The following is a 115,343-nucleotide window of genomic DNA, read 5'->3' as shown; positions in this document are numbered from 1 at the left end:
CCTCTGGCTGCGACATGATCGTGTTGATGATCCTGAGCGACAGCATGGCCTGGCGGAACCGGGCAAGCGTGATGGCGATCTGGCCAAGCGGCGCCACGGCGCGGCCGGCCAGCATGACGGTGCCGATGATGGCGCCTGTCGAGACATGGCCTTCCGAGAACGCATAGGCGCCGCCAACCACCAGGGCGACCGTCACGAATTGCTGAATGGCGCCGGTGATGTTGCCCGCCGCCGCCGAGAGCTCCTTGATCTTCTCCGACGTGTTGGCCGCGTTCTTCGAGTGCTCGCCCCATTTGCGCAGCAGATAGGCTTCGGCGCGCAGCGACTTGATCGTTTCCAGCGTCGAAATGGATTCGACCAGCAGCGCCTGGCGTTGCGAGGCCTCGTTCATCGAGGCCGCGACCCGCTTGCCGATTCGCCGCTGCGTGATCAGCCCGACGATGACGGAGATGACGAAGGCCAACGCCGGTATGATCACCAGCCAGCCGCCGATGGCGTAAATGACAGCCAAGAAGACGAAGACGAAGATCGTATCGATGAAGACGCTGACCGTGTTCGAGGTGAAGAACTCGCGCACGAATTCGTATTGGGTGACGCGGTTTGCATATTCGCCCGTCGACCCGGGCCGCGCCGAAAGCGAGGAATTCAGCACTTTCTCGAACAGCAGATAGGAGATACGCAGGTCCGCCTTGCGGCCGGCATAGTCGATCAGCGACGCCCTGGCCGTTTTCAGAAGCAGGTCGAATAGGATCGCCGCGCCGATGCCGAGCGCCAGCACCCACAGCGTCGAGATCGCCTTGTTGGGCAGGATCCGGTCGTAGACGTTCATGGTGAAGATCGGCGAGGCGATCGCCAGCAGGTTGATGAACACCGCTGACAGCACCACTTTTGAATAGGTGCGCCAGAACGACCCCATGGTGCCGGTCAGCCAGTGGCGCCTTTCGATCCGGGCCGCGGTGCCGACCGTCATCTCCTCGGCCTGGTTGGCATAGGTGATCGAGAAGGATGTGCCGCCGCTGATGTAGCTTTCGGCGAGTTCCGACCTGGCGATCGTGGTGCGGCCGTTTTCCTGCGGCGCCGTCAGATATTGCCCGCCCTCCATTTCCGCCAGGAGGGCGACCGGCAATTGGCTGACGCGGAAGATGATGGCCGGAAGATCGAAGCGGCCACGCAGGAAATCGTGATGGCTGAAATCCTGGACCTCCAGGCCGATGCGCTCGGCCAAGTGGCGGATTTCGTCGGGCTCGATGCGCGTCTCCGAAATCGGCACGCCGGCGAACAGCACGGTTTCCGCGCTCGGCCTGCCGAGATAGGCAGCGACAGCGCAGAAGCAGGCTTTGAAAGCCTCCTTGGGCGACAGGATATTGGGTTGCTGGTTCACGATCCGCCCCGAAGGACCGAAGATCGACGCTACATCGGCTACTTTTTCCTGACCGGCGCGAGGATGTCGAACGGCAGATCGTTCTTCTGCTCCGACGGCGTCCGCGCATAGGTCTCGGTATCGGCCGTAGCCGGCACACCGAATTCCTCACGGGCGTAGGCCGCGGCCTGCTTGGCCGGCTGGATGTTGAGTGTCTTCAGCAATTCGCCGGTCGCGGCCAGCAGCCGGTACTGGGCAAACAGCGACGCGTAGGACGACGTGTCGGCCAGTGTCGCGGTGTTGAAGCGCGTGTTCTGGGCATCGAGCACATCGAGCAGCGAGCGCTGCCCGACCTTGAACTGCTCGCGATAGGAGGCGACCAGCTTTTCATTGGTGGCTGCCTGCTGCCGCAGCGTCTTTGCCAGTTCCGCCTGGCGGAAGCGGCGGTCCCACGAGGTGCGCACGGCTTCCTCGATCTCGCGCAGCACCTGGTGCATCGCAAGCCGCTGCTCGCTGGTGCGGCGGATCTGTTCCTGTTCGTTGGCCTTGTCGATGCCGCCGCGATAGAGGTTCCAGCGCAGCACCACCCGGGCCTGCAGGTCGCTCGCGTCGCCATTGTCGCCGTCGATGTCATACCCGCCCCGGGCGACGCCTTCGGCGGTGATTGTCGGGCCGTATTTCGCCCGCGCCGCGTCGACCAGCGAAGCGGCGGCATCGATGTCGCTGTTGGCCATATGGACGCGTGGATTGTTCTGCCTGGCGAGCCCGATCGCATCGTCCAGCGACCGCGGCAGGGCAGCTGCGACATCGGCCGGCCGTGACGCGTTGGTCAGCGGCTTGCCGACATTCTTGAAGAAGCGGATCTTGGCTGCCTCGAGTTCTTCGGTCGCTTCCTGCATCCGCGCCTTGGCGGCATAAAGGCGTTCCTCGGCCTGCTGCCGGTCGGCGTCGTTGAGCGCGCCGCCCGCGATGCCTTGCTTGATGTCGCCGAGGATGGACTGATGGAAGCCAAGGTTCTTCTTGGCTTCGGCCACGATCGAAGCCTGCAGCATGTATTCCAGATAGTCCTGGACGACTGCGAGCCCGATGAACTCGGACCGTTCCAGAACCCTGAAGGAAGCGCCGTCGACCCGCGAGGCCTGGCGGTTCAGTTCGGCCCGCCTTGCGCCACTGTCATAAAGCGTCTGCGAGACCGTGAGATCGGCCTCGTTCGGATAAAGCGCTTCATGATCCTGGTCGAGCGCTCGCCGTGTATCGTTGTCCAGGCGGCGAACGCCGGTCGATGCTTCCAGATCGACGCTGGGAAGATAAAGGCCTTTGGCCTGCCGCAGCTCGAATTCGATCGCTTCGCGGTTTTCGATCGCCTGTCCAATCTCCGGATTGGATTCCACAGCGACGGCAACGGCTTCTTTGAGTGTGAGTGCGCTGGCGCTACCACAAGCCAGCATAGACACCGTAATGGCAAGCGCTATCCGCCAGCCGACGGTAATTTTACCCGTCCTGGTCATTTCTACCCCGTGCTATCCCCGCGCCGTTATTTTTTTATTGGCGCTTATTTGCCCAAGCCTGCCACCGGAGCTTTCGGCCAGTATCTATCAGATTTTTCGAGGTTGTGAGCATATAATGGATTAGACACCTCTCAAAAGCACGGTTCCGGGCATTAGGGCCAAAGCCTGTAGCAAAAATGGCACAGAAACCGGGGGCGGCCGTCGGACTTTTCCCGTTCAAAGCGCGCTGCAATGGTTAATGGCCTGAAAGAAACGGCGAATCGTGCGGCGGCCATGCACAAGCTCCCGCAAAATCTGCTGCGGCCTTGCAAAGCATGCGCAAGAAATCGCCGTTTCAGCCTGGTTTGATTGGCAAAAGCGGATCGTTCCCTGTATTGCGGGCCGAAGCAAAAAAGCCGTGGATTTTCTTGCATGACCAATGTCGCCTTGACCGGGCTTGCCCGCGATCTTGCCCGGCGCGCCGCCGAGGGCAGGCCGGTGCGCATCGGCGTCATCGGGTCCGGCGAGATGGGTACCGATCTGGTGACGCAGGGCATGCTGATGCCGGGCATTTCGATCGCGGCCATTTCCACGCGGCGCCCGCACACCGCCCGCGAGGCGATCCGCATCGCCTATGGCGACGAGGCGATGGCGGCCGAGACCGAGACCGGCTCCGGGGTCACCCGGGCGATCGAGAGCGGCAGGATCGCCATCACCTCGAACGAGATGCTGGTCACCAACCCGCTGATCGACGTCGTCATCGACGCCACCGGCAAACCCGGCGTCGCTGCCGATTTCGACCTGATGGCCATGCAGCATGGCAAGCATCTGGTGATGATGAATGTCGAGGCCGACGTGACCATCGGCTGCTACCTGAAGCATCAGGCCGACCGGTTGGGTGTCGTCTATTCGGTCGGCGCGGGCGACGAGCCGTCGAGCTGCATGGAACTGATCGAGTTCGCCTCGGCGCTTGGGCTAGGCATCGTCGCGGCCGGCAAGGGCAAGAACAATCCGCTCAACCATGACGCCGTTCCGGACGATTATCGGGAAGAGGCGGCGCGGCGCAACATGAACCCGCGCATGCTGGTCGAGTTCGTCGATGGCTCGAAAACCATGGTCGAGATGTGCGCCATCGCCAATGCCACCGGCCTGGTCCCGGATGTCCCCGGCATGCACGGCCCCAAGGCCGATCGCGATCAACTGGCCAAGGTTTTGATCCCACGGGAGGACGGCGGCCTCCTGTCGAGGAAGGGCGTCGTCGACTATACGATCGGCAAGGGCGTGGCGCCCGGCGTCTTCGTCATCGTCGAGGCGATGCATCCGCGCATTGTCGAGCGCTTGGACGATCTCCATGTCGGCCACGGCCCCTATTACGGCTTGTTCCGGCCCTTTCACCTGACTTCGCTGGAGGTGCCGCTCACCGCCGCCCGCATCATGCTCCACGGCAAGCCCGACATGGTGCCTCTGCCGAGGCCGGTGGCCGAAGTCTGCGCGGTCGCCAAGCGCGACCTTGCCGCGGGCGAGACCTTCGATGCCATCGGCGAGACCTGCTACCGCTCCTGGACCATGACGATTGCCGATGCGCGCGCCAGTCGTGCCGTGCCGGTCGGTCTGCTCGAAGGCGGCAAGGTGCTGAAGTCTGTCAGGAAGGGTGCGTTGTTGACCGAGGACAATGCTGCGCCGGACCGGACGACGAGGCTCTACGCCCTGCGCCGGCTGCAGGATGACATGCTCTACGGAGCGAAGGTTGCTTCACCAGCCCTGTCGGGCTGAGCCGCTGCTATTTGCGCAGTTCCGTCTCGATGTCGTCAAGCGCCTTGTCCTTGCCGATGCCGGTGAGGAAGGGGAGCCCTTTGATCACCGGCTTGGTCACGGATGCCGAGATGGGCGTGGTGGCGACGATAAAGTCGACGCTATCGGCCAGTCCGGGCACTTCCGTGGCCTTGGCCTGCTGCGCGTGAAAGGTGAGGCCGCGCTTCTTCATCGCCTCGGTCACCGCGGCATTGACCGCCGTCGAGGTCGCGACGCCCGTGCCGCAGGCAAAAAGAATGGTTTTCTGTCTGGACATGTTCTTTCCTCTTGTCAGCTGAGAATGGCGCGGACGTCATCGAAGGTCCTGGCCGTCCTCAAGCCATCCAGCACCGCGGGATTCTGGATGGTGGCCATGACGGTCTGCAGCGTGTCAATCTGCTTGTCCTTGTCATTGATGGCAAGCAGGAACACGAAGCCCACCGGCAGCTTCTCGTCGGGATCTTCCATATTGGCGAAGGTGACGGGTCGCTTGAGCGTGCCCATCGCCACCCCCGGTTTAAGCACATGTTCGGGGTCGGTGTGCGGAACCGCGACATTGTCGGCGCGCTCCAGCGGCAAGCCTGTCGGGATCGTCATCTCGCGCCGCACGACGGCGTCGGCATAGCTGCTCTTGACGTAGCCCAGCGCTTCCAGCCTGGAGGCCAGGATGCGGATGATCTCCTCATTGGTCGAAGCGTCGGAGCCGAGGACCACCGCCTCTGGGTCCAGCAGTTGGATCAGGCCATTGGACAAGGGCTACTCCATTTGATGCGAACCGTGCGCCCCGCCGTATAGGCTTCGGGGCGCACGATCGTTTCAGTTTCAGGCTAGAGCATGATCCCGAAAAGTGGGAACCGGTTTTCGGAGAAAGATCATGCTCCAACAAAGAGTTGGATCGTGACGGCGATTCAACGAAACGCCATCACGATCTAAACCGGTTCAGGCAGTGCCGTCGGCCGGCTCGTCCTCGGCGCCGGCGGCGCGTTCCCAGCCGAGCGGGTTGCGGCGGTAGAACAGGAACAGCGCCGCGATGACCACCGCGATGATGACGATACCGATGATACCGAGCCCCTGGATCGCTTCGATGATCACATAAGGAACCCAAAGGAACCCGTCGACCACGGAGGTGATCTGCAGCGCATCCGCCGGCAGCTTGAAGCCCGACGCGACGGCAGCACTTGTGAACAGCGGCGCCAGCGCGTTGGCGACGTAGAAGCCGACGGCCAGCGTCACGGTGCCGATGACGACCATGCGAAAGACGTTGCCCCTGACCAGCGGCGCGGTCATCGCGACGATGAACGGAATGACGGCGAGGTCGGCGAACAGGATGACGCGGTTGCCGGGCAGGATGATCGACAGGATGATTGCGATCGGCACCAGGATCAGCGACGACGAGATCGCCGCCGGATGGCCGATCAGAATGGCGGAGTCGAGCCCGACCAGCAACTCGCGGTCGCCGGTGCGCTTGCGCACGAATTCCTGCGCGGCGTCCGAAACCGGGAGCAGGCCTTCCATCAGGATCTTCACCATGCGCGGCAGAAGCAGCATCACCGCCGCCAGCGTCATGCCGGTGCCGAGCACCTTGGCCAGCACGGTGCCGAGATCGCCGGCGTTGTAGAAGGCGATCAGGCCGAGCACCAGGCCGATGATGAGCCCGAGTATCACCGGCTCGCCGAAGACGCCGAAGCGGCGCTCGATGGTCTCGGTGCTGATGTTGATGCGGTTGATCCCGGGGATACGGTCCATGATCCAGTTGAGGACGATGGCGATCGGCAGGATCTGCGCCGAGGCGAGATGCGGCACGGAAATGCCGGGCACGCCGTAGAACTGCTGCACCGCGCGCGCCGACCAGTCGGCGAAGAGCAGCGCAAGCGCCGCGACAAGCGCCGCAATGATGATGCCGTATGCCAGATTGTTGGTGGCGGCGACGACCAGCGAGCCGACGAAGGCGAAGTGCCAGAAATTCCAGACGTCGACATTGAGCGTGCGTGTCATGCGCGTGAGCAGAAGCACGATGTTGACCAGGATGCCGACCGGAATGACCCAGAGGCCGACCGACGAACCGAAAGCAATCGCGGCGGCGGATGGCCAGCCGACATCGATGATGTCTCGATGGATGCCGGTGTTGGTGACGATCGCCTTGGCGACGTCGCCGATCGAGGTGAACATCAGGCCGAGCACGAGGTTGATGCCGATGAACGCGACGCCGATCGTGATGGCGGCGCGGAAGGCCTTGCTGACCTTGGCTCCAAGGACCACGGCGATGATGAAAATGACGATCGGCAAGAGCACTGTCGCGCCGAGCGTGTCGATGGCTCCTTTTAAGCCTGCAAGTATGGTGTCCATTCTACCTCCCCAGGGGCATCGGCTTCGGCTCGAAGCATGAATGATGCCCGCAACTCAATGACGCCTCGGCCCTCCCGGCCGAGGCACTCCCCACTCGCCGACGAGGCCGGCATGTTCAGTCGAGCGAATGAACATTTGCTTCTGTCAGCGAACGAAAGTTTTATCTGGGTGGCCTATGCCAAAGTCAATCGGCAATCCTTGGGCCAAAGGGAAACCCACCGATTGTTTGGGGAACCGGTTAGCCGGTATAGCAATCGTCGATCCGGCCTGGCCGGCTTGGCGCATGCCAGGCTGGGCTGTTTCCCGGATCGTGTTAGGGTGCTACTTGCCCAGCTCTATCGACCTGAGCCGCGCCGCTTCCACGGCTTCGGTGACGAGCTTCGTCAGCCGGTCGCCGCCCATCAGCACGGCAAGCGCGGCGGCGGTCGTGCCGTTGGGGCTGGTCACCTGCTGGCGCAGCGCGCCCGGCTCCTCGTCGCTTTCGGCGGCAAGCGAGGCGGCGCCGAAGACGGTCTGCATGGCAAGCAGCTTGGCGGTCGCGGCGGGCAGGCCGGCCTTCTCGGCCGCAACCGTCAGCGCCTCGATGAAGTGGAAGATATAGGCCGGGCCGGAGCCGGAGACGGCGGTCACGGCGTCCATGAGGCCTTCGTCGTCGATCGTCGTCACGACGCCGCTCGCCGAAAGCAGTTCGGCAACGAAACGGCGGACGTCGTCCGAGACCAGCGGGTTGGAAAACACCACCATCATGCCCTTGCCGATCGCCGCCGGGGTGTTCGGCATGCAGCGGATCACCGGCGCGAGCTCGCCCAGAATTTCCTCGAAGGTGGCGACCGGCGTGCCGGCGGCGATGGAGAGAAAGCTGGTCCTGCCGTCGCCGAAGCGCTTGTAGTGCGCCGTCACCTCGCGGATCACCTGCGGCTTTACAGCGATGACGACAAGATCGGGCACGGCATCGGCCGGAATGCCGGCGGCGTCGGCGGCGGCACGGCAGCCCAGATGTTCGGCGCGCTGGCGCAGTTCCGCGTTGGGCTCGACCACGAACACCGCTTGCGGCTCGAGCTTGGCGGATTTCAGCCAGCCCGAGAGCATGGCGTAACCCATATTGCCGCAACCGGCGAGAACCAGCCTGATCGTCATGAAAACCTCCGTAAGAAGGCCCTCCTTAGACGGTTGCGCCGCAACGGAAAAGGGCAGTCGGCAGGAGATCGATCGGCCAGGTCGAAGCAATTCCAGGAAAAGTGTCCAGCGGTTTTCCGTCCGGAATTGCGTAACCAACTAGTTTGAAGGGCGAACCGGGATCGGCCGCAGCGAGACTTGTCTCAAGCCAAGCACGCCCAGCACGAAGAACAGCCAGACGGGATCGCCGCGGTGGAAGAAGAAGCTCTCCAGGAAACCGTTCAGCGCCGTGAACAGCACCACCATCATGAAGAAATCGCCGAGGAAGATGTTTTCCTTGCGCGCCGGGATGCGCATGTAGTCGCGCAAGGGGGCGATCAGGAAGGTGTAGACGGCGACGCAGAGCGCCGGGATGCCCATCAGCACGGCGATGTCGAGATAGCCGTCATGGCCATGAACGATGGTGCGGATATCCCAGGGCCGGTCGAAGGGCTGATCCTGGTTGAGCAGCAGCGGCATGCCCCAGAAGCTTTCATAGCCGTAGCCGGTCCATGGCTTCTTCGCCAGCATCTCGCCGGCGAACTCCCAAAGCGTCGTGCGTCCCGTATAGGTCAGGTTCGGGAAATAGATCGCCGCCAGATGCTTCACCGGTGGGATGAAGACGATGCCGAGCGTACCGACGGCCGTGGCCACGATCGCCAGCGCGAACAGGATCGGCGTGCCCAGCCGCATGCCGATGAGGCTGGGCAGCACCACGATCATGATCGAGAACGGGATCAGCCCGGCGGTCGTCTTGGAGCCGGTGTGCAGCATGAAGATCATCGCCGCGCAGAAGATGCCGGCGCCCCACCAGCGCTGGCCGCGCCGGAACAGATAGAGCCCGGCGAAGCTGAAACAGGCCATCACCGGACCGGCGATGTTCTTGTGCGTGAAGACGCCGCGCCACAGGCCGGCATGCTCGGGCTCCTGCGAGTCGGCGGTATGCAGCGCCTCATGCGGGAAGACGATCAGTCCGATATAGGAAAGGCCGATCACCACGACGGCGGTGAAGATCACCACCCTGGCGAAGGAGTCGGCGTCGCGCGGCAGCACCAGGATCGTCGCCATTGTGATGATGCCGATCATGGTGAAGGAGGCGGCGCGCATCGCCGCGGGCGGATCAGTGGCGAGCACCACCGACAGGAAGAAGAAGCCCAGCATCAGCGCCCAGGACGGGCTCACCAGCGAGCGCACCACACGCGGATCGGCGAAGGCGAGCAACGAGAAGATGGAGACCGCGCCGAGCGAGCCGAAGCCGAGCTGGTTGACGATGTCGCCGCCGTCGCCGGTCAGTTCCGCGCCTGCCGGCTGGAAGGGCCGGAACGAGACGATGATGACGGTGAACAACAGCGCGGCGATAGCCGTCGCCAGACCTTCCCTGGTGAAGGCGGCGCTGAGCGGGGCGCGCTCAATTCTTCTCAGGCTGCCGGTATTGCTCATTGGCATATCCGAATTCGGCAAGCACCCGGCCGAGCGCGACATAGACCGGGTAGAGGCCGCTCGTCAGCGAGCCGGTGCGCGCCAGCCGGACGGCGCCGCGCAACGGCGAGGCCGCAAGCAGCGCCAGGCTCTTCAGGAAAACCTTGAGGCCGGCAAGCGGCGTGCCGGCCCGCTTCTTCTTTTCGACCAGCGTAGAGATCACGCCATTGCGCAGGCTGCGGGCGCGGATCCAGTCGGCCTCGACGCGCCGGGCCGGAACGGTCTCGTTGACTTTTGCCTCGGCGCACCAGCCGAGCAAGAAGCCTTTCTGCGCGGAACGGCTGAGGAAGTCGGAATCGCCGCCGCCCATGAAATTGAACCGCAGATCGAGGAAGGGCGGTCCCATCGCCTGAAGCACGTTGCGCCCCACCAGCAGGTTGCCGGATGAATAAAGCGCCGGCACGCGGCCCGTTTCACGATAGGGTGGTGCAAAGACCGGATGTCCGGCCCATCTGGCGTGGCTCGGATCGGCAAAGACCGGCACTTGCGGGCCGCCGACGATGTCGGCGCCGAGGCTCTCGGCGGCGTTGCACATGCGCTCCAGCCAGTCTGGCTCGGCGATCTCGTCATCGTCGATGACCAAGAGGTGCTTGAAATTGGGAAACTGCTGGATCGCCGTCTGCCAGCCGGCATTGTAGGCGCTGCAATTGCCACGCTCATGCGCGATGATCACGATGCCTGGTATCTCGCCGCTTTCGAACAGCGGCAGCACCGCGCCCGCGCCCTCGCGCGCCTCGGCCTCGTTTTCCATGACGATGACGGCAAAGCGCCTGTCGGTCCGCTGCGCCTTGAGCGAAGCCAGGGTTTCCAGCACCTGCTTCGGCCGCTTGAAGGTCGGCAACGTCACGACCACCTCGACGGTCTCGGCGGCAAGCCCCGGCGACCGCCCCGCGATCGATACAGAAGCGTCGGACGGCAAAGGGATCATCCGTTTCCAGCAGCGTGGGTTCCGCGCCCTCGATAGCATCGCGGTGATAACGCTTCGTTAATCACCTTGTCGTCCGCCTGTCGGAAAAGTCGGGTCTTCGGCCTTTGACAGTGCCATTTAATCAAGGCTTCACCGCGTTTTGCTACCGGCTGCAGCCAAGGATAGGTGAAATGCATCTGCTGTTCGCCACATCGATCGTGCCTGATGGCGCTCTCGCCTCGGGTTACGAGATTGCCAACGCCGCGATCATCGACGCGCTGCGGCGGGCCGGCGTGCGCGTGACGGTGATAGGCTTCATCTGGCCGGGAAAGGCCCCGTCCGATCCCCAGAACACCATCGTGCTCGACGCCGTCGAGGTCCGCACCGAAAGCGCTTCGCCGCTGCGCAAGCTTGCCTGGCTGGGCAAGGCGATTCTCTCAGGCCTTACCTTTTCCTCGGTCAAGCTGCGCGTCGTTTCGGACGGCGAAGTCCGCGCCGCCATCGAGCGCGCCGGTCCCTTCGATGGCTACGTCCTGAACTCGGTGCAGTTCGCCGGTGCCTTTGAGAAGGTTCTCGCCGATCGTCCATTCGTCTTTGTCGCGCACAATGTCGAGCATCGCTCGGCCGAGGAAAATGCCGCCGCGGCCGGCAGCGCGCTGCAGCGCTGGATGTTCCGTCGCGAGGCCAGGCTCCTCAAGGTCATGGAGGAGCGCCTCTGCGGCGCCGCGCGCTTTGTCTTCACGCTGGCCGAGGAAGACCGCGCCGCACTTGGCGTCGCCTCCGACCGACGCTCGGCGGTGCTGCCGCTGGTGACCCGCGCGCAGGAGCCCGCAAGCAAGGCGAAGCGCCATGTCGATTGCGACGCCGCGCTGATCGGCACCTGGACCTGGCAGCCGAACCGCATCGGGCTCGATTGGTTCCTGAGCAAGGTCGTGCCGCATCTGAAGCCGGATTTCCGCGTCAGGATCGCAGGCCACATGCCTGCCGGCGTCAGCTCGCCGCATCCCGGCGTTTCCTTCGTCGGCAGGGTTCCTGACGCGCAGGCCTTCGTGCGTGGCGCCGCCGTCATTCCCTTGATCAGCACCGCAGGCAGCGGGGTGCAGCTGAAGACCATCGAGACCTTCGAGCTCGGCCTACCGTCCGTCGCCACCAGCCGCTCGCTGCGCGGCATCGGCTATCGTCCCGACAATTGCGTGGTGACCGACGATCCGATTGCCTTCGCCGCTGCTCTCCAGGCGGCCGCGGCCAATGTCCGCGACGACGACGGCAGCGCCTTCCATCGCCGCCAGCTCAAGGCGCTCGATGCCGCGATCGGGCTTGGCCTGGAGAAGCTCGGCGCCGTCAGGCAGGAGGTCGCCGCATGAACATGCACACCGCGCGCGCCGCCTTCGGCTTCGACACGCTCAAGACCATTTTGGGCATTCCCGTGCTTGCCATACGCTGGGACGAGGCCATCACCTTGCTCACCAGGCTGATCGACGAGCGTCGCTTCACCAAGGTGAGCTTCCTCAACGCCCACAATGCCAACCTTGCCTGCACCGATCCCGTCTTTGCCGAGGCGCTGGAAAACTTCCTCATCCTGCCCGACGGCGTCGGCGTCGACATGGCGGCAAAGCTGCTTTACGGCGCGCCTTTCCCCAGCAACCTCAACGGCACCGATTTCATTCCGGCCTTCCTGCAGGCCTCGTCGCACCCGCTGACGGTGGCGCTGCTCGGCACGACGCGCGCCAATGCCGAAGCCGCGTGTGCGAAGCTTTCGACGCTCGCCATGCAGCACCAATTCGTCGTCATCCATGACGGCTTCTTCTCCGCCGCCGAGGAGCCGGCGGTCCTCGAGCGCATCGCCAGGCTGCGGCCCGACGTGCTCCTCGTCGCGATGGGCGTTCCGCGCCAGGAATTGTGGATCGAACGCCACATCGACAGCCGCCATTGCACCCTGCCGGTCGCGGTTGGCGCGCTGCTCGATTTCATGAGCGGCTCTGTGCCGCGCGCGCCGCTATGGCTGCGCCGGCTGCGGCTTGAATGGCTGTTTCGCCTGTGGATCGAGCCCGGCCGCCTGTGGCGCCGCTACATCGTCGGCAATCCGGTCTTCCTGTGGCGCGTCGTCAGGCAGAAGCTGTCGCTCGGGCCGCGGCCAGCGGACGCGCGCCGGTGAACAGCCGCTTCGTGCCGGGCACCTCCACCGCCATCGAACCGCTGCCGCGCATGCCCCTGGCTGCGATCGTCACGGCGAGCTACGCTCCCGATTTCGAGCGCTGCCGGCTTCTGTGCGAAACCATCGACCGCCATGTCACCGGCGTGGCGCATCATTACATCCTCACCGAGCATCGCGACGTCGCGCTGTTTCGCCAGCTGGAAGGCAGCCGTCGCAGCATCGTCGACGAGCGGGACCTGTTGCCGCGCTGGCTGCGCGTGTTCGACGATCCGCTGAGCGGCTTCCGCCGCCGTGTCTGGCTGAGCCTCAAAACGCAGCCGCTGCGCGGCTGGCATGTGCAGCAGCTGCGCCGTATCGCCATTGCCGGGAAGGCAAAGGAAGACGTGCTGGTCTTCTGCGATTCCGACGTCGCCTTCCTGAAACCCTTCGATACCGGCGCTTTCTGGCGCGACGGCAAGGTGCGGCTGTTCCGGCGCGACGGCGTGCTGTCGAACGATGGACATGACGAGCATCGCATCTGGTCGCGCAATGCCGGTGCCGCGCTCGGCATCGATTCTGCCAATCAATCGAGCCACGACTACATCTCGACGCTGATCGCCTGGCGCCGCGAGACGGTCAACGCGATGTGCGAGCGCATCGAGAAGGTGCATGGCCGCGACTGGGTCGGCGTCGTCGGTTCGGCGCGCCAGTTCTCCGAATGCATGATCTATGGCCGCTATGTCGACGACGTGCTTGAAGGCGTCGGCCATTTCCATGGTTCGCAGGAATTCTGCCGCGTCCATTGGAACGGCGAGCCGCTGTCGGATGAGGAATTCCGCCGCTTCGTCGAGACCATGGCGCCGGAACAGGTGGCGATCGGCATGCAGTCCTTCATCGGCACCGATATCGGCCGCATCCGCCGCCTGATCGAGCTCGATTAGCCTGCGCGGGATTCAGGTCAGGCCGAGTCGAAAACAGTGGCTTCCGAGAACCGGAGCGGAGCGTACTAAAGTACGTGAGCACCGGAAGCGCAGGGAGCCGCTGTTTGCAGGCCGGCCTCACCTGAATCAGATCGCCTTCGCCGGGCGGCGCATGGCCGAATAGGTCAGCAGCATCGAGGCGAGATAGAGCAGCAGGAAGACGATGTTGAGCGACAGCACCAGATTGGCCGTGTCGGGGATCGTTGTCAGCACATAGGTGAGCAAAACCGCCTTCAGGCCGGCAAGCAGGCCGAGATTGATCGCCCGCACTGCCGTCTGGCCGCGCGCGAAGAGAAGCTCGGCCTGGTATTCGACGAGGTTGCGCAGGCCGGGCACGCAGACCGCCAGCGCCACCAGCGGCGCTGCCTCGGCGACATTCTTGCCGAGCGCGTTGGGGAAGAAGTGCAGCACGATGCCGAGCGACACGAGCGCGAGCGTCGAGACCAGGAACACGCCGCCCTCGATGCCGCTCTTGACCGCCAGCCGCGACAGCAGCTCCGGCGCCCGCATCATGCGCTGCACCAGCATCATCGAGAAGGTGCGGATCGGGATTGCGGTGAGATCGACCAGCCGCATGATGATGGCGTAGATGCCGGCCAGATGCGGCCCGCCGATCGACAGCACCAGGAGCTTGTCGAATTCCATCTGCAGATAGAACAGCACTTCGGATCCGGCGACATAGATGGAATCGGCGAGCCGCCTGAAATAAAGCTCGGCGCGCAGCCTCAGCCGCTGGCGCGGATAGAAGAAGACGAAGGCGACGATGAGTGAGGCGGCATTGGCGCCGATGTAGAACAGCGACCAGACGCCGATGCTGTGCTGCGCGCCAAGCATGAACAGGATCGCGCCGACTGCCCTGAGCGCCGTCGCCAGGATGGCGAGCACGGCCGCCCGCCCGAATTTGCCGAGCCCGTTGTTGACGATCAGCGCCACTTCGACCGGTCGCCACAGAAGCGCTTCCGCGAAGACGACCGCGGCGAAAGCCGACAGCGGCACGGCGCCGGCGAAGAAGATCAGGTAGACGATGTAGGATGCGGCGGCGAGGAACGGCAGCGACAAGACGCCGAGAAGCAGGAAACCGGCGGTGAAGGTGCCGATCAGGTTGGGGCGGATGGTGGCGGTGCGGTAGAGCGCCGAAATGAATCCGAAGGCGAGGATGCGCGACAGCATGATGCCGGCGGCCGACGCGGTCGCGAACATGCCGAACTCGGCGATCGAAAGCGTGTTGGCCAAAGCCACGAAATAGGCCAGCGAGAACACCAGCCGACCGCCGGCGCCGCTGATCGCCGAAAAATAGTCGGACACCAGTTTCCGGCGGGTGGCCACGAAGTGGCCGGTCCGCGCGAAGCTTCGCCTTTGCGGCATGTCGCTGGCCTGGGTCATGTCGGGGGCGATACATAGGCTGGAAAGTTTAACGCGGCGTTCTGGCGCCCATCCCGGCGACGCTGAAATGCCGTGAGCAAGGCGAAAAACTCTGCCCGCCGAGGCGCAAAATTAACCGTTTGTTTCCTATGCCTGTTTAGCGTGGCTTAACGATTGGCCGATCCGCGCGCCCAAGCCGCCAGAGAGTAAGTTCCAGGACAATGGTCGACAGGGATAACCGTGATGACTGGAGGCGCGAGCGTTCTCTGCTCGCGCTCGGACAAGCCATGCGTGGCGACGACAAGACGGTCTCGATCGGCGACCGGGCCAATTCTTCCTGGCGCGAGGACGCAGCCGCGCGCCATCGCGCCGCGCGTTCCGAGCGCGAAGAAAAGTTGAACCCGCGTCCCGCCGAGACCAGCGGATTTGACCACGATCAGGCGGAACCGGATTCGGATCCGGCCGAAATCGGGGACGACCGGGCGGGAAGAAATCGGCCCGCTTCGTTCGGGCAGCGCTACGAGGCCACTGCGGAAGGCCGCCAGCCGCAGGCCGCTCCCGAACCTCGCCATGCAGGCCGGCCGTCTGCCGGCGGCAATTCTGAGGAATGGAAACCGCTGATCGACCCGATGCAGGTCGTTCACGGCGTCACGCGATCCAAGGCGTTGATCCTGTCGACAACCATCCTGGGCGCGGCGCTCGGTGTCGCCATCGCCTTGTCGACGCCGAAGAAGTATGAGGCCACGACCGACGTCATTGTCGACCCGCGCGACCTCAAGCTCACCGATCGCGACCTGACGCAGAACGTGGTCGCCTCGGATGCGACCCTCGCCATCGTCGAGAACCAGGTTCGCATCCTGACTTCGGGCACCGTTCTCAACAAGGTCGTCACGGATCTCAACCTTACCAACGACCCCGAATTCAACGGCCAGGGCAAGGGCGGCATCGGTCTGATGTCGACGCTGCGCTCGATCCTGTCGCGGCAGGATGCCGGCGCGGCGGACGAAGCGCGCAAGCGTGCGCTGGCGGTCGGCAGTCTGTATGACAGCCTCGATGTCGAGCGCGGCGGCAAGACCTTCGTGGTCTCGGTCAGCGCCACCACGCAGAACGCGGAGAAATCCGCGCTGATCGCCAACACCATGGTCAAGGCCTTCAGGCAGATCTCCAGCGAGATCCAGTCCAGCACGGCGGGCCGCGCCAACGACGAGCTCACCGCCAGGCTCGGCGAATTGCGCAAGGGCGTCGAGACGGCCGAACGCCAGGTCGAGGATTTCAGGGCGACGCACGACCTCGTCGACGCGCAGGGCCACCTGATCAGCGACGACCAGATGTTGAAGCTCAACGAGCAGCTTTCCGTCGCCCGCGCCCGCACGCTCGAGCTCAATGCCCGCGCCGCCTCGGCCCGCTCGCTGAACGTCAATTCGGTCCTTAGCGGCACCTTGCCCGAGGAAATCAACTCCAACATGATGAGCGAGCTGCGCTCGCAATATGCGGCGCTGAAGCAGGAAGCCGATCGCGCCGAGGTCAGGCTCGGGCCCCGCCATCCGGAGATCGAGGCGCTCAACGCCCAACTCGCCGGCGCGCGCGAGCGCATCAGCGCCGAGCTGCAGCGCATCGCATCCTCCCTGCAGGTCGACCTGAAGCGCTCCGTCCAGCTCGAGCAGGATCTGTCGTCGCGCCTGGCGCAGGCCAAGGTGCAGAGCGGCGACGTCAACAACAATCTGGTCTCGCTGCGCGAGCTGGAGCGCGAGGCCGCCGCCAAGCGCTCCGTCTACGAGCAGTTCCTGCTGCGCGCCAAGGAAACCGGCGAGCAGAAGGACATCAACACCGCCAACATAAGCGTCATCTCGGACGCCTATGCGCCGCTGCAGGCCAAGGGGCCGTCGCGTGCGGTGATGGCCTTGGCCGGCCTGTTCGCCGGCCTGTTCGCCGGCATCGGCCTGGGCGCGCTGCGCGGCATCTATGCGAGCCTGCGCGAGACGGCCGATAACCGCTCGCGCCGCAGAGGCGATGAGCGCGCTCCAATGATGGAGAACAGTTCCAACAGGGCCGCTCCGCCGCCGCCACCGCTCGTCACGCCGCCGGCCCCACCTGTCGCCCCGCCTTCGGCTCGGTCATTCACGCCGCCGCCTCCGGCCGCGTCTTTCACACCGCCGCCGGCTCCGTCATTCACGCCGCCCCCAGCCGCATCTTACACGCCGCCGGCAGCTGCATCCTACACACCGCCGCCCGCCTCACCTCCAGTGCCGCCTCCGATGACGGCAGCCGCGCCGGCTCCAGTCCAGCCCGTCGCGCCACCGCCGGAACCGGCCAACGATGCCGGCCGTCCGGGGCTTTTCGGCTCGCTTGCTTCGGCGGTTCGCTATTTCGTGCGGCGCGAGCCGGCCGAAACGGTGGATATGGACTCTGTTCCGCCCGAAAGCGCCTGGCGCGCGCCCAGCCGGGAAGAGCGCTATTCTGGGGCTCAACCATCGGCCCGGGAGAATTTCCGGCCGCCATACGAGCAGGGCTATTCCTATTCGTACCGGCCGGACCATGGCCGGACCGATCCCTATGAGGATCGTTATTCGGCATCGGCGGCACCTTATGATCCGCGGTCGCCGGCCGCCGGCGAGGCCGACCAGCCCCCCGCCGGCCAGCCCCCCACCGACCAGCAGGGCGAGATCGACGATATCCGCGCCAGCCTGCGCGAATTCCGCGAGGCTGTGCGCGAGCTGACCGAAAGCCGCACGCGCCGCCGCTATTTCTAAGGCGCCCGTGTTTCTAAACGACTCGTGGTTCGATAAAAGCGGCCGGTTTCGGGTTTACGGCATCCGACGACGCTTTGACGGGATTGCCTTGTCGAATTTTGGTGAAAATGCCGCGCTGCATTTCGGCCGCAAGCGTCTCGCTTTGGTGGATCGACAATGCCGATCGAGGAAATGGGGCCATGCATCGATGCGGCCTCGAAGCGAAGCTGAGGGTTGGTGATGGCCGAAGTGATTGATGGAAAGAGCGTTGCCGAGGACGTGGTTTCGAAGGTCAAGGCTCTGACCGCGGAGCTGTCGGCCAAGGGAGTCACCAAGCCCGGCCTTGCCGTGGTGATCGTCGGTGAAGACCCGGCAAGCCAGGTCTATGTCGCTTCGAAATCGCGCACCGCCAAGGAATGCGGCTTCCATTCGCTCCAGCATACGTTGCCGGCCGATTCCACCGAGGAACAATTGCTGAAGATCATCGGCGACCTCAATGCCGACAAGTCGATCCACGGCATCCTCGTGCAGCTGCCGCTTCCCGGCCATATCGACGCCGGCAAGGTGATCCAGACGATTGCGCCGGAAAAGGATGTCGACGGCTTCCACTTCATCAATGTCGGCAAGCTCGGCACCGGCGAGCTCGAGACGGCCTTCGTGCCCTGCACGCCGGCAGGCTCGATGCTTCTGATCGAACGTGTGCGCGGCAAGGACCTGTCCGGTCTCAACGCCGTCGTCGTCGGCCGCTCCAACATCGTCGGCAAGCCGATGGCCAATCTGCTGCTCGCCGCCAACTGCACGGTCACCATTGCCCACAGCCGGACCAAAGACCTGCCGGCGCTGGCCCGCACCGCCGACATCCTGGTCGCCGCCGTCGGCCGTCCGGAGATGGTCAAGGGCGATTGGGTGAAGCCCGGCGCCACCGTGATCGACGTCGGGATCAATCGCATCCCGGCGCCCGAAAAGGGCGAGGGCAAGAGCCGCCTGGTCGGCGACGTCGCCTATGCCGAGGCGGCCAAGGTCGCGGGCGCCATCACCCCGGTCCCCGGTGGCGTCGGGCCGATGACCATTGCCATGCTGATGGCGAACACTGTAGCTTCCGCCTACCTCGCGGCCGGGCTGAAGCGGCCGTCCTTCTGATTTTGAGAAAGCCTTTGCATTGCCGAACCTGATTGCTCCCGTTGAACGGCCGATCACGAACGATCCCGTTCAGGGCGGCCGTCAGTTCGGTTTTCTGCTGGTCGATAAATTCTCGATGTTCTCGCTGGCGGCGGCTATCGACTGCTTCCGTTCGGCGAACCGCCTGCTCGGCCGCGATTTCTATGGCTGGACGACGATTTCGGCCGATGGCGACGCGGTGATGGCCTCGAACGGCCTGCCGCTGAAGATCGACTATTCGGTCGCCGACATGCCGCCGGTCGACATCCTGTTCGTCTCGGTCGGGCTCACCACCGAATTCCCCGGCAAGAGCAAGGTGCTGGCGGCGCTGCGCAGCTGGGGCCGGCGCGGCAACGCGCTGGGCGCGCTTTCGGTCGGCTCCTATCTCTTGGCCGAGGCCGGACAGCTCGATGGCTATCGCTGCACGATCCATTGGGAGAACCGCGCCGGCTTCATGGAGCGCTTCCCCGACATCAACTGCACCGGCAATGTCTTCGAGATCGACCGCAAGCGCTACACCTGCGCCGGCGGCACCACCTCGATCGACCTGATGCTGGAGATCGTGCGCGGCGATTTCGGCTCCAACCTCGCCAACGGCGTCGCCAACCAGTTCCAGCACGAGCGCATCCGCTCGGCCGGCGACCGCCAGCGCGTCGGACCGGAGCGCGACCTCACCGGAAAGTCGGAAAAGCTCAGGCGCATCGTCGAATTGATGGCCGACCATCTCGACGAGCCGCTGTCGGCGGTGCAGCTTGCCAAGTCGGCGGGGCTGTCGGTGCGCCAGGTCGAGCGCCTGTTCCTGCGCCATTTGAGCGTGACGCCTGGCCGCTACTATATGCGGCTGCGGCTCGAACGCGCGCGCGAATTGCTGCGCCAGACCAACATGCCGATCCTCGACGTGGCGATCGCCACCGGCTTCACCTCGCATTCCTATTTCGCGCAGAGCTACCGGCTGCAGTTCGGCCGTCCGCCATCGGAAGAGCGGCGCACCACTTATTGAGTGACTTCGCCGGCCATCGGACTTGTCTCCGAATGCCGCGTCAAATAGCTTTCGCAACGCAGGCGAGGGCTACTCTCAGGAGACATTCATGGCGGGACTGATACGGAGCGTCGCTGCGGCGCTCCTGCTTTTGTCGATGACCAGTTTCGGCTTTGCCGCCAACAAGGTCATCATCATCCTCGATGCATCAGGCTCGATGTGGGCCCAGATCGACGGCAAGCCGAAGCTGGAGATCGCGCGTGAATCGCTGCGAACGGTGCTGCAGTCGGTTCCGGCCGACGACGAGATAGGCTTCATGGCCTATGGCCATCGCACCAAAGGCAGCTGCGACGACATCGAGCTGATCGTGCCGCCGCAAGCCGGTTCCGCCAGCGCCATCTCGTCGGCGGCCGACAGTATGAAATTCCTCGGCAAGACGCCGCTCACGGCCGCTGTCAAGCAGGCCGCCGAGGCTTTGAAATACACCGAGGACAAGGCGACGGTGGTGCTGATCACCGACGGTTTGGAGACCTGCGGCGGCGATCCTTGCGCGCTCGGCAAGGAGCTGAAGGAAAGCGGCGTCGACTTCACCGCCGATGTCGTCGGCTTCGGCCTGACCGCCGACGAGGGCAAGCAGATCGCCTGCCTCGCCGAAAACACCGGCGGCAAATACATCCAGGCCTCCGACGAGAAAGCGCTGCAGGAAGCTCTCGTCGAGACCGTCGCGGCTCCGGCTCCCACGCCTGAACCGGCTCCGGCCCCGGCGCCTGAGCCGGCAAAGCCGGAGTTCAATTTCATGCCGAGCGTAGTGCTCGCCGAGGGCGATGATCCGATCACCGACGGCAACGTCTGGGAGGTCTACAAGGCCAAGCCCGACGGCACGCGCGGCGAATCCGTCACCACCGAATACGGCGCCTACAAGGGCAATCTGGAGCCGGGCGATTATGTCGTGGTCGCGACCGATGGACAGGCCAAGGCGGAGCAGAAGATCAAGATCGAGGCAGGCCAGGCCTACCAGCCGCTCTTCATCTTGAATGCCGGCAAGCTGATCCTTCATCCGCGGCCGAGCCCGGGGGCAGACATCGCCGGCGGCGCTATACTGGAATTCGCCTATCCGGGCGACCACACGACGACATACGGCGATACCAAGGTCATCCTCCCGGCCGGCGAGGAGAAGGTCACGGTGACGATCGGCAGCGGCACGATCACCGAAACCATTCGGCTCGCGGCCGGGCAGACGATCGAGAAGGACATGATCGTCGGCGTCGGCAAGGCCAAGGCCAACGCCTTCTACACTCAGGGCGGCGAAAAGGCCGGGGCGGACGTGTCCTGGAAGGTCTACAAGGCGGCCAAGAAGCTCGACGGCACCCGCGATCAGGTGACCTACGCCTATGGTCCCGACAGCCAGTTCGACCTGCCGCCCGGCGACTACGTGATGGGCGTCGACGTGCAGGCCGTGTCCACCGAGCAGCCTTTCAGCGTGACGGTCGGACAGATGACCGATGTCAACGTGACGCTGAATGCCGGTGTCGTGGCAGTCGACGCGCCCGGCGCGGACGGCTTCAAGATCTTCGAGGCCAAGAAGAACATCCAGGGCGAGCGCAAGCAGGCGACCTACGCCTACGGCGAGAAGATGCAGACCACGCTTGCCGCGGGCGACTACGTGCTGGTGACCAACTTCACCACCGACAAGGCCGACAAGGAGACGCCTTTCACCATCAAGGCCGGCGAGCGCAACGAACTCACCGTCCAGTAGGCACTGCGATCAGGACAAACAAAGGGCGGCCTCAAGCCGCCCTTTTTTATTGAAGTCGAGAAGATCAGGCGTTGCCGAAAGCGGCGGCGCCATGGTCGGCGCGGCCGACCAGTTGCCGGAAGCCGGCGAACAACTCACGGCCGAAGCCGAACTCGTTGCCGATGAGATCGGCTTCGGCCGTGCGGCGCAGCGCGAATTCCGTCCCCGGCACCAGCACTTCCAGCGTGCCTGCATCGGCGTCGAGCCGGATGACGTCGCCGTCATGGATCCTGGCGATCGGTCCGTCCTCGACCGCTTCCGGCGTCACGTGGATCGCCGCCGGCACCTTGCCGGAGGCGCCCGACATGCGCCCGTCGGTGACCAGCGCCACGCGCTGGCCGCGATCCTGCAGGATGCCGAGCACAGTGGTCAGCTTGTGCAGTTCCGGCATGCCGTTGGCCTTAGGGCCCTGGAAACGGATGACGGCGATGAAATCGCCGGTCAGCGTACCGGCCTTGAAGGCGTCGTTCAGCGCCTGCTGGCTGTCGAACACCTTTGCCGGCGCCTCGATGACACGGCGTTCCGGTTTCACGGCAGAGGTCTTGATCACGGCGTGACCGAGATTGCCGCCCAGCACTTTCAGGCCGCCCGTCGGTTGGAACGCCTTCTTGAACGGTGCCAGCACCTTCTCGTCGCCGCTCTGCGAAGGTGCTGCCTCGCGCACGACACTGCCGTCGTCGCCAAGCCGCGCCTCGACGGCGTAGGGCCGCAGGCCTTCGCCCCACACCGTCTGCACGTCTTCGTGCAACAAGCCTTCGTCGAGCAGTTCGCGGATCAGGAAGCCGAGCCCGCCAGCGGCATGGAAATGGTTCACGTCGGCAAGCCCGTTCGGATAGACGCGCGCCAAGAGCGGCGCCGCCTCCGACAGGTCGGAAATGTCCTGCCAGGTCAGCGCGATGCCCGCGGCGGCGGCCATCGCGATCAGATGGATCGTGTGGTTGGTCGAGCCGCCGGTGGCATGCAGGCCGACGACGCCGTTGACGATCGAGCGCTCGTCGATCATCCGACCGACCGGCGTATAGGCGTTGCCGAGCGCGGTGATCGCCAGCGCCCGCTTCGCCGCTTCCCTCGTCAGCGCATCGCGCAGCGGCGTGCCGGGATTGACGAAGGAGGCGCCCGGCGTGTGCAGGCCCATGATCTCCATCAGCATCTGGTTGGAATTGGCTGTGCCGTAGAAGGTGCAGGTGCCCGGCCCGTGATAGGATTTGGACTCGGCCTCGAGCAGTTCGGCGCGGCCGACCTTGCCTTCGGCATAAAGCTGGCGGATCTTGGCCTTCTCGTCATTCGCGAGGCCCGTCGTCATCGGCCCGGCGGGGACGAAGACGGCAGGCAGATGGCCGAAGGTGAGCGCCGCGATCACCAGCCCCGGCACGATCTTGTCGCAGACGCCGAGGAAGACGGCCGCGTCGAACATGTTGTGCGACAGGCCGATCGCCGCAGCCATGGCGATCACGTCGCGCGAGAACAGCGACAGCTCCATGCCGGGCTGGCCTTGCGTGACGCCGTCGCACATCGCCGGCACGCCGCCGGCGACTTGAGCAATGCCGCCCGCTTCCCGCGCGGCTTCCTTGATCAGCGCCGGGAACGTCTCGAAGGGCTGATGCGCCGACAGCATGTCATTGTAGGAGGTAATGATGCCGAGATTCGGCACGCGGTCGCCGCCCAGCGCGATCTTTTCGGACGGGCTGCACACGGCAAAGCCGTGGGCGAGGTTGCCGCAGCCCAGCACCGCGCGGTTGGCGGTACGGCTGGAAGCCTCCGCGATGCGGCCGAGATAGGTTTCGCGGCCGGCTTTCGAACGTTGGCGGATGCGTTCCGTGATGGCTTCGATATCGCGTCTGGCTGTCATGGTCCGTCCTTTCGAGCCCGGCAACGTCCTCCCAGCGCCGTCGGGCCGTCATGTTGCAATCAGGGTGCCCAGAACACCTCTATTGGTCTCGGCGCCGCCTCGAGCACTCTGCGGATGGGCTTCTCGGCGCCAGGACCCATCGCGCCGTTGAACGCGGCGCGCTTGTCCCCGCCTTCGATATGGAGCGCGACGAAGCCGGCGGCGACGATGCGCGCCATCGACAGCGTCAGCCGCGGCTCGCCGCCGCTCGCCGCGTGCACCGGCAGCACGATCCGCCGCGAGGCAGGGTCGAGCAATTCCTCGAGGTTGCCGGCATCGGGAAAGAACGAGGCGGTATGGCCGTCGCCGCCCATGCCGAGGACCACCACGTCGAGCGGCCAGGGCAGCGCCTGCAGTGCTTCGCTGTCCGCCGCGGCTGCGTCCTCGATGCTTGCCGCCTCATGGTAGAGCGGCACGAAGCGTGCTGCGGCCGCCTTGTTCTGGAGCAGGTTCGCCGCCACCAGCCCGGCATTCGAGCGCGGCGAGGACGGCGGCACGAAGCGCTCGTCGACCAGCGTCACGATGACCTTGTCCCAGGCGATCGGCGCGGTCGACAGCGCGGCGAAGAGCTTCGCCGGCGTGGTGCCGCCGGACACCGCGAGCAGCGCGGTGCCGCGTTCCGAGATGGCGCCGCTCAGCCGGTCGGCAATCTGCCCCGCAAGCGCCGTCGCCAGGTCCTGGCGATCGGCAAAGCCGTTCCAGCTGTAACGGACTTCGCTCAATTGCTCTCGTGCCATGTCCGTCCGTCACGTTCGATCAAGGCAATCGAGGCCGACGGCCCCCAGGTTCCGGCCGTGTAGCCCTGAGCTTCCTGCCTGGCGCTTTCCCAGGCGTTCTGGATCGGGTCGATCCACTTCCAGGCCGCTTCGACCTCGTCGCGGCGCATGAACAGGGTCTGGTTGCCGCGCACCACATCCATGATCAGTCGCTCATACGCGTCCGGCGCGCGTCCCTGAAAGGACTGCGCGAAGCTCATGTCGAGCGAGATTTGGCGCAGCCGCATGCCGCCCGGTCCCGGGTCCTTGATCATGATGTACTGCTTGACGCCTTCGTCCGGCTGCAGCCGGATCACCAGTTGGTTGGCGAAGATCGGCCCGGCGCTCTCGCCGAAGATCGAATAGGGGATCGGCTTGAACTCAATGACGATTTCCGAGACGCGGGTGGCGAGCCGCTTGCCAGTCCTCAGGTAGAACGGAACCCCGGCCCAGCGCCAGTTGCCGATCTCGGCCTTGATGGCGACGAAGGTCTCGGTGTTGCTGTCCTTGCCGAGCTCCTCGACGTAGCCCTTGACCGGACCGCCCGCCGAGGCGCCGGCGCGATACTGGCCGCGCACCGTGTGCTTGGGCGCCTCATTGCCGTTGATGCGCTTCAGCGCCCTCAGCACCTTCAGCTTCTCGTCGCGGACGGCGTCGGCGTCCATCGACGACGGCGTCTCCATCGCGACCAGGCAGAGCAACTGAAGCATATGGTTCTGCACCATGTCGCGCAGCGCACCTGCCTTGTCGTAGTAGGTGACGCGATCCTCGAGCCCCACTGTTTCGGCGACCGTGATCTGGACATGGTCGATCTGGGCCGAGTTCCATAACGGCTCGTAAAGCGCATTGGCAAAGCGCAGCGCCATCAGGTTCTGGACCGTTTCCTTGCCGAGATAGTGATCGATGCGGAAGATCTGGCTTTCGTGGAAATCGTCACCGACCGCATCATTGAGCGCCCGCGCCGAGGTGAGGTCGCGGCCGATCGGCTTCTCCAGCACGATGCGCGAGCTCGGCGTGATCAGCTTGTGCTCCTTGAGCTGGTGCGAAATGTCGCCGAACAGCGCCGGCGCCACGGCGAGGTAGAAGGCGCGGATGCGATCGCTGTCGCCGATTGCCTTCTTTAGTTTGTCGAAGCCGGTGCCGGTCGTCGCGTCCGCCGAGACATAGGAAAGCCTGGCCAAGAAGCTCTCCAACTCCTTGGCGTCAATATCGGACGGCTTCACATGCTGCGATATCGCCTTCTTGGCGAAGGCTTGGAATTCAGCATCGGTCATTTTGGCGCGCGAGGTGCCGATGATGCGCGTCGGCTCGGAGAACTGATGGCCGCACTGGCGATAGTAGAGCGATGGCAGGAGCTTGCGTTCCGACAGGTCGCCGGTGCCGCCGAAGATGATGAAGTCGAAGGGATCGACAGGGATGATCTGGCTGGTCATGGTCAGTCCGATTTGATGCCGGGCGCCGGCAGCGTTGTTGGTATATTCTAATCGATTTAAATTTTCCAGTGCCATGGTGTCACATGCGAGGACCAATCGCTTGCACTTGCATCGGCCCACATGTTTCCCGACACTCACGCCACCGGCAGGCCCGTCGGGCAAGCCATGGCTTCCGGAAGCGTTCGCGGCTGCAGCATAGAACGCGAATGTGACGAAAGCTAAGGGAGATGTAGCCTGGCTCGCGGTGGGCCGGGCGGCAGGTGGAAAAGTCACGTCAAGCTGCGGAATCCAATGAGCGGGAAAAGCATGCGTCTGGAAAACAAGGTCGCCGTCATCACCGGTGCCGCGTCGGGCTTCGGCGAAGGCATGGCCAAGCGCTTCGCCGAAGAGGGCGCGCGCGTGGTCGTCGCCGACCTCAACGCCAGGGGCGCCGAGCGGGTGGCCGAAGAGATCGGCGAGAGCGCGATCTGGACTCAGACCGACGTTTCCCTGCGCTCCGAATTCGACGAGATGATCTATGCCGCCAAGAGCGCTTTCGGCCGCATCGACATCATGGTCAACAATGCGGGCTTCACCCATCGCAACGGCGACATGCTTCGCGTCGATGAGGAAACCTTCGACCTGATCACCGCGGTCAACATGAAGGCGATCTATCACGCGGCACTTGCCGTCGTGCCGATCATGGACCGGCAGGGAGGCGGCGTCATCCTGACCACGGCCTCGACGGCCGGGCTTCGGCCGAGGCCAGGCCTGACCTGGTACAACGCCTCCAAGGGCTGGGCGATCACCGCCACCAAGTCGATGGCGGTCGAACTGGCGCCGAAGAACATCCGCGTCAACTGCCTCTGCCCGGTCGCCGGCGAGACCGGCATGCTGGAGAAGTTCATGGGCGCCGACACGCCGGAGATCCGCGAGAAATTCCGCGCCTCGATCCCGCTCGGCCGGCTTTCGACGCCGCTCGATATCGCCAACGCGGCGCTGTGGCTCGCCTCGGATGAAGCCGCCTTCATCACCGGCGTGGCGCTGGAGGTCGACGGCGGCCGCTGCATCTGAGCCGCTTCAGGTGGCGCATGCCAGCTTTATGCGCGGTCAAGCCGAGTCCCATTTGACTTCATGGTCCGTCAAAACGATAACGGATCGGGGTAGGGGAATTGGCGCGTGGTTAAGGTCAGGCTGCGTGAAATTCGCAAAGATCTGGGCTGGCGATTGCGTCGCTATCGGGCAAACCGTGCGCGTGCCCAAAGCAAGGCTGTCTTCATCGGGATAACCGGCAGTTCCGGCAAATCGACGGCAACCAGTTTGCTTGGGCATATCCTGGCCGGTCACGGCACGGTCCATACGCAAGTTCTGGCCAACACGCTCAACGCACTGGTCCGCACGCTCTACAAGCGCATGAAACGCGCGGGCGAAGTCGACTACGTCGTCTTCGAAGCCGGCGCGTATGAGCCCGGTTCGATCCGAGGCATGGCGCAAATGCTGAAGCCGGACGTCGCGCTCGTGACGATGATCCGGCTGGAGCATGTCGGCAAGTTCAGGACGCTGGAAGCTGTTGCGCGGGAAAAACGGGCGCTGGTCGATGCGTTGGAGCCCGGCGGACTCGCGATCTTGAACGCCGACGACCCGCATGTGCTTGACATGGCTTCGGGCGCAAGGTGCCGCGTCGCGACTTTCGGTCAGTCCGAGGCCGCGGACTATCGTGTAACAGACATCCATGCCGCCTATCCGGACCTGCTCGGATTTTCGCTTCGATGGCACGGTGGCGACATACACATGCAGACACCATTCCCCGGCGAGCACTTCTGGCTGCCGGCAGCCGCCGCCGTCGTCACGGCGCTGGAACTTGGTGCTCCACCGGAGAAAATCGCCGCAAGGACCGCATCCTTCGAACCTCTGGCCAACCGCTGCACGGTGCTGGTGACCGATCGGGGTCCACAGTTCATCGTCGATACTGCCAAAGCGCCCTGGCATTCGCTGAACATTGCGTTCGAGATGATGGCCAAAGCGACGGCCGTTCGTAAACGGATCGTCGTCGGACAGATTTCCGACTACACCGGTTCGTCGAGAAAGTATGGCACTGCTTACGGTATCGCGCGCGACGTCGCCGACGAGGTCATCTATACCGGCGACAATGCCCACCGCTCACGCGCCAGCCAGGCCGACCGCGACAGCGGCCGTTTCGTGGAGCTTCGCACCCCGAAGGAAGTCTCCGATCACATCAAGCAGACCGCCGTCCCCGGAGAACTGATCCTGCTGAAGAGCTCATCCAATCTTCATCTGGAGAGGATCGCGCTGGCCTGGACGCACGACATCAGGTGCTGGATTCCGGCGTGCGGCAAGAAAGAGGCCTGCCAGACTTGCGGCCTCTACGAAGTGCCGTTCGAAGACCACAAGTCCTTCATCGCGGATCTCAGGCTTGAGCGCAGGAAAGGTCGGCTCGGGCGGCTGCTTGGCGGATTGGGCCTTATGCGCCGGTCTTGATGTAGCTTTTGTAGACCCAGCCGTGCTTGCCGTTATAGACGATCTCGCACCATTTCTTACAATTCATCACCTGCACCGATGCCTTGGCCGGCACCGTGGCGATTGCGGCGGCACCTTTCTTCGGGCCTGAGCGCATGGTCACAGCCCTCAAGACGCGCCCGTTTGCGGCCGCGCTGGCTCTTTGAGCTTTCGGCTCAGGCTGTGCCGAGCTGTCCGTCGCTGCCGGCTGCGGATCTGGAACCTGCGGCTTGGCTTCGGGAATGGCGGCGGTTTGGGCGCCGTCCATCGTGTCGCCCGGCTTCTTCGCTGCCGCTGCTGTATCGCTGGCGGAACCGGCGACCTGCGACAGCGCGTCCGAAGCGTCGTTCTCGGCATCGGCCTCGGCAAAGGCCGTATCGGTCGATTGCGCGGGGGCCGTGTCGGCGGCCTGCTTGAATGGAGCTGGCTGGTTCTCGGCCGGGGCAGGTGGCGTCTTGGCATCGGAAGCCGTCCAGCGAGGGTTGTTTGATGCCAAGGCCGGAATGTTGGCTTCGCGGGCCGCCGTCGTGGGCGTTACCGCATCCCCCTTGCGCGCGGCCTGCGGCGCCGTCGCCACAGTGACCGCCGCTGCCGCCGGAGCGACTTTCGTGGTCTTCACCGGAATTGTCGGAACGATCTGCGCGGCATTTGCCGCAGTCACTTGCCGGTCACTGCCCGGAACGCACAGCCACAGCGCCACCGCGGCCACGCCGAGCAGCGCGGCGGTGCCGACCGCTGCAATGACCAGATGCGCGTTCGACTGTACCTTCTGCCAGAAGGATGGCCGTACGTTATAGCCGAACTGCATTGTAAAGCGCTGCCGTTCCGGCGCGCCGAAACTGAAGGGCTCGTTCACTCAAACCACCTCCAACAAGCGGGCCGACGTTCTTTCGATCATTGCCGTAACGATTGGCTTCGATCGGCATCGGTCCCGAAATCTTTGCGGGCAGGCCCGCGAAATCCCCGGATTTTCGCCCATAATTGCATCTTTTACTGCTGATTATGGCATGAGTGAGCCAATTTGCGAAATTCTGCGCGCCTGTTAAGGCTTCCACAACCTGCCGCGTGGAGGCCGCCAGCCTCGAATCGGTGGCTTCGGCTGGCCTGCCGGCTTCAAATCCTGTCGCGTAGCGCGAACCAGTTCAGCGCCAGGAACAAGAGCGGCGCCCGCAAACGCCGACCGCCCGGGAAGGCGGGAATTTTCAGATCCTCGATCAATTTCAAGCGGTCGCGATTGCCGGCAACGGTCTCGGCATAGAGCTTGCCGAAGAAGTTCGACAGCATGACGCCGTGGCCGGAATAGCCGCCCATCGAAATCACCTTCGGCATCACCTCGCGTACGAACGGCTTTCTCGGCACCGTGATACCGACATAGCCGCCCCAGCCATGTGTGATCTCGACATCCTTGAGGTCCGGGTAGAGCTCGGCGATCTGCCTGCGGATGTGGATATGGATGTCCTTCGGATCGTTGACGGCATAGACCTCGCGGCCGCCGAACAGGAGCCGTCCGTCCTTCGACTTGCGGAAATAGCGCACCACGAAGCGGGAATCGTCGACCGACTCGCCGCCCGGCAGTACCTTGGAAGCGGCGCCGAGCGGCACGGTCGCGCCGATGAAGGAGCCGATCGGCATGATGTGAGCTGCGCTCACCGGCTCCAGGTTGCCGCCATAGGCATTGACCCCGATCAGGCATCTGTCGGCTGCGATCGTGCCCCTGGGCGTCGCGACCGTCACCTTGCCGCCATTGGAAGCGATGCCGGTGGACGGCGTCTGCTCGAAGAGATGCGCGCCGGCGGCCGCAGCCACTCTCGCCGTGCCGATCACCAGCTTCAGCGGATGGATGTGTCCGGTGCCGATGTCGCGGGCGCCGCCGAAGTAGCGTGTCGAGCCGAGCCGCTCCGCTGTCTCCGCCGCGTCCATGAAGCTGACATGCGGGTAGCCGAAGCGGTTCGCCATGATCTCGGCGTGGCGCTTGTAGTCGTCGACATAGCGCCGCTTGTGCGCCACCGAAAGCTGACCCGGCATATAGTCGATGTCGATGGCGTTGGCGGCAGCGAAGTCCAGAAGATGTGCTTTGGCTTCTTCCGCCATGTCGAACAGCGCCCTGGCGCGCGAGAGACCGTATTCGGCCTCCAACTCCTCCGCCCAGGCGCGCTGGCCGGTGCCGAGCTGGCCGCCATTGCGCCCCGACGCGCCGTCGCCGAAGCGATAGGCCTCGATCAGCACGACATTCGCGCCGGCTTTGGCGAGATGCGCGGCTGCCGAGAGGCCAGTGAAGCCGCCGCCAATAATGACGACGTCACATTGGCGATCACCATCTAGCGAAGGGTATTCGGGCCGAGGCCCGGCCGTATCCTCGTACCACGAGCGGCCAGGAGAGATGGGGGATTGGTAGGACATGATTCTCGGCAGTAGGGCAGTAGGGCAGTAGGGCAGTAGGGCGCTACTCGGGCGACAATTTACGGATCAGAAGCCTCAAGAGTATCCCAACGCTCTCACTGCGCGTCATCAATTGTTGGGCTGCTTCGTTGGAGGTGATTTCGACGCGCTGCGCGATCAATAAGTGAGTTTCCAACTCTTTAAGCGATCCCTGTGCAATTCTAAGAAACTGTTGGTAGGAAGCTCGGCTTTCTCGTCCATAGCCCTCGGCGATGTTGGCGGGCACGGAAGCGGCTGCCCTGCGTAGCTGGGTTGTCAATCCATAGAGCTCTTCCTTCGGCCAGGCTTGTGTCGTTTCATAGATTGAAACTGCGAGGTCCATAGCCTGCTGCCAGACGACCAAATCTCTATACGATTCGATCTTCGCCATCGTCCCCTACTGCCCTACTGCCCTACTGCCTTACTCCCCTACTGCCTTTACACATTCAGCAGCAGATACTCCCGCTCCCACGGGCTGATCACTTCCATGAAGGTCTCGAACTCGGCGCGCTTTATCGCGGTGTAGGTGGCGGCGAAGGATTTGCCCAGGATGGCGCCGAGCTCCTTATCGTCCTCGAACAGGCCGACGGCCTCCAGAAGGCCACGCGGCAGGTCGATTTCATCCGCGTTGGCGGTCGTCAGCACCGGCGGTTCCGCCTTGATCTTGTTGCTCATGCCGACCAGCCCGCATGCAAGCGAGGCCGCCAGCGCCAGATAGGGGTTGGCGTCGGAGGACGGGATGCGGTTTTCAACGCGTCGCGCCGCCGGATCCGAGCGCGGCACGCGGAAGGCGGTGGTGCGGTTGTCGTAGCCCCATTTGTTGTTGACCGGCGCCGAAGCCTGCTGCGTCAGCCGGCGATAGGAATTGACGTAAGGCGCGAACATCACCAGCGCGTTCGGCACATGCTTCTGCATGCCGCCGATGAAGTGGAAGAACGCATCGGTCTCCGAGCCGTCCTCGGCCGAAAAGATGTTCCTGCCGGTCTTCTTGTCGACGACCGACTGGTGGATATGCATGGCCGAGCCCGGCTGCCCCTGGATCGGCTTTGCCATGAAGGTGGCATAGATCTCGTGCTTCAGCGCCGCCTCGCGGATGGTGCGCTTGAACATGAAGACCTGGTCGGCGAGCTCGATCGGATTGCCGTGGCGCAGATTGATCTCGAGCTGGCCGGCGCCTTCCTCATGGATCAGCGTGTCGATCTCCAGGCCTTGCCGTTCCGAGAAATGGTAGATGTCGTCGATCAGTTCGTCGAATTCGTTGACGCCGGCGATCGAATAGCCGGCGCCGCCGCCGATCGGCCGTCCCGAACGTCCGACCGGCGGCGTCAGCGGGTAGTCCGGATCGGGGTTCTTGCGCACCAGGTAGAATTCGATCTCGGGCGCCACCACCGGTCTCAACCCGCGCTCGTCATAGGCGGCCAGCACGCGCTTCAGCACGTTGCGGGGCGTGAACTCGACCGAGCGGCCGTCCTGGTGAACGAGATCGCAGATGACCGCGGCCGTCGGATCCTCTTCCCAAGGCACGACGGTCAGCGTCGAAAGATCGGGCAGCAGCTTCAGGTCGCCGTCGTCCTCGGGATAATGGAAGCCGTTGCCGTCCTCGGGATAGCCGCCGGAGATCGTCGTCATGAACACGGCCGAAGGCAGCGCCAGCGAGGTGTTGGAAGTGAATTTCTTGGACGGCATCATCTTGCCGCGGGCGACGCCCGCCTGATCGGGCGTGATGCACTCGATGTCCTCGATGCCGCGCCATTCGAGCCAGGCGCTGGCTTCCTTCCAGTTCTTCACACCACGCTGGTTTTTCAGGAATGCAGGCGTGCGGGCGCGTCCCCCCCGGCTTGACGGACGGACTTCCTTTTTTTCAGGCGGCATCATTCACCAGATTGTGTTGCGGATTTCGAACTATAGCCGGGCGCTACGGGGAAAGGGAAGGGGAGGCGGTTTACGCGAGTTCTCGAAGCGCCATGACGAGCTGGATCGGATCGCTGTCCTGGGAGCTTTCCAGGATACGCTCCAGCTCGCCTTTCCACGAATTCAGCATGCACCCCAGCTAGAGCTAGCAGTGCCCGGCAAACGCGTCTACACCACGCGTTCGTGAGGAGGATGACGTGACAATGTCCGCTCTTACCACAATCGGTTTCGATGCCGACGACACGTTGTGGCAGAACGAGCAGTTCTTCCGCATGACCGAACAGCGCTTCATCGCCATGCTTGCCGAGCACGGCGATGCAAGCCGGATTTCCGCGAACCTGCTTGAAGCCGCAAAGCGCAATCTCGGCGTCTATGGCTTCGGCATAAAGAGCTTCATGCTGTCTATGATCGAGACGGCGATCGAGGTTACCGAAGGCCGCGTTCCGGCCTCGACGATCGCGGAAATCCTGGCTGCCGGCCGCGACATGCTCAGCCACCCGATCGAGCCGCTGCCGCATGCGCGCGAGACGGTGGAGAAGCTCGCCGGCAGCTATCGTCTGGTGCTGATCACCAAGGGCGACCTCATGGATCAGGAGCGCAAGCTTGCGCAATCGGGACTGGGCGAGCTTTTCGACGCCGTCGAGATCGTCAGCGACAAGAGCGCCGCCACCTATGCCCGCATCTTCAGCCGCCATGGCGACGGACCGCAAAGGAGCATGATGGTCGGCAACTCGTTGAAGTCGGACGTCATCCCGGCCATCGACGCGGGCGGTTGGGGCATCTATGTCCCGCACGATTTGACCTGGGCGGCCGAGCACGCCGAAGCGCCGGTCGCGGCGCCGCGTTTCCGGCAGATCGCTGACCTGAGCGAACTGCCCGCGCTGATCGAAGGCATCGCCGCTGCAGGCTGACCAGCTTTAGGGGGGCCTTAGCCGCGCCCGACCAGGCGATCGACCACCGGTTGCAGCCTCTCGGGCGTAATCGGCTTGGCAACCACCGCATCGATCACGCTCGACAGGCCGAGACTTTCCGGCGTGCCACTTCGGGTTGAAAGCAGGATCACTGCGGGCAACGGCTTGCCGGAGGCGCGCCGCAGCGCGTCGATGGCCGACATCAGCCGGTCGCAATCCTTATTGTCCGGGCCGCCGTCCAGGATGACGGCGCCGGGCAGTTGGCCGGTCAGCGTCTTCTCGGCGGCCTCGGGCGGTTCCGAGATCGGCTTCAGTCCCGATTTCTCGACGATTTTCGACACCACGACGCGATTGATCGACGATTTTCCGACGACGAGCACTTTGGAAAAATCCGCAGCGATCACGCCTGTCCGGGCTGCCGGTTTCGAGCGTTTTTCGGAGTGGTCGTCACGGTCGGGGGGACACATCGGCGGGCTGACACTCTGGTTCAATGCAGGGTTGAAACCTGAGGCACAATTGGGTGAGATCGCGGCCGGTGTCAAGCTGAAACGATCGAGGTCGAAAATATAGCAAGAAATCCGAGATTCAGAGCAAGTCGTACCACTTGACGGTGAAGGCAAACCGAAAAAAGACGATAGTCTCCCGAACGTATAGCGCGCGGGAGACTATCGCCGAGACTGTTGACGTTACGTCAAGTGTGGCTCTGCTGGGTAACGATCACCGGGATCAAAAGGTCTCCCCAGTTGCCGTCGCCGCCATGGTGCCTGGCCGAGCGGACCAGTTCCACCGAGACACCGGCCTCGACTGCCTTCATGACCGACTGGTTGAGTCGGTGCAGATCGTTGGCGAGCATGCGGATCGTCGCCTGCTGGTCGACGCTCATCGCGCTCGATTGTTCTTCTGCCCTTTCCTTGACACGGCTTATCGATGCCATTGCTCTTCTCCTCGATGTAGATGCCCTGCGGGCATTTCCTCTGGTTGCTATCCGTTACTCGGCCGCCGGCCTGAACTGGGCGTGCTCGGTCGATTCATGCATGGCGGTGGTCGAAGACCGGCCGCCGGTGATCGCCATCGACACGGCGTCGAAATAGCCGGTGCCGACCTCGCGCTGGTGCTTGGTCGCGGTATAGCCGTTGGCCTCCGCCGCGAACTCGGCCTCCTGCAGTTCCGAATAGGCGGCCATCTGCCGGTCCTTGTAGCCGCGCGCCAGCTCGAACATGCCGAAGTTCAACTGGTGGAAGCCGGCCAGCGTGATGAACTGGAACTTGTAGCCCATCGCCCCGAGTTCCTTCTGGAACTTCGCGATCGTCGCGTCGTCGAGGTTCTTCTTCCAGTTGAAGGACGGCGAACAATTGTAGGCGAGCAGCTTGCCCGGATGATGCCTGTGCACACCCTCGGCGAATTTCCTGGCCTGCGCCAGATCGGGCTTCGAGGTCTCGCACCAGATCAGGTCGGCATGCGGCGCATAGGCCACGGCGCGCGCGATGCAAGGCTCGATGCCGTTCCGCACATTGTAGAAGCCCTCGACCGTGCGGCCGGCGTCGTAGTCGACGAAGGGCCGGTCGCGCTCGTCGATATCGGAGGTCAAAAGCTTCGCCGCCTCGGCGTCCGTGCGCGCCACGACCAGCGTCGGCGTGCCCATGACGTCGGCCGCAAGGCGTGCCGCGTCAAGGTTGCGGATATGCGCCGCCGTCGGGATCAACACCTTGCCGCCGAGATGGCCGCATTTCTTTTCCGACGCCAACTGGTCCTCGTAGTGGACGCCCGCGGCACCGGCTTCGATGAAGGCCTTCATGATCTCGAAGGCGTTGAGCGGGCCGCCGAAGCCGGCTTCGGCATCGGCCACGATCGGCGCGAACCAGGTCTCGACCGATAGCCCCCTGCCTTCGGACGTCTCGATCTGGTCGGCGCGCTGCAAGGTGCGATTGATGCGCTTGACCAGTTCCGGCGCCGCATTGGCCGGGTAAAGCGACTGGTCCGGATACATCGCCGACGCGGTGTTGGCGTCGGCGGCCACCTGCCAGCCCGAGAGATAGATCGCCTTCAGCCCGGCCCGAACCTGCTGCATGGCCTGGTTGCCCGACATGGCGCCCAGCGCGTTGACGAAGTCCTCCTCGTGGATGAGCTTCCAGAGCCGGTTCGCACCCATCTCGGCCAGCGTCTGGCGAATCTGCACGGAGCCGCGCAACCGCTTCACATCCTCTGGCGAATAGGGACGCTTGATGCCGTCGAAACGGCCTTCCGGCGCGGAGGGGACGAGGTTGTAAAAATCGGTCATTGGTCACTCCGGATCGTTTGGAACTGCTTCAGCGCGACATCGCAATCCTATAGCCTTGCGATGTCTACGTGTGACATCGTTTACATTGCAGCGCGAAAAGCGCCCAGAAAAACCACCGCTCGGCACTGAAAATAAAGGAAAAGCTGTGTTGTCATTGACAGGCTATCTCTGTAAATTTGTCACGATTGTAAAAAGGCGTAATGGACGCCGGACTCGATATCTTTGTAAATTCTTGTCAAGGATGGCATGGATGGCCGACCAGAAGATCTTCGCCGGTCCGCGGCTGCGCCGGCTGCGCAACGCCAGAGGCCTGACCCAGACGGCGATGGCCGAGGGACTGGGCATCTCGCCGTCCTACCTCAACCTGATCGAGCGCAACCAGCGCCCGCTGACGGTGCAGCTCATTCTCAAGCTGGCCTCCGTCTACAAGGTCGATCCGCATGAATTGCAAGGAGAGACGCAAGGCTCGATCGCGGCGTTGCGCGAAGCGTTCAGCGATCCGCTTCTTGCCGGCGAACTGCCTGGCGATCAGGAACTGATCGATCTCGCCGAGACCGCGCCGAACGCCTCGGCGGCGATGGTAAAACTGTTTCGCGCCTACCGCGAACAGGCTGAGCGCCTGTCCGACCTCAACCAGCTTCTGGCCAAGGAGGGCAGGGCAACCGCGCTGTCCGGCACGCGCCTGCCTGCCGATGAAGTCCACGAAGTGTTCGAGCGCCGGCCGAACCACTTCGCTTCGTTGGAGGAGGAGGCGGAAGCTTTCACATCGGTGCTCGAACCCGGCGACGACCTGTCCGGCGCGCTCAAGGCCTGGCTGAGGCGCGAGCATGGCATCGTCGTCAAGGTGCTGCCGGTCGCCACCATGCCCAACTGGCGCCGCCGTTACGACCGCCATTCGCAGCGCCTGTTCCTCTCCGAGCGGCTGTCGCCTTTCGACCAGCTGCGCGAAATCGCCATGGAGGCGAGCCTGATGCGCATGTCGGTGGCCATCGCGGGCGAGCTCCAGGCGCTGAAGCTCGGCACCGACGAGGCCCGGCGGCTCGCCCGCTTCGAGCTCGGCCGCTATGCCGCGCATGCGCTGATGATGCCCTATCAGGCTTTCCATGCGGCGGCCGTTCGCGCGCGCTACGACATCGACGTCTTGCGTTCCCGCTTCGGCGTCTCTTTCGAACAGGCGGCCAACCGACTGACCATGCTGCAGCGGCAGGGCGCATCGGGCGTGCCGTTCTTCATGCTGGAAGTCGACAATGCAGGGAACCGCTTCCGCAAGGCCGGCAGCCAGGGCTACCCGCAGAGCCGCTTCGGCGGCGGCTGCCCCAAGCTTCCGGTCCATGCGGCCTTCTCGCAGCCGGGCCAGATCCTGGTCGAGGCGCTGGAAATGCCCGATGGCGCCGAGTTCCTGTGCATCGCCCGCACGCTGGAAGGTCCACAAGGCGCCTTCTCCGAACGGCCGCGTCGCACCGCGCTCTTGCTCGGCTGCGATATCGGCTTCCGAGACGAGATCGTCTACGGCGCGGCGCTGCCGGCCGGAGCCGCCGGCAAGTCCGGGCAAGGCTTCGCCACGCCGGTAGGCCCCGCCTGCCGGCTTTGCGAGCGCGTAGGCTGCCTTGCGCGCGCCGAGCCGCCGGTGACGCGCCCGCTCGGCCTCGACGAGATGGTGACGGGCCTCAGCGCCTTCGATTTTCAGGGATGATATGTCGCCCGAGCCTGCGCATCGGTCTGGGGTCTGACTGTGTCGAAGTAAACCGCGGAGAGGTTGTCCTACATTTGAGCGAATGCTGGATCACGCATGGCTTTGTACTTTGCGCTACGCGATTGAGACACAGTCCCGTCGTTTGAGACACAGAATCCCTGTTGTCCTTGGTGCATCGTGTCGAACGCAACTCGCTGACAAGTCATGTCCATGACCGATACCGCCCCGTCCCCCGTCGTCCCGTCGCCTGTCGCCCCGTCGCCAGTCGCTTTGCCAGCCGTCTCGCCGCGCGAGGAGCGGATCGGCATGCTCCTGGTCTTTCTTTCGGCGCTTATGTGGAGCTTCGGCGGCACCATCGCCCGTTTCATCCATGTCGGCGACAGCTGGACCGTGGTGTTCTGGCGTTCGCTGTGGGCCGTGGCCTTTCTCATCGCCTTCATGCTGTTCCGCGACGGTTGGCGCGGTACCCTGAACCTCTTCCGGCATATGGGCCTGCCCGGCCTCGGCGTCGCCTTCTGCTTCGCCACCGCCTCGACCAGCTTCGTGGTGGCACTTGCCTACACGACCGTCGCCAACATCCTCTTGATGCAGGCCGGCGTGCCGCTGCTGGCGGCGCTTCTTGCCTGGCTCCTGTTTCGCGAACGGGTAAGCCCGGCGACCTGGATCGCGATTGCCGCCGTCATCGCCGGCGTCGCCATCATGGTCTCCGAATCCCTGGGCGGCGCCGTCTCGCCGATCGGCGACGGCCTGGCGCTGCTGATCGCGGTCATGTTTTCGGTGGCGACCGTGATCACCCGGCGCTTTGCCCATGTGCGCATGGTGCCGGCCAATTGTCTCGCGGCGCTTTTCGCTGGCGCTTTCGCCGCTTCCCAGGCCTCGGCGTTCGCGGTTTCGGAGCGGGATATGGGCTTTCTCTTCGCCTTCGGCGTCATCAACCTTGGCGTCGGCCTCGCCTTTTTCGCCATGGGCGCGCGGCTGGTGCCGGCGGCGATCGCGGCGCTGCTCGGCACCTTCGAGCCGATCCTTGGGCCGATCTGGGTCTGGCTCGTCCATTCCGAAGTGCCGTCGGCGCGCACCATCATCGGCGGCGCGGTCGTGGTCACGGCGCTGCTCGTCCATATCGGCCTGGAGTTCAAGCGCCAGACGCGGCCGGCGCGTCCCGGCGTCACCGGCCTGCCGTCGCCCAATTGACGATAGGCAGCCTTCCCCATTGACAACCCAGTTGCCGGGCGGGCAGGCTGCAATTACGGCAACAACAAGACAGGCGTATCTTGCCAAGTGTCTCCGCCGGCCCGCTCGGGACCGGACAGCATCGTGATAGCTATGCATACGCCGCGGTCAATGCCGCTGACGCCGCCCGGGTGCCTTGCCGGGAAGGCCAAACTGTCTCGAACCCTGATGTCGCTACCGAGCCTGGCGTCGACAGTTCACGCTTGTCGCTCTCCGGAAAGCTCAATAGTCTTAAACCAACGCCGCCCCGCCATACCGCGACGAGCCGGCGAGGGAACACTCACCAAAGGAGAACACCATGATCCGCAAAGCTCTATGGCTTTCGGCGACCTCGGCATTTCTGACGCTTTTCACCTTAAGCGGCCATGCCGAAGACCGCGTCGTCAATGTCTACAACTGGTCGGACTATATCGACAGCTCGATCATCGACGACTTCACCAAGAAGACCGGCATCAAGGTCGTCTACGACACCTTCGATTCCAACGAGATACTGGAGACGAAACTGCTTGCCGGCGGCAGCGGTTATGACGTCGTCGTGCCGAGCGCCAACTTCCTGGCGCGCCAGATCCAGGCGGGTGTCTTCCAGAAGCTCGACAAGTCGAAACTGCCCAACATCTCCAACATGTGGGACGTCATCTCCGAGCGCACCGCCAAATACGATCCGGGCAACGAATATTCGGTCAACTACATGTGGGGCACGGTCGGCCTCGGCTATAACGTCAAGAAGGTGACGGCCGCGCTCGGCACCGACAAGATCGACAGCTGGGACGTGTTCTTCAATCCGGACAAGCTGGCCAAGCTGAAGGATTGCGGCGTCTATGTGCTGGATTCCCCAGCCGACATCATTCCCGCGGCGCTGAAATATCTCGGGCTCGATCCCAACAGCACCTCGCCCGATGACATTTCAAAGGCGGAGGAAGCGTTGCTGAAGGTCCGGCCCTATATCCGCAAGTTCCATTCGTCCGAATACATCAACGCCTTGGCCAACGGCGACATCTGCATGGCGATCGGCTGGTCTGGCGACGTCTTCCAGGCGCGCAACCGCGCCGAGGAAGCCAAGCAGGGCGTCGAGATCGGTTATTCGGTGCCGAAGGAAGGCGCCCAGATGTGGTTCGACCAGATGGCGATCCCCGCGGATGCGCCGCATGTCGCCGACGCGCTCGAGTTCATCAACTACATGATGACGCCTGAAGTCATCGCCAAGTCGTCGAACTACGTGCTCTATGCCAACGGCAACAAGGCTTCGCAGCAGTTCATCGACAAGGCGATCCTGGACGATCCTTCGGTCTATCCGGACGAAGAGACGACGAAGAAGCTGTATACCGTTGCGCCGTACGATCCCAAGACACAGCGCGTCATCACGCGCACCTGGACCAAGATCGTCACCGGCCAGTAAGCATTGAGACACGACCCCGGCAGCCAACTGCCGGGGTCGCTTTCCTTTGGGAATTTTTAAGAAATAACGGAGTGGGGACCATGAAATCGCTTGGCAGCATCCGCAGGGATTTCGCGCCATGGAATGACCCGAACGCCAAGCCGTATATCCAGTTCGACAAGGTCACCAAGAAGTTCGGTGACTTCACCGCCGTCAATAATCTGTCGCTGACCATCTTCGAGCGCGAATTCTTCGCCCTGCTCGGCGCGTCCGGCTGCGGCAAGTCGACCCTGCTCAGGATGCTCGCCGGCTTCGAGGAGCCGTCGGCGGGCCGCATCCTGCTCGACGGGCAGGATCTGCGCGGCATCCCGCCCTACAAACGGCCGGTCAACATGATGTTCCAGTCCTACGCGCTGTTCCCGCATATGACGGTGGAAAGGAACATCGCCTTCGGCCTCAAGCAGGAAGGCATGCCCGGAGCCGATGTCGAAAAGCGCGTCGCCGAGATGCTCAAGCTCGTCAAGCTCGAGCAATTCGCCAAGCGCAAGCCGCACCAGCTCTCCGGCGGCCAGCGCCAGCGCGTGGCGCTTGCCCGCTCGGTCGCCAAGCGGCCGAAGGTTCTGCTCCTCGACGAACCGCTCGGCGCGCTCGACAAGAAGCTGCGCGAGGAAACCCAGTTCGAACTGATGGACCTGCAGCAGGAACTCGGCCTCACCTTCGTCGTCGTCACCCACGACCAGGAAGAGGCCATGACGATGGCCGACCGCATCGCCATCATGGACAAGGGCGAAGTGATGCAGGTCGCGACGCCGGCGGAAATCTACGAGGCGCCGGCCTCGCGCTTCGTGGCGCATTTCGTCGGCAATGTGAACATGTTCGAAGGCAAGGTTGCCGAACGCACGGCAAGCACCACGCGCATCACCGGCGCGACCGGTGCTGAGATCGTCGTCGACAATGGCAGCAGCGCCGCTGCCGGCTCCGACATCGTCTTCGCGATCCGGCCGGAGAAGATCAGGGTTTCCTCCAAAAAGCCGGCCGATGCCGTCAACGCGCTCGAAGGCGAGGTCTACGACGTCGCCTATCTCGGCGACATGACCGTCTACCACATCAGGCTGGACGACGGTCAGATCGTGCGGGCAAGCGCGTTGAACGCTTCGCGCGTGACCGAGGATCCGCTCACTTGGAACGACCGTGCCTGGGTCTCCTTCCGGCCCGATGCCGGCGTCGTGCTGGCCAGGTAGGAGGCTGAGATGACGGATATCGCAGCGACTGCCGCTCCATCGACTGAAACCACAACACTGCCGGCGAGGCTGGCGAAAGGCTTCGTCAACCGCCTCGTCATCATCGTCCCCTATCTCTGGCTGCTGTTCTTCTTCCTCGTTCCGTTCATCATCGTCTTCAAGATTTCGCTGTCGCAGACGGCGATCTCGATGCCTCCCTATACGCCGGTGCTTGGCTTCAAGGACGGCGTTTCGGGATTTTTCGCCGGCGTCCGCGAGCTCAACTTCGATAACTACACCTGGCTCACCCAGGACCCGCTCTATTTCAACGCCTATGTGACGAGCCTGATCATCGCCGGAATCTCGACGATACTTACCCTGATCGTCGGCTATCCGATCGCCTACGGCATGGCGCGGGCGCCGGCGACTATCCGCCCGACCCTGCTGATGCTGGTGATCCTGCCGTTCTGGACCTCGTTCCTGATCCGCGTCTATGCCTGGATCGGCATCCTGAAGCCGGAGGGCCTGCTCAACCAGGTCCTGCTCGCCACCGGCCTGATCAGCCAGCCGCTGGTGATCCTCAACACCTACACTGCGATCTTCATCGGCATCGTCTATTCCTACCTGCCCTTCATGGTGCTGCCGCTCTATTCCTCGCTGGAGAAGATGGATTATTCGCTGATCGAGGCCGCGCAGGACCTCGGCTGTCCGCCGGCCGGCGCCTTTTGGAAGATCACCTTCCCGCTGTCGCTGCCCGGCGTCGTCGCCGGCTGCCTGCTGGTGTTCATCCCGGCGGTCGGCGAGTTCGTCATTCCCGACCTCCTCGGCGGCTCGCAGACGCTGATGATCGGCAAGACGCTCTGGAACGAATTCTTCTCCAACCGCGACTGGCCGGTGTCGTCGGCGGTGGCCGTCATCCTGCTTCTGGTGCTGACCATCCCGATCATGTTCTTCCAGCAGGCGCAGGCCAAGGCACAGGAGCAGGGCAGATGAACTCGACCTGGAGCCGCTTCAACATCACCTCGATCGTGCTGGGCTTTGCATTCCTCTATCTGCCGATCGTGCTTTTGATCGTCTTTTCCTTCAACGAATCGAAGCTCGTCACCGTCTGGGGCGGCTTCTCGACCAAATGGTACGTGTCGCTTTTCCACAATCAGGGCCTGATGGACGCCACCTGGGTGACCGCGCGCGTCGGCGTCATCTCGGCAACGGTGGCGACCGTGCTCGGCACACTCGCCGCGCTGACCTTGACGCGCTTCACGCGCTTCCGCGGCAGGATGTTGTTTTCCGGCATGGTGTTTGCGCCGCTGGTCATGCCGGAAGTCATCACCGGGCTGTCGCTCCTGCTGCTCTTCGTCGCTGTCGGCCTTGACCGTGGCTTCCTCACGGTCACGCTCGCCCACATCACGCTCACAATGTGCTTCGTCGCCGTCGTCGTGCAGTCGCGGCTGGTCTCCTTCGACCGTTCGCTGGAGGAGGCGGCGATGGATCTCGGCGCGCCGCCGGTGAAGACCTTCTTCCAGATCACCTTGCCGGTCATCCTGCCGGCGATCATCTCCGGCTGGATGCTGGCCTTCACGCTCTCGCTGGACGATTTGGTCATCGCGAGCTTCACCTCGGGTCCCGGCGCCACCACGCTGCCGATGAAGATCTACAGCCAGGTGCGCCTCGGCGTGACGCCGGAAATCAACGCCGCCTGCACCATCCTGATCGCGGTGGTGGCGATCGGCGTCATCATCGCCTCGATAGCCAACAAGCGCCGCGAGATCCAGCGCCAGCTCGACGAGCAGGCCGCGCAGCGCGGTTGAGTGATAGGAGCGAGGGCGCTTTGCGCCCCCGCATCTACTGGCCCGAAACGCCGGGAGCGATCGGCGATATGAATGGCGCGCTCCAGTTGCCGCCGACGAAGAACAGCGACTGGCTCGGCGGCGCGGGAGCCGGACTGGCCGCTTGGCCGTTGGCCTGGGGCTGCTGTGCCGGCTGTCCGTTGGGCACCACTCCGCCCGAAAGCGCCAGCCCGCGTCCGACATAGGAGGCGATGCCGGATAGCCAGATCTTGTATTTTTGCGAATTGATCTCGGCCTTGTCGAGGCGCGCCACTCCCTTCGAAATGCTCGCCTTGATCTCGGCGCCGTCGATCGGCAGCGAGCCATTGGCGACGTCGTCGAGCGCGAAGAAGCCGCCTTGCTGGTTGCGCTTGAGGAAGGCCGGCAGGTCGAGCCCGTTGAGCGTGCCCGGCCCGAAAGTCGCCGAGAACGATCCGTCGGCATTCTCGAAGATGGAGTTCCAGGCCTTGCCCGGTCCCTTGAGGATGATCGACACCGTCCCGGTGCCAGCCGGCACCAGCCGCGTCATTCCCGCCGCTGTGGCAAAGGCTCCCGTATCCACATCCGATGCCAGGAGCCGCATCTCGACCTGCGTGCCTTCCGGCTTGCGGTCGAAACGCAGGCTGCTCTGGATGTTGCCGTTGAAGGCCGACGCGTCGGATATGTCGAAGACGGCAAGGCCGTTCTTGACCTGCGCGGTGGCCGCGACGTCGGCAAGCTGGATCGGTCCCACCGTGGCATGGGCCGCCGACAGCCTGAGGTCGAGGTTGATGCGGTCGGCGAAGCTGGTGTCGATGTCGCCGGGGCCGGCCTCGCCGGTGGGCGCGACAGGCGTGAAAGCCGACAGGAAGGATCTCAGGTCCAGCGTGTCGAAGGCGAGCGTGCCGGCTATCACCGGACTGCCCTCGGCGAAGGAGAAATCCAGCGCTCCCATGCCCGGATTGTTGTTGAGCGTGACGGTGGTGTTCTCGAATTTCGCACGCCCCGCCGACGCGTTCACCTTGCTGGCGATCGAGACCGCGCCGATAGCAGCACCGGGCGCGATGCCTGCCTGCGACCACTCCAGCACGCGCCGCAGGGACGGCGCGGCGAACTTCGCCTGGCCGTCCAGATAGGCATTGTCCGAGATCGAGGCCGTTCCGTCGAAGGAGAATGTCGCAGGCGCCGCCTTGAAGGAAAGGGTGACGGGCGCGGCTCCCCCGGCAAAAAGCACCAGCGGTTTCGTCGAGGAGAAATCGAGCTGCACGCTTTCGCCGCGCCAGATCCCGGTCGCGGTCAGCGATGCTTCGCTGTTCATAGCCTCCCAGTTCACCTGGCCGTTCAGGCTGCTCAGGACTTCGGCGTCCTTGCCGTCGACCGAAGTCACCACGCGGCCATCGCGGAACTCGACGGTGCCGAACGGATCGGACGGCAATTTGCCGAGATCCGGCTTCTGCGGGTTGGCGGTTACCACGCCGCGCGCGGTATCGATCGAGCGCGTGATGCGCCCCCCGCTCGGAAGCGGCGGCAGATAGAAGCCGCTCGCCATGCGCTGGACCCTGATCGTCGGGCGCACCAGCCTCGCGGTCGAGAAGGCGACGTTGCCCTGCAAGGCCGCCATGGCGGACAGATCGACTTCCACGCGATCGGCCTCGACCACCGGCGGCGCGTCGGTCTCGGTCCATTGCGACAGCGTCACGTCGCTGAGGATGGCGCGGAACTTCGGCCACACCTCGATGCGCGGCGAGCCGTCGATCGTCACCCTGAAGCCGCTCCAGGCGCTCAATTCCCAGGCGATGCGGTCGCGCACGATGCGGGTCGAGGCAATCAGCGGCAGCGCCGCGACCGCGAGCGTGATGATAAGCACGGCAAGGCCGATCGCCCACACCCCGCGCCGGATCAGAGATGATGGCATTTCGCCCCGTATGCTTTCATTGCCGACAAAATCGCCCGACGGGTGTAACCGAGCGCCGACGCTTTTCAAGTCTTTATGGCCTTGCGATGGCATTTGCGCAGCGACAGCCGTGGCTCGTCCGAACAAAATCTTGCTCTGCTGCGCTGCAATATGCATAAGCGGTCTGCACGATCCCGATCCGCAATCGCGCGCCGTTTCTGGGACGATGGCAGATGCGACGATGAGCTTAATTGGCTCGAACGCGACGCGCTTTGGGAGGAGCGATCATGGCTGCCGACACACCTTTGTGGACCCCGACGCAGGAGCGGATCGACGAAGCGCCTTTAACCGCGTTCATGAAGGCCGCGCAAGCGAAGGCCGAGTTGTCGTTCTCCGGCTATGCCGAACTCCATCGCTGGTCGATCGACGACCGCGAAGCCTTCTGGAGCCTGGTCTGGGATTTCTGCGGGCTTGTCGGCGACAAGGGCGAGCGGCACCTCGTCGACGGCGAGCGGATGCAAGGCGCCAGCTTCTTTCCCGACGCCAGGCTCAATTTCGCCGAGAACCTTTTGCAGAAGACCGGCGGCGGCCCGGCCATCGTCTTCCACGGCGAGGACAAGGTCGAACGGCGGCTCTCCTGGAACGAACTCCATGCGCTGATTTCGCGGCTGCAGCAGCTCTTCCTGTCGCTCGGCGTCAAGGCCGGCGACCGCGTCGCCGCCATGATGCCGAATATGCCCGAGACGATCGCGGCGATGCTGGCGGCAAGCTCGATCGGCGCCGTCTGGTCGTCATGCTCTCCCGATTTCGGCGAGCAGGGCGTGCTCGACCGTTTCGGCCAGATCGAGCCGGTCGTCTTCATCGCGCCGGACGGCTATTGGTACAACGGCAAGGCAATCGAGGTGGCCGACAAGGTGCGCGCCGTGGCCGAGAAACTCTCGAGCGTCCGCAAGGTGCTCATCGTCGACTATCTCGGCACCTCGAGCGATGTCGCCGCCACCATCGACAAGGCAGCCGCGCTCGAAGAGGCGCTTTCGCCCTTTGCCGCCAGGACTGTCAGCTTCGAGCGGCTGCCCTTCGCCCATCCGCTCTACATCCTGTTCTCCTCGGGCACGACCGGCATCCCGAAATGCATCGTGCATTCGGCCGGCGGCACGCTGATCCAGCACGTCAAGGAGCACCGGCTGCATGCCGGCCTGCTCGACGGCGATCACCTGTTCTATTTCACCACCTGCGGCTGGATGATGTGGAACTGGCTGGTCTCGGGCCTCGCCTCGGGTGCGACGCTTTTGCTCTATGACGGCTCGCCCTTCTACCCCGACGGCAATGTGCTGTTCGATTTCGCCGATGCCGAGAAGATGACCTATTTCGGCACCTCGGCCAAATTCATCGATTCGGTGCGCAAGGCCGGTCTGAAGCCGATCGCGAGCCACGATCTGTCGAGCGTGCGCACCATCTCTTCCACCGGCTCGCCATTGTCGCCGGAGGATTTCCGTTTCGTCTATGACGGGATCAAGAAGGACGTGCATCTGGCCTCGATCTCGGGCGGCACCGACATCGTGTCCTGCTTCGTGCTCGGCGTGCCGACCGAGCCGGTCTGGAGCGGCGAGATCCAGGGCCCAGGCCTTGGCCTGGCGGTCGACGTCTGGGACGACGACGGCAAGCCGATCCGGCAGGAGAAGGGCGAGCTTGTCTGCACCAGGGCTTTCCCGTCGATGCCGATCGGTTTCTGGAACGACCCCGAAGGCAAGAAATATCACGCGGCCTATTTCGAGCGTTTCGACAATGTCTGGTGCCATGGCGACTTCGCCGAATGGACGGCTCATGGCGGCATGATCATCCACGGCCGGTCCGACGCCACGCTCAATCCGGGCGGGGTCCGGATCGGTACGGCCGAGATCTACAACCAGGTCGAGCAGATGCCGGAAATCCTCGAGGCGCTCTGCATCGGCCAGGATTTCGACAACGACGTGCGCGTCGTGCTGTTTGTGCGCCTGGCTGCTGGCGTGACCCTCAACGAGGATCTGGAAAAGCGCATCCGCGCCAGGATCCGCACCGGCGCCAGCCCGCGTCACGTGCCGGCCAGGATCGTCGCCGTCACAGACATCCCGCGCACCAAGTCGGGCAAGATCACCGAGCTCGCGGTGCGCGACGTGGTCCACGGCCGCACTGTGAAGAACAAGGAAGCGCTCGCCAATCCCGAGGCGCTGGAGCTGTTCCGCGACCTGCCGCAGCTTGCGGGCTGACGGCATGTCGTGGTTAACGAAATCTGTCCGGCGAATTTACCTAGATTTCACGGGTGGTACACATTCGTAAATTTTTTTGGCACCCGGTAAGGACTTGTTAAGGGACGACCCCGATAGTCGCGTGTAACTTGAGGGAGAAATCCCGTTCCTCGTCCCTGAGGTTCAGCTCAAGCCCCCGTTGTGACAGCATCCCATTTCTCAAGGCGTCCTCCAGGACGCCTTTTTCTTTGGCGCGACTCGTCGGCAGGTTACTCCGCGAGCACGCGGGTCGACGGGAAGGCGACCTCGACCAGGGTTCCTTCGCCAGGCGTCGAGGTGATGGCGAAACGGGCGCGGTTCGCCTCCACCATGGCCTTGGTGAGGGGCAGGCCAAGGCCAGTGCCGTCGCCGCGTCCGCGCTTCAACGCATTGATCTGCTTGAACGGTTTCAGCGCCTGCTCGATCTCGGCCTGGGTCATGCCGATGCCGGTGTCGCGCACGCGCATGACGACATCGCCCGAGGCTTCGTAAGCGGTCGAGACGATCACCTGGCCGCCGGCCTGGGTGTAGCGGATGGCGTTGGACAGGACGTTCAGGGCGATCTGGCGCACGCTTCTCAGGTCCGCCACCACTTCCGGCAACCGCGAGGCGAAGCTGGAGCGGATGATGACGCGTTCGCGATTGGCCTGCGGCTGCATCATCGCCACCGTCTCGGCCAGCGTGTCGTTGAGCGACACCGCCTCGTAATCCATCTCCTGCTGACCGGCCTCGATCTTCGAGATGTCGAGCAGGTCGTTGACGAGGTCGAGCACATGGTTGCCCGAGCGGTTGATGTCGCGCAGATAGTCGCGATAGCGGTCGTTGGTGATCGGGCCGAATTTCTCGTCCACCATCAGCTCGGAAAAGCCGATGATGGCGTTGAGCGGGGTGCGGATCTCATGGCTGATGCGGGCCAGGAAATCCGTCTTCTGCGAGGAGGCGCGCTCCGCCACCGCGCGCGCTTGCGTCAGGTCTTCCTCGGCACGCTTCCATTGCGTGATGTCGCGCACCACGGCGCAGAAGCCGCTGTCGTTGGGCAGCCGGCCGATGGTCATGAACAGCGGAATGAAACGTCCCTGCGCCTCGCGGCCGATGACCTCGCGACCGTCATTCAAGACGCTCGCCACCCCCGGCTCCGAAAGGCCGGCGAGATAGTCGCGCGCCGCGCGCTGGCTCTCGATGGCGAACAGCGAGGCAAAGGGCTTGCCGGCGACCTCGTCGCTGTCGAAACCGAACAGCGCCTCCGCCGGCCGGCTGATCGAGCGGATGTCGCCGTCGCGGCCGATCAGCACGACGCCGTCCGTGGCGGTGTCGATGATGGTGCGCATTTCCGCAATGCGCGACTTCAGTTCCGGCACGTCCGGCTGCAGCGCCGGTTCGTCATTGGCGGCGGTGAAATGCGCCGCGTCGTCCTCGCCGGAACGCCGCACCACCAGCATCAGCGCCCTGCCGCCGCGCCACGGCACTGAGCGCAGCAGCGCATCGATCGGGAATTCCTGGCCGTTGCGGGTCTTGAGCTTCAGCGAGTGGTCGCTTTCGTCCGCCGCGGTGTCCTCGGCATATGGATCGGCGAAGAGCGCGCCCAGGCCACCCGCATCCGCGAGGTCGTCCAGCGCCCCGTAGCCGGTGAGTTCGAGGAAGGCTTCGTTGGCATAATGCAGCACGTCGCCCGAATGGATGAGCAGCGGCACCGGCAGCCTGGCGAGGATGGGTGTATCGGGCGCCTTGGCTTCCTCTCCGGTCGAAAAAGCGGACGGTACGAAACCCGACAGTTTGAGCGGCGGCACGTCGAGGCGCGGCCGCGCCGGCGCTGCCGGCTGTTCTTCCGCCGCCGCCGCGGTATTCGCGTCGGAGCCTGCCCAATCCTCATTGTCTTGCGCATCGCGGAAATCGTCGGCGGTCATGCTGTCATCGTCGGCCGTCGCATCGGGGCCGGACTGCCCGGCCGCGACCGGCTCTGCCTCAGGCTGTTCGACCGGCTGCCGCGGTTCCGTGGAAGCAGATTCGTCGGCCTGACGGGTGCCCTCTGCCTGCTCGGGCTGGGAAACCGGCGCGACGCCGGCGTCTTCCGTGGGTTTCTCGCCATCGGCATAGTTGAGCAGCGAGCCGGAAGCCGCCGAGGTCTCGGCCTGGCCGGTGTCGTCTGCCTCGGCGGCGCCATCGATGCCATCGAGCCGCGCCAGGTCTTCCTGGTCTTCCGCTTCGGTCTCCGCTTCCGCGGTCTCCGCATCGGCCTTCGCGTCATCGGCTTCCGGGGCTTGCGCTGCGGATGCCAAGCTCGCTTCCCGCTCGGAACCGTCGTCCTCCGCTGTGTCGGGCGCAAGCGGCTGGTTTGCGTCGGCCCTCGCTTCGTTGGCCGGTTCCTTCACCGTCGCCGCGCCCTTGCCGGCGGCGGCCGCATCTGGCTGCTTGTCGGCTTCGGCGGCGCGTTCCGCGGCAGGGGCGGAACTGTCCTTGCGCAGCCGCTCGCCGATCTCGCGGAAGGCGCTGCGCTCGAGGATCGACAGGCTCCTCTGATTTGCCGGCGTGTCGCTTCCCGGCTGCTTGTCGTTGGCCGGCTGGCGATGCTCGGCCAGCCTTATCACCTTGTCGGCAAAGCGCCGCTCCGGCTTCGGCACGATGGTCAATGCCGGCACTTCGCCCTGGAAGGGGTCCTCAGGCTTCGGCTGTTCGGTCTGTTCCGAGCCTGGCTGCTCGACCGACGGCTCGGCCCCGGCGGCAGCGGCTCCTGCTGGTGCGGCATTCGGCACCAGGGCCATGCCAAGCGCTTCCGGATCGGCCACGGCGTCGGCGCTGCGCGCGACGCCGAAGCCGCGAAACCCCTCGAAGGCGCGGCTGCGGCCATAGACGGGCAGCGCCGCCAGATCGACGGGGATCTTCAGGCCGGTTCCGGCCACCGGCCACAGCACCGAGCGGCCGGACCAGGTATCGCGCCGGTCGAGCAGGCCGGCGATCTCGCCCGAGGCGTCGAGGCCGAAAGTGGCTGCAACATCCTTGAAGCGGCGGCCGATCACATCGGCGGCAGGCTGGCCGACGATGTCGGCGAATTCGGGCGACAGCGCGCTGAACCGGCCTTCGGCGTCGGTGCGCCAGACGAAGCGCAATGGCGGCGCGGAGCGGTCGATGTCGCGGGGCGGGGTCGGCTGGGCGGGTGTGGCGGTTTCGCGTGCGGCGGTTTCGCCGCCATCCTGCCCTTGGCCTTTGGCCGTGGCGGCGCCCTCCGGTGCGTCCTCCGCCAGCGCTGCCGGTTGAGCATGTCCGGTGTCCTCGTTGCCGGCATTGAAGTACCAATGATCGTGCTGGCCAGCGCGGGCATCGGCGGCCTGCCGGCTGGTGTCGGCGGCGTCGGCCTGATGGTCGGTTCGGGTAGACCGCTGGCGCGCCAGGGTCCGGCTCTCCGCGTCGGGCAGTGCGTCGCCGTCGGGAGCCTCCGGCGTTGGCTCGGCCCCTTCGCCAGCCGCCACGACAGGCATTGGGTTGTCCTGGACAGGCTGAGGCTCGGGCTCGATTGCCGGGCTTTCACCTGGCGGCGGGGCGCTAACCGCCTCGGGCGCGGCAACTTGCTGATCGCCGGTCTGATCGCCCTGGTCGGCGACCGGCTGATCGTCTTGGCCGGCACCGGAGTCGTCGAGTTGGTCCTCGTCGATCACCACCAGCAGATGGCGCGTATCGGTGAGCCGTGCAAACCCGGCCGGATAGGAGGTGTTGGTGCCCGGCACGAGGCGTTTGACGACGCGGTCGCCGCTGCTTGCCACATCCGCAACCAGGGCAGCCAGCGTCCGCGGCTCGATGCCGAGCGCCGCAAAGCCGTCCGAGGCTGCTTCGACATCGCCTTGCGCGTCGACGAAGGCAATGAAATGCCCGGCCTCGGTAAAGCCGCCGATTGCACGGCTGGCGATTTCGCCGGCGCTGCGCGAACTGATCTGCGCCGCCGGCACCGCCAGCATGATTGACGTCTCGCCGTCCGGCATCGTCACGGCGCTGGCCAGGAAGCCGGCTGCGCGGCTCACCATGCCGGTGGCCAGCCTCACCGTGATGGCGCGATCGCTGCCGATGTTGGGAAAGCCGCTGGTCGCCATGATCTGCCGGCGCGCGACCAACGGCAGCCGCGCTGAGGCGCCGATGATGGCCTCGATATCCGGATAGCCGAACATCGACGCCCCCGGTCCGTTCGCCCAGATCACCTGTTCGAGGTCGGTCGATAAAATGGCCAGCGCGTCGCCGGCGGCAAAGCGCTGGCGCACCGCGTCGAGCACGGCAACGTCGAGGAAGGAGTAGTTTTCAGGCGGCATGCGCTGGCCAACCCTCCGGAGCGGGCATTTTTTCAGTTAACGCTTTGTTAATAAAAGCCTGTGGCCCCAAGGTCCACAAGCCTAGGCTTGCATGGGTCGAAATCTCTGGGCTCTTGGTTAACGGCCCTATGGCTGACGTCAGGGAAGATTTTATGGTGCGGTGCAACAAAGATGTTGCAATGCACAAAAAACCCTTTATATTGCCATCATACATGAACGAGACGGCTTTCTGTCAAAGCCGCTGCCCCGAAAGGTTGGAAAATGTCCAAGACCACCGCAAAGACCGCAGAGACCATCGAGAACGTCGAATTCCCGAGCTTCGACGCTTCCAAGGCCTCCGACCAGATCCGCGCCTTCGCCGAGAAGGGCGTCGAGCAGTCGAAGGAAGCCTATGCCAAGCTGAAGACCGGCGCCGAGGAGACCCAGAAGGTTCTGGAGTCGACCTACGAGACCGCCAAGACCGTTTCCAGCGACGTTTCGCTGAAGGCCATCGCCGCGCTGCGCGCCAATGCCGAGGCCAGCTTCTCGCACCTCGAAGCCCTGGTCGGCGCCAAGACCCTTTCGGAAGTCGTCGAGCTGCAGACCTCCTTCCTGCGCAAGCGCGTCGAAATGGCCGTCGAGCAGGCCAAGGAGTTCCAGGCCGTTACCACCAAGGCGGTCGAGGACGTCTCCAAGCCGGTAAAGAGCGCCTTTGAGAAGGCGATGAAGGACGCCAAGGCTGCCTGATTTTCGCGCACAACCCTGCGATGCATCAAAACGTCGCATTTCGTCAGACAAATAGTCGTGCGATAGGGTTGAACAACCAGATACCCGGGGATGGAACCTCCTCCCTCCATTTCCGGGGTGACCAGCCAGCACCTCCTCCCGCTGGCTCGTAACAGGAAAAGGCCGGCACCTCCTCCCGCCGGCCTTTTCTTTTGCCTTGACGGCGGCGGATGAGGAAACCCGTCCTTTCCCTTATCAAAGCCCTTGAATTAGAATCCGATAGCCCGTATTTGACGCATCGCCGAACGACAGAGCGGATCGCGGAGAAAGAAGCTTCCTCGATCCAACTCAGGCAGGCGTGCCGTTGTAGCTCAGCTGGTTAGAGCGCCGGATTGTGGATCCGGAGGTCGCTGGTTCGATCCCAGCCAACGGTACCATCGGGCTATTCGCTAAATCGCTTATTTTGCTAACGAATTTCCGATTGTCGCTTCTGTCCACCTTCCAACGTTTCCTGCTCCTCGGCCTGGCTTCCCCACACATAGCTCCGTTACATGAGGCCGGAATGCCTGCGATCGATGCATGCGGTAAACGGCGGCAACGGCGTGCATACAGGACGGTTTGCGGATCAGATCACCGCTTCGAGCTTTTTGCAGCCGTCAAACGGTTGTCGCTCGTTCAGTTGATACGGCAATTTCAATAGCCGGCGGGTTAAGGGGCGGCCCAGCAGGCGCGGGGGTGACTTGGACAGCCGCTGGGCCTGACCAGCGTTTTGGGCGGCGCTGGCTAGAACGACCTTTAGTCCCCATTCATGAAATTGCTAATTTAGCCAAAAGGATGCTTTGTCGCTCTCAGCTCGGCCAAGGCTACTTGAATTCCTGCGCAAACAATGAGCGCCAGCCGCCAAGGTTTGTGCCTTGGATTACGTCTGACTAATGCGTGTCGCGCAAAAGTGTGCAGCGGTTTTGCGATAACGACATGCATGAAAACAAAGCCTTAAAGCGCCTGAATCCGCTTCAGCGCGACGCGCTTTTAAGTCGCGTCCTGCCTATATGGCCGTGCACGCAGCGTGGGCAATGCGTTCTCTGACAAATAGACCAGAGCTGACCCAGCGATCCATTGTCACGGCCAAGCTACCCACCGCGTTCCGCATGACGAGGGAACCGTCAAGTCAGGCGTAGACCTGCCTAAGCGAGGACTTGCCTACTTCCGAAACCGGCAGCGGGAAAGCTTCGACCTGTCCCCCGGTCTTGTCCAGATACTGCATCAACGCCGTGACCAGGTGGTAGAAGATGCTCGCGGGGACCTCCGTCGCCACTGACCTTCCGCGCTCATCAATCCTGTCGACCCATAAGCCAAGCGGTGCGGGATCGATATGCCATCTGAAGAGCCGGGCGACGCGCGCTTCGATCTCGGGTTTCAAATCAGGCCCGCCAATACCATCAAGGGCAACTGCCGCCTTGATCGCCTCGCATTGCGGCCAGCTTCGCGAAAGCCGGTCGAGGGGCAGTCCGTGGCGCGAGACGGCTGCATAGGCCAGACCCGTGGCCCGGTTCAAACCGCTGGCAACCGCCGAGGAATAGAGCTTTCTCGCATATGCTACCAAGTCCTTCTGGCCGCTCGCCCGCGCGAAATCGACGAGGAGAGAGGCCCATTCGAAATGGTGCCCTGGTTCGGTCCACTGTCCATCGTCCCCCGGCAACGGCAGCCAATCGACGTCGAAGCGTTCTCCAACTGTCCAGCTCTCCTGGTCGAAGAAATGGCATCGGAAGAGATCGATGACGCGTGCCGCGCGACGCAGATATGCGCGCTCGCCCGTGACCCCATGCCAGGCAAGGAAGGATTCCAGCATGTGCATGTGCGGGTTCGAGAACCGCGCCCCGCTCCAGACGGGGCTCTCGAGGAAGCCGTTCAGGCTGCCGTCCTCGAGATGCGTGTCGATGAAATGAAATGTCTCCTGTGCAAGCCGCAGGGCGTCCTGGTGGCCGCATCGATGAGCATGGGCAAGCGCCAGCAGCACGCAGGCTTGGTCGTAGGCATCCTCCGCCGGGTCAGCCACGCTGCCGTTGCAATTTAGGGTGCGTACCCAGCCGCCGCGGTCGGTGCGACCGTATTTCGCGATGAAGTCGATCCCGTGGTTGATAAGTTTGTCGGCGGGTCCAGGCCAACCGCGTTCCTTGGCCACCGCGAAAGCGTAGATCTGACGAGCCATCGTCCGCGTGCGCTTGGGCTTGCGTAGCGGCCTCGCGTCAAAACCGAGCGACTCATGGAATCCGCCATACACGTCGTCAACGCCTGCAGTGGACCACACCGGCAGGGTTTCGTTGAAAAGCCAGTGCTCGACGCGCTTGCGCCATGACCCGCTGACGATGACCCGGTCTTCCGACGCTGTTAACTTGGTCTCGAGTCGTCCGCTCTTCTCCAACTGTTCGACAACCTTCTTGACGTTCTGGCTGTGGCTGACGGGGGCGACGAATACCGCGTCTGGCGTTGCCACCACGGCCACATCCTTCATTCCAATGACGGTCAGCAGCCTGCCCTGGCTTCGAAGGTAGGAGCTGCTGCAGTCCATCGCGACGACGTCCCCCATCACGACGTTGCCGTCGCTGTCGGTCGGGCTGGCTTCGAGCAGCGACTGCCACGATCCAAGATCATTCCAGCGGAAGGAGGCCGTAACCATCGCGGTGTCGTGGGCATGCTCCATGACGGCGTAGTCGATCGAGGTCGACGGGACAGCCGAGTAGAAACTCTGTGGCAGGTAGATGCCCGAAACGTCGTCCCGTGCGGTCTTGTGGGCCCGTTCGGCGCTGTCCCAGATGTCCGGCCGGAACTCGAGAAATGCTCGCCGCATCGTGTCTGCGCGAAACAGGAAGATGCCGGCGTTCCAATAGAACCTTCCCGACGACGCGTATTGGCGAGCTGTCTCGGCATTGGGCTTCTCGACAAAGCGCGCAACGGCGGCCACGCCGTCGGCATTTGCCGCAACCTCGATGTAACCGTACCCGGTTTCCGGATGTGTCGGCTTGATGCCGAATATGACAAGGCGTCCTGACTCGGCCACAGGCCGGCCCACCTCGACCGTTTCCCAGAATTGCGCCTCGGTTGATATCTCATGATCGGAGGGGACCACGAGCACAAGCGCGTCGCCGCCATGCTCGAAGATCGTTTGCAGGGTGGCTATGGCGACTGCCGCGGCGGTATTGCGGCCAACTGGCTCGAAAATCGGTCTGCCGCCGTCCAGGCCGAGTGGACCGATGTCGGAAATAACGCGATCGGCATGCCGCTCGGACGCTATCAGGTAGATTGGGGTCTCACCTTCGGGCCGGGCCTTGAGACGCCGGACGGTCTTCGCAAGCATGGATCCGTCGCCGGAAAGGTCGTGGAATTGCTTGGGATTGTCTTCGCGCGAGAGCGGCCAAAGCCGTGAACCAACGCCCCCGCTCATGACAAAACATACGATCCGGCCCGGCATGGTCCAGTTCCTCTCAGAATGTCTGATTGTAGGCGCCGATTTCTGGATTGCGGCACAGGACAGAATCGAGAACCTGGAACGCCCCGGAATGACCGCGGAAGTCATGGCCGGTGACGATGTCAGGGCCTACGCCCATTCGATGGATCATGGTGCCGGGCCCCATGCCGAGCGCCTGTACCTCCATCAGGTTGCGCTCGGGCTCTTCCTCGGAGCCCGGATGCCCGAACCACCGACGCGCGTCGTATTCCCGGAAGCCAGTGGCCCTGATGAGAGCACTGGTTTCGAAGGCGACTGTGTTCGACTTGGCCTGGCCGACTATGTTGAGCGTCACGGTTTCTGATCCGCAATTGCGTGCGGTACGATCCTAACATGCCGCCGGGCCTAGGCTCTCTTCATGAATTGGGGGTAGCCCAAATGCCCCGGTTCGCACCCCTTCATACAATTGGAGCATGCCTGCCGACGGCCGCAAGGATGTCTCGTGCGCTTTTTAACGGTCTCGCAGCGCTTCCTGCTTGTATTTCGCCAGCGGCGAGAGAAAGTAGCCGATGATACTGCGCGCGCCGGTCTTGATCTCGATCGTCACCGCCATGCCCGGACCGAGCTTGACGAGCTTGTCGTCCACCTGCATGTACGCACGGTCAAGCGAAACGCGCGCGGCATATTCCAGTTCCTGACCCCTCGGCTCGCTGTCGCTCTGCTCTGCGCCCGATACGCGGTCATTCGAATCGCTCTGCCTCTCGCGAGGTATGGCGTCCGGTGACACGCTGAGCACTTCTCCATGAAGAAGCCCGTAGCGGGTGAAGTTGAATGTGTCGACCTTGATTTCCGTCTTCTGTCCCGGGTGGACGAATCCGATATCTCGGTTGGAGAGCATGGCCTCGATTTCGAGATGGCTCTCGCTCGGAACCACCACGGCCAGTGGCTGAGCAGGCGTAACCACGCCTCCCACCGTGTGAATGGCGAGTTGTTGCACGACGCCGTCGACCGGCGCGGTCAATCGTTGGAGCTTCGTGCGCTGCTCTGCCTTGATCTCCTCCTGCTCGGCACTCTCAACCCTTTGGTCGGCTTTCGCGAGTGCGTCATAGGTCGCGCGCCGATACTCCGCGGCGGTCTTTTCCTTCGTCTCCCTTAGCACCGCGATGGCTGCATCGGCTTCGCGCAGCCTGCTCTGCTGCAGGTTGAGATCCTGCTGAAGGCTGACCAACTCCTGATACTCGGAGAGATAGTCGACCTTCGAAGCAAGCGCGTTGTCGACGAGCTTCTTGCGAATGTCGACTCGCTCCTGCAGCACGGGTGTCGTCGCCTGGAGCTTCGCGACGCTTGCCAAAGTAGTCGATCGTTCTGCTTCCCTCTGATTCTGCTGGCGCTCGATCTCCGCGAGCTTGGCGTTCTGTTCGGCGACCTGACTGATCAGAAATTGACGATGCATCTCGATCTCCCCGGCGCCCGCGCCGTGCGGCGGCCGGAAGGCAGCGAGCGGATCCTCCGCGAGCGCCGCGCGCAGCCGGGCGACGTCGAGTTCGGCCGAAAGAAGATCGCTTTTCTGGCGCTCCTGGTCGGCTTCCGTCATGGTCGGGTCCAGCTCGATCAGCACGTCGCCGGCCTTCACGCTCTGTCCATCGCGTACATTGATGGCGCGGACAACGCCCGTCTCGAATGGCTGAATCAGCTTGCTGCGTCCGTCTGGCACGATCTTGCCCGTCGCGGTTGCGACGATATCGATGCTGCCCAACGATGCCCACACCAGCGCGACGCAGAAGACCGCGACGATGCTCGCCGCGATCGCGCGGCCGATCGGTGACGGCGGCGTTTCGGTGATTTCGAGCGCTGCCGGCAGGAACGCAACTTCGTGCTCCCGGCGGCGAACTTGGGCTCTCGGAAATGGGACGATGTTTCGGCTAGCGGACGTCATGGATGCCAGCTTGCAGATAGTGGAGGTTTGCGTAGCGCCCGTTCGAGCGGATTAGGTCATCATGGGTGCCATCCTCGACGATGCGTCCATGCTCGATCGTGATGATCCGGTTCGCGTGGCGCACGGTCGAGAGCCGATGAGCGATGACGAAGACGGTTCGGCCGGCAGAAATTCGTTTCATGTTCTGCTGAATGGCGCGCTCGCTTTCGTAATCCAGGGCGCTGGTCGCCTCATCGAGGATGAGGATGCGCGGATCGGTAATGAGTGCCCGGGCGATTGCGACACGCTGGCGTTGCCCGCCGGAAAGACTGCTGCCGCGTTCGCCCACGATGGTGTCATAGCCCTCGGGCAGCTCCAGGATGAAATCGTGAGCGCCGGCAAGCGAGGCCGCTGCAATGACGCGCTCCATGGGCATAGCCGGATCAGCGAGCGCGATGTTCTCGCGAATGGATCGGTTGAAGAGCACGTTCTCTTGCAAGACTACGCCGATCTGGCGTCGAAGCCAGGTTAGGTCGACCATCGCCAGATCGACGCCATCGACCAGCACGCGTCCACTCTCCGGCACATAGAGCCGCTGTATCAGCTTGGCGATGGTGCTCTTGCCGGAGCCCGAGGAGCCCACGATGCCGATGACCTGACCGGACTCGACGCTGAACGATACATCGTGCAGCACCTCGGGGCCGTCGACTCGGTAGCGGAAAGTCGCGTGCTCGAATGTCACCTGCCCGCGGATCGCCGGCAGTGCGGCGCGGCCAGGATTGAAGCTTGGCTCGGGAATGGTGTTGAGGATATCGCCGAGACGATCGATCGACAGGCGGGCCTGATGGAAATCCTGCCAGATCTGCGCGAGCCGCAGCACAGGCATGCTCACGCGCGCGGCCAGCATATTGAATGCGACGAGTTCGCCGACGGTCAGGTCGCCGCCGATCACGAGCTTGGCGCCGAAGTAAAGGGTTGCGGCGACGACCAGCTTGTTGATCATCTGCACCGCCTGGCTCGCCGTATTGTTCAGGCTGAGCACGCGGAAGCTTGCGGTCACATAGGCGGCGAGCTGCTCCTCCCAGCGGCGCTGCATCTGCGGCTCGACCGCCATGGCCTTCAACGTCTCGACGCCCGTGACGGTCTCGACCAGGAAAGCTTGATTCTCCGAGCCGCGATCGAACTTCTCATCAAGGCGCCGGCGAAACAGCGGCGCAGCTCCCGCAGAAATGCCGATGTAGAATGGGAACGACGACAGGACGATCAGCGTCAACGGAGTCGTGTAATAGAACATCACCGCAATGAAAACGACGGTGAAGACGAGATCGATGACAAGCGTGAGCGCCGAGCTCGTCAGGAACTGCCGGATATTCTCGAGCTCGCGGACGCGTGCGACTGAATCCCCGACGCGGCGTGTCTGGAAATATGCGATCGGCAACGCCATCAGGTGACGAAACAGCCGGGCGCCGAGCTCGACGTCGATGCGGTTCGTCGTGTGCGCGAACAGATAGACGCGCAGCGTGCCGAGAACAGTTTCGAAAACGGTCAGCGCGATAAGGCCCGCGACCAGGACGTCGAGCGTGCTCATGCTTCGATGCACGAGCACCTTGTCGATGACCACCTGGAAGAACAGCGGCGAGATGAGGGCAAAGATCTGAAGGAAGAATGACGCGATCAGCACTTCGCCGAGAAGATGGCGGTACTTGTGAACCGCGCCGAGAAACCAGCCGATGTCAAACCGACGGGACAGGTCCGTCAGGGCTGCGCGCCGGGTCATCAGGATGATGTCGCCGTCCCAGATGGACTCAAGTTCGGCCCGGGTCATTGTAATGGGTTGCGGCGACGATGGGCGCTGAACGAGGAGCTTGTCATCGACGACTTTGCCGAGGATCAGGAATCCACCGTCCCGAAGCACGGCGATTCCCGGCAGCGGAGTAACCGCAAGCCGATTCCAGCTCGTCCTCTGTGCCCGAGCCTTGAGTCCGAAATCCTTTGCACAGCGCAGGACTTCGGTAACACCCACTCGCGCCGCGCCCATGCGATGCCGGATTTGGTCCGGCTCGGCCGCGATGCCATGGCAACGCAGCAATATCGCCAAGGCGATGAGCCCTGAGTCATCGCCGCTCTCAGATGCAGTGCTCGCCGCCTGGGCGGCCTTATCGCCTCGATCGGCGAAACGAGCACGCATCAAGATATCGCAGGCGCGCCGTGCCAGATCACGCCCACGGCCAATAAGGGCATGAAGCGCCCGCTGCGCAATGTTCTGTGATCCAGCCAAGATCAAACGGCCGTCCCAGATTGCTTCGAATTCCGCGCGGGTGATCAGCTTCGCATTTGACGAGGGCGGATGCAGCACAACCGCGCCTTTGTCGCTGACCTTTCCGAGAAGCAGAAATCCGCCATCATGCAGTGAAGCGATGCCGGGCAACCGGATACCCGCAAGTTGTTTCCACCGTGTCTTGCGCGAACCGACCTTAAGCCCGAACTCTCGGGCGCAACGAAGCATCGCGCGGATGCCGATTGCACCGCCGCCGCCACAGCGATCGCGGATCTGGTCGGGCTTAGCGTTTACGCCATGAAAGCGAAGGAACAGAGCCAAGGCTCGAAATCCAAAGTCTGCGGCGTGGGCATTCTCGTTCTGCATCGCCATTCCGGCTTAACCCTTCGCGGATACGCGTCCGCGTTCGATGTTCCTTCTCAGCACAAACTTGACGGTGCCGCACCCAGGCGCTGAAGCCCCTGGGTGCGGAGGCGATCAATGTTGCGGTCTGGTCAGGTACGAGTCGTGATTCCAGTTGGCTCCATTCGACAAGGACGCCACGATCTGACCGGGGTCGACGTGGCCCGAGTGGCCGGCCAGGTACTGGTTCAGCACCGCAAAACTCTGGCTTGCCAGGGACGCCGTGGCTGTGCCGGTCGCAAGCGGATGATCCGCCATGGCACTGTTTCGCGGCGCAAAGGTCGTAGTGGGGCCGGCGACCAGGTTCTTATGCTCGTGCAGCAGCGCAAGGCCCCGGGTTGCCGAGGACCCTAGCGACGTAGCGGGAGCATGCTCATGATCCGTCTGGGCGATCACCCGCGGCGAAGTCGTGGTGGCCGCAGGCCGAGGATCCGTTACGGCGATGGTCCGCGGCGAGGCTGTCGCGACGGCGCCGGTGACCGGATCCTTCGCCGTTGCAGTCAGCGTGAGTGTCGCCACCGGATGAGCCGCGCCCTTATAGTTCGATTGCAGCGTCAATCCGCTGTCGACCTGCGCGGCCGTCAAGGTGATGTCCTTGCCGGCAAACGTCTTGCCGTCGAGTTTGTCGGTGATCCTCTCGTACCTCGGCAAGCCCGTCACCTTCACGGTCACGACATCGTTGGGGTCGGTCGTTGTCACCTTGACCCCTAGGTCGACCGTACCGCCCAGCCCGCTCACGTTGAGCGTGGGATCCGCGATGGTGAGGACCGGCGCGATCGATGGTGGTGTGGTTGGAGTGGCTGGGGTCGTTGGCGTCGTTGGCGTTGTGGTTGGGGTCGATGGGGCTGTCGATGACGTCGCGACATGGAGACCGGAGAACGTCTTCACCGCGCGCGCAAGATTAGCAGCGACACCGCTCGCGTCCTTGATGCTCGCACCGTTCGGCAGATTGACCCCGGTGATGGCGAGCGCCGAGGTATTGGTGTCCGTCGACGCGACAGTTGTGCGAAAGTTGAGCGCGCCCGTTCCGGAGCCGCCCACATAGGTGGCGGTCGCGCCATTGTTGAGAGATAGCGTCGGCGTGCCCGATACCGCCACTGCCTCGTTGAAGCCGAGTGTCAGCGTGACCGCGTCTCCAACGTGCTCGATACCGGTTCCCGGCGAGGCTGTGGCCTGCGTCACCGCCGGCAAGACCGGATCGATCTGGAGACCGGAGAACGTCTTCACTGCGCCCGAGAGGTTCGCCGCAATACCAGATGCATCCTTGATGCTCGCGCCGCTCGGAAGATTGACTCCGGTAATGGCGAGCGCCGAGGTATTCGTGTCCGTCGGCGCGACGGTGGTGCGGAAGGTGAGCGCGTTCGTGCCCGAGCCGCCGACATAGCTGGCCGTTCCGCCGTCATTGAGCGACAGTGCAGGCGTACCCGTGACGGTCACCGCCTTGTTAAAGCCGACCGTCAACGTGATGGCATCGCCGGTATGCTCGATCCCCGTTGCCGGTGAAGCGGCGACCTGCGTCACTGCCGGCTGCGTCACCGCCGGCTGGGTCACTGCCGGCTGCGTCACTGCCGGCTGGGCCGTTGACGGCGTCGTGGAGGTTGACGATATCGTCTGGGGACTGACGTTGGCACCCGTGACGGTCTCGCCGCTGCCCGCTTTTTGATAGAGCTGGACCTGGTCGATCTGCATCTGCATCGACGAAGGGGTCGAGCTATCCAGCGCCGTATGCCATCCGGACGCGTTCGAATTCGCGACCCCATTGTTCATCATCAATTGCATCGGTTCATCCGGGATCGCGACCTGTGCGCTGGTCACTTGCGCCATCTGCTTCCCGTCGAGATACCAGGTGATCGATTTGCCAGGATCCCAGTAGATGCCATAGGTGTGGAAGCCGGCCGTGAGGTCGATGCCGCTGTCGATGGTGTCGCCGACCCACCCTGACGGCCCGTGGAGGTGCCAGGAGAAATTCTGGTCCGCCGGTCCCGAACCGGTAAATCCACCCTCCTGTATATCGAGTTCGAAATTGTCGCCGCTGCCCGAGCCATTGCCGGGCATCAGCCAAAGGCCCGGCCATGCGCCGTCGCCGCTCGGCGCCTTCATACTGATCTGAAGGTAGCCCCCGTTGAATTCGAAGTTGCCGTAGCTGCTGACGGCGCCGGACGTGACCGGGAATGTCTGTGCCGTCCCCCCCTGATTGACACCGCTGATGGATTGTCGGATCGCCGTGAGATCCAAGGTCCCGTTGCTCACGGACACCTGGCTCGGCACATCGTAGTCGGCATTATACGGGCCGCCCGGCGTACTTCCTCCCGACCCGTTGGTATTCCATGGCCAGCCGTTGGCGGCTTTGCTTGTGATGTAGGTGTGCCAATCGCTGCCGAGCGCCGTACCGGAGAAGTTTTCCTGATAGACGAGGTCGCTAGAGGCAAAGCCTACGGGTGCGGAGAGAGCCATTCCGTGATCCTTCTTTGGCGTTGAAAACAGAGAATTCCACTGCCGCGCATCGCCAACTGCGCGACATGTCGCATGTTCGCAGCTAGGCAACGAACTGATTTCAAGCTCGCAGCCAGGCAACGCGAACGGATTTCAAACTCGCAGCTAGACAACGCGGACTGATTACAAAGTAGCGGAGATTTGGATGTCCTCGCCCCAGACATCCTGGTCGAGCGAGCTCAACGTTGAACCCACCATCGAAGGCGACTTTTGTCGACGGAAATGCTCGTCAGGCGCTCGCCTTTGAGCCCATAAACGGTGTCGCTACCAACGCGCGAAAGGAGTTCAACGGTTTGAGCCGCAGCCGGATAAAAGTTGAGCGCATCCCTCTCGGTGGACGTGCCACCGAGCGTGCTATCTAGTATAAGCACAGCAGTTCCTTAGTTCATTGCGTCTTTTTTTGTTTTCATTCCACCCGCGCCCCTAAGCAAACACAGGCATTTCCGCATTCTAATTTACGCACGCACACCATCTGTACCTACGTGAATTGATCACTTGAGGACGATGTACGTGACATGAGCGACCATACTACCATTTGCGGCGAGAATGAGGCCCGGTGCGGTATTATTAACACATTCCTAATGTAACTTATAAACACGTCCTAATATAGAAAGTGATCGAACGGCCGCACCGAGACGGCCTTCCGGACGCCCTACCAAAACCGTGTCCGTCCGCTGAGATGTCGCGCTCGCTGGGCGCCCGTTGGTTCGAGCGGGCCGTTCGCATTTGAGGTCGTCGAGAGGGGTGGGCGGGATTGTCTTCCGATGCTGCATGGCGGACGAGCCGTCGAGCCTATTGCTGGAGCTGCCGACCCGGATGTTCGACCACCGTTGGCGCGCCGATGCGCTTGGCCGAGGTCAGCCGTTGCGGCGTTGATCACGCTCCAGTCTCTACACGTGTTGCCGAGCGACGTCGCCAACACACAGCGGCGATGCCCGCGTCATCCGCTTTCAATGATCGAAGGCGGAAGGCCTGGCACCGTTATCGGGCGCGGTCTCTATAGCGCTGGACAGCCGTTCAATCGCAACGCCAACGATGCCTCATCGACATCGTGTTTTTCAAGATCTGAACAGCGCCAAGACGTGCAACCGCATCCAAGGGGAGAGTGCGATCGCTTGGGTGGCTTGTTGAAATGGCTGGAACGTGGCGCTACGGCGCGAGGGCGCTTCGTCGCCCCGGGACCGCCCCGCGGATTGTCAAATTTGAACCGCGCAACCAATCGCCAAAGCTCCACCTCATGGCCCTCTGCTAACCGCCTGGCCTGCTCTTTCGCCGCAACGTCGTCTATGCAGGCAAGGTTGATCCCGCCCTTGAACTGGCCGCGTTCGTCCAGAACGTAGAGCCGATAGTGCTGCATCGCTTGTTCTCGATCAGGATTGCCAGTTCGTCTCGGCGCCAGTTCCATTTGTATTGAGACCTCCAGCAGCGCGGCGCTGTTGTCGCCGATCGCTCCACTTCTGTGTACTTGCAGAACAAAGACGCTGCATAACGACATGCCCGAACATAGAATGTATATCTTCCGCTAGTTGCATGTCATTCACATTGACCCAAACCACGTGTTGGGCGATCTGCCGGAGTGTTCCTCCGCCATATCCACAAAGCCCTAACGTAACTGCGCCATGATCATTGGCGTATCGAACGGCGCGCAAAACGTTTTCTGAGTTTCCGCTTCCCGAAATTGCGATAACCAGGTCGCCCTCGTTCAGGATGTTCTTCAGCTGCTCGACGAACACATCTTGGAAAGAAACATCGTTCGCGTACGCGAATGTGAGGCCCACATTGTCGACCAGCGTTCGGCCACGAAAAGGAAGCTTCGTAGAGAGATAGATGCTCTTATTCCAGTCCGTAATGAAATGTAGCGCCGTGAGTGAACTGCCACCATTTCCAAGCGTGATTATCTGCTTGCCGTCCTCTTGTGCCTGCGCGACCAAGGCCACCGCATTATCGAAGCTTTGGTGGTCCAACGAAGCCAGGACGATCTCAAGTTTCTTGAAATAAGCTTGAGCGCTGCCGTCAAGATTTTTTGGGTTGGCTCGGATGTCGGTTGATTGAGCACTGCCGCCAAAATGTTTCATTGGGTGGCCTCCGATGTTGGTTGATAATGAACGATGCGACTACCGGCGAAGTCAAACTTCACAGGAAAGTGCTTTAGCTCCCCGAGAGCCACTTTGATTGCGTCGTGGCGGTCGAGAGGCGCGAAGAACAGGAGAAAACCTCCTGCGCCTGCTCCGAGTAGCTTGCCGCCCGTGGCACCTGCCCGTAACGCAGCTCGGTACCAGCCATCGATCGCATCGTTCGTGATTTCTTCGGAGAGGCTCTTTTTTAAGAGCCAGTTCTCGTGGAGGATTTCGCCGAAGGCGTTGAGGTTACATCGATGCAGTTCATCACGAAGGCGGTACGTGAGCTCGACCATCTGCCTCAGCGCTTTTCGCTTGTCCGGTGCCCTTGCGATGCCCTCCGATTGTCGGACGAGAATGTCTGACGCGCTGCGCGTCATGCCGGTGTAAAACACAAGAACTTGCTTCTCGATGGAAGCGATAAAATCACGTGGGCATATTAGCGGCGACACCGAGACGCGATCATCAGAGTGAAACTCGATAAGATTCAACCCGCCGAAGGCGGCCGCGTATTGATCTTGCCTTCCAATGGGCGCGCCACAACGTTCGATCTCTATGCAACAACTGTCAGCACCGAGCTTTGCCTTCGAAACATACTGCCCCCGAAACGCGTTCAGCGCATGCAGAAGGCCAACAGTAAAAGAGCTCGATGATCCAAGTCCTGTTCCCATCGATGGAATATCGGCGATGGTTGTTATCTCGACACCTCCGCGAATCCCGAGGTATTCCATCGTAGCTCTTACAATTGGGTGCTGGATATTCTCGACGCTCTCTACCTCTTCTGTTTTCGAGTAGGCGATTCGAGTGCCGTTATCGAACTTACGGTTCACGTTAACGTAAACGTACTTGTCGATCGCAACGCTTAGGACGGCGCCACCCTCCTGCCGATAGAAGGCAGGAAGATCGCTGCCACCTCCGACAAAGCTGACTCGAAGTGGCGTCTGACTGATAATCATCCGACCGCCTCAATCAGCTCGATCGCCCGCAATCGGACGCAATGATTGGCACTCGTTCGCGATGCCAGCACGATCGGTGCCTCATCCTCCTGGCGCGAACGGTAGATACTCGCTGCAGCCTCTCGATCCACACCTCGCCGCGAGTATTCTCGCGTTACTCGGCACCTCCTCAGCTCCTCATCGATATCGACGAAGAACGTGTGTGCACGACTGGGCAAAACCACATCGGAGAGCGAGAGAGCGACGGCCCCTTCCACGATCAGGACGGTTTCCGGAGAAATAGTTATCTTTTCTGATTTCGGATGCGATACGCGGCCCAGCTTTTCGTAGTAGGGCAGATCGTGCGTCTCGCGAGAACGAACTCCCACCAAGCGGCTTAGAACCTTCCTGATCTCGCTCACATCATAGCGACCCATCACCGTTGGTTCGCGATTGGCGACGGACCGTATCCAGCGATCAAGAGCAACGACCTGCGCATCAAAGCCGCGCCCGCGAAGAACCTCCGCGATGGCGCTGGAAAGGACGCTCTTTCCGCTCCGGGAAAGGCCCCCCACGAAACAGACGTCCCCCGGCTTCACATGCGCGATCAGATCAGATGCTGTGTCTATCAAGATCGGGTGACCAGTGAGAATGAACTTGGCAGCCTCGAACAAGTCCGAGACGGTATAATCGGGCATTACATGATACTTGCTGTCCAACCCGCCTGCGCCCGTCTCGACCAGGATCGATCTGATGCCAGATCGTTTTGCGAGAGCAACGTCCGTAGAGGAATCGCCGATGATCCAGGACTGACTGCGATCGATATTGAATGTTTGGACCGCCTCATCAACCAACCCGGTAGAAGGTTTGCGACAATTGCAGCGGACCTTCAGCGCTTCCACCTCACCGATAAAGCCGCGGTCTGGATGGTGCGGGCAGAAATAGATGGCATCGACAAAAGCTGCACGGCGGCCAAGCTCAGTCTCCATCTTGTTATGGATCATCCGCAAGTCTCGTACAGAGCAATCGCCCCTCGCCACAACGGGTTGGTTAGTGACGACGATTGTCCGGTATTCGGCCCGGTTGAAACTGGCGATCGCGGCCGCGGCCCCCTCAATCAGTTCGAAGCGTTCGGGACGATCGATGTGTCCATGGTCAACATTGATGCACCCATCCCTGTCCAAAAAGACTGCTTTCTGCGGAGAGGTGAGTGAAGCCCGTGCTATGAGGCCCGATTCAAAGTCGGCGCAAACCTTGTCGAGTCTCGCCGGAGTTCCCGCGTCTTTTATGTACTCGGGGCTGCCATAACTTCTGATTTCCGCGCCGGCCCGAAGCATTTCGGGAAACAGGTCCTTGCCGAAATCGAGCGGAGTTGCTGCCGCGCGCCAACGGAGAAGAGCTTGTTTTCGAATGTAGTAAAGAGCCGCGCTGACTTTGTTTGGATAATAGCAATCTGGGTCGCGTGGATATGGATGGAACGCGGTAACCACGCCGTCTTCCGACGTTTCTATCAGATCGGAATCATGTGGGTGATCATTCGGATGGGTGAAAACGGTTGCCGCCGCCGCCTTGTGCTTTTCATGGAAGCACTTAAAGCGGGTCAGATCGATGTCGAGCATCGTGTCGCCGTAGATCGTAAGGAAGTCGTCGTCGAGCAGATCCAAAACGGCCAAAACTGCCCCAGCTGTCCCAAGCGGCGCACCGTCATCTATGCAACGAACGTCAATCCCCCAATTTTTGCGCTGATTGCAAAACTCCACGATTTGCTCGGCTGCGTGGTTCACCAGGATCAAGATCCTCTCAATCCCGTGTTGCTTGGCGAGGACGATTTGATGCTCAAGAAGTGGCTTGCCACCAATGCTGGCCAACGACTTAGGCAAATCACCTATCCGGCCCCTGAGCCGCGTCCCTCGACCACCCGCAAGTACAACGGCCTGGGCCTGCATCACGGGTGTCCTTCCTGCCGCACGATCTCTACGACGGCTTTTCGAACAGCGTCAGCCGAACCAAGCTGGGGCCGCCAACCGAGCGCACGGAGTTTTGCTATGTCATAGGAAAATCGGGGAACATCTCCCGTCCAACCGCGATCTTCAAATCCGTACTCGATTCCCGCGCCCGGTGCGACAGCCTCGACAGTCGTTTCCGCTATAAAGCTAACGGTTACCCCTTTGTCCTCAGGACCGATATTGTAGCAGCCAAGCCGCTCGGATGCGTTTGCACGCAAGTAGACAATCGCATCAATCAGATCATTGACATGAAGATATGCCTTCCGTTGCCGCCCCGATCCCAAAACATTCAGCTTGCTTGGTGAAACCCTTAACTTTCTGACGAAATCCAGAATGACACCATGGGTTGCTGGGACACCGATCACGTTCGGAAAGCGAAAGATCAACGCTCGAGCTAACCAGTTCTCGACGGCAGCGCTGATTAGCGCTTCCGACGCGAGCTTCATGGCACCGTAATTGGAAATCGGCAGCAGCGGCCCGACATCCTCTCTAATCGGAGCCTCCCCCAAATCGCCGTACACGGCTGAGCTGGATGCAAAAGCAAGGAACGGAACCCCCGCTTCCTTCATTGCGTCCAACACGTTGAACGTCGATAGAAAGGTATCGCGTAGATCAACAGAGGCATCGGCGATTCCCGCAGGAATGTCGGAATTGGCAGCCATGTGCCAGACTTCGGAAATCGGAATGCGTTTGTGACAATTCATGAAGCGGCTTCTCACCGCACCCGCGTCTGAGAGATCCACTTTCTCAAAAATGAACCTCTCATGCGTGAGAAGCTCGTTCAGGTTCTCGCGAGAACCGCGCGACAGGTTGTCAAAGCCAAAGACCGGATATCCACGATCAACAAAGATCCTTGCAAGCCTGCTTCCTACAAAGCCCGCAACTCCCGATACAAAAATAGCGCGCGATTCAGCCAATGGGATTGCGCCTTCCTCTAGTGCGCAAGCTTTCGCTGGGGCCGGGAGTTCGACCGAGCTGGGCGTTAAGCTCTTCGCTCGTCGTTAAGGTCATGCGTCTCATGCGTCTTTCTCAAGCATCGCATGGTTCTCTCCGATCCGCGATCATTCCTCAGGAGTAGCCCCATTTTGCAGATCCGGACTGAATCGCACCGCGCTTGCCTTTGCGGCGACGCCAACAACGATCCCAAGGACGGTCGAGGCGCTCTGTTCACGCGGAGCGCGTGCGCGGCAGTTCGCGCAGATGTCGACGCCGCGGATCCTTGCGATCGTGCCGAACCGCACAATTTCGCCGTCTGTGTCGCTGGCGCATCGAGACGGGTCTTCGATCAAGGATATCGATGCAACGTCCCTGATGAGGGTCGGTCGCGGCCCAGCGAGAAGCTCCGAAACTCGATTCCGAGCTGCTTGAGCTGTTCTACACCGGGAACCTCCGCCGCCGGGTGAACAAGCCCAAGGATGGAGTCGGATCGGAAGGGCAGGGGGACATGCAGGGTCTCAGCTGCCTTTAGGACCCCACTGACGATCTGCCAGGGAACGGGAGCGGCGCGCAATGTTCTGCCTTGTGACGCTGCGATCTCTTGCATGAGCCTTCGAAACGGTACCGGTTCCGGATGGGCCAGCCCCACTGGTTCCGGCAGGGGCATGTCCGACTCGGCAATACGCACCATGGCGGCCGCCATATCCACTTCATGCACGGTGAACTGATGGGAACGTGCCCCGATGAGAGGTGTCATCGGCAGGTTGGTGAGCTTACGGAGCGCGCCTGCCATCCCGCCCCAACCGGGGCCGTACACCAGTCCGAGGCGGGTGGAGACACCTCCCAGGCCTCTGGCCGTGCGCTCGCAGGCCAGTTTCGCCTGACCGTACAACTGCCGGGTTCCCTTATACGCGGACATCGAGGAGATAAAAATGACCCGGCGAACCCCTGCGTCGGCGGCATTGCGGAGCAGGTGCTGCGAGCCGGACACATTGACACCCCACACTTCACCGGTGCTGACGAGAGTCAGGTCCCATGCACCGTGGATGAGCACATCCAGGTCGCTGAGAGCAGCCCCCGATGGCGGGTGCCTGATCTCGTATGGGCGCCACTCGGCGACGCCGGCGGCAGATTCGGAGGTCACCCGGTTCGAACGGGCGAAGCCGATGACCTCATGCCCTTCTTCGGTGAAGGCGGCGCGCAGGATGGTCCCGACATATCCATTGGCTCCGGTGATACCGACCCGCATGGAACGCTCAACCCGTCAGCTGCATCGCTTCGCAGGCGATGCGATGGGAATTGGCCATCACAGTCAGGGTAAAGGTGGTAGCTGGAACATTCGGGAAAACCGATCCGTCGATGAGATGGATCCGGTCCCAGCGCGCCAGCCGCCCGAGGCGGTCTGTCGTCGCACGTCCGCAATCCGGCTCTCTGGCATGGGGAAAGCTGCCGCCAAAGTGGTAGCTCTTGGCCCCGCCCGACCACAGCATCTGCGGCGTGACTGGCCACAGGTCAAGGTAGGGTGCAGCCTTGCGGATCCGCTTAATTACGTCAGGCAGCATCGGAGGCACATTCTTGCCCCTGACCTTGGCCTCGCTGAAGCCCTCCGAAGTGAGGGTGATCTGGGGTAGCTCATCAGGAGCTGCGGACACCTGGGCGCTGACCCGGACCTTGGGTGACGCCCAGGATGGCAAGTAGCCCAGGCCTACCGTCAACCGGCTCAGGAGCCGATCCGTTGCGAAGGCGGCAGCGCGGTGTTGGAGGAAACCGGGAAGCGCATCTTGGTATGCCTGGTTGAACGGATAGAAGTGAATCAATGAGACATCGAAGCCCTCGTCGTCCTGGACGATGGCCATGGTGAATTGGTTGAGCGTGAACTCGCGCCTTGTGCGTGGGTCGGGGGTCGGCTTCATGGACATCATTGGAAGAACGAACTGGGCCGATTCCGAAAGATGTACCGGCTGGCCAGATCCGAGCGAGCCCAGGATCAGCCGGGTGGTCCCGATTGCTCCGCAGCCCACGAAGACCCGGTCGGCTGTGAATCGCCGGATCCGGCCGCTGGACAGCTCCCGGGCCTGCACGACGGCCGTGGCACCCTCCTGGTCGACGCGCACCGCGAGCAGCCCGCTATGATAGTCGATCCTCCCGCTGCGCCTGAAGCGATCGAAGCTGTGCGAGGCCGAAAAGATCAGCGACCGCGGGCACCCGGTCATGCATAGGCCGCAGGGCTGGCATTCGGGCGACGAGAAGGCGAGCCGGGCGCGGCCTATCGTTATTCCAGTGGAGCGCACTCGATCGCGGTGCCTGTCGTAGTTGGCCAGGACCATCTGCGTGCGCGGCGCCAGCGGCGGAAGCGGGTCCGGGGATCCGATGAGTGGGAACCACTCCTCGAGATCGTCGGACTCTCCAGCGAAAGGAATGTGACCCAGGATCGTCCGATAGTGCTCTTCCATATCCGAGAAGTCGAACGGCCATCCCTTCAACGTGGCGGCGCTGAAGGGCATGATCTGGGCCCCCCAAACATTGCTGAACCCCCCGTAGGCGCTTGATATGACAGCCGAGTTGACTCTACCCTCGGAGTGGACGCCGTCGAGCTGACCCTTGTTGGCAAAAGGGAAATCGGATCCGTAGCTTCTCTTTTCAGGCAGCGAATCGGATTGGAGCCGCTTGGGTTGCAGGCTGATCCGGCGGACGTCCTCCTCGTCCCAGTCGTCGACACGCAGCTTGGACAGCCTGGAGATCACCTCCTGCGTCTCCGCCTCCAGCACGGTGCCCGGATCGAACACGGTTATCTTCTCGTCCGGTTTCTCGGACAGCGCCAACACGGCGGCGGCTGCAGCCGGACCCGAACCAATGATTATCGAAGACGGCATCTACTTCCCGCGGCCACCGCCTTGCGCGGCTGTGTCCAGTATCTGCTTGGTTGCCTGTTGGCGCCGCCGGCGAAAGCGCCGTACCAGCTCGATCCGGCCGGCGACGTGGCCTGCCGCGGCCAGCCCCATGCCAGCGACTATTGCTGCGGACCGGGCCAGTCCGGCGGCGTCACCCTTGGCCGCTTGCAAAATCTCCCTCGGCACACCCTTGGTCAGCGCACGCCAGACGAAACGGGCCTCTGCACTCAGCGTGGCGGCGTCGCCCATTTGGGCAAAGGCCTCGACCTTCCCCTTGTTGACGAAGAAGCAGCGACGCCAGAAGTACTTCCAGGTCGCCCGTGAGGCGGGTACAAAGTGGCGGACGGTCGCCGCCGGTTCATAGATGACCGCCGCACTGCCCTTGATGTGCGCCACGCGGTGGCACATGTCCATGTCGTCGTGCCTGTCGGAATGGAACCCTCCCACCTGCTCGAGGAGGATCCGCCGCACCGACATATTGGCTCCTATGAGGCGGGCCAAAGGGCCTCGGCTGGTCGGAAGGCCATCATAAGCACATCCGAACACCCAGTCGAACTGCACAGGGAACCAGGCCGGGCGGCCGGTCTCGAAAACCGGTATGGGGCGCCCGCCGACGGCGCCGATGCGCTCATCCTGGTACGGGGCGGTGAGAATCTCGAGCCAGTCCTTGTCGGCAGCTGCATCGTCATCCAGGAACGCCAGGATATTTCCGGCAGCGGCTTCGGCTGCGGTGTTTCGGGCCGACCCCAGATGCCCGTCATGCTTGTTCTGGATCACCCGTACCGGGGGGGTGGATGCGGCGAAATCAGCCCACTGCGCGGCACAACGGCGAAACAAGGGCTGATCGACGCATAGGATGATCTCGCAGGGCTGCAAGGTCTGCTCCTGTGCCGAGGCCACCGACTGGAGCATCAGCTCCCATCTTTCCTCAGTGTAGGCACAGATAATCACCGAGATCGTGGGGGAAATCTGCCGACGCTCGCTGCCGACGCCATCCTCGGGCTGCTCGGTTCGCGATCCAGGCTGACCGGTTGTGGCAGCGGCAACGTCAGGTTTGCGGCGGGCGAGACCGATACTTGGCTTGCGGACGTGGCTTTCCTGGCCAACGCCGATCGGTGGACCCGATTGCGCAATACGCATTTAGGAATTCTCCCGACTTGAGCTGCCAATGTGTTCCCAAACTCTTCGATAAACCGGGCGATGGTCCGGCGGCGCACCGCCGCGGCGTCGTCGTTCAAATCGTCCGAACGATCGAGTGTGGTCGGCACAGATCACGACGCTGGCATCGCCTTCAAGCCGCCAATCCCAGATCGTAGCGACGCCTCCATCGAGCGACCCGATCACCGGCTGGAGGAAGATGCGGACCACATTGGCGCCCATCGCTACCGCGTCATCGAGAACGCGGGTGACCTCGTCCTGCGATCCGTAGGTCAGATAGTGGTTGTTTACGCCGGTCACGAAGAACGGCTTGCCGTCCAACGTGAAGTTCGTTCCGGAAGCATTGCGCAGCCAGTATTTCGCCCGTTGCCAGCCAGCCATCATCCCTGCATGTGGCTCTCGCCGGGCGCCGAGTGCAACGGCCCCTAAGGATTACCTCCTCTGGCCTCGCACAGCCCCGCATCGATCGGGCATAGTGGTGCCTGGCTGCGGGTGCTCGTCAAAGCTGTCGTCTGCTTGAAATTCGTCGTGAGAACAACAATGCGCATTTGCTTGAGTCTCGATCCGTCGCGGCTGCTGCGCTGGCATCTGTGGCTGGCAGAGGCGCTTGCCGAAGTGCCCGGCAACGATGTCTCCTGCGCTTTCGCGGCTGGCTGCCGCCCGCTGCCGTTGATCTTCCGCCTGTTGATCGAACTCGAACGACTACTCTATGGTTACCGTGTCAACGGTGTCACCGGCTCCGTCGAGGCGGAGCTGCGATCCCTGCCGCCGCCGCCGGCCGACCAAGTGGATGTGGTGATCAATTTGAGCGGCGAAGAGCCGCTCCCGTCGGGACGACGCGTGCTCACTCCACTCTTCAACGGGCTACCGAGCGAGATCGGAGTCATGACGGCCTTGGCGAATGATCAGGACCTTGTCGTCGACCTCTACGATACGGCGCGCCCGTCGCAGCCGTGGATGGCGCGTCCGGCCAGTGTGGACCGTAAAGTGTTCGCAGCGGGTCTCGACAGCGTCATCTCCTGCGCTGTGGCGCTGATTCTAAAAGCCTTGCGCGAGGAAACCAGTTCAGCTCCGTCCGGTGTCCCCGGTCCGCCGACGGCCGCGCCTTCGCTCGGCGCGCTTTCGGCCATTGCATGGGAGACTGGCACGGCGGCATCGAAGGCAATCGCGTTCTTGGACAGGTTGGCGAGAGGCGGCAGATCGTGGGGGATCGGCTGGCGCTTCGACCAGGCGGCGAGTCTGCTCGACAAAGGCGAAGCAGCTTTCAACGTGCTCACCGGAGACACCGGCAGCTTCCTTGCCGACCCGTTCCCGTTCCGGTATCTGGGGCAGGATTTCATCTTCGTCGAACAGTACCTCTATTCAAAGAACCGGGGGTGCATTGCTGTCGTGACAGCTGACCGGAGCGGGACCGCCGGCGCACCTCAGATCGTCTTGGAGGAGCCGCACCACCTCTCATACCCGTTCGTGTTCGAGCAGGACGGGCAGGTCTGGATGATCCCCGAATCGGGGGCGGCAAGGAATGTCAGTCTCTACAGGGCAGTCGAATTCCCGTACCGGTGGAAGCGGGAGGCCTGCCTCCTGGAAGGCATTGAGGGCTACGACACCACGCCGCTGCGCCATGAGGGCGGCTTTTGGTTTTTCGTCAGCCCAAGGCTGTGGAGGTCCACGTCCTGGGATGTCCTCAGCCTCTACCATGGCGAGAGCCTGACGGGGCCTTGGACGCCCCATGCCGCAAACCCCGTCCTGCTCGATGCTGCGCTCAGCCGCCCCGCAGGCGCTGTCATCCAACACGGCGGACGCCTGCTACGCCCGGTCCAGGACTGCGCTCGCAGCTATGGCGGCGCGGTGACGTTCTGCCGGATCGATGCGCTCGGCGCGTCGGCGTTTGCCCAGACCCCGGTCGGTGGCATTTGGTCCGAAGCGTTCGGGTGTCACACCTACAACCGCCGGTCTGGCCTGGAGGTGATCGACCTGTTCGGTCATGTCCGTGGTTTGCGCCAGGTCACGACCTCGTATCGGCCGCTAGCACCCGAGGTGCCGGCCTCAACGTCGCATGGGTGGCCCCTCTCTCGTCCGGGACAGTTGGCGTGGCCAGTTGATCGGGCCCACGACGCCGCCCGCGAAGGGCCGGGCGGCCTCGACCCTTCTCGCGCGTAAGATTAAGGGGTAGCCCGGAAATCACGGCCGAATGAAGAAGCGAGCCCACATGCGGAGCCTCGCAGTTCTGGCCAATGGCAATGTCGGCGTTGCGCGCGAGGTTCATCGCGCCGGCGATGTTCGCCGCATTCTACACTGCTTGCTCGGAGAGCCTGTCGCCCGGGATCCCGGCCGCAGGTCGATGATTGTCCTCGCTGGCGTGAAGGCATCGCGCTGCTGTCGGTTCCTCACGTCTGGCAGCGCTGACGACGCAACTGGTGAAGGTGATCGTGCCGCCACCGTGCCATCTGCCTTGGTTGCTTGGCCCCGAGCTAACCTGAAGGGATAACCACAAAGAGCTAATCACCTATGGTGCTTTCTAACCATCTATTGGAGCTTCCATTGCGGGGTCCCATCAGCAATGCTCACTTAACTCACGTTCTTGTTTCATCTGATCTTTTCAGCATGTCTGGGAGTCTGCGTATGATTAGAACAGTTGCACCCGGGGGCGTGGCTGCAATTCTGTGTCGGTTCCTTTCCGGAACCTATCCTTCGGCCCATCATCGCGCCGGGCGCCTGTCGGCAGTCTTGGCGCGTTTCCAGCCCGCCCCCTGCGGCCCATCGCTCGACCGTGCAGCGCTGCCATGAATGCCGGTCTCTCCAGTGTACTCACCCCCGTCAGTGCCGTATCGCCGCCTGACCCAATTAAGTTCGGGCTGCGGCAATCGCTGGCTCTGCCCCGAGTAAGCTTCATCGTGCCGACGCTCAACGAGGCCGAGAACCTCCCTTGGCTTCTGCCGCGCATCCCCAACTGGGCGCACGAGATCATCATCGTGGATGGCCGTTCGACCGACGACACCGTCGCGGTCGCGCGCCGCCTACGCGAGGACGTGAAGGTTGTCATGGAGCCCCGGCGGGGCAAGGGCGCCGCACTGCAGGCCGGATTCCGGGCCGCCACAGGCGACATCATCGTCATGCTGGACGCTGACGGCTCCATGGTCCCGGAGGAGGCGATCGTCTTTGTCAGTGCGCTGATGGCCGGCGCGGATCTCGTCAAGGGTTCACGCTTTATCCAGGGCGCCGGCACCGACGACATGTCGCTGTTCCGGATGTTCGGCAACAGGGGGCTGACCCTGTTCGTGCGGCTCCTCTATGGCGGTTGGTTCTCCGATCTATGCTACGGATACATCGCCTTCTGGACCAAGCACGTCAGCACGCTCAATTGCGACTGCGACGGGTTCGAGATCGAGACCCTCATCAACGTGCGGGCCTTGAAGAACCACCTCAATATCGTCGAGGTGGCGAGTTTCGAGGCTCCGCGCATCAGCGGTGTGAGCCATCTGCGCGCCATCCCAGACGGCTGGCGCGTCCTCAAGACCATCTTGCGTGAGTGGGTGTACCAACAACACGGGCGGGGCGCGACAGCCTGTGATGATGGCGGGTAAGCCTGATGCGAATCCTGATGGTTGCCGCTCGCTGCTACCCCTTCATGGGCGGCACTGAAACTCACATCCAGGAAGTCGGTCCCCGCTTGGCAGCGCGTGGCCACGCGGTCGACGTGCTCACTACCGATCCCTCGGGGGAGCTGCCGGTTGAGGAGGAGGTGCGCGGCATGCGTGTACGGCGCGTGCCGGCCTGGCCAAGGGAACTGGACCTCTATGTGGCACCCGGCATTTATACCGCGATCCGGCGCGGGGCTTGGGACCTGATCCACTTCCAGGGTTATAGCACTTTCGTGGTCCCGATCGGACTGCTCGCGGCCGTCCGCGGGCAGCTGCCGTTCGTCCTGACCTTCCACAGCGGCGGGCATTCCTCCCGGCTGCGCAACGCCATACGCAGCACCCAGCATATGCTGCTCCGGCCGCTGGTAGCCCGGGCCGCGCGGCTGATCGGCGTCTCCGAATTCGAAGCCGACTTCTTCAGCCGGAGGATGGGCGTGCCGCGGGAGCGGTTTGTCGTCATCCCGAACGGCGCCGCGATGCCGGCTCCGAGCCCCGGCGTCAAGGTCGATCCGCACCTGATCGTCTCGGGCGGCAGGCTGGAGCGCTATAAGGGCCATCACCGGGCGATCGCAGCCTTGCCCGAACTGATCCGCCGGGTACCGGACGTGCGACTGCACATCGTCGGTACTGGCCCGTACGAGGGAGAATTGCGGCGCCTCGTCGCGACGCTCGGCCTCGAGAGGCGGGTCACAATTGCTGGTATCCGCGCCTCGGAGCGGCAGGAAATGGCAGATCTACTGGCGAGTGCCGCGCTGTTCGTGCTGTTCAGCGAATACGAAGCCCATCCGGTGGCCGTGATGGAAGCCCTGTCGCTGCGCCGTCCGGTCCTCGTCAGCGACACGTCCGGTCTGCGGGAGCTGGCCGCCAATGGCCTGTGCCGGGCGATTCCGCGCAACGCCGATCCGCGAGAGCTGGCCGCCGCCATGGCCGAGGAACTGGAGGCCCATCGGGAGATCCCGGATTTGGCGCTGCCCGACTGGGATGCCTGCGCGCAAGCACTGAGCGACGTTTATTGTGATGTCCTGAGCAGCCGATCCACGGTTCGCTCGGCCCCTGGCGGCATGACATCCTGGCCTCCCGCGACGAGGGTATGATGCTGATGACGCAGGCTCATTTCACCGCGGGAACCAGGATCAAACCACTCCAGGCCGGGATACGGCTTTTATCGGCCGTTATCGGTCCCGATCTTCACGGCGGCAGCGCCGATGCCCCGCCGCAACAGGCCAAATACGGTTGGATCGCGATACTGTGCCTGACCGTCGCCACGGCTCTGCTCCTGGTCGTGGCCGGGCACGCAGCCGGGCGCCGGGCCTATGACGTGGCGCCCGCGCTCTTTTGGTCCGGTATGGTCCTCCTGGTCGTTCCGATCAGCCTCCGCATCGCTTGGCCGACGACAGCCCGAGGTGAGCGCCTGTTCCTCCTGTTCCTGCTTGTCGAAGCTCTGTTCTATTGCAAGAAGGTCTATTCCCCGACGAGCTTCAGCGGTTACGACGAGTTCTTGCATTGGATCGCAGCCGAAGATCTCATCACTGCTCGCCGGCTGTTTCTGCCCAACCCGCTTTTCCCGATCGGGCCAACGTATCCCGCCCTGGAAATCGTGACGACGGCGATCGTCGATCTGACGGGACTGCCCTTGTTAGTGGCGGGAATGCTCCTATTGGCCATCCTCAAGGGCACGTTCATCGGTGCCCTGTTTCTGTTCCTCGAAAGCATCGTCGGATCGCCGCGTATCGCGGCTATCGCCTGTCTGGCCTACATGGGCTGCTCAACCTTCTTCCTGTTCGACTCAAGTTTCTCCTACCAGAGCCTCGGCATCGTGCTGTGTGTGCTGGCTTTCGCGGTCGAAGCGGCGTCCAAGGATCTCGTCGGGAGACTGAGGCTCAAGTCGCTGGGGCTGATAGCCTTGCTGCTGGCAAGCCTCGCGGTCACACATCACGTCTCGGCCGCCTTCGCCGCCATCTATTTCGGAGCGCTGGCGGGTCTCGAAGCTTTGCGCCGTCACGATCCCATGCGGATTGAGGCCAGGATCGGCGTGGGTCTCACGGCGATCCTGGCCATAGCCCTGCCGCTCCTGTGGATGCAGTTCCGTGGCATCCCTCTCGCAGGCTATCTCGGTCCGGTGATCGGGGCCGGCTTCCAGTCATTGCTTAGCATGATCCTTGGCACCGCCACCCCGGCGTCGGAACATCTTCAAGCGCCGGCCAAGGCCTTCTACCTGCAACTGACCACCTTGCTGGCGCTCCTGCTGCTGGCACTCGGACTGTCAACGGGATTCTTTCGGTCACTCGCCATCGCAGCGCTCGGTGGTGCGCGGCCGGGTTGGCTTCCGATCCGGGACATTCTCAAATGCCGCTGGCGTGACAGCCGCCTCCTGCTCCTCACCTTGCTGGCCTTCGGGCTCCCGATCTCTGTGGCCTTCCGACTGACCGCCACCGGATGGGAAATCGGCAACCGCATGGGAACGTTCGTGTTCATCGGCGTTGGGCTGGTCGTCGCGGTGAGCATCGTCCACTTCTGGCAGGGCCGCGCGCCGCGCGGGTGGCGCCGCATCGCGCCCGCCGGTGCTCTGGCGGTCATCGTCCTGGGCGGCGTCGCGAGCTCCACGATCAATCCGATCGATGGGCGCTATAGAGTGGCGGCCGATCAGGAATCAATCGAGCCCATGGGGATCGAAACGGCACGCTGGGCCAAGGAATGGCTCGGTGCCGGCAACCGCTTCATCTCCGACCGCATCAATAGCATTCTGCTTGCGAGCTACGGCCGGCAGGACGTCAGGGTCAAGATCAGAGAAGGCATCGATTCCGCGAGCATATTCGAAGGCGAGACATTGGGGCCAGGGGAGTTTTGGGCTTTGGCGGAAAGCAACATCGATTTCCTGCTGGTTGACCGGCGCCTGAGCACGGCTCCGCCAGTGCTCGGCTTTTACTTTCAGCCGTGGCAACGGCGGCAGGGAACGCCGCTCTCGGGTGCAGCGCTCCTTAAGTTCAATGACGTCAAGGGCGTCACCCGCATCTACGACAATGGGTGGATCGTCATCTACGACGTGAGGGAATTGCATGAGAACCATTAGCAAGCGGGACCTTCTGGCCGCATACCTTTGGGCGGGGGCCGCGGTGGCGGCCGTTGCTTTCAGCGACAGCGCGCTCCTCCGAGTTGCCCTGGGCGCACCCGTGGTGTTCCTCGTCCCGGGCCACACGGTGTTGCGGGCCATCGGCGTCAGTACGACCTCCGCGTTGCAACACATCGTCTACGCGGTCGGAGCAAGCCTCGCCGTCGGCATCGTTGGAGGCTTTGCACTGAACGCCGCAGGCTTCCTGACGCCGCTCGGCTGGGCGCTGTGGTTTTGGATCGTGACGGCCGCCGCTGCACTGGTGGCCGCCGTCCGCCGCGACACTCCCGATCTGCCAGCTTGGCCGGCTCTGGCGCGGGTCCGGGTTTGGCAGGGGGCCGTGCTCATGCTGGCGGTGCTTGTGGCGACCGGGGCCTATGCGTTTGCCGTCAGAGACGAAGCGGCCCACCGGGAATTCAAATACACCGAGTTCTGGTTGTTGCCATCAGCCAGTGGCGAGCGCGACCGGATCACGGTTGGCATCAGGAGCGCCGAGACCCAAACTCAGCGGTTCGACGTGGAAATCACCCTTGATGGGCAACCGTTCGCCGTTTTCCGATCGGTCGCCGTCGCGCCGGGCGATACTTGGGCGCGAGAAATCCCAGTGCCCGCCGCAGCAATCCGCCAGAGGGCCGAAGCCCGGCTCTATCGACCGCAAGACAACCGGCTGTATCGCAGCGTTTCGACGCTAGTGCCGCGCTTCTGAAATGAAGGCTCGATCATGCGCATCCTGCTGCTATCGCAATTCTATCCTCCGGTAATCGGGGGAGAGGAGCGGCACGTCCGCAATCTGGGCGCGGCGCTGGCGCGGCGGGGCCATCATGTCAGCGTCGGGACCTCGATGCATCCCGGATCGCCCGAAACTGAGCTTGACGGCGCGGTCCGCGTGCATCGCCTGCGCGGCACGCTCCAGCGTCTGTCGGGCCTTCACGCCGATCCCGAGCGCCGCCATGCGCCGCCCTTCCCGGATCCCGAACTGGTGCTTGCCCTGAAGCGGCTGGTAGCCCAGGAGGAGCCGGACATCGTTCACGCCCACAACTGGATTTACGCGTCCTTCCTGCCGCTCAAAGGTCTGAGTGGGGCACGCCTCGTGGTTACGTTCCATGATTACGGCCTTGTCTGCGCGAAGAAGAACTTCATGCACTTGGGCGCCCAGCTCTGCAGTGGCCCCGCGGCGGCCAAGTGCCTGCCTTGTGCCACTGGGCATTACGGAGCGGTGAAGGCAGCTGTGACCACCTTGGGTAATTGGGCGTCGAGCTTCGCCGCTCGGCGCGTGGTGGACCGCTTTATCGCGGTGAGCCACGCGGTGGCCCGTCACAACGGACTCACCCAAGGCCACGCCCCTTACGACGTTATCCCCAACTTCGTGCCCGACGATGTCGGGGTGCTTGGCCCAGAAGATGCCTGCCTGCGGGAGCTTCCCGGGGATGGATTCATCCTGTTCGTCGGTGACTTGACGCGCCTCAAGGGCATTGACGTTCTCCTGCAGGCCTATGCCAGTCTGGAGCGGGCGCCACAACTTGTCCTGATCGGGCGCCAGGTCGCCGATACGCCAACCAAATTTCCGCCGAACGTTCGAGTCTTCAGCATGTGGCCGCATTCCGCCATCATGCATGCGTGGCGGCGCTCACTGTTCGGCGTGCTGCCGTCGGTGGGGCCAGAAGCCTGCGCGACAGTGATCATGGAAGCGATGGCGTCCGGAAAGGCAGTTGTTGCAACCGACATCGGCGGCATGCCGGATATCGTCGATCATGGCGAAACAGGCCTTCTCGTGCCGAGCGGTGACGCGCGCGCCCTCGCCAGCGCAATGCAGACACTTATCGAGGACCGCGCCTTGCTCGCCCGCCTGGAGGCGACAGGCCTCGCCCGGATCGAGCGCCTCAAGGCCGGAGTGGTCGTGAACCGGATCGAGCAGGTGTACCGGGACGTCCTGCGCCCAGCCCCCGGAAGATCCGCGGTGCCGGCACAGCAAGGTTCGGGATAGCAATGACGTCGGTAGACCACTCCTGGACGGCCGTTGCTCGCGTGCGCCGAGAGCTTCGAAAGAGCGCCGCGTTCGTGATGAATTCCGGCGCCATGGCAACCGGAACGGTTGCAGCGGCCGGTCTCGGGTTTGTCTATTGGTGGCTTGCAGCGCGGCTGTTCCCGCCGGAGGTGATCGGCTACACATCTGCCCTCCTGTCCGTGATGGGGCTTATCGGCACGCTCGGCGAGGCAGGAATCGGGACCATGCTGGTGGGCGAGATCGTCCGGAATCCCGGCAAGGAACGCGGCCTGGTGGCCGCGGCAGCGTGCGTCGGGGTGACACTGGGGGTCGGGCTGGCCCTGTTGTTCGTCTTCGGGCATGCGTGTTTCAGCAGCTCTACCGAGCTGATCGGCGGCTGGTTCGTGGGTGTTGTGTTCGTCCTCGGCTGCGGTCTGACCGTTCTCGCCATCTTGGTCGACCAGGCGTTCCTGGGCACCCTGCGCGCCACCAGCAGGATGATCCGGCAAGTGCTGTTCTGCACGTTGAAGCTGATGCTGATCGCCACCGCCGCGGTTGGCGGCTACACCTCCCATACCGCGCTTCTTCTGAGCTGGGTGGCCGGTCTTCTGGCGTCCATCATCGGCGTGGACCTGTTGACCCGGGGCGGTGCGCGTCGCCTCGTTGGGTCTCCCGATTTCCAACTGCTCCGTACGCTGCGGGGCAAGGTCTTCGACCATTACGTGCTCGACGTGGCCTTGCAGGCTCCCGGCATCATCATGCCCTACGTTGTGCTCGTTCTCCTGTCTCCGGCCATCAATGCCGCTTTCGTATCCCTATGGATGCTGGTCACCATCGCCTCGTTGATTCCCGCGGCCATGGCTACAGTCCTGTTCCCCGTGGTGAGAGCGAGCCCGAAACAATCCAGACACGACATCCTTGTATCGGTTATGGCGTCATTGCTTTTTTCGCTGGTCTGCGCCGTTTTCATCTTCACCTATTCGCAGAGGATCCTTGCGGTCTTCAATCCGGCCTATGCTGAAATCGCCGGTTCGAGCCTGCGCTTCCTTGGCTTCAGCCTGCTGGGAACAGCGCTTAAATTTCATGCCTGTACGCTGGCGCGATTGGGCGACAGGATGCGCAAGGCATCTCCCTGGTTCGCGCTTGGCGGATTGCTGGAGCTGGGCTTGGTGATAGCTGGAGCGAGGCTCGGTGGACTTGAAGGCCTGGTTCTGGGCTGGACGCTCGCCACCAGCATCGAGGGCGTGTGCGCGGCCTTGACTTTGGCCTTCGCCATAAAATCTGGTTCTGCCGCCGGCCTCGTGCACGAAGAATCGCCCCCGTCGCCGCTCCAGACTTGAAAGACGGATCGCGTTGTGCGGACGCACTTGAGATGCTCGAACGCGCAAGCCTGAGCGACGCGGTCGAAGCTTCAATTGCCGAAAGTGATGTGATGACGTCGCCGGCGCGAAGGGCTGGGGTCCGCAAGCGGTTTGATGTGATGCTGAATGGCGTCAAATCGGTGCGCGCCGCGCTTGAGGATTCTATGCCACGCTGAATGACCAGCAGAGGGCGCAATTCGAGGCGATCCCTGAGCCAGCAAGGATCCCTGAGCCAGCAAGTGTGAGCGAGCAAGCGCGACCGGGAAACCAACATCCAGCGCTACCTTACCAAGGCGCTGCCAAGGCCGCCATGGAAGTCGCGATGAAATTCTCGGACGATTCCTCCGTCACTCAGAAGTACGACGAAGCTTCGCAGCGGGGAAGCCGGTTTCCGAAAGAGGCTAACGAACGGCGTTCAGTTCAAGGCGCTGTGCGAAGCGCTGTTCGCCGGCCTGTCAGGAAGAAACAGCACATCGGCAGATTTGGTTCCGGTTGTTCTGGCCTCGATCTCGGATTGGCTTGCCTTTCGGCGCCCGGTCCGGGTCAGCAAGTATCCCTCGTATCCGTTATCCGACAAGAGGCGCAGGACTACCAAAACCGCCCCGAACTTGTTCAATCCCTGGTCGGAAAGTTCGACGAACAGGGCCGGCCGGGCGAACCTCTGGATCTCGATCATGCCCTGAAGCGTCAGCAGTTCGGCACCCTGCACATCGATTTTCACGAGCGCCGGGCGCCGGGGTCCCTTGTCCGCAAGCAGCCCGTCGAGCGTCACGGCGGTGACCGGCGCCGTTCCGGGAAAGCTTGTGGTCGGCCGGGTAAAGCGGGTTGATTTCGAGAAAGGTCGTGCCGGGCTCGGCGGCGGCGACCGCCCTCAGCGCCTCAACGCGGCCAAGGAACCCTGCGTGCTCGATCGCGGAAATCAGGCCGCTGTAATTCTGATCCTCCGGCTCGATGGCGATCACCTTTCCGCTGTCGCCGACCCATTCGGCAAAGCGGAGCGTGAAGAAGCCGACATTGGCGCCGACGTCGATGACCAGCGATCCGCCTGGCACGAATTCCCTGAGCTGATCGATCGGGCCTGCTTCAAAATACCTTTTGTAGAGGGGATAAAGCGCAAGATAGGCGCGGTGGAAAATCGGAAGACGCTGCAGGCCGAGCTTGGCGGTCAGCACATACAGCTTGATAGCCCGAATCTCTCAGCAAAACTATGAGCATTCAGGAACCATCCAATGACACCGGTGCAGGATTTATTGCCAGTGGCTTGTCGAGGGGCCCGCTCGGAGGGGGCGACTCGGACGGCGGCATCACAACGATCTTCGTTCAGTTTTGCAGACCTTATCACTCGATCAAGGTCTGATTGCGGAATTAAAGAGGTACCACCCCGAAGATCAGCATCGACACGCCGCCCCAAGACCACTTGGCTGGATAATGCCGCCACCGCCACAAGCCGGAGGTTTCCCAACTACGAACATCAGGAGCACTTCCTCGCATCACCGGCTGGCGTGGCCCCATGGTCGCATCGAGGCCCATCTGCCGCGCCGCAATATAGTCGAGGTATCCTCTTTTGGTCACGGTCGACTATCCGGTCCTCGTCATTTCGCTTTAGGATTGGTGAGCGGCGGTGACCATTGCAATCGCATCCTGGTCAAGCCCTCGTTACGAGGGGGGCATATGAAAAGTATCTCGAAGTACATTTCATTGATAACGCTCATGATCGTCTCGTGCGACACGAGTGGTGGAGGCGGTGGGTCGTCGCTGCCCCCGCCAGCTGGGTACACTACCAGTCAGCTGATATTCGAGGATACCTTCACCGGGCACTCGCTCGATTCCACGAAGTGGATACCTGCGATCGCGGACCAGAACGGTATCTGGCAGCAGAGCGTGCCGTCGCCGTACTCCGCGATGAACGCTGGCGGGTTCGACGCCGAGTACTTCGACCCGGCTCAGATCAGCACTGGTCCATCAGGCTTGAAGATCGTTGCGACGAGAAGCAACCGGTTCGCGGGGTACACGTGGAAGTCGGGCGCTATCTGCACGCACGGCAAGTTCACGTTTGCCGGTGGCTACGCCCAGATACGCATGAAGCAACCGGACGTCAGCACTGGCGGATGGCCAGGCTTCTGGCATCTCGAGGGCGGGGCCGAGATCGACACGCAGGAGGGCGGGTTCCTCAGCAGCTCCGTGTCGGCCAACGCAGTGCTGGCAAACGCTTTGTTGGCTGCCACCAACGAGCAGCGGTTCTTTGATGCTGGTGTGGACCTGTCGGCCGGTTATCACGTCTGGGGCATGGAGTACATACCGGGCGTGTCAATCAAGTTCTATTTCGATGGTGTGCTCAAGCGAACCGTCACTAAGAACGTGCCGGCCGGTGCCATGACCCTGCTCATTAGTCTGAGTATCGCCAACAGCAGCGCGTCTGGCTGGCACACGGCCTACGACAGTTCGACCCCGGCAACGCTCGTACTGGAGGTGACCGACGTTCAGGTCTACCGCCTGAGCATGGACCGACAGCATTGAGGCGTGACGACACGAAGGTGAGCGTTACGCACCGCTCGACAGACCGGAGCAGGAACTAAAGCGCGTCGCGCCGAAGCGGATTCCACAGTACACGACGCAAGGGTGAGGACGGCTTGAAGTGATTTGATTGGAGGATTCTTCGCCAAAAGGATCCGCCGATGCCGATCACGATTCACACCGCCCTCATCGAGACCCTAAGCCGTCATTTTGCACTGCGCAATTCGCGCCTGGAAACACTCGCGGTTCTGATCATCGGCATGGTTCAAGGCCGCACGGTCAGTCTGAGCCATGTGGCGAGCCAGTTTCCGGGGGCCGCGCAACACGGGTCGAACTATCGCCGCCTGCAGCGCTTCTTCCAGTCGATCCGGCTGGATCAGGCGCTCGTCGCGCAGCTCGTCGTGCGCATGCTGAACCTGTCGCGGCCCAAATGCCTGGCGCTCGACCGCACCAGCTGGAAGGTCGGCTGCAAGGACATCAACATTCTCATGCTGGCCATCGTGACGCGACGCTTTCGCGTACCGCTGCTGTGGACGGTGCTCGACCACCAGGGCAACAGCAACACGCACCAGCGCATCGAGTTGATGCGGCGCTATCTCGACCTGTTCGGCGCGGCTTCGATCGAACTGCTGCTCGCCGACCGCGAGTTCATCGGCGCCGATTGGGTCAAATTCCTGATGCAAAACAAGGTCCCGTTTGCCATTCGCGTCAAGGTCGGCCAGTGCGTCGCCCTGGCCGATGGAAAGCTCTGGACACTCCAGACCCTGCTGAGAAAGCGCCGCAAGAGCCGCAGCGTCACGACGCTTGAGGCCGGCCTGCCGGCTGCATCCGTCCGTTTATCCTTCGCTGCCAAATGGATCGACGGCAGAAAAGGCCAGCAGGGCGAATGGCTCATCGTCATGACCAACAGCCAGGACGCCAAGGCCGCCATCATAGCCTACAAGAGCCGTTGGGCCGTCGAATGCCTGTTCGGCGATGCCAAGACCCGCGGCTTCAACATCGAAGACACCAGAATGACCGCGCCAGACAAGATCGATACCCTGACAGCCATTCTCGCCATCGCAATCACATGGGCCTATCGATGTGCAACCCAAACCATGGGTATGAAGGCCATCAAGCGAAAGGCCCACGGCCGACGCGAAAAGTCATGGTTCCGCATCGGACTAGACGCCCTCAGGGCATGGATCAACTTCTCACCCCAAAACGCGCTAACCGCATGGCTCAGCGCTTTCCCTAAGACCATCAAAACCCAATGAGTCGTGTACTGTGAGCGGATTCAGGCGACGCACTTTAGGCCTTTGTTTTCATGCATGTCGTTATCGCAAAACCGCTGCACACTTTTGCGCGACATGCATGAAGCGGCGAGCGGCGGGACGGGCCGGCGCAGCAGCTGCAAGCCGTCGGTGGGCGCCGGATCGGCGCTCCAGACGTGACGTGGCTCCTGGCGGGGCCTGCATCGACAGGTGCTCATACCACTCAGCGCCGCCTGAGAGCGGTTGGGAAAAACAGCCGAAAGACCCCATCAACCTGCCCGCCGTCCGAAGAGCCCTTAACGCAGCCCTCCTACAATCAACGCCAGGGAGCGATGTCCCCATTGGGCTCACGACAACGACGCGACCACCTCCAGCATCACCTCCGTCGCGCCGCCGGCGATGGATAGGACGCGTGCATCCCGCGCTATGCGCTCGATCGGACTCTCTCGCATAACGCCCATAGCGCCGTGGAACTGCACGCATGCATACAACACCTCGTTGACAAGTTCGCCGCAGATGGCCTTCAACATCGAGATTTCGCGCAGGCAGTCGTCGTCCGCCGCCATGCGCCAAGCGGTGGCATAGAGAAACTCACGGCTTGCCTCCACTTTCGCAGAGAGCATCGCGAGACGTTGACGGATCGCCTGCATGTCCCACAGGACGCCCCCGAATGCGCGGCGCGTTTTTACCCAGGAGAGGGTCATATCGATCGCGGCCTCGGCCATCCCTATCGCCATACCTGCAAGAACAAGGCGCTCATTCTGGAAGTTGCGCATTATGGAGTAGAAGCCCTGTCCCTCCGCGCCGAGCACGTTCTCGGCGGGGATGCGGCAACCGTCGAAGACGAGCTCCGCCGTATCGGAGGAGCGCCAGCCGAGCTTGTCCAGCTCGCGGGCGACACTGAAGCCTGGCGTCCCCTTTTCGACGAGGAACATCGTGATCCCGTGGCTTCCTGCCGAGGGATCAGTCTTGGCTGCGACGCAGTAGAGATCCGCGTGGACGCCATTCGTGATGTAGAGCTTCGTACCGTCGAGCACATAGGAGTCGCCATCTCGCAGCGCACGCGTGCGGATGGCCTTCACGTCCGAGCCCGCATCCGGCTCCGTTATGGCGACCGCGGTGATCACCTCGCCGCTGATAATGCCCGGCATCCAGCGCGCCCGCTGGGCTTTGGTGCCGTCGTGAAAGACATACAAGGAAGCCATGTCGGCATGGACCAGCATTGCATCGGCGACGCCGCCATAGGTCGAGCGCCCGAGCTCCTCGGCGAAGACCGTTGATGCGACCGCGTCCATCTCGGCACCACCGTACTCGGCAGGGTAGCGGATGCCGAAGAAGCCGAGTTCGCCCATGCGGCGCAGGATCGGACGAGGAATGAATCCGTTCTCTTCCCAGAGATCCGCACACGGCTTGATTTCCTCATCCACGAACCGGCGCACTTGGTCGCGCAAGAGCTCATATTCCGCCGCCACCCAAGGCAGTCCGGGTTCTCGTGCCGATACCCAAGCTTTGTCCATCATCTTCATCCGCTCTGCATGCGTCCAATGCAAGGGCACCGCCTGGATTGGTGCCCAAGGTCGGGGGCATTCCGGCAAGCTAGAGTTCGACCTCCTCTCTCGGTCCCTCCGAGAGTGGGGAGCCTTTGGAATTTGCCATCCAACGCATTCCGTCGATCACTTCCGCCAGTTCGGCGAGCGTCGGGCGCTCAAAGAGGTTGCGAAGCTGCACGTCGACGCCGAAGATCTTCCGCATGCGCGACACCGCCCGCATCACCAGGAGCGATTCCCCGCCCAGACCGAAGAAGTTGTCGCGACGGCCGATTGCCTCGACCTTAAGGAGATCGCACCACAGCGCGGCCAGCGTCTTCTCGGTCTCCGTCAACGGGGCGGCGAATTCTTGCGCAGCCTGGAAGTTTTCCGCGATCGGCTCGGGAAGCGACGAGCGGTCGATCTTGCCGTTGGACGTGAGCGGCATCCGTTCGAGGCAGACATAGTGCGTCGGAATCATGGATCCTAAGAGTTCTTCGGCGAGGTGCGCGCGCAGGTCCGCGACGGTCAGGGGTTTCGACGAGACATAGTAAGCCACAAGTCGCGCGATGCCGTCTTCGGCCGCTGGCGGTTCGATATCGCCCATTTGGACGATCGTTGGTGTCGCTGGCGTCGTCGTCGAGTTGGCGATGGCGATGACAGCGCATTCCTGAACGTGTGGATGCTTGAGAAGCCGCGCTTCGATCTCGCCCAGCTCGACACGTGCGCCACCAATCTTCACCTGATGGTCGGCGCGGCCGAGAAAGTCCAGGCGCCCTTCCGAGTTCCAGCGGGCGAGATCCCCCGTCTTGTACAGCCGCAGCTTCGAAAACCCATCTCGAGGATCGGGGACCGTAAGGAAACGCTCGTCGGTCAGGTCAAGGCGATTGAAATAGCCTCTCGCGAGACCGTCGCCGGCAATGAACATCTCACCGATGGTGCCGGAGGCGGTGGGCTGATGTGCTTTGTCGAGGACGTAGATGCCCGCATTGGCGGCCGGAACGCCGATCGGCACCGATGCGGATTGATCCCGGTCGATGTCGAAACGGTGAATCATGCAGCCAACCGTGGCTTCGGTTGGTCCGTACTCGTTGTAGATTTCGATGGGGTGGGGGATGGCGTTCGTGATATCGCGAGCCAATTCAGTTTTGAAGTCCTCGCCGCCCACGATGAACTTGCGCAGCCTTGTGGTCTCGAGATTGCGGTCGCGGATCATCGCGAGATGCGCCGGCGTCAGCTTCATGATATCGACGGCATTGTCGTCGATGACCTTGAGCACGACCATGCTCTGGACTCCGGGATCACCGAGATAGATCACGATGCGGCCGCCGGTGACGAGTGGCGTAAAGAGCGTGGTAACGGTCAGGTCGAAGGCGAGGGATGAGAAAAGGGGCCATGCGTCACCTTCGCTGGAACCGTATACCCGAGCGGCCCACCAGATGTAGTTCACCAGGCTCCGGTGCTCGATCACCACGCCCTTGGGCGTGCCGGTCGAGCCGGAGGTGAAAATGATATAGGCGGCGCTGTCCGGAGTGGCAGCGGATGGTCGGGCCGAGTCCGGCTGAGTCAAAATCGGCCCGAAATCGGCGTCGAGCACGAAAATGTCTGCAAGGTTCGGGGACATGACGGATTGAAGGCGCGCCTGTGTGATCGCCACCGGCGCCCGCCCGTCGGTCCCGTTGGCAATTTCCTTCAGGATTGTTGCGAGACGCCCCTTGGGCGTTGCCGCATCCACCGGCACATAGGCCGCGCCGGACTTCAGGACGCCCAAGATCGCGACGACGACCTCAATGGAATGTTCCATGAACACAACGACAATCCGACCTGGCCCAGCGCCGGTCGAGCTTAGATGCGTGGCCATCTGGTTGGAGCGTTCGTCGAGCTGCCGGTACGTCAGCATTGCGTCACCGAAACGGATCGCTTCGGCGTTGGGACTACGCCTCGCCTGGTCGCGGAAGAGATCGATGACCGTCCTGTCCGACGGGTAGGGCGCTGCCGTGGCGTTGTACTCGACAACCAGCGCCTGATGATCGGCATCTTTCGGCAGGGGAAGTGCTACGCCCTTCGCCACGATAGGTAGGACTTCATTCATGAGATACGCTCTCCATTGCAGAAATCAAAAATCAATCACGTCAATCGCTCAGCCCTTCGGGTTGCCTGGCGATAGAGCTCTGCGATGGCAGGTGCGTCCGGCTCCTCCAGCATACGGCTATCGTTGCAGTCCTCGGGCCCGAAATAAAACTCGGCTTGGGGCATCACTCGAAGCCATTGGCGCGGCGCCGCACCCGATCGCATCCAAGCCTTGTTCGGAAGGAATATGCATACTCGACCCGAATACGGGGCGGGGATGTACCGCCGCAAAGCCGTGATCGCCGTGGATTTGAGTCGAGCTCTGCTCGCCAGCACCGGATCTGCCGTGACAGGCTCTTTGCTTTTGCGAACGGGGGTCACGAGGGCGCCGACGTGCCCGCCAAGGTTCCCGAGACGCCTGCCGAAATACCGGAGACGAGCGCCGAATGTCGGCAGCTTTGCTATCTCTCGCAGAAATGAATCGGCGGTGCGACTGGCAAAGAAATATAGCTGACGCGGCAATTCCTTAAAGATGATGGGGTGTAGGGGGCCAAAGAGCGCCATGCACGGGACCTCCGCTCCGCGTTGACGCAGGATTTTCGCCAGCTCGAGAGCGGTTGCAGCGCCGGAGCAGTAACCGGCGATGATGTACGGACCGGTGGGCTGATATGCGACGATCTGGCGGGCGAAATACTCCGCGATATCTTCGACGCGTTCCATCGGTTCGCTCTGCCCATCGAAGCCAGACGGTTGGAGTGCGTAGAACGGCTGATCGCCACCCAGGTGCTTCGACAGGTCCGAGAATGAGAAGGGCGCCCCGATATGCCCGGGCACGGCATAAATGGGCGTGCGTGTTCCGCGAGACTGCAGGGGAATGATTGCTGGCTGTTGCCGGGCTGCAGCCGTGGCCATGTTCAGAAACGCGATGATTTCGCCCTTCCGGTTACGCAACTGGTCGGAAGACTCGGCAGTCAGTGCGCCAACTGGGGCGTTGCAGCGCAGCCGGTCGCCCTCTACCCAGACCTTGATGTCCTTGACCGCGAGGTCTGCGAGAAGCTCCGGGATCTGCATCAAGTCCGCCGACATAGGGCCTCTCGAGTTGGTTGACCTCCTCGCTTATCCGCAGTGCATCGTAGGTGAATGATGGCATCGCCGACATTTCAATTCCGGACTACCACTCAATTCCGGACTGCCACGGTCCCGATGTACCCGGGTTTCGGTACGAACCTATGGACAGCCCAATCCCTTTCCTCCCAGGAAAGGGGCTGTCCTAAACCGCATCCCAAGGCCTTGGAGATAGCCTCCAGCCGGGTCCAGCGCCGGACGAAGCCTTCCAGCCGGTCTTGCGGAGCAAGGGCGGTGTAGGACCCGTATTCGGAGGCGGAAAAGCAGAGCGCTGCGATCTCGTCCGCTTCGGGCACCGGCACAACTGCCTCGATGTCCACCCCGACCTCCTCCCTGGTCGAAAGGGCGACGACCGCGACATCTCCGGATCGTGAGACGCTGAAGCGCAAATCGCGAGCAGGCATGCGGTGCGAGAGGTGGGGTTTGCCCAGGCGTCCATATTCCAGTTCGATGTCGGACGGCGAGATTCCCAGTTTGGAGGCGAGGAGCCGGCGCAGCAGCCCACGGGTAGCTTCAAAGCGGCGGCGGTCCGGCTCCAGTCTCAACCCCTCGGCGCGCCGACGTTCCTCTTCGTTGAGGCAAACGCCTATCTCGCGGATGACGTTCTGCTCAGCATCGAGCATGAATGCCAGGACCTCCAAACCATCTTTGTCGAGAACCGGCATTATGATCCCGGGTCTCAGCCCGACTTTATCCAAAGAGTTTGAGGGGGGCGGTGCCGGCTCCACAAGAGGCTGACTGACGCCGAATCTGGGTCGAATTGATCGACGTCCCGGCCGAGCCGAGACAGCGTGAAAATTCCAGTTCGCGCCAAATGCGCCATGGCGATCGTCCCCGCCCGCGCCGGAAAATTGGATAAAGTCGAGCACGGGGCAGCACTCAGAAGTCATACGTGGATCCCGATCGCTGGGAACGCTCGTTCATGCGGAATCCCGATGAAACAATCACGTAAGAGCGAAAGCAAGGAGCGGCTGGTGGATATTTTGATGTATGGATGTGCTATAAAGACCCAGATATGCTGCTCGCGAGGGGTCTTTCGGAGGCGAAACGGCCGAACTTATCTTGACACCTATCTTGACGATGAACTCGCGCCCCATTGATCTCCTGCTCTGACGAGTAAGGCTGCTGGCCAAAGAGCAGTTTACTTGGATGCGGAATGCGTCAGATCAAAGCAATCTCCGCTTCGCTTGCGATGCCACCGTCAGTTAAGGTCCAATTCGGATTACCTCTTCTGACTGATTGATCGGCCATGGTGGCTACGTGGCCACTTGGAATCTATGGCTCCAGCGGTAGGAGTCGAACCTACAAGCCTTCCGGCGTCGCATCAACAGTGCGGTGCGTCTACCAATTCCGCCACGCTGAAACATAGATTAGACAAATCCAACCTCTCCTTTGTCCTCGCCTGCCGAACCTGCCGATCGATGGTCCAAGAGCCTGCCCAAAAAACTTGATACAAAGTGGCAACTCCTATTTTGCTCGACACTTCAAGCCGCGGCCTGTCTCATGCGAGTGGCAATGGTCCCTAGCACCCGCTTGGCACCGCGCAGCTTTGCCTCGATGCGGCGCTCTGGACTGTCTCTGCCTATTGCGATCCACGTCAAAGGATGCTCGGCATTGGCCAGGTGTGACTTGTGCCCGGCTGCGCCTGCCAGAAAATCGTAGCCGCGCTCCCCGCGTCCGAAGCTGTCCTCAATGGCCAGCACATGGCTGACAAGCCCGGGTTTGAGCCGGCCGTCGCGCTCAAACAGAAAGCCGCTTTGATAGTTGAGAACACGGCCGTCATGCACGAAATTGTACAAGACTCCAATTGTCTGGTCCCCAGCCAGCGTCCGTGAGATGCGGACGGTCCCCGTGGGAACTCCGCGCGCAATGAGGTCCTCGTGAAACCGACGGAAGCTCGGATTGGCAAAGGATCCCTTGTGTCTCCACCGCGCCTGATGAAGCTCGGCGAGCAAATCAAACGCGGCGAGCGCCTCCGATGTCGCTTCCAGCGTCCGGAACTCAATGGGGCCGCGTTCCGCATATAACCGCATGGCACGGCTTACCGCTTGGCGAGTATTGCGGCCCAATGTGGCGCGGTAATTTCCGCCTTTCTGCCGGACTTTGGCGAAATCAATCCACCGTGCCGTATCTTCCGCTTTGACCTCGGTAAGGAACCCAGCCCGACCCGCGGTGCGGCAAGCGGCCAATTCGAAGTCCCGATCAATTCCGGAGAGCACCAGCTGGTCGGAGTAGCGCAAGTGATGTGCCAGAGCCTCGAGGCATGCCACCCTGGTGGCATCGGCCAAGGATCGCTCCGCAAGAATATTGTTGTACTCGATGAACAATCGATCGAAATGAACGTCTCCGGTTTCATTGAGCAGCCAACGCGCTCGTGCATGCAGCCCGAAACTCCACGCCCTCCGCCGGCAAATAATCGCCAGGCCGACGATCTTGCTTGACGTCCGAGCGACTAAAACGTGGGGTTGCGCCCCCGCCGGGAGATGCCGCAGCCAAGTTCCGATCCAAAGCCAGGACAGATAGAATGAGTGAGTTGCTCGCGCTTCGAGCTCCTTCCAATCGGTCTCAAGTTTCGCGATGTTCTGCAAGACCTCCACGCTAACGTCGATCACCGTATCCTGAGGCATGGCAGGCTTGTCTGAAGCAACACGATAGCGCTTCGCATCGACAACCGAGATGTCGCCAGATTCTGACATGCCCCCATCTTTCAAATACTTTGCCAATAGAATAGTTTCAGGCCAAAACATTGAAGCAAGGCCAAAAACAAACGACTAAGGCCGTCGCTAGAGAGGGCAGCTTCGGTCTTCGGCGCCGTGCCATTGGCTAAATACTTCGCCAACGCCCCACGTTATGATTCCAGCGGGACGCGCCCTGGATTACTAGCGTTGCGGCCGCCGGAGGCGAATTGCCATGTCCAGGGCAAAATCCTTTGCCAGGCATCAATTCGGACTAGTCACCTGATCCGCCAGCACGCGGCCAGGCCCTACGTCGTTGAGAGTGCTCGCGGCCGGCAAGCTGTCGCCGGTCGGCGACGAGGTTGGGACCGGCGAACCGGCTGGCTCTCCTGGTTGGCTTTCGCCCACGATGATGTTGACGAGGTCACCTGGCCGCAACAGGGTCATCCCGGCGGACTCGATGCTGACCGGCCCGGCTGTCGATTGCCGCACGATTTGATAGGTCACCCTGTTCGCGTTCGTCGCGAACTGGGCCGCAAACTGGGCGCGGGTCACCGGCAACGTGTACAGGATGCCTTCGCTGGCGTTCAAATCGCGTACATTGGCCGCGATCTGGCTCTCCGTCGTCTCAAGCTCGACCTCCAGATCGTTCCTGAGGTCGGCACGGGTTTGCAACACCTCAGCCTCCAGCGAAGCGACGCGCTGCTTGGCGCTCGCGTACTGGTTGCGGGCGTCCCGCCGACGCTGTTCCGCGTCGGACAACTCGCTCTGGGCCTGGTCCATCATCGTCACGTTGAGAACTTTGCGGTCCACGAGCGTGCGCATACTGTTGACGCGCTCCTGGCGCAGCTTGACGAGTTCGTCGAGCGATTCCATGTGTCCATACGCGACGACATCCTGCTTGGCCGCCTCCAGCGCAGTCAGGGTCGCGCGTTCGCGATACTTGCGGGCCATGGCGAGGGCACTACGACGGTCGCTCTGCTCATTGACGAGGTTGGCGGCTTCGACCGCGCCGGCCAATTCCAGCAACTGGGACGGGATCTTGGGCGCCGTACCGTCGCGCTCGGCCTCTAGGACCGCCCCGCGCGCGAGCAGTTTCACCATGGCATCGATCGCCCCGCTCCGCTTCTGGGTTTCACGCACGGCTTCGATCTTCTGCCACGGCTCGCTCTGGCCCTGGTTCAGTCCGCCGGCGAGCGCGATCGCGTGTAGGATCGTCATGCCGGGCGCGTACTTGAACGAGCCTGGATTCTTGACCGGCCCCAGCACGTAAATGGGCGAGCGCTCCAGCGACACGATGTTGACCAGCCCCTTGCGGCCAAGCAGTTGTTCGAAGGTTTCCACCAAGTCGGCCTGTACTTGTTGCGCCGACCGGTTGGCGACCGCAATGGAGCCAAGCAAGGGCACGGAAATCGTGCCGTCCTCCTGGACAGTATATTCGCCGCTCAGTTCCGGACGCTGCAGGATGCCGGCCAGCGCCGAGGCCGAGGACGCGCCCGCCCACTTGTCTTCCTCGACGTCGACTCGCTCGTAGAACGCGACCTTGAGGCGATCGCCGACGCCGAACAGGCCTCCTGTTGGCACGTCTGGCGCCATGCCGAGCGTTCTGGAGCGCTCGGAATTGGTGGCGACGGCAGGGGCGGCGCTCCTTTCGATCAACGCTGCGGTAGACGCATCCGGTCCCGTGCTGAGAGTTTTGGAGCGCTCGGTACTGAGGACGGTAGGCGCGGCGCTCGGTTCGATCAGAGCGGCGGCCAACGGCACGATCGCGCGGGAGGGTTCGGCCGTGGCTTGGGCCGGTTGATCTTGCCAGCTGTCGATAGCAGCAGACACCTTCTGTGCCAGAATTCCGGAGACCTCCTCGACCTTCTGTGCCAAGGTTCCGGAGACCTCCTCGACCTTCAGCATCACGGGTCCGGAGATATCCTCGACCTTCTGTGCCAAGGTTCCGGAGACCTCCCCGACCTTCAGCATCACGGGTCCGGAGACATCCTCGACCTTCTGCATCACGGGTCCGGAGACATCCTCGATGGCCTTCCAGTTTTTGATCGCGCCCGCTCCCAAGGCGGCGACGCCAGAGAGCCCCATGACAAACAGGACGCCTTTCATGCCGCTCCGGGCCAAATGCGACGAGGAGGAAGTGACGGGTTCGGAGTTGTATTTTGTATCCATGGCCATGGCGTGTGTCTTTCGCTTTTTCAATGGTGGCCATCCCGTCCCGAACTGGTCGAGCCGAGCAAGGCTCTGCCTTATCGTGACCCTTCACCGCCAGCGGCACAACTATCCCTTTGTGGGCACTCCTTCGGGATAAACACCGCCTTGCACGAACTCGTTCAATGAGCAGATTACCGCGCCGCAGGAGAACCTCTTTGACGGGCAAACGAGGTAAGGCGATCGAACGCAGCGAAGAACCGGAAATATTGGTCTATCGACGGAGCGTCTCGAACCGCCTGCGGCCCCAACATGCAATCGCAGGACGGCTGGGCCATCTCCAATTTCATCGTCCAAGCCTTGGAGAACGGGCCGATCACCACCCACGGCTCCTGGCCGCAAACCCGATCGAGGGTCTCGGGTTTGAGAATCCGGATAGATCTCGACGATGCTGCCCTAAGCCTAAAGAGGGTATTTTGGCGCCTAAAGAGGGTATCTTGGCATGGGGGTTTCGTGGCGTAAGGTAATATAGGCTGAAAAGAAACCATGGCGGTTGGCGCGTGGAGTGCCGGGTTCGTACATCAAACGGGCCATAAGAGAGGTCGAGCGCCACAGATCAGAGGAAGGCTGCGATGACAAGACAATCTTTTATAACAGTTCTTGTGGGAACGAGCGAGTTACTACGAGAGGGTCTTATTCGAATCCTCGATGCAGAAAAGTTTCGTATTCTTTCCTCTGCAGACTGTGTTCACGATCTTCTGCAGAAGCCACTTCCCCAGAACCGATCCATCTTGCTCATCATGGATGTCGGCGGTACTGATGCCAACGCTGGATTCGCACAAATTGCAGACTTTAAAGCAATTTACCCGACCAGTCATGTCGTTGCGCTAGCCGATAACTGTCGATCGAACGATATAGTTTCAGCCTTTCGTGCGGGAGCTGACGCGTATTTGACAAAAGCCGCTGCTCGCGAAACCTTCATCAAAACCATCGAATTGGTTATGCTTGGGCAGACGGTGCTGCCTGCAGAAACGTCGATGTTTATTCAAGATATTTGGCCTAGCATGAAATATGATGCGGCACATGATTTGGCAAAAGTGGCTCTTAAAACGGAGGACGAGGAGACAGAGTTGTCGGTTTTGTCAAATCGTGAAAAGAATATTCTTCATTTTTTAATCGAAGGGGAGTCTAACAAAATCATCGCGCGCAAGATTAACATCGCCGAAGCTACGGTGAAGGTACACGTCAAGGCCATCCTTCGAAAGATACGGGTCCGCAACCGTACTCAGGCTGCAGTTTGGGCGATGAATCATGGCTTGCTCACTCCTTCCGCCGGCAATGGCCTGTCAGGGAATGAAAAGATCGCAATTCAGCCCTCTCATGATCCGCAAGAGCTAATTGAAGCGCAAAAGGGGTACCGCTTTCTCGAGAGCACTCATCCGATGTGATCGCCTCCAGGTTGCGGGAACCCGAGTATTTCGCCATGGCTCTCAGCTCGGGCAGGCCAAATTCTTTGGCAGTTAAATTCTCTCGCGAAAAACTAACGGTGGATCATGAGCGAAAGCGCTTGAACTCGCCCGACGATCTGCTAACAAAAATTTGTATGTCTCGTCGGGACATTTTACAGCGAAGACATACGGAAGCAGCCCATTCAAAGCTAACAGATCTCACTATCCTTCTTTGAAGTTGAGGGGATGCATTAAGGTGGGCAACGCAAAAATTGCTCCTGGATTTTCGCTCAACGAAGCCCGAATTGGAACGGTCGAGGGCGGAGAATCTGGGCTCCTGGTCTGGAAATTCGACCAACTGGTTGCAGTCCTTACTCGGATCGACGAGGAAGCCTACTCCACAAAGGGCAAATGGTTCCTCGAGACAGGCTTCGGGTTGCTGAGCGGTCAGCACAAGAATTTCGATACGATCGAGGAAGCCGTAAGCTGGGTGGGCAGACATACCTTCCCCTAATGCCCTTGATTGATCAGCGGATTTCGGCAACCCGGCGCGCGGTTAGCTTCCGGTGGCCGAATTTGGCAAACGCGGCCTGAAGGTCGACCATCGCTCGGTCTGCGAATTCGTGCACGCCGCACAAAAAAAGGCGCTGACTGCAGCTGAGCAGGATCGTGTTGACGCGGCGCGCCGGCGGGCGCGGTAGGTCCAACATCAAGAACGGGTTGATCCCGCCCGCCTGGTGACCGGAGGCAATTTCACTCCGCTCCAATCACTGCAACGAGGTCCCTCGACTTGGGATCGTCACTTCCGCATAGTTCCTTCCGTGAAGAGATCGTTGACCTTGTAGGCGACTTCCGTGCGGTTGGTCGCCTTCAGTTTCTTCATGATGTTTCGTATATGCACCTTCACGGTGCTTTCACGCAGGTTCAGCTCATAGGCGATGATCTTGTTCGCCTTCCCGCGACGGAGCGCTTGGGCGACCTCGGTTTGCCTTAGAGTGAACATTCTCGACAAAGGCTGCGTGTCGCGGCTGTCTGACTCGATCAGATGCCGCATGGAGAGAACGCTGCTTGCAGGGACAAAGATACCTCCGGCTGCAGCAAGGTTGATCGCTTCGACACACACATCGATACCGACTGAGGTCGGAATGTAGCCTCGTGCGCCACATTCGAGAGCTGCCAATATCTGTGCAAGGTCCTCATTGTCCGCCAGGACAACTACGGGGATCGATTTGAACTCAGACGATATGCGCCTGATCTCGTCTGCCGTGGCATGATCGGCGGCCTTCCGACCGCCAAGGTTGAAGAGTATGGCGACCAGGGGAGGGGCTGAGCCCTTCTTCATGCGCCATTCTTCGATTGAACCCATGGCGGCGACCGCCATGCCGAGTTCGTGGTCTACGAGGGCCGATGCAAGGCATTCTCGGTCCAAGGCCCTTCCATCCAGTATGAGAAGGCATTGCTCATGACGAGCATTTTCGGTTCCGTTGCTCGAAACCGTTGGTTGATTCATAGAGTTGTAATTAACCAGTCCAGCTGAGGAGCTCATACTACCAGCCCTTTTGCATACCAGCCGCCTCGCGCGGCCGACTACCCCTTATTCTAGAATTTGGAAAAGCAATCCCACCCGTCCAGTTTAAGGCTGGATCGCTTCATTCTGACCACACAGCAGTTCCCGCCTACCCAGCGAAGAACTGCTAACGTTACTCTAGGGTGAGATTATTAGCGGTCGCTAACCTAGGTTAATTTTTAGTAAAATTCCAAATAAGCGAAGCCGACCAGGCCTTGAAGACGCTGCGCCGCTGGTTCCCAGGCACGCCGTTGTGCCTGCTGCTTGAACCGAGGAGGCAATCGCGGGAGCACGCTGGATCCGCCAGAAGATCTAGCTGAGGTACTCTTTCTCAAATCCGGCCGATTTTACGAGGTTCTTGCGGTTAAGAATCTCGACATGGCCAGCCTTGAATGAGACGAGACCGGCACTGCGGAGCTCCCTCAATGTCCGGTTCACGTGAACGGGGGTCATTCCGAGGATGTCCGCCAGCTCATTCTGAGTGAGAGGGCAGTCATACTTCCCGTGGGCCGACAGGCCAACGTTGGAGAGCCTTTCCTCCAATTCGAGCAGGAAATGGGCGGTCCGGCTCATTGCGTTGCGCCGCCCAACATTCACCAGGTGCTCGGCTAGAATGGCGTTCATCCGTGCCAGGGAGTGGGCAATCCTGCTGCCGAAGCTAGCTTCGGACAAGATTCCCTCGACCAGGGCCTTCCTTGGTATTGGATAAACGGTCACATCCGTTATGGAGGCTAGCGAAGCGAACCGGGGCCCGTCCACGGAGCGGAAGCCGACAATGTCTCCCCAAAGGGGAGTGTCGATGATCTGCCGTTCTCCGTCCGGCAACCCGCGGTAGAGCAGGGTCCAGCCTGACTTTACAATGAATATCGTATCGTCGTCGTCATCCTGGCGACATACGATCGAATGGGGTTTGTAGGCTCTGGCGGCAACACCGAGAAAATCGTTGTTGGCCCACTCAGTCTTCGACCATGTCCCCCCAACCGGACGTGGGCCTATGAATTGCGACAGCGTCTGCATGGAGATCCCCAGTTTCTCCAACTCTACCACAACCTACAATAGATAATTCTTGAAAGCCAGATGTGAGCGACTTCACAGTGAGCTGGGTATGGTTGCAATGCCCGACGGAAAAGAACTCTTCTCCGACGTCTGCAACGCCGCTGCGACTTCGAAGTTCCGTATCAGCCGCCCACGGTGGAGAAATCGAAGGCCGATGTCTTCGCCGGCGATAGTGCGGCCTTCAGGCGAGGCGGCATTTACATCCGCCTGGCTTGCGCATTTCGCGTCCAAACGCGCATTTGGCCGTTTGCAGAAAGTTGCAATTGGGAATTTGCCCGCCGAGCCTCGAAAATGTGAGGTCGGCAGGCCAGCTACTGAGCCGCCCCAGCCGCTGTCTTCGAATGCATGATAACGTTTTGGTCTTCAGGCGTTCCCCTTGGGGGCGGCCTTGCTCAGCCATTGAGGATCGAGAGCCGTATCGTCGGGATGGGCGGGGGCTTCGAAGGCATCGATCAGCGTTTTTGCTGCCCTGCCTGCAAGGTGGGATTCTGCGTACCTGGCTTGGACGGCCCGAGCGCGGTCGTAAACTTCTTTGAGCTGCCGGACCTCCTTGGCTCCCAACGTCTCACGCATAATCTGCCTGGCCATACCGTTTCCCCTTCTTGCGTTGGAACGCCAAGCAAATCGCCGTCTTCGTCTATCAGCACCGGCCTGCGCGCCCGAAGAGATGGCCAACTTTGGCAGCAACCTGTGATCACCGGCAAAACCAACGCGCCCGGTCTCGTCAGCCAGTTCCTCGCGACTTTTGGCAAGCATCTTTTCGCGCCTAGCGCCCAGACGGCCGATCCGAGTGAGAATAGAGTTTACATGGTGGCGAAGTCTCCGGGCATCCGCCCTGGCTAAGCTTTAATGCTTACCGCCGGGCCTGCCATACACAGGTTCCTTCGGAAGGAGTATCTGCGGCCATCCTTCTGCTGCGGGATGTCCAGCTACGTCCTTTGGCTCCCGGCGGCGCGGCGGAAAGAAGCAGGGAAGCGAGGAGAGCCGACATCGCATGACCATGTCACTGTATAGCGGCGGCTCCGACCGCTCACCTTGGGTTGATGCGCTACAATAATCTCGGCAACGCGATCGAGCGCACGCTCGATAAGCAGACAGCATGCCTGCATCCTTTGAGGAGGCAGAAGCGGGATCCTCAAGCCATGTCTCGCCGATAGATCATCAGCTGGTTCTCGCCTTCCTGCATGATCCCACCCCACTGATTGCGAACGACGAAACGCAGGCGAAGGACTGCGCGGGCCGGATTGCGCGTTGTCCGCTTGTCCGCGACCGTTACCTCCGCTTTGATGGTGTCGCCGGCGAACACCGGGCCTGAAAACCGCCACGTCCAGCCGAGCGACGCTACCGCCCTGAACCGGGCGACGGCATTGTTCTTCAGTCCATCGACAAGAGACAGCACGAGCAAGCCATGAGCTACACGGGCCGGGAAGCCATGCCGCCGCGCCGCCTCGTCGCTCATATGGATTTCGAACCGGTCACCGGTCATTTCCGCGAATGCCTCGATGACAGTTGCCGTTACTTCTCGGGAAGGCGTTTCGAAATGGTCGCCGGTCTCCACGTCTTCGTAGCTCAACCCGAAGCCTGTGAGCGATTTTCCCTTGGGCTCGACACTCATGCCGGCACCGGAGCATCCTCTCGCAACAGTCCCTTCTTCTTCAGGTCCTTCCAGAAATCGCCCGGGATAGAGTAGCTGAACCAGGAGAGATTCTGCTCGAGTTGCTGGACGGTGCGGGTGCCAGCGCAGAAGGAGGGGATGGCCGGATGCGCTACCACGAACTGCAAGGCGGCGGCCGGCAGCGGCACGCCGTGTGCGCGGCAGACCTCTTCGATTTTCGCGACTTTTTCAACGATGTGGCTTGGCGCTGGTGAGTAGTTGTACTTGGCGCCGGGAACGGCACCCGTGGCCAGGATGCCGGAATTGAATCCCCCGCCGACGAGCACCGCCGCGCCACGTTCGACGCAAAGTGGAAGAAAAGCGTCCAGGGCCTGCTGTTCGAGAAGCGTATAGCGACCTGCCAGCAGGAAGCAGTCGAAGTCGCGCTGCTTCAGAGCTTCGTGGCAGACCTCCCATTCGTTAACGCCAACGCCGATCGCCTTCACAAGGCCTTCCGAACGCAGCTTCTCCAGCGCCTTCCAGCAGCCATCCATCGCCTGCCGGAAGACCTCCGGCTGCTCGTCCCCGCGGGTGAACCGATCGATGTCGTGGATAAAAAGCATGTCGATGTGTTCGAGGGCCAAGCGCTGCAGCGAATCTTCGAACGACCGCATGGTGCCGTCGTAGGAGTAGTCGAAATTCATGGTGTTCGGCGCGGCGTTCGACCACGGCGCGAAGTCGATCTGCGAGCGCTTTGCCGGTTTCAGCATCCGGCCCACCTTGCTGGCGAGGACGAACTCGTCGCGCTTCTTCCACCGAAGCGAATGCCCGGTTCGCAGTTCCGAGAGGCCGTGGCCGTACATCGGCGCGGTGTCATAGAAGCGCACGCCCGCATCCCATGCGGTCTGGATCATGGCATCCGCGGTCTGCTCCTCTATGGGCTGAAGGAAATTTCCGATCGGAGCAGTTCCGAATGCGAAGGCCGTAACCTCGAGCCCGGACCGGCCGAATACACGCTTGCCAGACGGCTTCATGACATCCTCAAATAGTAACCATCTGGTTATTTATATTTAAGTTCACGCGGCGCCGCAAGCACTTGATAGCGGCAACGCCTCGCGATGCAAAAGTCCGCCGCTTGACGTCGGCGGCGATTCCGGCATAGTAGTAACTAGATAGTTACATACGGAGGTCGACCGTGCCGCTGAGCGAAACGCAGCAGCAGGTGCGCGAGATGGCGCGCCAATTTGCCGAGGATGTCATTCGTCCGGTTGCCGAGGCGCTCGATCGGGATGAGCGCTTTCCCGGCGAGATATATGAGCAGATGGGTGAGCTCGGTCTCTTCGGGATAGGCGTCCCGGAGGCCATGGGCGGCCCCGGCTTCGACACGCTTACCTATGCGCTGGTGATGGAGGAACTGTCGCGCGGCTATGCGTCCGTCGCCGATCAATGCGGCCTCGTCGAGCTGATCAGCACCTTGCTTGTTCAGCATGGCACCGAGGCGCAGCGGCAGCAGTGGCTGGGGCCTGCGATGCGCGCCGAGAAGAAGGCTGCCTACTGCATCACCGAGCCTGAAGCCGGCACCGATGTTTCCGGGATACGCACCACCGCAAGGCGCGACGGGGACGGGTGGCGACTGAACGGCGGCAAGATCTGGATCCACAATGCACCGGTCGCGGACGTCGGTTTCGTGCTGGCGCGCACCGACAAGCATGCGGGCCATCGCGGCATGTCGATCTTCATCGTCGATCTGCATGCCAACGGAATAGAGCGCGGGCCGAAGGAACATAAGATGGGTCAGCGGGCCAGCCAGGTCGGCGCGCTCAATTTCAACGACGTCGTTCTGGGTCCTGAAGCGCTGCTGGGAGAAGAAGGCCGCGGCTTCCACATGATGATGAGCGTGCTCGACAAGGGGCGTGTGGGCATAGCCTCGCTGGCCGTCGGCATTGCGCAGGCCGGGCTCGAGGCCGCGGTCGACTATGCCCAGCAACGGCGTCAGTTCGGCAAGCCGATTGCCGACTTCCAGGGCGTGCAATGGCTGCTTGCCGACATGGCAAAGGACATCGAGGCGGCTCGTCTGCTTGTGCGCAGCGCCGCCGAGAAGATCGATGCGGGGGAAAATGCAACCAAGGCCTGCTCGATCGCCAAATGTTTCGCGGGAGACATAGCCGTGGCGCGCACCGCCGATGCCGTGCAGGTCTTCGGCGGTTCCGGCTACATACGCGGCTTCGAGGTCGAGCGCCTCTATCGGGACGCCAAGATCACGCAGATCTATGAAGGCACCAACCAGATCCAGCGCATGATCATCGCCCGCGAGCTCCTCAAGCATGGAGCCCGGGCGTGAGTGCCGGATCGCGTCATGCGGCTTTCGTCACGGGATCGAGCCGCGGCATCGGGCTTGCGGCGGCATTGGAGCTCGCACGGCGCGGATTCGGCGTGGCCCTCAACGGCCCGGCCGACGACGAGGAATTGAAATCCGCCGAAGCCGCGGTCGCCGCGCTCGGTGTTCCGGTCGCGCGCATCGCGGGCGATGTCGCCAATCTGAGTGCGCACGAAAGCATGCTTGACGCCGTCGAGGCCGCCATCGGGCCGCTGTCGACGCTGATCAACAATGCCGGCGTGTCGGTCATCTCGCGTGGCGACCCGCTCGACGTGACGGAAGAGAGCTATGACCGCTGTCAGGCAATCAACACGAAGGCGCAGTTCTTCCTGTCGCAACGCTGGGCCAGGCGGCTGGTCGCCCGCAGGCGCGATGACGGCCGCTTCTACAGCCTGATCAACGTCTCCTCTTCCAATGCCACGGCGGTGGCCGAGCCCCGGGCCGAATATTGTGTATCGAAGGCGGGATCTGCCATGGTCAGCCAGGTCTTTGCGGTCCGCCTTGGCCGCGAGAACATCGCCGTCTACGACATCAGGCCTGGTCTGATCGAGACGGCGATGACCAGGGCGGTCAGCGAAACCTACCGACGCCGCATCGACGAGGAGGGACTGACATTGATCCGCCGCCTCGGCAAGCCGGAAGATGTCGGCCGCGTCATGGCGACGCTCGCCACTGGCGAGCTGCCATATACGACCGGCCATGTCATTGCCGTCGATGCGGGTATGTTGGTGCCGCGGTTCTGACTGCGCAGCGCCAGGGAGAACGCCATGATCATCCAACTGCCGGACACCACAGGCAGACTTTCCGATTATCGGCTGCAGGGCAAAGCGATTCCGGCCACGCGGTTGCCTCCCGATGCGCCACGCACCGTGCTGTCGGCGGCCCATGTTGTGGCGGATCCTTTCAGCGTGAGCGATCCCGGCGGCCCCGCCGCCATCGACTGGAAGGCCACGATGGCATTCAGGCGCCACCTCGACGGGCTCGGCCTCGGCATCGCCGAAGCAATGGACACCGCGCAACGCGGGATGGGTCTCGACTGGCCTTCGGCTTTGCAGCTCATCCGCAGGACCAAGGAGGAACTGCCGGACGCGCTCGTCTTCAACGGCGCCGGCACCGATCAGCTCGGACCGGCCGATGCACGCTCGCTCGACGATGTCCGCCGAGCCTATTTCGAACAGATCGAGGTCATACAGAAGGTCGGCGGCAGGTTGATAGTCATGGCCAGCCGGGCGCTGGCGGCCGTGGCGCGTTCGCCGGACGACTACATATCGGTGTATCGCGACGTGCTTGCGCGCTGTGACCGCCCGGTGATCCTGCACTGGCTGGGAGAGATGTTCGATCCGGCCCTCAAGGGCTATTGGGGGGCTGACCGCTTCGAGAATGCGCTCGAGACGGTGTTGGCGATCATCGGGGACAACATCGCTAGGATCGACGGCATCAAGATCTCGCTTCTCGACAAGGAGAAGGAAATCGCGATGCGCCGCCGTCTGCCTGCCGGCGTTAAGATGTATACCGGTGACGACTTCAATTATCCGGAACTGATCGCGGGCGACGAGAAGGGGTTCTCGCATGCCCTTCTTGGTATCTTCGATCCTTTGGCGCCGGCCGCCGCCTACGCCATCGACCGGCTCGGTCTGGGCGATACCCAAGGGTTCCACGCCACGCTGGATCCGACCGTACCGCTCGCGCGGCTGATTTTCCGCGCGCCCACGCAATACTACAAGACCGGGGTCGTTTTCCTTGCCTGGCTGAACGGCTTCCAGGACCATTTCATCATGCTCGGAGGCGCTCAGTCGATTCGGCCGCTGCCCTATTTCGTGGAGGTGTTCAAGCTGGCTGACGGATGCGGTCTTCTTGGAGATCCCGAGCTCGCAGCTGGGCGCATGCGCAAGCTGCTTGCCCTTTACGGTCTCTGATCGGCGCCATGCGCGATTTTGCGAAGGATCATTCCGCATTGGCGCTGAATACGGCAACGCTTGGCCACAACCTCGACGGGTACGGTGCGGGCTGGTCGATCGAGCGTGTGCTCGATGCATGCGCCGAACGCGGTTTCGGCGGCATCGTCTTCTGGCGCCGCGAACTCGGCGATCGCGCCATTCAGATAGGTGAACAGGTTCGCGCCGCCGGTCTGAGGGTGGTCGGGCTGTGCCGCGCGCCATATCTCACCGGGCCCCTGGCGCTGCCCGACCGCGAGGCGGTAATGGATGACTTCCGGGCTGCGATCGATATGGCTGCCGGCCTCGGCGCGCCTGTTCTGACCATCGTCGCCGGCGGGGTAGAGCCGGGAACAAAAGGCATCGGCGAAAGCCTCAAGCTGGTTGCGGATCGTGTTGCCGAAGCGGCGCCCTACGCGGCTGTCAGAAACATTCGCCTCGCCATCGAGCCGCTGCATCCGGTTTATGGCGGCGACCGATCCTGCCTGGTGACGATGCGCGACGCGGTCGACCTTTGCGTCGCCGTCGATGCACCCAATGTGGGCGTTGCGGTCGACGTCTACCACGTCTGGTGGGATCGTACGCTGGCCGACGAATTGCTGCGGGTCGGGCCGAGGCGCATTTTCGGCTATCACCTTTGCGATTGGCTGGCGCAGACCCGCGACGTGCTGCTCGACCGCGGCATGATGGGAGACGGCGTGGCCGACCTGAAGGCGATCCGCACGGCGGTGGAAGCGGCTGGCTATGACGGGCCGTGCGAGGTGGAGGTGTTCTCGGCGCGAGACTGGTGGAAGCGTGATCCCGGGGACGTCCTGGACGCATGCGTGGAGCGCTTCTGCTCCGTTTGTTGAAGACGAAGGTTCGACAGCGCTCGCAACCCCGCCCTGGGCAAGGGGACTGTTGCGTGGTCAGCCGCCGCCTGCGAAACAGCCTTCTGCCGCGCTCAGATCGGTCCCGAGATTAATGCATGTCGCGCAAAAGTGTGCAGCGGTTTTGCGATAACGACATGCATGAAAATAAAGCCTTAAAGCGCGTCGCCTGAATCCGCTTCAGCGCGACGCGCTTTAGTCTTTCGGCCGCTGGCTCTTCTGTCGGAAGGCCGCCAGGCCCTGTCGAAGATCCTCGCTGCCGGCGGCGATACGCCCGGCAAGGGCGTCCAGCACGCGCTCGCGCTCCTCGCCTTCAACGGCATTGATGAGCATCTTGGTCAGTTCGACCGCGGTAGCGGACCTGCCTGCAACGACCGCGGCAAGGTCCTCGGCCGCTGCCAGGCCGCGCCCCTTGTCGACGACCTTGTCGACAAGCGACAGTCTCAACGCCTCGTCGGCGGAATAGACTTCACCGAAGATCGACATGCGCCGGATAAGCTGCGGGCCGAAACGGCGGGCCGCGCGCTGGGTTCCTGACCAGCCGGGTATGATTCCGAGGCTGGTCTCGGGCAGACCGATACGGGCGTGGCCTTCCGCAATCCGATAGTCGGCGCAGGACGCCAGCTCCAGGCCTCCGCCGAGGCAGTGTCCGTTCAGGACAGCAATGACCGGCTGCGAAAGCCTGGCGACAGCGTCGAAGCCGGCGTGGCCGTCGCGGATCCAGTGGCGTGCGAACTCCGCTGGACCGAGGGCGCTCCAGGCGGCGACATCGCCGCCCGCGCAGAATGACTTGTCGCCTTCGCCGATCAGGATCAGAACCTTGGCTGCGGAACGCTCCACCGACCTGCACAGCGGGACGAGCGCATCGACCATCGCCGCGTCAAGCGCGTTCAGCTTTTCAGGCCTGCGGATGGTCAACCGTGCGACGGGTCCGTCAATGCTCAGGTCGAGACGAGGGTCGCTCACAACCGCAGCCCTATCGGCTGGTCAAGAAACAGTGCCTCGTCCATCACCTTCAGTTGGGGGGAGACCGAGAGCGGTGTGGCTGCCTGCTGCAGGACGTCACGTTCGAGGTCGAGCCCCGGCGCTATTTCGGTGACGACCAAGCCGTCGGCCGCCAGCCGGATGACGCATCTTTCGGTCACATAGGTGACGTCCTGGCCCTGGCTGCGGGCGCGCGCCCCCGAAAAGCTGACCTGATCCACCTTCGGCACGATCTTGGCGACCTTGCCTTCCTTGTCGATGACCAGATTTCCGTTTTCCAGCCGCATCTTCGCGCCTGCATTGAAATTGCCCGAGAACACGATCTTACGCGCCCGCGAGGTGATGTCCACGAAGCCTCCGGCGCCGGCGGTGCGGTGCGGCGCCGACGAAAGCCGCGAGACATTCACGGACCCGTCGGATCCGATTTCGAGGAACGACAGCAGGGAACAGTCAAAGCTGCCGGCCTGGAAGTATGTGAAAAGGTGCGGGGAAGCGACGAAGGCCTCTGCGTTGGAGGCGCAGCCGAATTTGAAATCGAGCAGCGGCACGCCGCCCACCGGACCTTGTTCTATCACCCAGGTGACGGCGCCGTGCAGGCCCTCCTCGATCAGGATGCGAGGCACGTTGGCGGAGATGCCGAAGCCGATGTTGACGGCCCAGCCCGCTCGAAGCTCCTGCGCGACCCGGCGTGCGATGACCTTGGAGACATTGTATTCAGGCGTACGGAATGTGCGCAGGGGCCGGAACAGTTCGCCCGATATGGCTGGATCGTATGCGGTTCCCGTGGTCTGCAGTTGATCCGGAGCTTCGACAATGAAGTCCACCAGGATTCCGGGGACCCGCACCTCATGCGGCCGCAGCGTGCCTTGAGCCGCGACGCGCTTGACCTGGGCGATGACGATGCCGCCGCAATTGCGCGCCGCAAGCGCCATCTCCATCGCACCGAGGGTTGCCCCTTCCTGCTCGAAGGTAAGGTTTCCCTTCTCGTCCGCCGTCGTCGCCCGGATGATCGCCACGTCCGGCTTGAGGGGTGGGAAGTGGAGCCATGTCTCGCCGTTGAACTCCACGCGCTGCACGATCGGTGACTTCCGTGCCGCGTCGTTCATGGCCCCGCCTTCGAGTGCCGGATCGACAAAGGTGTCCATGCCTACCTTGGTCAACACACCCGGTCGGTGCGCCGCGCCCTCGCGCAGCATGTCGAACACGACGCCTGAGGGGAAATTCCAGGCCGCCACGTCGCCAGCGAGAATGCGCTGCCAGATCAGCGGCGGCTCGGCATTGGTAGGCCCCGATGGATATGAGCCGCCGATGATGCGGCTGATCAATCCCGGCAAGGCGATGTGGTCGACGCCCTTGGTGCCGAACATGTCGCCCGCGGCGATCGGATGGATGGTGGTGATGTTACGGGGTGCCCCTTCGACTGTGAAACGTTTGCCGAGCGCTTCAAGCACGGCGTCCGGACACAGCAGACCGGACGACGAATTGACGGCTACCACCGCTCCGTCGCGAATCTGGGTGACGGCCTCCGCTGCGGACCTGACCTTGCTCACGTTTCCTCTCCACAAAGCTTGAATAAGTAACTAAACAGTTATATCGTTGGTATAACCGCCTGCGGCTTTCAAGGCAAGCTCCGGGCTGACCACAATGAGTGGGAGGGATTTCGATGAATATCATGTTCCAGAAGGCGAACCAGAGAGTGTTCGGGACCTTCCCCCTCAAGGGCGATGCGCTGCGCAACGCGATCGCGGCGGCAATCGACACGGGATACCGCGCCTTCGACACGGCCCAGGCTTACGGCAATGAAGCCGATACAGGCCTGGCCTTGGCCGAGAGCGGCATAGCTCGGGACGAGCTCTGCATCACGACAAAAGTCACCGTGGAGAACTTCTCGCAAGAGCGGTTCATGTCATCCGTCGAACAGTCCTTGCGGGATCTGAAGTTGGATCGTGTCGACATTCTGCTTCTTCACTGGCCGACGCCAGGAGGCGACATCAAGCTCTCGCTTGAACTGCTTCAGGAGGCGCAGGAACGGGGTTTCACCAGCACCATCGGAATTTCGAACTACACAGCGGCGATGATGCGGCAGGCGAGGCAGATCACCGGCGTGCCGCTCGTAACAAATCAGGTGGAATTCCATCCGCTTCTTGACCAGCGCAAACTGCTGGCGGCCGCGAGTGAGACGGGCATCCCTCTATCGTCCTACTGCTCGGTCGCGCGCGGCGAGGTTTTCAAGCATCCGCTTTTCGCCGATATCGGCGCCACATACGGCAAGTCGGCCGCCCAGGTCGCGTTGCGCTGGATCCTGCAGAAGGGTTTGCCGATCAACACGATGTCCACCAAGCCAGGCAACATCCGCTCGAATTTCGACGTGATGGACTTCACCTTGTCGAGCATCGACATGGGCCGCATCGACGCCATGAATGCCGTCGGTTTCCGCGTTGTTGGGAAGCGGCTGATCCCTTATGCCCCGGATTTCGACACCTGAGCGCGCGAACAGGGAGAGCGAGCAGATCCGAAGCGACTGGCAAATGCTAGCGGTTGCTTCGGATCAGGTCCGACGCATGCTCGCCGATCATGATTGTCGCTGCATTGGTGTTTGAGCCGACCAAGGACGGCATTGCCGAGCTATCGCAGATGCGGATGCCATCCAACCCGCGCACTCGCAGGAGAGGGTCGACCACGGACATCGCATCCTTCCCCATCTTACACGTGCAAGTCGGGTGATACGAGGTCCGGCCGTAGCGTCGCGCATAGGCTTCATGGTCTGACTGCGAGCGCACGCTTGTGTCAGGGAAACGGAGCTCCTTGATGAATTTGCGCAGCGACTGCTGATTGAAGATCTCCCGGCTGATCTTGATGCCTTCGACCGATATTCTCAGGTCGTCGGGCTCCGCGAGGAAATTGGGGTCGACGATTGGATTGTCGCGTGGATCCGGCGAGCGGAGCGTCACGCTTCCGCGCGATTTCGGGCGCAGCGTATAGCTGTTCAATGTGATGCCGGACGATCCTTTCGGAACCGACGGCACGCCCGCTTCCGCGCCGGCTCCCGCCAGGAAGTGGAACTGCAGATCGGGAACCGCTCCCGCATGGTTCCCCGAGGAATGCCAGAAGGCGCCGCCCTCGACCACGTTCGACGTTATCGGCCCGGTCCTGAACAGCGTGTACTGGATACCGGCCCACAGCATCCAGTGCGTCTTGTTGTATTTGTCGAGTGAATCGTGGCCTTTCAGCTGGGCCACGATGTCGATGCCAAAATGATCCTGAAGGTTTTGCCCGACACCCGGAAGATCCTGGATCGCTTCGATGCCATGGTGACGAAGGTGATCGGCAGGGCCGACGCCTGACAGCATCATCAGCTTCGGCGTGCCTATCGCCCCGGAGGTGACCAGCACTTCGCTGTCGGCGTTTATGACCTTCAGTGAGCCGCCGACCGAGCATTCGACGCCAACGGCCCGGCGGCCCTTGAAGACGATGCGATGGACCAGGGCTCCTGTGATCAGCGTCAGGTTCGGGCGTGTCAGGGCAGGCTTGAGGTAGCCCACGGCAGCCGAGCAGCGGCGGTTGTTGCGCGTTGTGATCTGGTAGATGCCGGCGCCTTCCTGCTTCGCGCCGTTGAAGTCCGGATTATAGGGCAGCCCGTATTCCTGGCAGCTCTGGACGAATGCGCGCGAGACGACGTTCGGATCTGGTATGTTCGATACGCCGAGCGGTCCGTTGGTGCCGTGCAGCTTGCCGGAGAGTATGCTGTTGCCCTCGGAACGGAGGAAATATTTCCGGACGTCCTTGAACGCCCAGCCGTCCGCGCCTTCCTCGTTCGCCCAGCGGTCGTAATCGGTCTCGTGCCCGCGGGTATAGACCTCGGCATTGATGGACGAACCGCCGCCGAGAACCTTCGCCTGGGCATAAAGAATTTCGCGGTTGTCGGCGTGCTTCTGCGGCGCCGTCACCAGCCCCCAGGTGAGCGGTCCCGTGGTCATCTTGGCGAAGCCGACCGGCATATGGATGTAGGGATGGCTGTCCTTGCCGCCGGCCTCGATGATACAGACCCTTACAGCCGGATTCTCGGACAGGCGCGCAGCAAGCACGCAACCCGAAGAGCCTGCGCCGACGATCACATAGTCGAAACCTGTCGTCATCACTTGATCCAGTGCGCACGCTTGCCGATCTCGATGTGGACGGACTTCACCTGTGTGTATTCCTCCACGCCGTACATTCCGGCCTCTCTTCCCCATCCGGACTGCTTGAACCCGCCGAGCGGCATCTCCGGCCCTCCGGCCATCATCGTGTTCACCCAGAACCGACCGGCGCGCACGCGCCGCGTCACCACCAGCGCCTTGTCTATGTTCTTTGTCCACACGCTGGCAGCCAGGCCATACACCGTATCGTTCGCGAGACTGATGGCCTGCTCGACCGTGTCGAAATGGAAGGACGACAGGACGGGCCCGAAGATTTCGTCGCGAGCAATCGACATCCCGGGTGTGACCCCTGAAAACAACGTTGGCGCGATATACTGGCCGCCGCCAAGATCCAGGGCCTGCCCGCCGGCGACAAGCGTCGCCCCTTCGGCCTTGCCCTTGTCGATATAGCTCAGGATGGTTGAATTCTGCGCATCGGTGGTGATGGCTCCGACCTGCGTCTTCGTCTGCAGCGGATCGCCAACGACTATCTTGGCCATCTTGGCGGCAAGGATTTCCTCAAACTCGCGAGCGACCGAGCGCTCCACGATGACGCGGCTCGACGACACGCAGCACTGGCCCGTGTTGAAGCTTATGCCGAAAGCCGCGCCGTCCGCCGCATCCTCGAGGTCGCTGTCCGCAAAGACGATGATCGGATTCTTGCCGCCCAGCTCCAGGCCGAGCTTCTTGAAGTTCGAGTCGGCTGCCGCATGGACGCATGAGCGTCCGACGGATGTCGATCCGGTAAAAGACAGCATGTCGACATCGGGATGCTCGCTCAAAGCCTGACCAATCGTCCGGCCCGATCCGGTAACGACGTTATAGACGCCGTCCGGCGCGCCGGCTTTGGAAAGGATTTCGCCAAGCAAAAGTGTCGTCGCGGACGTGACCTCGGAAGGTTTGACGACCATGGTGCAGCCGCTGGCGAGGATGAACGGAACGCGTTCGCAAAGGATCAGGAACGGGAAGTTCCATGGTGTGATGAGCCCGACCACGCCGACTGGCTCGCGCAGCACCATGCCGAAAAGGCCGTCGCCGAGACTGTTGAAACTGTCGCCGTGCAACAGCCTTGCGGCGCCCGCGCCGACCTCGAAACAGGCGATGCAGTGATCGATCTCGCCGCGCGCCTGGGAGATCGGCTTGCCGTTCTCGAGGACTTCCCAATAGGCGATTTCATCACGACGGCGGCGCAGAATGTCGGCCGTCCTCAGCAGCACGCCGGCCCGGTCGGCCCCTGGCAGTCCGGCCCACCGGCGATCCTCGAATGCGCGGCGCGCCGCGGCGACGGCGGCATTGAGGTCGTCCACCGTGCATCTGGGCGTAAGCGTCACCGGCACGCCGTGGCCCGGCGACCGGCGCTCGAACATGGCGCCGCCTTTGCGCCAGCATCCGTCCGACCAGAAACCAAATTCGCGCGGTGCATCCGGGAGGGCTGCGCGGTCAGTGAAATCGAGCATGGAATGCCTCCGTTCTGGCGTGCGCCGGCCGTCCGCGATCCGTTGCGGGCGGAACGCGCCGGCGCCTAGTTCAATACGATTTGCGTCTTGAGGTCCTGGGGCCGCTCGGCCAGGGTCTCGAAGGCGCGCTGGATGTCATCGAGCGGGAAAGTCGCGCGTGTGAACGCCTCGGTCCGAAAGCGGCCGTGCGACAAAAGTGTCAGCGCGTCGTGCATGTCTTCTCCCATGCCGGCCACCGAGCCCTTCAGACTGTTCTCCTCGAGGATGGTGCGCAGGATATCGACCGGCACCGTGTCGTGCGGCCCGGTAAGGCCGAAGAAAGCGACATGGCCGCCCTTGCGGATGAGCTCGAAGGCGAGCGCATAGAGCCGTGCGGAGCCGACGCTCTCGATCACCAGGTCCGCCCCCCGTCCACCGGTCCTTTTCAAGACCTCTGCCTTAAGCAGGGCAGGATCGGCAACGGCTGCATCCGCACCGGCTTCAAGGGCAAGACGGCAACGGTCTTCCGACAGGTCCGCGACAATGATTGGGGCGGCGCCGCACAGGCGCATCATCTGGACATGCAGATTGCCGATCGGTCCTGCTCCGAGGATCACGACTGACTGGCCGAAACTCGCGCGCGCCTTGCGCGCGGCGCGCACCACGCAGGACACTGGCTCGGTCAGGGCAAGCACCTGAACCGGCACATGGTCCGGCGCCTCTATGACGAGCCGCGCCGGCACGCAGACATATTCGGCGAACGCGCCGTCGCGCCCGATGCCAACCTGCGTCATCGAGGGGCAGTTGAGGATCTCGTTGCGGCGGCACCAATAGCACTCGCCACAGCCGATATTGACGTCCGCGACGCAGGTCGTGCCTGGCTTGATATGCTTCACACGCTCGCCCGTCGCGGCGACGGTCCCGGCAAACTCGTGGCCAGGCACGAGCGGCAGCCGGTCGGCGGCATAGTGACCGTTGAACATATGGATGTCGGTGCCGCATATGCCGGTCCGCGAGACGCGGATCAAGGCGTCGTCGGGGCCAACCTCGGGTACGGCGACCTCACGCAGATCGAAACGGTGCGGAGCTGTCAGAACGGCCGCGCGCATTGTTGCCATGGCGTGTCTCACTTCACGGTGCGAAGTTTGGAGCGGTCGATGGTCAAAGCGATCGCGACGATCAGCACTAGACCAAAGACCATTTGCTGCTGCGTCGCGGCGATGCCGAAGTAGAGCATCGAGGCGCGGATGACCGCCACGATCAGCGTGCCGATCGCGGTGTTGAGCACACCGCCGACGCCGCCCGTCAGCGGCGTCCCGCCGACAAGCACTGCGACGATGGCCGGCAGAAGGAAGCCGTTGGCAATCGTCGGCGCGCCGCCCGACAGCTTGACGGAAAAGAGTAGCCCGGCCACTGCGGCCAGCGCTCCCGATATGGCAAAGGCGAGGATCTTGTAGCGGGCGACGTTGAGGCCGGACGCGGCTGCGGCCAGTTCGCCGGCGCCCACGGCCTTCAGCGCCCTGCCGAGGATGGTGCGCCGTTCTATGATCAGGCAGATTGCCAGCAGGCCGAGCGCGATGAAGAGCTCGTGCGGCACGATGCCGGTTCGACCGATCATCCAGCCGAAGGTTTCGTTGCGCTGTGTTGCGTCCATGTTCAGGGCTCGATTGCCAGACAGCCATTGCGCC

At 62.5% G+C, this 115,343-nt stretch carries 86 protein-coding genes, 2 tRNA genes and 3 pseudogenes (2 of these 91 running past the window's edge); 38 read left to right on the top strand and 53 right to left on the bottom strand.

Going from position 1 to position 115,343, the window contains the following annotated elements; genetic code table 11:
• A protein-coding gene (locus tag FJ430_RS30160; RefSeq protein WP_140710020.1) for a type I secretion system permease/ATPase crosses the window boundary here: on the bottom strand, positions 1-1,381 show its 5' portion. The gene continues 752 nt to the left of window position 1, outside the view; the window shows 1,381 of its 2,133 coding nt (coding positions 1-1,381); it begins with the start codon at positions 1,379-1,381; the stop codon falls past the left edge of the window.
• 38 nt (positions 1,382-1,419) lie between these two features.
• The gene (locus FJ430_RS30155) at positions 1,420-2,808 is read right to left on the bottom strand and encodes a TolC family protein (protein ID WP_226892264.1); all 1,389 of its coding nucleotides are present in this window, start codon (positions 2,806-2,808) and stop codon (positions 1,420-1,422) included.
• 471 nt (positions 2,809-3,279) lie between these two features.
• On the opposite strand from FJ430_RS30155, the gene FJ430_RS30150 reads away from it, so the two are divergent.
• Positions 3,280-4,620 (top strand): NAD(P)H-dependent oxidoreductase, encoded by a 1,341-nt coding sequence (locus tag FJ430_RS30150; protein ID WP_140710016.1) that lies wholly within the window; start codon positions 3,280-3,282, stop codon positions 4,618-4,620.
• Between the two features lie 7 nt (positions 4,621-4,627).
• Here the strand turns inward: FJ430_RS30150 and FJ430_RS30145 are convergent, their stop codons facing one another.
• The 6 genes from FJ430_RS30145 to FJ430_RS30120 form a co-directional block, all read right to left on the bottom strand.
• The gene (locus FJ430_RS30145) at positions 4,628-4,915 is read right to left on the bottom strand and encodes a PTS sugar transporter subunit IIB (RefSeq protein ID WP_140710014.1); all 288 of its coding nucleotides are present in this window, start codon (positions 4,913-4,915) and stop codon (positions 4,628-4,630) included.
• 14 nt (positions 4,916-4,929) lie between these two features.
• Positions 4,930-5,391 carry a PTS sugar transporter subunit IIA gene (locus FJ430_RS30140; protein WP_140710012.1) on the bottom strand — a complete coding sequence of 154 codons (462 nt, stop codon included), beginning with the start codon at positions 5,389-5,391 and terminating at the stop codon, positions 4,930-4,932.
• A 186-nt stretch (positions 5,392-5,577) separates the two neighbouring features.
• Positions 5,578-6,984, bottom strand: coding sequence for a PTS galactitol transporter subunit IIC (locus FJ430_RS30135; protein WP_140710010.1), 1,407 nt, complete (start codon positions 6,982-6,984; stop codon positions 5,578-5,580).
• Positions 6,985-7,305: 321 nt separating this feature from the next.
• The gene (proC, locus tag FJ430_RS30130; RefSeq protein ID WP_140710008.1) at positions 7,306-8,121 is read right to left on the bottom strand and encodes a pyrroline-5-carboxylate reductase; all 816 of its coding nucleotides are present in this window, start codon (positions 8,119-8,121) and stop codon (positions 7,306-7,308) included.
• A 138-nt stretch (positions 8,122-8,259) separates the two neighbouring features.
• Positions 8,260-9,579, bottom strand: a complete 1,320-nt coding sequence (locus FJ430_RS30125) for an O-antigen ligase family protein (RefSeq protein ID WP_140710006.1) — start codon at positions 9,577-9,579, stop codon at positions 8,260-8,262.
• The gene (locus FJ430_RS30120; RefSeq protein ID WP_140710005.1) at positions 9,548-10,546 is read right to left on the bottom strand and encodes a glycosyltransferase family 2 protein; all 999 of its coding nucleotides are present in this window, start codon (positions 10,544-10,546) and stop codon (positions 9,548-9,550) included. The genes FJ430_RS30125 and FJ430_RS30120 overlap by 32 nt, the downstream gene beginning before the upstream one ends.
• A gap of 170 nt (positions 10,547-10,716) precedes the next feature.
• Here FJ430_RS30120 and FJ430_RS30115 point away from each other — a divergent pair, with 170 nt between their 5' ends.
• Genes FJ430_RS30115 through FJ430_RS30105 form a run of 3 tightly spaced genes read left to right on the top strand, consistent with a single transcriptional unit; the run spans position 10,717 to position 13,600 of the window.
• Positions 10,717-11,889 (top strand): glycosyltransferase, encoded by a 1,173-nt coding sequence (locus tag FJ430_RS30115; RefSeq protein WP_140710003.1) that lies wholly within the window; start codon positions 10,717-10,719, stop codon positions 11,887-11,889.
• Positions 11,886-12,680 carry a WecB/TagA/CpsF family glycosyltransferase gene (locus tag FJ430_RS30110; protein WP_140710001.1) on the top strand — a complete coding sequence of 265 codons (795 nt, stop codon included), beginning with the start codon at positions 11,886-11,888 and terminating at the stop codon, positions 12,678-12,680. The genes FJ430_RS30115 and FJ430_RS30110 overlap by 4 nt, the downstream gene beginning before the upstream one ends.
• Positions 12,677-13,600 (top strand): DUF6492 family protein, encoded by a 924-nt coding sequence (locus tag FJ430_RS30105; protein ID WP_140709999.1) that lies wholly within the window; start codon positions 12,677-12,679, stop codon positions 13,598-13,600. The genes FJ430_RS30110 and FJ430_RS30105 overlap by 4 nt, the downstream gene beginning before the upstream one ends.
• A gap of 126 nt (positions 13,601-13,726) precedes the next feature.
• Here the strand turns inward: FJ430_RS30105 and FJ430_RS30100 are convergent, their stop codons facing one another.
• Positions 13,727-15,022, bottom strand: coding sequence for a lipopolysaccharide biosynthesis protein (locus FJ430_RS30100; RefSeq protein WP_140709997.1), 1,296 nt, complete (start codon positions 15,020-15,022; stop codon positions 13,727-13,729).
• A 200-nt stretch (positions 15,023-15,222) separates the two neighbouring features.
• Here FJ430_RS30100 and FJ430_RS30095 point away from each other — a divergent pair, with 200 nt between their 5' ends.
• The 4 genes from FJ430_RS30095 to FJ430_RS30080 all read left to right on the top strand — a co-directional run bounded on the left by FJ430_RS30095 (position 15,223) and on the right by FJ430_RS30080 (position 21,623).
• Entirely contained in the window at positions 15,223-17,751 is a 2,529-nt protein-coding gene (locus FJ430_RS30095; protein ID WP_140709995.1) for a GumC family protein, read from the top strand.
• A gap of 219 nt (positions 17,752-17,970) precedes the next feature.
• Positions 17,971-18,870 (top strand): bifunctional methylenetetrahydrofolate dehydrogenase/methenyltetrahydrofolate cyclohydrolase FolD, encoded by a 900-nt coding sequence (gene folD, locus FJ430_RS30090; RefSeq protein ID WP_140709993.1) that lies wholly within the window; start codon positions 17,971-17,973, stop codon positions 18,868-18,870.
• Between the two features lie 19 nt (positions 18,871-18,889).
• Positions 18,890-19,888, top strand: coding sequence for a GlxA family transcriptional regulator (locus tag FJ430_RS30085; protein ID WP_140647709.1), 999 nt, complete (start codon positions 18,890-18,892; stop codon positions 19,886-19,888).
• A gap of 88 nt (positions 19,889-19,976) precedes the next feature.
• On the top strand, positions 19,977-21,623 hold the full coding sequence (locus tag FJ430_RS30080; protein ID WP_140709990.1) for a vWA domain-containing protein: 1,647 nt from the start codon (positions 19,977-19,979) through the stop codon (positions 21,621-21,623).
• Between the two features lie 64 nt (positions 21,624-21,687).
• On the opposite strand, the gene edd is transcribed toward FJ430_RS30080, so the two are convergent.
• Genes edd through zwf form a run of 3 tightly spaced genes read right to left on the bottom strand, consistent with a single transcriptional unit; the run spans position 21,688 to position 25,738 of the window.
• Positions 21,688-23,511, bottom strand: a complete 1,824-nt coding sequence (edd, locus tag FJ430_RS30075) for a phosphogluconate dehydratase (RefSeq protein WP_140709988.1) — start codon at positions 23,509-23,511, stop codon at positions 21,688-21,690.
• 59 nt (positions 23,512-23,570) lie between these two features.
• Positions 23,571-24,287 carry a 6-phosphogluconolactonase gene (gene pgl / locus FJ430_RS30070; RefSeq protein WP_140709986.1) on the bottom strand — a complete coding sequence of 239 codons (717 nt, stop codon included), beginning with the start codon at positions 24,285-24,287 and terminating at the stop codon, positions 23,571-23,573.
• Complete coding sequence (zwf, locus tag FJ430_RS30065) at positions 24,269-25,738, bottom strand: glucose-6-phosphate dehydrogenase (protein ID WP_140647705.1); 1,470 nt, start codon at positions 25,736-25,738, stop codon at positions 24,269-24,271. The genes pgl and zwf overlap by 19 nt, the downstream gene beginning before the upstream one ends.
• 306 nt (positions 25,739-26,044) lie before the next feature.
• Between zwf and FJ430_RS30060 the strand changes: the two genes are divergently transcribed.
• Together FJ430_RS30060 and FJ430_RS30055 are read left to right on the top strand one after the other, a co-directional pair.
• Positions 26,045-26,791, top strand: a complete 747-nt coding sequence (locus FJ430_RS30060; RefSeq protein WP_140709984.1) for an SDR family oxidoreductase — start codon at positions 26,045-26,047, stop codon at positions 26,789-26,791.
• A gap of 105 nt (positions 26,792-26,896) precedes the next feature.
• Positions 26,897-28,216 carry a Mur ligase family protein gene (locus FJ430_RS30055; RefSeq protein WP_140709982.1) on the top strand — a complete coding sequence of 440 codons (1,320 nt, stop codon included), beginning with the start codon at positions 26,897-26,899 and terminating at the stop codon, positions 28,214-28,216.
• On the opposite strand, the gene FJ430_RS30050 is transcribed toward FJ430_RS30055, so the two are convergent.
• The 4 genes from FJ430_RS30050 to FJ430_RS30035 form a co-directional block, all read right to left on the bottom strand.
• Positions 28,200-29,090 (bottom strand): SH3 domain-containing protein, encoded by an 891-nt coding sequence (locus tag FJ430_RS30050; RefSeq protein WP_140709980.1) that lies wholly within the window; start codon positions 29,088-29,090, stop codon positions 28,200-28,202. The two genes, FJ430_RS30055 and FJ430_RS30050, sit on opposite strands and share 17 nt — an antisense overlap.
• Before the next feature lie 257 nt (positions 29,091-29,347).
• Complete coding sequence (locus FJ430_RS30045) at positions 29,348-30,634, bottom strand: NAD(P)/FAD-dependent oxidoreductase (RefSeq protein ID WP_140709978.1); 1,287 nt, start codon at positions 30,632-30,634, stop codon at positions 29,348-29,350.
• Positions 30,635-30,677: 43 nt separating this feature from the next.
• Positions 30,678-31,043: a four helix bundle protein gene (locus FJ430_RS30040; RefSeq protein ID WP_140709976.1), complete on the bottom strand. Its 366-nt coding sequence runs from the start codon at positions 31,041-31,043 to the stop codon at positions 30,678-30,680.
• 47 nt (positions 31,044-31,090) lie between these two features.
• Entirely contained in the window at positions 31,091-32,527 is a 1,437-nt protein-coding gene (locus tag FJ430_RS30035) for a glutamine synthetase family protein (protein WP_413467813.1), read from the bottom strand.
• A gap of 239 nt (positions 32,528-32,766) precedes the next feature.
• Between FJ430_RS30035 and FJ430_RS30030 the strand changes: the two genes are divergently transcribed.
• Positions 32,767-33,474 carry an HAD family hydrolase gene (locus FJ430_RS30030; protein ID WP_140643682.1) on the top strand — a complete coding sequence of 236 codons (708 nt, stop codon included), beginning with the start codon at positions 32,767-32,769 and terminating at the stop codon, positions 33,472-33,474.
• A 17-nt stretch (positions 33,475-33,491) separates the two neighbouring features.
• Here the strand turns inward: FJ430_RS30030 and FJ430_RS30025 are convergent, their stop codons facing one another.
• The 3 genes from FJ430_RS30025 to aceA all read right to left on the bottom strand — a co-directional run bounded on the left by FJ430_RS30025 (position 33,492) and on the right by aceA (position 35,752).
• A complete protein-coding gene (locus tag FJ430_RS30025; protein WP_413467886.1) occupies positions 33,492-33,941 on the bottom strand; it encodes a response regulator in 450 nt (149 codons plus the stop codon).
• Positions 33,942-34,165: 224 nt separating this feature from the next.
• Positions 34,166-34,408, bottom strand: coding sequence for a hypothetical protein (locus FJ430_RS30020; protein WP_027168360.1), 243 nt, complete (start codon positions 34,406-34,408; stop codon positions 34,166-34,168).
• Positions 34,409-34,462: 54 nt separating this feature from the next.
• A complete protein-coding gene (gene aceA, locus FJ430_RS30015) occupies positions 34,463-35,752 on the bottom strand; it encodes an isocitrate lyase (RefSeq protein ID WP_140709974.1) in 1,290 nt (429 codons plus the stop codon).
• A 250-nt stretch (positions 35,753-36,002) separates the two neighbouring features.
• Between aceA and FJ430_RS30010 the strand changes: the two genes are divergently transcribed.
• The 6 genes from FJ430_RS30010 to FJ430_RS29985 all read left to right on the top strand — a co-directional run bounded on the left by FJ430_RS30010 (position 36,003) and on the right by FJ430_RS29985 (position 43,078).
• Positions 36,003-37,445, top strand: coding sequence for a helix-turn-helix domain-containing protein (locus FJ430_RS30010; protein ID WP_140709972.1), 1,443 nt, complete (start codon positions 36,003-36,005; stop codon positions 37,443-37,445).
• 210 nt (positions 37,446-37,655) lie between these two features.
• Positions 37,656-38,636 (top strand): DMT family transporter, encoded by a 981-nt coding sequence (locus FJ430_RS30005; RefSeq protein ID WP_140709970.1) that lies wholly within the window; start codon positions 37,656-37,658, stop codon positions 38,634-38,636.
• Positions 38,637-38,973: 337 nt separating this feature from the next.
• Positions 38,974-40,071, top strand: coding sequence for a polyamine ABC transporter substrate-binding protein (locus tag FJ430_RS30000; RefSeq protein ID WP_140709968.1), 1,098 nt, complete (start codon positions 38,974-38,976; stop codon positions 40,069-40,071).
• 80 nt (positions 40,072-40,151) lie between these two features.
• Positions 40,152-41,291 (top strand): ABC transporter ATP-binding protein, encoded by a 1,140-nt coding sequence (locus FJ430_RS29995; protein ID WP_140709966.1) that lies wholly within the window; start codon positions 40,152-40,154, stop codon positions 41,289-41,291.
• A 9-nt stretch (positions 41,292-41,300) separates the two neighbouring features.
• Positions 41,301-42,263, top strand: coding sequence for an ABC transporter permease subunit (locus FJ430_RS29990; RefSeq protein ID WP_140709964.1), 963 nt, complete (start codon positions 41,301-41,303; stop codon positions 42,261-42,263).
• Positions 42,260-43,078 (top strand): ABC transporter permease, encoded by an 819-nt coding sequence (locus FJ430_RS29985; RefSeq protein ID WP_140709962.1) that lies wholly within the window; start codon positions 42,260-42,262, stop codon positions 43,076-43,078. Before FJ430_RS29990 ends, FJ430_RS29985 begins: the two co-directional genes overlap by 4 nt.
• Positions 43,079-43,112: 34 nt before the next feature.
• Here FJ430_RS29985 and FJ430_RS29980 read toward each other — a convergent pair whose 3' ends face one another.
• Positions 43,113-44,990: an AsmA-like C-terminal region-containing protein gene (locus FJ430_RS29980; protein ID WP_140709959.1), complete on the bottom strand. Its 1,878-nt coding sequence runs from the start codon at positions 44,988-44,990 to the stop codon at positions 43,113-43,115.
• Positions 44,991-45,256: 266 nt separating this feature from the next.
• On the opposite strand from FJ430_RS29980, the gene FJ430_RS29975 reads away from it, so the two are divergent.
• Complete coding sequence (locus FJ430_RS29975) at positions 45,257-47,215, top strand: acetoacetate--CoA ligase (RefSeq protein WP_140709957.1); 1,959 nt, start codon at positions 45,257-45,259, stop codon at positions 47,213-47,215.
• Between the two features lie 248 nt (positions 47,216-47,463).
• Here the strand turns inward: FJ430_RS29975 and FJ430_RS29970 are convergent, their stop codons facing one another.
• Entirely contained in the window at positions 47,464-51,525 is a 4,062-nt protein-coding gene (locus tag FJ430_RS29970) for a PAS domain S-box protein (protein WP_140709955.1), read from the bottom strand.
• Positions 51,526-51,786: 261 nt separating this feature from the next.
• Between FJ430_RS29970 and FJ430_RS29965 the strand changes: the two genes are divergently transcribed.
• Entirely contained in the window at positions 51,787-52,251 is a 465-nt protein-coding gene (locus FJ430_RS29965) for a phasin (RefSeq protein WP_140709953.1), read from the top strand.
• 339 nt (positions 52,252-52,590) lie between these two features.
• Positions 52,591-52,667, top strand: a tRNA-His gene (locus FJ430_RS29960).
• A 731-nt stretch (positions 52,668-53,398) separates the two neighbouring features.
• Here the strand turns inward: FJ430_RS29960 and FJ430_RS29955 are convergent.
• The 13 genes and pseudogenes from FJ430_RS29955 to FJ430_RS31790 form a co-directional block, all read right to left on the bottom strand.
• Positions 53,399-55,699: a mannose-1-phosphate guanylyltransferase/mannose-6-phosphate isomerase gene (locus FJ430_RS29955; RefSeq protein WP_140709951.1), complete on the bottom strand. Its 2,301-nt coding sequence runs from the start codon at positions 55,697-55,699 to the stop codon at positions 53,399-53,401.
• 85 nt (positions 55,700-55,784) lie between these two features.
• Positions 55,785-56,030, bottom strand: a pseudogene (locus tag FJ430_RS29950) (phosphomannomutase/phosphoglucomutase); the annotation flags it as partial.
• 156 nt (positions 56,031-56,186) lie between these two features.
• Positions 56,187-57,611 (bottom strand): HlyD family type I secretion periplasmic adaptor subunit, encoded by a 1,425-nt coding sequence (locus FJ430_RS29945; RefSeq protein WP_140709949.1) that lies wholly within the window; start codon positions 57,609-57,611, stop codon positions 56,187-56,189.
• A complete protein-coding gene (locus tag FJ430_RS29940) occupies positions 57,598-60,240 on the bottom strand; it encodes a type I secretion system permease/ATPase (RefSeq protein ID WP_181175554.1) in 2,643 nt (880 codons plus the stop codon). Before FJ430_RS29940 ends, FJ430_RS29945 begins: the two co-directional genes overlap by 14 nt.
• A 105-nt stretch (positions 60,241-60,345) precedes the next feature.
• Positions 60,346-62,724 (bottom strand): glycoside hydrolase family 16 protein, encoded by a 2,379-nt coding sequence (locus tag FJ430_RS29935; protein ID WP_140709947.1) that lies wholly within the window; start codon positions 62,722-62,724, stop codon positions 60,346-60,348.
• 1,409 nt (positions 62,725-64,133) lie between these two features.
• Complete coding sequence (locus FJ430_RS29930) at positions 64,134-64,838, bottom strand: SIS domain-containing protein (protein WP_140659319.1); 705 nt, start codon at positions 64,836-64,838, stop codon at positions 64,134-64,136.
• Positions 64,835-65,836, bottom strand: a complete 1,002-nt coding sequence (locus tag FJ430_RS29925) for a GHMP kinase (RefSeq protein WP_140643728.1) — start codon at positions 65,834-65,836, stop codon at positions 64,835-64,837. Before FJ430_RS29925 ends, FJ430_RS29930 begins: the two co-directional genes overlap by 4 nt.
• On the bottom strand, positions 65,833-67,761 hold the full coding sequence (locus FJ430_RS29920) for an HAD-IIIA family hydrolase (RefSeq protein WP_140782706.1): 1,929 nt from the start codon (positions 67,759-67,761) through the stop codon (positions 65,833-65,835). Before FJ430_RS29920 ends, FJ430_RS29925 begins: the two co-directional genes overlap by 4 nt.
• The gene (locus FJ430_RS29915; RefSeq protein ID WP_181167092.1) at positions 67,761-68,738 is read right to left on the bottom strand and encodes an NAD-dependent epimerase/dehydratase family protein; all 978 of its coding nucleotides are present in this window, start codon (positions 68,736-68,738) and stop codon (positions 67,761-67,763) included. Before FJ430_RS29915 ends, FJ430_RS29920 begins: the two co-directional genes overlap by 1 nt.
• Before the next feature lie 368 nt (positions 68,739-69,106).
• Entirely contained in the window at positions 69,107-70,006 is a 900-nt protein-coding gene (locus FJ430_RS29910; protein WP_140709943.1) for an NAD-dependent epimerase/dehydratase family protein, read from the bottom strand.
• 7 nt (positions 70,007-70,013) lie between these two features.
• Positions 70,014-71,582, bottom strand: a complete 1,569-nt coding sequence (locus tag FJ430_RS29905; protein ID WP_210242117.1) for a GMC family oxidoreductase — start codon at positions 71,580-71,582, stop codon at positions 70,014-70,016.
• Between the two features lie 48 nt (positions 71,583-71,630).
• A complete protein-coding gene (locus FJ430_RS29900) occupies positions 71,631-72,788 on the bottom strand; it encodes a glycosyltransferase (protein WP_140709939.1) in 1,158 nt (385 codons plus the stop codon).
• Positions 72,789-73,187, bottom strand: a complete 399-nt coding sequence (locus FJ430_RS31790) for a hypothetical protein (protein WP_413467812.1) — start codon at positions 73,185-73,187, stop codon at positions 72,789-72,791.
• Between the two features lie 135 nt (positions 73,188-73,322).
• On the opposite strand from FJ430_RS31790, the gene FJ430_RS29890 reads away from it, so the two are divergent.
• The 8 genes from FJ430_RS29890 to FJ430_RS29855 all read left to right on the top strand — a co-directional run bounded on the left by FJ430_RS29890 (position 73,323) and on the right by FJ430_RS29855 (position 83,077).
• Positions 73,323-74,966, top strand: coding sequence for a hypothetical protein (locus tag FJ430_RS29890; RefSeq protein ID WP_140709937.1), 1,644 nt, complete (start codon positions 73,323-73,325; stop codon positions 74,964-74,966).
• Between the two features lie 623 nt (positions 74,967-75,589).
• Entirely contained in the window at positions 75,590-76,390 is an 801-nt protein-coding gene (locus tag FJ430_RS29885; protein WP_140709935.1) for a glycosyltransferase family 2 protein, read from the top strand.
• Between the two features lie 5 nt (positions 76,391-76,395).
• Entirely contained in the window at positions 76,396-77,541 is a 1,146-nt protein-coding gene (locus tag FJ430_RS29880) for a glycosyltransferase family 4 protein (protein ID WP_140643747.1), read from the top strand.
• Positions 77,541-79,517 (top strand): hypothetical protein, encoded by a 1,977-nt coding sequence (locus FJ430_RS29875; RefSeq protein ID WP_140709933.1) that lies wholly within the window; start codon positions 77,541-77,543, stop codon positions 79,515-79,517. Before FJ430_RS29880 ends, FJ430_RS29875 begins: the two co-directional genes overlap by 1 nt.
• A complete protein-coding gene (locus tag FJ430_RS29870; protein ID WP_140659330.1) occupies positions 79,504-80,262 on the top strand; it encodes a DUF1616 domain-containing protein in 759 nt (252 codons plus the stop codon). The genes FJ430_RS29875 and FJ430_RS29870 overlap by 14 nt, the downstream gene beginning before the upstream one ends.
• A 15-nt stretch (positions 80,263-80,277) precedes the next feature.
• The gene (locus tag FJ430_RS29865) at positions 80,278-81,540 is read left to right on the top strand and encodes a glycosyltransferase family 4 protein (protein ID WP_140643753.1); all 1,263 of its coding nucleotides are present in this window, start codon (positions 80,278-80,280) and stop codon (positions 81,538-81,540) included.
• A 2-nt stretch (positions 81,541-81,542) separates the two neighbouring features.
• Complete coding sequence (locus FJ430_RS29860) at positions 81,543-82,880, top strand: hypothetical protein (RefSeq protein ID WP_140659332.1); 1,338 nt, start codon at positions 81,543-81,545, stop codon at positions 82,878-82,880.
• Positions 82,881-82,912: 32 nt separating this feature from the next.
• Positions 82,913-83,077 carry a hypothetical protein gene (locus FJ430_RS29855; protein WP_181175553.1) on the top strand — a complete coding sequence of 55 codons (165 nt, stop codon included), beginning with the start codon at positions 82,913-82,915 and terminating at the stop codon, positions 83,075-83,077.
• A gap of 239 nt (positions 83,078-83,316) precedes the next feature.
• Here FJ430_RS29855 and FJ430_RS29850 read toward each other — a convergent pair.
• Positions 83,317-83,953, bottom strand: a pseudogene (locus FJ430_RS29850) (FkbM family methyltransferase).
• A 619-nt stretch (positions 83,954-84,572) separates the two neighbouring features.
• On the opposite strand from FJ430_RS29850, the gene FJ430_RS29845 reads away from it, so the two are divergent.
• Together FJ430_RS29845 and FJ430_RS29840 are read left to right on the top strand one after the other, a co-directional pair.
• On the top strand, positions 84,573-85,418 hold the full coding sequence (locus FJ430_RS29845) for a family 16 glycosylhydrolase (RefSeq protein WP_181167090.1): 846 nt from the start codon (positions 84,573-84,575) through the stop codon (positions 85,416-85,418).
• A 158-nt stretch (positions 85,419-85,576) separates the two neighbouring features.
• On the top strand, positions 85,577-86,671 hold the full coding sequence (locus FJ430_RS29840) for an IS4 family transposase (RefSeq protein ID WP_226891974.1): 1,095 nt from the start codon (positions 85,577-85,579) through the stop codon (positions 86,669-86,671).
• 344 nt (positions 86,672-87,015) lie between these two features.
• On the opposite strand, the gene FJ430_RS29835 is transcribed toward FJ430_RS29840, so the two are convergent.
• The 7 genes from FJ430_RS29835 to FJ430_RS29805 all read right to left on the bottom strand — a co-directional run bounded on the left by FJ430_RS29835 (position 87,016) and on the right by FJ430_RS29805 (position 96,242).
• Entirely contained in the window at positions 87,016-88,194 is a 1,179-nt protein-coding gene (locus FJ430_RS29835; RefSeq protein WP_140708996.1) for an acyl-CoA dehydrogenase family protein, read from the bottom strand.
• 70 nt (positions 88,195-88,264) lie between these two features.
• The gene (locus FJ430_RS29830; protein ID WP_140708998.1) at positions 88,265-90,286 is read right to left on the bottom strand and encodes a non-ribosomal peptide synthetase; all 2,022 of its coding nucleotides are present in this window, start codon (positions 90,284-90,286) and stop codon (positions 88,265-88,267) included.
• A 35-nt stretch (positions 90,287-90,321) separates the two neighbouring features.
• On the bottom strand, positions 90,322-91,350 hold the full coding sequence (locus FJ430_RS29825) for a thioesterase domain-containing protein (protein ID WP_140709000.1): 1,029 nt from the start codon (positions 91,348-91,350) through the stop codon (positions 90,322-90,324).
• A gap of 92 nt (positions 91,351-91,442) precedes the next feature.
• On the bottom strand, positions 91,443-92,054 hold the full coding sequence (locus FJ430_RS29820; RefSeq protein WP_226891972.1) for a 4'-phosphopantetheinyl transferase family protein: 612 nt from the start codon (positions 92,052-92,054) through the stop codon (positions 91,443-91,445).
• Between the two features lie 613 nt (positions 92,055-92,667).
• Positions 92,668-92,752: transfer RNA gene (locus tag FJ430_RS29815), tRNA-Asn, on the bottom strand.
• 121 nt (positions 92,753-92,873) lie between these two features.
• Positions 92,874-94,085, bottom strand: a complete 1,212-nt coding sequence (locus tag FJ430_RS29810; RefSeq protein WP_140709005.1) for a GNAT family N-acetyltransferase — start codon at positions 94,083-94,085, stop codon at positions 92,874-92,876.
• 243 nt (positions 94,086-94,328) lie between these two features.
• Positions 94,329-96,242 (bottom strand): polysaccharide biosynthesis/export family protein, encoded by a 1,914-nt coding sequence (locus tag FJ430_RS29805; protein ID WP_226891964.1) that lies wholly within the window; start codon positions 96,240-96,242, stop codon positions 94,329-94,331.
• Between the two features lie 276 nt (positions 96,243-96,518).
• Between FJ430_RS29805 and FJ430_RS29800 the strand changes: the two are divergent.
• The 3 genes and pseudogenes from FJ430_RS29800 to FJ430_RS29790 form a co-directional block, all read left to right on the top strand.
• Positions 96,519-96,626, top strand: a pseudogene (locus tag FJ430_RS29800) (SDR family NAD-dependent epimerase/dehydratase); the annotation flags it as partial.
• Positions 96,627-96,847: 221 nt separating this feature from the next.
• Positions 96,848-97,663, top strand: coding sequence for a LuxR C-terminal-related transcriptional regulator (locus FJ430_RS29795; RefSeq protein WP_140653930.1), 816 nt, complete (start codon positions 96,848-96,850; stop codon positions 97,661-97,663).
• A gap of 256 nt (positions 97,664-97,919) precedes the next feature.
• The gene (locus FJ430_RS29790) at positions 97,920-98,177 is read left to right on the top strand and encodes a hypothetical protein (RefSeq protein WP_181167072.1); all 258 of its coding nucleotides are present in this window, start codon (positions 97,920-97,922) and stop codon (positions 98,175-98,177) included.
• Between the two features lie 285 nt (positions 98,178-98,462).
• On the opposite strand, the gene FJ430_RS29780 is transcribed toward FJ430_RS29790, so the two are convergent.
• The 5 genes from FJ430_RS29780 to FJ430_RS29760 form a co-directional block, all read right to left on the bottom strand.
• A complete protein-coding gene (locus tag FJ430_RS29780) occupies positions 98,463-99,173 on the bottom strand; it encodes a response regulator transcription factor (protein WP_226891962.1) in 711 nt (236 codons plus the stop codon).
• A gap of 369 nt (positions 99,174-99,542) precedes the next feature.
• A complete protein-coding gene (locus tag FJ430_RS29775; protein ID WP_140643778.1) occupies positions 99,543-100,247 on the bottom strand; it encodes a Crp/Fnr family transcriptional regulator in 705 nt (234 codons plus the stop codon).
• Positions 100,248-100,649: 402 nt separating this feature from the next.
• Positions 100,650-101,042: a hypothetical protein gene (locus tag FJ430_RS29770; protein ID WP_140709009.1), complete on the bottom strand. Its 393-nt coding sequence runs from the start codon at positions 101,040-101,042 to the stop codon at positions 100,650-100,652.
• A gap of 379 nt (positions 101,043-101,421) precedes the next feature.
• Positions 101,422-101,901, bottom strand: a complete 480-nt coding sequence (locus FJ430_RS29765; RefSeq protein ID WP_140709011.1) for a MaoC family dehydratase — start codon at positions 101,899-101,901, stop codon at positions 101,422-101,424.
• Positions 101,898-102,914 carry an aldo/keto reductase gene (locus FJ430_RS29760; protein ID WP_140709013.1) on the bottom strand — a complete coding sequence of 339 codons (1,017 nt, stop codon included), beginning with the start codon at positions 102,912-102,914 and terminating at the stop codon, positions 101,898-101,900. Before FJ430_RS29760 ends, FJ430_RS29765 begins: the two co-directional genes overlap by 4 nt.
• A 161-nt stretch (positions 102,915-103,075) precedes the next feature.
• Here FJ430_RS29760 and FJ430_RS29755 point away from each other — a divergent pair, with 161 nt between their 5' ends.
• From FJ430_RS29755 to FJ430_RS29740, 4 genes are read left to right on the top strand one after another with little or no spacing between them, the layout of a single operon-like run.
• Positions 103,076-104,221: an acyl-CoA dehydrogenase family protein gene (locus FJ430_RS29755; protein ID WP_140643787.1), complete on the top strand. Its 1,146-nt coding sequence runs from the start codon at positions 103,076-103,078 to the stop codon at positions 104,219-104,221.
• A complete protein-coding gene (locus FJ430_RS29750; protein WP_140709015.1) occupies positions 104,218-105,000 on the top strand; it encodes a 3-ketoacyl-ACP reductase in 783 nt (260 codons plus the stop codon). The genes FJ430_RS29755 and FJ430_RS29750 overlap by 4 nt, the downstream gene beginning before the upstream one ends.
• Before the next feature lie 24 nt (positions 105,001-105,024).
• Positions 105,025-106,173 (top strand): dihydrodipicolinate synthase family protein, encoded by a 1,149-nt coding sequence (locus FJ430_RS29745; RefSeq protein ID WP_140709017.1) that lies wholly within the window; start codon positions 105,025-105,027, stop codon positions 106,171-106,173.
• 8 nt (positions 106,174-106,181) lie between these two features.
• Positions 106,182-107,042: a sugar phosphate isomerase/epimerase family protein gene (locus FJ430_RS29740; RefSeq protein WP_140709019.1), complete on the top strand. Its 861-nt coding sequence runs from the start codon at positions 106,182-106,184 to the stop codon at positions 107,040-107,042.
• Positions 107,043-107,255: 213 nt separating this feature from the next.
• Here FJ430_RS29740 and FJ430_RS29735 read toward each other — a convergent pair whose 3' ends face one another.
• Positions 107,256-108,026, bottom strand: a complete 771-nt coding sequence (locus tag FJ430_RS29735) for an enoyl-CoA hydratase/isomerase family protein (RefSeq protein ID WP_140709021.1) — start codon at positions 108,024-108,026, stop codon at positions 107,256-107,258.
• Positions 108,023-109,594, bottom strand: a complete 1,572-nt coding sequence (locus FJ430_RS29730; RefSeq protein ID WP_140709023.1) for an acyl CoA:acetate/3-ketoacid CoA transferase — start codon at positions 109,592-109,594, stop codon at positions 108,023-108,025. The genes FJ430_RS29735 and FJ430_RS29730 overlap by 4 nt, the downstream gene beginning before the upstream one ends.
• 113 nt (positions 109,595-109,707) lie before the next feature.
• Between FJ430_RS29730 and FJ430_RS29725 the strand changes: the two genes are divergently transcribed.
• Positions 109,708-110,529, top strand: a complete 822-nt coding sequence (locus tag FJ430_RS29725) for an aldo/keto reductase (RefSeq protein ID WP_140709025.1) — start codon at positions 109,708-109,710, stop codon at positions 110,527-110,529.
• A 46-nt stretch (positions 110,530-110,575) separates the two neighbouring features.
• Here FJ430_RS29725 and FJ430_RS29720 read toward each other — a convergent pair whose 3' ends face one another.
• The 4 genes from FJ430_RS29720 to FJ430_RS29705 form a co-directional block, all read right to left on the bottom strand.
• Positions 110,576-112,180: a GMC family oxidoreductase gene (locus tag FJ430_RS29720; protein ID WP_140709026.1), complete on the bottom strand. Its 1,605-nt coding sequence runs from the start codon at positions 112,178-112,180 to the stop codon at positions 110,576-110,578.
• Positions 112,180-113,676 carry an aldehyde dehydrogenase family protein gene (locus tag FJ430_RS29715; protein ID WP_140709029.1) on the bottom strand — a complete coding sequence of 499 codons (1,497 nt, stop codon included), beginning with the start codon at positions 113,674-113,676 and terminating at the stop codon, positions 112,180-112,182. Before FJ430_RS29715 ends, FJ430_RS29720 begins: the two co-directional genes overlap by 1 nt.
• 65 nt (positions 113,677-113,741) lie before the next feature.
• A complete protein-coding gene (locus FJ430_RS29710; protein ID WP_140709031.1) occupies positions 113,742-114,773 on the bottom strand; it encodes a zinc-dependent alcohol dehydrogenase in 1,032 nt (343 codons plus the stop codon).
• Between the two features lie 8 nt (positions 114,774-114,781).
• Positions 114,782-115,343, bottom strand: partial view of an ABC transporter permease gene (locus FJ430_RS29705; RefSeq protein ID WP_140643808.1) — the 3' portion only. The gene runs 380 nt beyond the window's last position; the window shows 562 of its 942 coding nt (coding positions 381-942); its start codon lies off the right edge, out of view; it ends in the stop codon at positions 114,782-114,784.

Origin of the sequence: Mesorhizobium sp. B2-8-5, assembly GCF_006440675.2 — a bacterium.
Taxonomy (GTDB): domain Bacteria; phylum Pseudomonadota; class Alphaproteobacteria; order Rhizobiales; family Rhizobiaceae; genus Mesorhizobium.
Note: the sequence above shows the minus strand (reverse complement) of the source record. Positions and strands in the feature narration are given on the sequence as shown.

Bases quoted from the DNA above. Each gene is read 5' to 3' on its own strand.
- FJ430_RS30035 (WP_413467813.1), bottom strand. From the start codon at position 32,527: ATGATGCCGCCTGAAAAAAAGGAAGTCCGTCCGTCAAGCCGGGGGGGA.
- FJ430_RS29910 (WP_140709943.1), bottom strand. From the start codon at position 70,006: ATGCGGGTCGGTATCACCGGAGCCAATGGATATGTCGGGACCATCCTG.
- FJ430_RS29945 (WP_140709949.1), bottom strand. From the start codon at position 57,611: ATGACGTCCGCTAGCCGAAACATCGTCCCATTTCCGAGAGCCCAAGTT.
- FJ430_RS30000 (WP_140709968.1), top strand. From the start codon at position 38,974: ATGATCCGCAAAGCTCTATGGCTTTCGGCGACCTCGGCATTTCTGACG.
- FJ430_RS29710 (WP_140709031.1), bottom strand. From the start codon at position 114,773: ATGGCAACAATGCGCGCGGCCGTTCTGACAGCTCCGCACCGTTTCGAT.
- FJ430_RS30045 (WP_140709978.1), bottom strand. From the start codon at position 30,634: ATGTCCTACCAATCCCCCATCTCTCCTGGCCGCTCGTGGTACGAGGAT.
- FJ430_RS29775 (WP_140643778.1), bottom strand. From the start codon at position 100,247: ATGCAGACGCTGTCGCAATTCATAGGCCCACGTCCGGTTGGGGGGACA.
- FJ430_RS29900 (WP_140709939.1), bottom strand. From the start codon at position 72,788: ATGCGTATTGCGCAATCGGGTCCACCGATCGGCGTTGGCCAGGAAAGC.
- FJ430_RS30020 (WP_027168360.1), bottom strand. From the start codon at position 34,408: ATGGCATCGATAAGCCGTGTCAAGGAAAGGGCAGAAGAACAATCGAGC.
- FJ430_RS29780 (WP_226891962.1), bottom strand. From the start codon at position 99,173: ATGAATCAACCAACGGTTTCGAGCAACGGAACCGAAAATGCTCGTCAT.
- pgl (WP_140709986.1), bottom strand. From the start codon at position 24,287: ATGGCACGAGAGCAATTGAGCGAAGTCCGTTACAGCTGGAACGGCTTT.
- FJ430_RS29795 (WP_140653930.1), top strand. From the start codon at position 96,848: ATGACAAGACAATCTTTTATAACAGTTCTTGTGGGAACGAGCGAGTTA.
- FJ430_RS29855 (WP_181175553.1), top strand. From the start codon at position 82,913: ATGCTCGAACGCGCAAGCCTGAGCGACGCGGTCGAAGCTTCAATTGCC.
- FJ430_RS29880 (WP_140643747.1), top strand. From the start codon at position 76,396: ATGCGAATCCTGATGGTTGCCGCTCGCTGCTACCCCTTCATGGGCGGC.
- FJ430_RS30145 (WP_140710014.1), bottom strand. From the start codon at position 4,915: ATGTCCAGACAGAAAACCATTCTTTTTGCCTGCGGCACGGGCGTCGCG.
- FJ430_RS30005 (WP_140709970.1), top strand. From the start codon at position 37,656: ATGACCGATACCGCCCCGTCCCCCGTCGTCCCGTCGCCTGTCGCCCCG.
- FJ430_RS30080 (WP_140709990.1), top strand. From the start codon at position 19,977: ATGGCGGGACTGATACGGAGCGTCGCTGCGGCGCTCCTGCTTTTGTCG.
- FJ430_RS30135 (WP_140710010.1), bottom strand. From the start codon at position 6,984: ATGGACACCATACTTGCAGGCTTAAAAGGAGCCATCGACACGCTCGGC.
- FJ430_RS29870 (WP_140659330.1), top strand. From the start codon at position 79,504: ATGAGAACCATTAGCAAGCGGGACCTTCTGGCCGCATACCTTTGGGCG.
- zwf (WP_140647705.1), bottom strand. From the start codon at position 25,738: ATGACCAGCCAGATCATCCCTGTCGATCCCTTCGACTTCATCATCTTC.
- FJ430_RS30110 (WP_140710001.1), top strand. From the start codon at position 11,886: ATGAACATGCACACCGCGCGCGCCGCCTTCGGCTTCGACACGCTCAAG.
- FJ430_RS29925 (WP_140643728.1), bottom strand. From the start codon at position 65,836: ATGATTATCAGTCAGACGCCACTTCGAGTCAGCTTTGTCGGAGGTGGC.
- FJ430_RS30100 (WP_140709997.1), bottom strand. From the start codon at position 15,022: ATGACCCAGGCCAGCGACATGCCGCAAAGGCGAAGCTTCGCGCGGACC.
- FJ430_RS30125 (WP_140710006.1), bottom strand. From the start codon at position 9,579: ATGAGCAATACCGGCAGCCTGAGAAGAATTGAGCGCGCCCCGCTCAGC.
- FJ430_RS29825 (WP_140709000.1), bottom strand. From the start codon at position 91,350: ATGTCGGCGGACTTGATGCAGATCCCGGAGCTTCTCGCAGACCTCGCG.
- FJ430_RS29935 (WP_140709947.1), bottom strand. From the start codon at position 62,724: ATGGCTCTCTCCGCACCCGTAGGCTTTGCCTCTAGCGACCTCGTCTAT.
- FJ430_RS30155 (WP_226892264.1), bottom strand. From the start codon at position 2,808: ATGCTGGCTTGTGGTAGCGCCAGCGCACTCACACTCAAAGAAGCCGTT.
- FJ430_RS29965 (WP_140709953.1), top strand. From the start codon at position 51,787: ATGTCCAAGACCACCGCAAAGACCGCAGAGACCATCGAGAACGTCGAA.
- FJ430_RS30095 (WP_140709995.1), top strand. From the start codon at position 15,223: ATGGTCGACAGGGATAACCGTGATGACTGGAGGCGCGAGCGTTCTCTG.
- FJ430_RS29930 (WP_140659319.1), bottom strand. From the start codon at position 64,838: ATGAAACATTTTGGCGGCAGTGCTCAATCAACCGACATCCGAGCCAAC.
- FJ430_RS30025 (WP_413467886.1), bottom strand. From the start codon at position 33,941: ATGTGTCCCCCCGACCGTGACGACCACTCCGAAAAACGCTCGAAACCG.
- FJ430_RS29740 (WP_140709019.1), top strand. From the start codon at position 106,182: ATGCGCGATTTTGCGAAGGATCATTCCGCATTGGCGCTGAATACGGCA.
- FJ430_RS29860 (WP_140659332.1), top strand. From the start codon at position 81,543: ATGACGTCGGTAGACCACTCCTGGACGGCCGTTGCTCGCGTGCGCCGA.
- FJ430_RS30040 (WP_140709976.1), bottom strand. From the start codon at position 31,043: ATGGCGAAGATCGAATCGTATAGAGATTTGGTCGTCTGGCAGCAGGCT.
- FJ430_RS29770 (WP_140709009.1), bottom strand. From the start codon at position 101,042: ATGCTTGCCAAAAGTCGCGAGGAACTGGCTGACGAGACCGGGCGCGTT.
- FJ430_RS29970 (WP_140709955.1), bottom strand. From the start codon at position 51,525: ATGCCGCCTGAAAACTACTCCTTCCTCGACGTTGCCGTGCTCGACGCG.
- FJ430_RS29745 (WP_140709017.1), top strand. From the start codon at position 105,025: ATGATCATCCAACTGCCGGACACCACAGGCAGACTTTCCGATTATCGG.
- FJ430_RS29810 (WP_140709005.1), bottom strand. From the start codon at position 94,085: ATGTCAGAATCTGGCGACATCTCGGTTGTCGATGCGAAGCGCTATCGT.
- FJ430_RS30150 (WP_140710016.1), top strand. From the start codon at position 3,280: ATGACCAATGTCGCCTTGACCGGGCTTGCCCGCGATCTTGCCCGGCGC.
- FJ430_RS29865 (WP_140643753.1), top strand. From the start codon at position 80,278: ATGCGCATCCTGCTGCTATCGCAATTCTATCCTCCGGTAATCGGGGGA.
- proC (WP_140710008.1), bottom strand. From the start codon at position 8,121: ATGACGATCAGGCTGGTTCTCGCCGGTTGCGGCAATATGGGTTACGCC.
- FJ430_RS29980 (WP_140709959.1), bottom strand. From the start codon at position 44,990: ATGCCATCATCTCTGATCCGGCGCGGGGTGTGGGCGATCGGCCTTGCC.
- FJ430_RS29805 (WP_226891964.1), bottom strand. From the start codon at position 96,242: ATGGCCATGGATACAAAATACAACTCCGAACCCGTCACTTCCTCCTCG.
- FJ430_RS29760 (WP_140709013.1), bottom strand. From the start codon at position 102,914: ATGAAGCCGTCTGGCAAGCGTGTATTCGGCCGGTCCGGGCTCGAGGTT.
- folD (WP_140709993.1), top strand. From the start codon at position 17,971: ATGGCCGAAGTGATTGATGGAAAGAGCGTTGCCGAGGACGTGGTTTCG.
- edd (WP_140709988.1), bottom strand. From the start codon at position 23,511: ATGACAGCCAGACGCGATATCGAAGCCATCACGGAACGCATCCGCCAA.
- FJ430_RS29765 (WP_140709011.1), bottom strand. From the start codon at position 101,901: ATGAGTGTCGAGCCCAAGGGAAAATCGCTCACAGGCTTCGGGTTGAGC.
- FJ430_RS29955 (WP_140709951.1), bottom strand. From the start codon at position 55,699: ATGCCGGGCCGGATCGTATGTTTTGTCATGAGCGGGGGCGTTGGTTCA.
- aceA (WP_140709974.1), bottom strand. From the start codon at position 35,752: ATGACCGATTTTTACAACCTCGTCCCCTCCGCGCCGGAAGGCCGTTTC.
- FJ430_RS29840 (WP_226891974.1), top strand. From the start codon at position 85,577: ATGCCGATCACGATTCACACCGCCCTCATCGAGACCCTAAGCCGTCAT.
- FJ430_RS29820 (WP_226891972.1), bottom strand. From the start codon at position 92,054: ATGCCGGTTCTCGACAAAGATGGTTTGGAGGTCCTGGCATTCATGCTC.
- FJ430_RS29985 (WP_140709962.1), top strand. From the start codon at position 42,260: ATGAACTCGACCTGGAGCCGCTTCAACATCACCTCGATCGTGCTGGGC.
- FJ430_RS29715 (WP_140709029.1), bottom strand. From the start codon at position 113,676: ATGCTCGATTTCACTGACCGCGCAGCCCTCCCGGATGCACCGCGCGAA.
- FJ430_RS30030 (WP_140643682.1), top strand. From the start codon at position 32,767: ATGTCCGCTCTTACCACAATCGGTTTCGATGCCGACGACACGTTGTGG.
- FJ430_RS29835 (WP_140708996.1), bottom strand. From the start codon at position 88,194: ATGAAGATGATGGACAAAGCTTGGGTATCGGCACGAGAACCCGGACTG.
- FJ430_RS30060 (WP_140709984.1), top strand. From the start codon at position 26,045: ATGCGTCTGGAAAACAAGGTCGCCGTCATCACCGGTGCCGCGTCGGGC.
- FJ430_RS29875 (WP_140709933.1), top strand. From the start codon at position 77,541: ATGCTGATGACGCAGGCTCATTTCACCGCGGGAACCAGGATCAAACCA.
- FJ430_RS31790 (WP_413467812.1), bottom strand. From the start codon at position 73,187: ATGGCTGGCTGGCAACGGGCGAAATACTGGCTGCGCAATGCTTCCGGA.
- FJ430_RS29830 (WP_140708998.1), bottom strand. From the start codon at position 90,286: ATGAATGAAGTCCTACCTATCGTGGCGAAGGGCGTAGCACTTCCCCTG.
- FJ430_RS29885 (WP_140709935.1), top strand. From the start codon at position 75,590: ATGAATGCCGGTCTCTCCAGTGTACTCACCCCCGTCAGTGCCGTATCG.
- FJ430_RS29975 (WP_140709957.1), top strand. From the start codon at position 45,257: ATGGCTGCCGACACACCTTTGTGGACCCCGACGCAGGAGCGGATCGAC.
- FJ430_RS30010 (WP_140709972.1), top strand. From the start codon at position 36,003: ATGGCCGACCAGAAGATCTTCGCCGGTCCGCGGCTGCGCCGGCTGCGC.
- FJ430_RS29920 (WP_140782706.1), bottom strand. From the start codon at position 67,761: ATGCAGGCCCAGGCCGTTGTACTTGCGGGTGGTCGAGGGACGCGGCTC.
- FJ430_RS29990 (WP_140709964.1), top strand. From the start codon at position 41,301: ATGACGGATATCGCAGCGACTGCCGCTCCATCGACTGAAACCACAACA.
- FJ430_RS29725 (WP_140709025.1), top strand. From the start codon at position 109,708: ATGAATATCATGTTCCAGAAGGCGAACCAGAGAGTGTTCGGGACCTTC.
- FJ430_RS30120 (WP_140710005.1), bottom strand. From the start codon at position 10,546: ATGATCCCTTTGCCGTCCGACGCTTCTGTATCGATCGCGGGGCGGTCG.
- FJ430_RS29995 (WP_140709966.1), top strand. From the start codon at position 40,152: ATGAAATCGCTTGGCAGCATCCGCAGGGATTTCGCGCCATGGAATGAC.
- FJ430_RS29940 (WP_181175554.1), bottom strand. From the start codon at position 60,240: ATGGCGATGCAGAACGAGAATGCCCACGCCGCAGACTTTGGATTTCGA.
- FJ430_RS29845 (WP_181167090.1), top strand. From the start codon at position 84,573: ATGAAAAGTATCTCGAAGTACATTTCATTGATAACGCTCATGATCGTC.
- FJ430_RS29720 (WP_140709026.1), bottom strand. From the start codon at position 112,180: ATGACGACAGGTTTCGACTATGTGATCGTCGGCGCAGGCTCTTCGGGT.
- FJ430_RS30115 (WP_140710003.1), top strand. From the start codon at position 10,717: ATGCATCTGCTGTTCGCCACATCGATCGTGCCTGATGGCGCTCTCGCC.